The organism is Streptomyces adustus (assembly GCF_009377175.1).
Taxonomy (GTDB): domain Bacteria; phylum Actinomycetota; class Actinomycetes; order Streptomycetales; family Streptomycetaceae; genus Streptomyces; species Streptomyces adustus.
Genome location: NZ_VJZD01000002.1, coordinates 1 through 115,343, shown reverse-complemented (window position 1 = coordinate 115,343; position 115,343 = coordinate 1). Strand labels below are relative to the sequence as shown.

Annotated in this window: 94 protein-coding genes, 3 tRNA genes and 3 pseudogenes (1 of these 100 running past the window's edge); 58 read left to right on the top strand and 42 right to left on the bottom strand. The window is 71.7% G+C overall.

All coding sequences use genetic code 11. The annotated features are described in order from the left end of the window. Positions 1 to 4 carry the end of an rRNA maturation RNase YbeY gene (ybeY, locus tag FNH09_RS01265; RefSeq protein WP_152884142.1) on the top strand. Its footprint begins 494 nt before the window's first position, so 4 of the gene's 498 nt are visible here — the last part of the coding sequence; its start codon lies beyond the left edge, outside the window; its stop codon occupies positions 2 to 4. Beyond that, entirely contained in the window at positions 1 to 1,311 is a 1,311-nt protein-coding gene (locus FNH09_RS01260; RefSeq protein ID WP_152884140.1) for a hemolysin family protein, read from the top strand. The genes ybeY and FNH09_RS01260 overlap by 4 nt, the downstream gene beginning before the upstream one ends. Continuing rightward, on the top strand, positions 1,308 to 1,667 hold the full coding sequence (locus tag FNH09_RS01255; RefSeq protein ID WP_162467957.1) for an MmcQ/YjbR family DNA-binding protein: 360 nt from the start codon (positions 1,308 to 1,310) through the stop codon (positions 1,665 to 1,667). The genes FNH09_RS01260 and FNH09_RS01255 overlap by 4 nt, the downstream gene beginning before the upstream one ends. A gap of 48 nt (positions 1,668 to 1,715) precedes the next feature. Beyond that, positions 1,716 to 2,744, top strand: coding sequence for a S66 family peptidase (locus FNH09_RS01250; RefSeq protein ID WP_152884138.1), 1,029 nt, complete (start codon positions 1,716 to 1,718; stop codon positions 2,742 to 2,744). A gap of 85 nt (positions 2,745 to 2,829) precedes the next feature. Further along, positions 2,830 to 3,183, top strand: coding sequence for a cytidine/deoxycytidylate deaminase family protein (locus FNH09_RS01245; protein ID WP_152884136.1), 354 nt, complete (start codon positions 2,830 to 2,832; stop codon positions 3,181 to 3,183). A 147-nt stretch (positions 3,184 to 3,330) separates the two neighbouring features. Then, complete coding sequence (locus FNH09_RS01240; RefSeq protein WP_152884134.1) at positions 3,331 to 4,659, top strand: WxL domain-containing protein; 1,329 nt, start codon at positions 3,331 to 3,333, stop codon at positions 4,657 to 4,659. Between the two features lie 233 nt (positions 4,660 to 4,892). Next, entirely contained in the window at positions 4,893 to 5,993 is a 1,101-nt protein-coding gene (locus tag FNH09_RS01235) for a WxL protein peptidoglycan domain-containing protein (protein WP_152884132.1), read from the top strand. On the opposite strand, the gene FNH09_RS01230 is transcribed toward FNH09_RS01235, so the two are convergent. Together FNH09_RS01230 and FNH09_RS01225 are read right to left on the bottom strand one after the other, a co-directional pair. Continuing rightward, positions 5,887 to 6,225 (bottom strand): P-II family nitrogen regulator, encoded by a 339-nt coding sequence (locus tag FNH09_RS01230; RefSeq protein ID WP_152884130.1) that lies wholly within the window; start codon positions 6,223 to 6,225, stop codon positions 5,887 to 5,889. The genes FNH09_RS01235 and FNH09_RS01230 overlap by 107 nt on opposite strands. Then, positions 6,222 to 7,556 carry an ammonium transporter gene (locus FNH09_RS01225; protein WP_162467956.1) on the bottom strand — a complete coding sequence of 445 codons (1,335 nt, stop codon included), beginning with the start codon at positions 7,554 to 7,556 and terminating at the stop codon, positions 6,222 to 6,224. Before FNH09_RS01225 ends, FNH09_RS01230 begins: the two co-directional genes overlap by 4 nt. Before the next feature lie 165 nt (positions 7,557 to 7,721). On the opposite strand from FNH09_RS01225, the gene era reads away from it, so the two are divergent. Continuing rightward, positions 7,722 to 8,684, top strand: coding sequence for a GTPase Era (gene era / locus FNH09_RS01220; RefSeq protein WP_202919559.1), 963 nt, complete (start codon positions 7,722 to 7,724; stop codon positions 8,682 to 8,684). Between the two features lie 58 nt (positions 8,685 to 8,742). On the opposite strand, the gene FNH09_RS01215 is transcribed toward era, so the two are convergent. From FNH09_RS01215 to FNH09_RS01200, 4 genes are read right to left on the bottom strand one after another with little or no spacing between them, the layout of a single operon-like run. Next, positions 8,743 to 10,011 (bottom strand): MFS transporter, encoded by a 1,269-nt coding sequence (locus FNH09_RS01215; RefSeq protein ID WP_152884126.1) that lies wholly within the window; start codon positions 10,009 to 10,011, stop codon positions 8,743 to 8,745. Then, entirely contained in the window at positions 10,008 to 11,342 is a 1,335-nt protein-coding gene (locus FNH09_RS01210; RefSeq protein WP_152884125.1) for a GH1 family beta-glucosidase, read from the bottom strand. Before FNH09_RS01210 ends, FNH09_RS01215 begins: the two co-directional genes overlap by 4 nt. Before the next feature lie 57 nt (positions 11,343 to 11,399). Continuing rightward, entirely contained in the window at positions 11,400 to 11,666 is a 267-nt protein-coding gene (locus tag FNH09_RS01205) for a protealysin inhibitor emfourin (protein WP_152884124.1), read from the bottom strand. A gap of 21 nt (positions 11,667 to 11,687) precedes the next feature. Continuing rightward, entirely contained in the window at positions 11,688 to 12,752 is a 1,065-nt protein-coding gene (locus FNH09_RS01200; protein WP_152884123.1) for a M4 family metallopeptidase, read from the bottom strand. A gap of 332 nt (positions 12,753 to 13,084) precedes the next feature. On the opposite strand from FNH09_RS01200, the gene leuA reads away from it, so the two are divergent. From leuA to FNH09_RS01165, 6 genes are all read left to right on the top strand, one after another. Continuing rightward, complete coding sequence (gene leuA, locus FNH09_RS01190) at positions 13,085 to 14,806, top strand: 2-isopropylmalate synthase (RefSeq protein ID WP_152884122.1); 1,722 nt, start codon at positions 13,085 to 13,087, stop codon at positions 14,804 to 14,806. A 187-nt stretch (positions 14,807 to 14,993) separates the two neighbouring features. After that, on the top strand, positions 14,994 to 15,689 hold the full coding sequence (locus tag FNH09_RS01185; RefSeq protein WP_162467955.1) for a TerB family tellurite resistance protein: 696 nt from the start codon (positions 14,994 to 14,996) through the stop codon (positions 15,687 to 15,689). Positions 15,690 to 15,836: 147 nt separating this feature from the next. Continuing rightward, positions 15,837 to 17,912, top strand: coding sequence for an MMPL family transporter (locus tag FNH09_RS01180; protein WP_152884118.1), 2,076 nt, complete (start codon positions 15,837 to 15,839; stop codon positions 17,910 to 17,912). A 153-nt stretch (positions 17,913 to 18,065) separates the two neighbouring features. After that, positions 18,066 to 19,232: a sensor histidine kinase gene (locus FNH09_RS01175; protein ID WP_152884184.1), complete on the top strand. Its 1,167-nt coding sequence runs from the start codon at positions 18,066 to 18,068 to the stop codon at positions 19,230 to 19,232. Then, entirely contained in the window at positions 19,229 to 19,891 is a 663-nt protein-coding gene (locus tag FNH09_RS01170; protein ID WP_152884116.1) for a response regulator, read from the top strand. The genes FNH09_RS01175 and FNH09_RS01170 overlap by 4 nt, the downstream gene beginning before the upstream one ends. Before the next feature lie 80 nt (positions 19,892 to 19,971). Beyond that, positions 19,972 to 21,156, top strand: a complete 1,185-nt coding sequence (locus tag FNH09_RS01165) for a sialidase family protein (protein ID WP_152884114.1) — start codon at positions 19,972 to 19,974, stop codon at positions 21,154 to 21,156. Between the two features lie 7 nt (positions 21,157 to 21,163). On the opposite strand, the gene FNH09_RS01160 is transcribed toward FNH09_RS01165, so the two are convergent. From FNH09_RS01160 to FNH09_RS01130, 7 genes are all read right to left on the bottom strand, one after another. After that, positions 21,164 to 22,099, bottom strand: a complete 936-nt coding sequence (locus FNH09_RS01160) for a dihydrodipicolinate synthase family protein (protein ID WP_152884112.1) — start codon at positions 22,097 to 22,099, stop codon at positions 21,164 to 21,166. Next, positions 22,099 to 23,118: an oligopeptide/dipeptide ABC transporter ATP-binding protein gene (locus FNH09_RS01155; RefSeq protein WP_152884109.1), complete on the bottom strand. Its 1,020-nt coding sequence runs from the start codon at positions 23,116 to 23,118 to the stop codon at positions 22,099 to 22,101. The genes FNH09_RS01160 and FNH09_RS01155 overlap by 1 nt, the downstream gene beginning before the upstream one ends. Further along, positions 23,115 to 25,118, bottom strand: coding sequence for a dipeptide/oligopeptide/nickel ABC transporter permease/ATP-binding protein (locus tag FNH09_RS01150; protein WP_152884107.1), 2,004 nt, complete (start codon positions 25,116 to 25,118; stop codon positions 23,115 to 23,117). The genes FNH09_RS01155 and FNH09_RS01150 overlap by 4 nt, the downstream gene beginning before the upstream one ends. Further along, the gene (locus FNH09_RS01145) at positions 25,115 to 26,074 is read right to left on the bottom strand and encodes an ABC transporter permease subunit (RefSeq protein WP_162467953.1); all 960 of its coding nucleotides are present in this window, start codon (positions 26,072 to 26,074) and stop codon (positions 25,115 to 25,117) included. Before FNH09_RS01145 ends, FNH09_RS01150 begins: the two co-directional genes overlap by 4 nt. A 16-nt stretch (positions 26,075 to 26,090) precedes the next feature. Continuing rightward, positions 26,091 to 27,722, bottom strand: a complete 1,632-nt coding sequence (locus FNH09_RS01140; protein ID WP_162467952.1) for an ABC transporter substrate-binding protein — start codon at positions 27,720 to 27,722, stop codon at positions 26,091 to 26,093. Positions 27,723 to 28,086: 364 nt separating this feature from the next. Next, positions 28,087 to 29,067, bottom strand: coding sequence for a hypothetical protein (locus FNH09_RS01135; RefSeq protein ID WP_338017425.1), 981 nt, complete (start codon positions 29,065 to 29,067; stop codon positions 28,087 to 28,089). Next, complete coding sequence (locus tag FNH09_RS01130) at positions 29,064 to 29,612, bottom strand: SigE family RNA polymerase sigma factor (protein ID WP_152884105.1); 549 nt, start codon at positions 29,610 to 29,612, stop codon at positions 29,064 to 29,066. The genes FNH09_RS01135 and FNH09_RS01130 overlap by 4 nt, the downstream gene beginning before the upstream one ends. Before the next feature lie 204 nt (positions 29,613 to 29,816). On the opposite strand from FNH09_RS01130, the gene FNH09_RS01125 reads away from it, so the two are divergent. Then, positions 29,817 to 30,782: an FAD-dependent oxidoreductase gene (locus FNH09_RS01125; RefSeq protein ID WP_152884103.1), complete on the top strand. Its 966-nt coding sequence runs from the start codon at positions 29,817 to 29,819 to the stop codon at positions 30,780 to 30,782. On the opposite strand, the gene FNH09_RS01120 is transcribed toward FNH09_RS01125, so the two are convergent. Further along, positions 30,772 to 31,851 (bottom strand): GNAT family N-acetyltransferase, encoded by a 1,080-nt coding sequence (locus FNH09_RS01120; RefSeq protein ID WP_338017424.1) that lies wholly within the window; start codon positions 31,849 to 31,851, stop codon positions 30,772 to 30,774. The two genes, FNH09_RS01125 and FNH09_RS01120, sit on opposite strands and share 11 nt — an antisense overlap. A 564-nt stretch (positions 31,852 to 32,415) precedes the next feature. On the opposite strand from FNH09_RS01120, the gene recO reads away from it, so the two are divergent. From recO to FNH09_RS01100, 4 genes are read left to right on the top strand one after another with little or no spacing between them, the layout of a single operon-like run. Beyond that, on the top strand, positions 32,416 to 33,165 hold the full coding sequence (gene recO, locus FNH09_RS01115; protein ID WP_152884099.1) for a DNA repair protein RecO: 750 nt from the start codon (positions 32,416 to 32,418) through the stop codon (positions 33,163 to 33,165). Between the two features lie 31 nt (positions 33,166 to 33,196). Next, positions 33,197 to 34,039, top strand: coding sequence for an isoprenyl transferase (locus tag FNH09_RS01110; protein ID WP_152884097.1), 843 nt, complete (start codon positions 33,197 to 33,199; stop codon positions 34,037 to 34,039). A gap of 60 nt (positions 34,040 to 34,099) precedes the next feature. Then, a complete protein-coding gene (locus FNH09_RS01105) occupies positions 34,100 to 35,440 on the top strand; it encodes a histidine-type phosphatase (protein WP_152884095.1) in 1,341 nt (446 codons plus the stop codon). 47 nt (positions 35,441 to 35,487) lie between these two features. Next, positions 35,488 to 35,667 carry a hypothetical protein gene (locus FNH09_RS01100; RefSeq protein WP_152884092.1) on the top strand — a complete coding sequence of 60 codons (180 nt, stop codon included), beginning with the start codon at positions 35,488 to 35,490 and terminating at the stop codon, positions 35,665 to 35,667. 41 nt (positions 35,668 to 35,708) lie between these two features. Here the strand turns inward: FNH09_RS01100 and FNH09_RS01095 are convergent, their stop codons facing one another. From FNH09_RS01095 to FNH09_RS01080, 4 genes are read right to left on the bottom strand one after another with little or no spacing between them, the layout of a single operon-like run. Continuing rightward, the gene (locus FNH09_RS01095; protein ID WP_162467951.1) at positions 35,709 to 36,128 is read right to left on the bottom strand and encodes a transcriptional repressor; all 420 of its coding nucleotides are present in this window, start codon (positions 36,126 to 36,128) and stop codon (positions 35,709 to 35,711) included. A gap of 59 nt (positions 36,129 to 36,187) precedes the next feature. Further along, a complete protein-coding gene (locus FNH09_RS01090) occupies positions 36,188 to 37,090 on the bottom strand; it encodes a metal ABC transporter permease (RefSeq protein ID WP_152884089.1) in 903 nt (300 codons plus the stop codon). Next, positions 37,090 to 37,857, bottom strand: coding sequence for a metal ABC transporter ATP-binding protein (locus FNH09_RS01085; RefSeq protein WP_152884087.1), 768 nt, complete (start codon positions 37,855 to 37,857; stop codon positions 37,090 to 37,092). The genes FNH09_RS01090 and FNH09_RS01085 overlap by 1 nt, the downstream gene beginning before the upstream one ends. Positions 37,858 to 37,877: 20 nt before the next feature. Continuing rightward, positions 37,878 to 38,840: a metal ABC transporter substrate-binding protein gene (locus FNH09_RS01080; RefSeq protein WP_152884086.1), complete on the bottom strand. Its 963-nt coding sequence runs from the start codon at positions 38,838 to 38,840 to the stop codon at positions 37,878 to 37,880. A gap of 182 nt (positions 38,841 to 39,022) precedes the next feature. Here FNH09_RS01080 and FNH09_RS01075 point away from each other — a divergent pair, with 182 nt between their 5' ends. The 3 genes from FNH09_RS01075 (at position 39,023) to FNH09_RS01065 (ending at position 42,175) form a co-directional block, all read left to right on the top strand. Next, positions 39,023 to 40,405: a glycine--tRNA ligase gene (locus FNH09_RS01075; RefSeq protein WP_162467950.1), complete on the top strand. Its 1,383-nt coding sequence runs from the start codon at positions 39,023 to 39,025 to the stop codon at positions 40,403 to 40,405. A gap of 145 nt (positions 40,406 to 40,550) precedes the next feature. After that, positions 40,551 to 41,561, top strand: a complete 1,011-nt coding sequence (locus tag FNH09_RS01070; RefSeq protein ID WP_152884081.1) for an aldo/keto reductase — start codon at positions 40,551 to 40,553, stop codon at positions 41,559 to 41,561. Positions 41,562 to 41,587: 26 nt separating this feature from the next. After that, on the top strand, positions 41,588 to 42,175 hold the full coding sequence (locus tag FNH09_RS01065; protein ID WP_152884079.1) for a TetR/AcrR family transcriptional regulator: 588 nt from the start codon (positions 41,588 to 41,590) through the stop codon (positions 42,173 to 42,175). Here the strand turns inward: FNH09_RS01065 and FNH09_RS01060 are convergent, their stop codons facing one another. The 3 genes from FNH09_RS01060 to FNH09_RS01045 form a co-directional block, all read right to left on the bottom strand. Then, entirely contained in the window at positions 42,176 to 43,324 is a 1,149-nt protein-coding gene (locus tag FNH09_RS01060) for a serine hydrolase domain-containing protein (RefSeq protein ID WP_152884077.1), read from the bottom strand. It lies immediately after the preceding gene. A 61-nt stretch (positions 43,325 to 43,385) separates the two neighbouring features. Next, positions 43,386 to 43,601, bottom strand: a complete 216-nt coding sequence (locus FNH09_RS01055) for a hypothetical protein (protein WP_338017423.1) — start codon at positions 43,599 to 43,601, stop codon at positions 43,386 to 43,388. 302 nt (positions 43,602 to 43,903) lie between these two features. Further along, entirely contained in the window at positions 43,904 to 45,352 is a 1,449-nt protein-coding gene (locus FNH09_RS01045; protein ID WP_152884073.1) for an MFS transporter, read from the bottom strand. A 97-nt stretch (positions 45,353 to 45,449) separates the two neighbouring features. On the opposite strand from FNH09_RS01045, the gene dusB reads away from it, so the two are divergent. After that, positions 45,450 to 46,592 (top strand): tRNA dihydrouridine synthase DusB, encoded by a 1,143-nt coding sequence (dusB, locus tag FNH09_RS01040; RefSeq protein ID WP_152884071.1) that lies wholly within the window; start codon positions 45,450 to 45,452, stop codon positions 46,590 to 46,592. Here dusB and FNH09_RS01035 read toward each other — a convergent pair whose 3' ends face one another. The 3 genes from FNH09_RS01035 to FNH09_RS01025 form a co-directional block, all read right to left on the bottom strand. Further along, positions 46,593 to 48,263, bottom strand: a complete 1,671-nt coding sequence (locus tag FNH09_RS01035; RefSeq protein WP_338017426.1) for an alkaline phosphatase family protein — start codon at positions 48,261 to 48,263, stop codon at positions 46,593 to 46,595. A 764-nt stretch (positions 48,264 to 49,027) separates the two neighbouring features. Next, positions 49,028 to 50,962 (bottom strand): amylo-alpha-1,6-glucosidase, encoded by a 1,935-nt coding sequence (locus FNH09_RS01030; RefSeq protein WP_152884069.1) that lies wholly within the window; start codon positions 50,960 to 50,962, stop codon positions 49,028 to 49,030. After that, positions 50,959 to 52,431: an MGH1-like glycoside hydrolase domain-containing protein gene (locus tag FNH09_RS01025; protein WP_162467949.1), complete on the bottom strand. Its 1,473-nt coding sequence runs from the start codon at positions 52,429 to 52,431 to the stop codon at positions 50,959 to 50,961. Before FNH09_RS01025 ends, FNH09_RS01030 begins: the two co-directional genes overlap by 4 nt. A 119-nt stretch (positions 52,432 to 52,550) precedes the next feature. Here FNH09_RS01025 and FNH09_RS01020 point away from each other — a divergent pair, with 119 nt between their 5' ends. Continuing rightward, positions 52,551 to 53,780: an ROK family protein gene (locus FNH09_RS01020; protein WP_152884067.1), complete on the top strand. Its 1,230-nt coding sequence runs from the start codon at positions 52,551 to 52,553 to the stop codon at positions 53,778 to 53,780. A gap of 415 nt (positions 53,781 to 54,195) precedes the next feature. Then, on the top strand, positions 54,196 to 56,943 hold the full coding sequence (gene ppdK, locus FNH09_RS01015; RefSeq protein WP_162467947.1) for a pyruvate, phosphate dikinase: 2,748 nt from the start codon (positions 54,196 to 54,198) through the stop codon (positions 56,941 to 56,943). 543 nt (positions 56,944 to 57,486) lie between these two features. Here ppdK and FNH09_RS01010 read toward each other — a convergent pair. The 4 genes from FNH09_RS01010 to FNH09_RS00995 form a co-directional block, all read right to left on the bottom strand. Continuing rightward, positions 57,487 to 58,032, bottom strand: a complete 546-nt coding sequence (locus FNH09_RS01010; RefSeq protein ID WP_162467946.1) for a GIY-YIG nuclease family protein — start codon at positions 58,030 to 58,032, stop codon at positions 57,487 to 57,489. A 322-nt stretch (positions 58,033 to 58,354) separates the two neighbouring features. Then, positions 58,355 to 59,335: a thioredoxin-disulfide reductase gene (gene trxB / locus FNH09_RS01005; protein WP_162467962.1), complete on the bottom strand. Its 981-nt coding sequence runs from the start codon at positions 59,333 to 59,335 to the stop codon at positions 58,355 to 58,357. Between the two features lie 5 nt (positions 59,336 to 59,340). After that, positions 59,341 to 59,760: an arsenate reductase ArsC gene (locus FNH09_RS01000; RefSeq protein ID WP_152884065.1), complete on the bottom strand. Its 420-nt coding sequence runs from the start codon at positions 59,758 to 59,760 to the stop codon at positions 59,341 to 59,343. A gap of 47 nt (positions 59,761 to 59,807) precedes the next feature. Further along, on the bottom strand, positions 59,808 to 60,443 hold the full coding sequence (locus FNH09_RS00995; RefSeq protein ID WP_152884063.1) for an arsenate-mycothiol transferase ArsC: 636 nt from the start codon (positions 60,441 to 60,443) through the stop codon (positions 59,808 to 59,810). 103 nt (positions 60,444 to 60,546) lie between these two features. On the opposite strand from FNH09_RS00995, the gene FNH09_RS00990 reads away from it, so the two are divergent. Together FNH09_RS00990 and FNH09_RS00985 are read left to right on the top strand one after the other, a co-directional pair. Next, positions 60,547 to 60,861 (top strand): ArsR/SmtB family transcription factor, encoded by a 315-nt coding sequence (locus FNH09_RS00990; RefSeq protein WP_152884061.1) that lies wholly within the window; start codon positions 60,547 to 60,549, stop codon positions 60,859 to 60,861. 61 nt (positions 60,862 to 60,922) lie between these two features. Continuing rightward, the gene (locus tag FNH09_RS00985) at positions 60,923 to 61,702 is read left to right on the top strand and encodes an aquaporin (RefSeq protein WP_152884058.1); all 780 of its coding nucleotides are present in this window, start codon (positions 60,923 to 60,925) and stop codon (positions 61,700 to 61,702) included. Positions 61,703 to 61,726: 24 nt separating this feature from the next. On the opposite strand, the gene FNH09_RS00980 is transcribed toward FNH09_RS00985, so the two are convergent. Beyond that, entirely contained in the window at positions 61,727 to 62,104 is a 378-nt protein-coding gene (locus FNH09_RS00980; RefSeq protein ID WP_152884056.1) for an ArsR/SmtB family transcription factor, read from the bottom strand. Positions 62,105 to 62,310: 206 nt separating this feature from the next. Between FNH09_RS00980 and FNH09_RS00975 the strand changes: the two genes are divergently transcribed. Both FNH09_RS00975 and FNH09_RS00970 read left to right on the top strand, forming a co-directional pair. Beyond that, positions 62,311 to 63,699 (top strand): NAD(P)-binding domain-containing protein, encoded by a 1,389-nt coding sequence (locus FNH09_RS00975; protein ID WP_162467945.1) that lies wholly within the window; start codon positions 62,311 to 62,313, stop codon positions 63,697 to 63,699. Next, on the top strand, positions 63,696 to 64,919 hold the full coding sequence (locus FNH09_RS00970) for an MFS transporter (RefSeq protein WP_162467944.1): 1,224 nt from the start codon (positions 63,696 to 63,698) through the stop codon (positions 64,917 to 64,919). The genes FNH09_RS00975 and FNH09_RS00970 overlap by 4 nt, the downstream gene beginning before the upstream one ends. 304 nt (positions 64,920 to 65,223) lie before the next feature. Here FNH09_RS00970 and FNH09_RS00965 read toward each other — a convergent pair whose 3' ends face one another. Continuing rightward, positions 65,224 to 65,439: a hypothetical protein gene (locus tag FNH09_RS00965; protein WP_152884049.1), complete on the bottom strand. Its 216-nt coding sequence runs from the start codon at positions 65,437 to 65,439 to the stop codon at positions 65,224 to 65,226. 74 nt (positions 65,440 to 65,513) lie between these two features. Here FNH09_RS00965 and FNH09_RS00960 point away from each other — a divergent pair, with 74 nt between their 5' ends. The 3 genes and pseudogenes from FNH09_RS00960 to FNH09_RS00950 form a co-directional block, all read left to right on the top strand. Continuing rightward, the gene (locus FNH09_RS00960; protein ID WP_152884047.1) at positions 65,514 to 65,732 is read left to right on the top strand and encodes a helix-turn-helix domain-containing protein; all 219 of its coding nucleotides are present in this window, start codon (positions 65,514 to 65,516) and stop codon (positions 65,730 to 65,732) included. A gap of 79 nt (positions 65,733 to 65,811) precedes the next feature. Further along, the gene (locus FNH09_RS00955; RefSeq protein ID WP_152884045.1) at positions 65,812 to 66,300 is read left to right on the top strand and encodes a hypothetical protein; all 489 of its coding nucleotides are present in this window, start codon (positions 65,812 to 65,814) and stop codon (positions 66,298 to 66,300) included. A 226-nt stretch (positions 66,301 to 66,526) separates the two neighbouring features. Beyond that, a pseudogene (locus tag FNH09_RS00950) lies at positions 66,527 to 66,739 on the top strand (transposase); the annotation flags it as partial. A gap of 256 nt (positions 66,740 to 66,995) precedes the next feature. Here FNH09_RS00950 and FNH09_RS00945 read toward each other — a convergent pair. Then, positions 66,996 to 68,105 carry a class II histone deacetylase gene (locus tag FNH09_RS00945; RefSeq protein ID WP_152884043.1) on the bottom strand — a complete coding sequence of 370 codons (1,110 nt, stop codon included), beginning with the start codon at positions 68,103 to 68,105 and terminating at the stop codon, positions 66,996 to 66,998. A 223-nt stretch (positions 68,106 to 68,328) separates the two neighbouring features. Between FNH09_RS00945 and FNH09_RS49700 the strand changes: the two are divergent. The 3 genes and pseudogenes from FNH09_RS49700 to FNH09_RS00930 all read left to right on the top strand — a co-directional run. After that, a pseudogene (locus tag FNH09_RS49700) lies at positions 68,329 to 69,252 on the top strand (helix-turn-helix transcriptional regulator); the annotation flags it as partial. Positions 69,253 to 69,567: 315 nt separating this feature from the next. After that, a pseudogene (locus FNH09_RS00935) lies at positions 69,568 to 69,932 on the top strand (phenazine-specific anthranilate synthase component I); the annotation flags it as partial. A 156-nt stretch (positions 69,933 to 70,088) separates the two neighbouring features. Next, the gene (locus tag FNH09_RS00930) at positions 70,089 to 71,201 is read left to right on the top strand and encodes a SpoIIE family protein phosphatase (protein WP_162467943.1); all 1,113 of its coding nucleotides are present in this window, start codon (positions 70,089 to 70,091) and stop codon (positions 71,199 to 71,201) included. Between the two features lie 40 nt (positions 71,202 to 71,241). On the opposite strand, the gene FNH09_RS00925 is transcribed toward FNH09_RS00930, so the two are convergent. Continuing rightward, positions 71,242 to 71,700, bottom strand: a complete 459-nt coding sequence (locus FNH09_RS00925; RefSeq protein WP_152884040.1) for an excalibur calcium-binding domain-containing protein — start codon at positions 71,698 to 71,700, stop codon at positions 71,242 to 71,244. A 302-nt stretch (positions 71,701 to 72,002) separates the two neighbouring features. On the opposite strand from FNH09_RS00925, the gene FNH09_RS00920 reads away from it, so the two are divergent. Continuing rightward, positions 72,003 to 72,890 (top strand): serine hydrolase, encoded by an 888-nt coding sequence (locus tag FNH09_RS00920; RefSeq protein WP_152884038.1) that lies wholly within the window; start codon positions 72,003 to 72,005, stop codon positions 72,888 to 72,890. Positions 72,891 to 72,988: 98 nt separating this feature from the next. Then, complete coding sequence (locus FNH09_RS00915; RefSeq protein WP_152884036.1) at positions 72,989 to 73,915, top strand: oxidoreductase; 927 nt, start codon at positions 72,989 to 72,991, stop codon at positions 73,913 to 73,915. A 44-nt stretch (positions 73,916 to 73,959) separates the two neighbouring features. Here FNH09_RS00915 and nirD read toward each other — a convergent pair whose 3' ends face one another. Next, positions 73,960 to 74,310 carry a nitrite reductase small subunit NirD gene (nirD, locus tag FNH09_RS00910; RefSeq protein ID WP_152884034.1) on the bottom strand — a complete coding sequence of 117 codons (351 nt, stop codon included), beginning with the start codon at positions 74,308 to 74,310 and terminating at the stop codon, positions 73,960 to 73,962. Further along, positions 74,307 to 76,943 carry a nitrite reductase large subunit NirB gene (nirB, locus tag FNH09_RS00905; RefSeq protein ID WP_152884031.1) on the bottom strand — a complete coding sequence of 879 codons (2,637 nt, stop codon included), beginning with the start codon at positions 76,941 to 76,943 and terminating at the stop codon, positions 74,307 to 74,309. The genes nirD and nirB overlap by 4 nt, the downstream gene beginning before the upstream one ends. A 301-nt stretch (positions 76,944 to 77,244) precedes the next feature. Here nirB and FNH09_RS00900 point away from each other — a divergent pair, with 301 nt between their 5' ends. Together FNH09_RS00900 and cpt are read left to right on the top strand one after the other, a co-directional pair. After that, complete coding sequence (locus tag FNH09_RS00900) at positions 77,245 to 78,027, top strand: sulfite exporter TauE/SafE family protein (RefSeq protein ID WP_152884029.1); 783 nt, start codon at positions 77,245 to 77,247, stop codon at positions 78,025 to 78,027. Between the two features lie 47 nt (positions 78,028 to 78,074). Then, entirely contained in the window at positions 78,075 to 78,608 is a 534-nt protein-coding gene (gene cpt / locus FNH09_RS00895; RefSeq protein WP_152884027.1) for a chloramphenicol phosphotransferase CPT, read from the top strand. 96 nt (positions 78,609 to 78,704) lie between these two features. On the opposite strand, the gene FNH09_RS00890 is transcribed toward cpt, so the two are convergent. The 3 genes from FNH09_RS00890 to FNH09_RS00880 all read right to left on the bottom strand — a co-directional run bounded on the left by FNH09_RS00890 (position 78,705) and on the right by FNH09_RS00880 (position 82,003). Then, positions 78,705 to 79,325, bottom strand: coding sequence for a class F sortase (locus FNH09_RS00890; protein ID WP_152884025.1), 621 nt, complete (start codon positions 79,323 to 79,325; stop codon positions 78,705 to 78,707). 181 nt (positions 79,326 to 79,506) lie between these two features. Continuing rightward, positions 79,507 to 80,028 carry a hypothetical protein gene (locus tag FNH09_RS00885; RefSeq protein ID WP_152884024.1) on the bottom strand — a complete coding sequence of 174 codons (522 nt, stop codon included), beginning with the start codon at positions 80,026 to 80,028 and terminating at the stop codon, positions 79,507 to 79,509. A gap of 316 nt (positions 80,029 to 80,344) precedes the next feature. Further along, positions 80,345 to 82,003 (bottom strand): M4 family metallopeptidase, encoded by a 1,659-nt coding sequence (locus FNH09_RS00880; protein ID WP_152884022.1) that lies wholly within the window; start codon positions 82,001 to 82,003, stop codon positions 80,345 to 80,347. A 175-nt stretch (positions 82,004 to 82,178) separates the two neighbouring features. On the opposite strand from FNH09_RS00880, the gene FNH09_RS00875 reads away from it, so the two are divergent. Continuing rightward, entirely contained in the window at positions 82,179 to 82,601 is a 423-nt protein-coding gene (locus FNH09_RS00875) for a gamma-glutamylcyclotransferase (protein WP_162467942.1), read from the top strand. 64 nt (positions 82,602 to 82,665) lie between these two features. Here the strand turns inward: FNH09_RS00875 and FNH09_RS00870 are convergent, their stop codons facing one another. Then, positions 82,666 to 83,352, bottom strand: coding sequence for a SanA/YdcF family protein (locus tag FNH09_RS00870; protein ID WP_152884017.1), 687 nt, complete (start codon positions 83,350 to 83,352; stop codon positions 82,666 to 82,668). Between the two features lie 330 nt (positions 83,353 to 83,682). Here FNH09_RS00870 and FNH09_RS00865 point away from each other — a divergent pair, with 330 nt between their 5' ends. The 5 genes from FNH09_RS00865 (at position 83,683) to FNH09_RS00845 (ending at position 90,987) form a co-directional block, all read left to right on the top strand. Next, positions 83,683 to 84,576: a sirohydrochlorin chelatase gene (locus FNH09_RS00865; protein WP_152884160.1), complete on the top strand. Its 894-nt coding sequence runs from the start codon at positions 83,683 to 83,685 to the stop codon at positions 84,574 to 84,576. Between the two features lie 95 nt (positions 84,577 to 84,671). Next, a complete protein-coding gene (locus FNH09_RS00860; protein ID WP_152884015.1) occupies positions 84,672 to 86,021 on the top strand; it encodes a deoxyguanosinetriphosphate triphosphohydrolase in 1,350 nt (449 codons plus the stop codon). 166 nt (positions 86,022 to 86,187) lie between these two features. Then, a complete protein-coding gene (locus tag FNH09_RS00855) occupies positions 86,188 to 87,453 on the top strand; it encodes an FAD-dependent oxidoreductase (protein ID WP_162467941.1) in 1,266 nt (421 codons plus the stop codon). 53 nt (positions 87,454 to 87,506) lie between these two features. Next, on the top strand, positions 87,507 to 89,408 hold the full coding sequence (dnaG, locus tag FNH09_RS00850) for a DNA primase (RefSeq protein WP_162467940.1): 1,902 nt from the start codon (positions 87,507 to 87,509) through the stop codon (positions 89,406 to 89,408). 313 nt (positions 89,409 to 89,721) lie between these two features. After that, entirely contained in the window at positions 89,722 to 90,987 is a 1,266-nt protein-coding gene (locus FNH09_RS00845; RefSeq protein ID WP_338017422.1) for an RNA polymerase sigma factor, read from the top strand. A gap of 60 nt (positions 90,988 to 91,047) precedes the next feature. On the opposite strand, the gene FNH09_RS00840 is transcribed toward FNH09_RS00845, so the two are convergent. From FNH09_RS00840 to FNH09_RS00825, 4 genes are all read right to left on the bottom strand, one after another. Continuing rightward, positions 91,048 to 92,976 carry an ABC transporter ATP-binding protein gene (locus FNH09_RS00840; RefSeq protein ID WP_152884013.1) on the bottom strand — a complete coding sequence of 643 codons (1,929 nt, stop codon included), beginning with the start codon at positions 92,974 to 92,976 and terminating at the stop codon, positions 91,048 to 91,050. After that, positions 92,976 to 94,709: an ABC transporter transmembrane domain-containing protein gene (locus tag FNH09_RS00835; RefSeq protein ID WP_162467939.1), complete on the bottom strand. Its 1,734-nt coding sequence runs from the start codon at positions 94,707 to 94,709 to the stop codon at positions 92,976 to 92,978. The genes FNH09_RS00840 and FNH09_RS00835 overlap by 1 nt, the downstream gene beginning before the upstream one ends. A gap of 119 nt (positions 94,710 to 94,828) precedes the next feature. Then, positions 94,829 to 96,280, bottom strand: coding sequence for an FGGY family carbohydrate kinase (locus FNH09_RS00830; RefSeq protein ID WP_152884011.1), 1,452 nt, complete (start codon positions 96,278 to 96,280; stop codon positions 94,829 to 94,831). Positions 96,281 to 96,380: 100 nt separating this feature from the next. Then, entirely contained in the window at positions 96,381 to 96,686 is a 306-nt protein-coding gene (locus FNH09_RS00825) for a YtxH domain-containing protein (protein WP_152884010.1), read from the bottom strand. Positions 96,687 to 96,844: 158 nt separating this feature from the next. Between FNH09_RS00825 and FNH09_RS00820 the strand changes: the two genes are divergently transcribed. The 13 genes from FNH09_RS00820 (at position 96,845) to FNH09_RS00760 (ending at position 115,320) form a co-directional block, all read left to right on the top strand. Then, positions 96,845 to 96,917 (top strand) — tRNA-Asn (locus tag FNH09_RS00820). A gap of 5 nt (positions 96,918 to 96,922) precedes the next feature. Further along, positions 96,923 to 96,995 (top strand) — tRNA-Asn (locus tag FNH09_RS00815). A 167-nt stretch (positions 96,996 to 97,162) separates the two neighbouring features. Then, positions 97,163 to 97,236 (top strand) — tRNA-Ile (locus FNH09_RS00810). Positions 97,237 to 97,678: 442 nt separating this feature from the next. After that, on the top strand, positions 97,679 to 101,338 hold the full coding sequence (locus FNH09_RS00805) for a LamG-like jellyroll fold domain-containing protein (protein WP_162467938.1): 3,660 nt from the start codon (positions 97,679 to 97,681) through the stop codon (positions 101,336 to 101,338). A 151-nt stretch (positions 101,339 to 101,489) separates the two neighbouring features. Further along, on the top strand, positions 101,490 to 108,095 hold the full coding sequence (locus FNH09_RS00800; protein ID WP_238426359.1) for an RHS repeat domain-containing protein: 6,606 nt from the start codon (positions 101,490 to 101,492) through the stop codon (positions 108,093 to 108,095). A 4-nt stretch (positions 108,096 to 108,099) separates the two neighbouring features. After that, positions 108,100 to 108,420, top strand: coding sequence for a hypothetical protein (locus FNH09_RS00795; RefSeq protein ID WP_152884008.1), 321 nt, complete (start codon positions 108,100 to 108,102; stop codon positions 108,418 to 108,420). Between the two features lie 471 nt (positions 108,421 to 108,891). Next, positions 108,892 to 109,887 carry an AfsA-related hotdog domain-containing protein gene (locus FNH09_RS00790; protein ID WP_162467937.1) on the top strand — a complete coding sequence of 332 codons (996 nt, stop codon included), beginning with the start codon at positions 108,892 to 108,894 and terminating at the stop codon, positions 109,885 to 109,887. Further along, positions 109,884 to 110,930: a beta-ketoacyl-ACP synthase 3 gene (locus tag FNH09_RS00785; protein ID WP_162467936.1), complete on the top strand. Its 1,047-nt coding sequence runs from the start codon at positions 109,884 to 109,886 to the stop codon at positions 110,928 to 110,930. The genes FNH09_RS00790 and FNH09_RS00785 overlap by 4 nt, the downstream gene beginning before the upstream one ends. Before the next feature lie 88 nt (positions 110,931 to 111,018). Beyond that, entirely contained in the window at positions 111,019 to 111,258 is a 240-nt protein-coding gene (locus FNH09_RS00780; protein ID WP_152884004.1) for an acyl carrier protein, read from the top strand. Further along, positions 111,255 to 112,487 (top strand): beta-ketoacyl-[acyl-carrier-protein] synthase family protein, encoded by a 1,233-nt coding sequence (locus FNH09_RS00775; RefSeq protein ID WP_338017421.1) that lies wholly within the window; start codon positions 111,255 to 111,257, stop codon positions 112,485 to 112,487. The genes FNH09_RS00780 and FNH09_RS00775 overlap by 4 nt, the downstream gene beginning before the upstream one ends. A gap of 20 nt (positions 112,488 to 112,507) precedes the next feature. After that, positions 112,508 to 113,473, top strand: a complete 966-nt coding sequence (locus FNH09_RS00770) for an aldo/keto reductase (RefSeq protein ID WP_338017420.1) — start codon at positions 112,508 to 112,510, stop codon at positions 113,471 to 113,473. 4 nt (positions 113,474 to 113,477) lie between these two features. Then, positions 113,478 to 114,296 (top strand): HAD family hydrolase, encoded by an 819-nt coding sequence (locus tag FNH09_RS00765; RefSeq protein WP_152884002.1) that lies wholly within the window; start codon positions 113,478 to 113,480, stop codon positions 114,294 to 114,296. Further along, complete coding sequence (locus FNH09_RS00760; RefSeq protein WP_152884001.1) at positions 114,283 to 115,320, top strand: ketoacyl-ACP synthase III family protein; 1,038 nt, start codon at positions 114,283 to 114,285, stop codon at positions 115,318 to 115,320. The genes FNH09_RS00765 and FNH09_RS00760 overlap by 14 nt, the downstream gene beginning before the upstream one ends. Positions 115,321 to 115,343: the final 23 nt, after the last annotated feature.

Below are 115,343 nucleotides of genomic sequence, written 5' to 3'. Positions count from 1 at the left end.
ATGAGTGCGCCACTCGTCCTCGGCGCGATCGCGCTGATCGTCGTCGCCTGGCTGGCCGCCTGCGCGGAGGCGGGCCTGGCGCGGGTCTCCAGCTTCCGCGCCGAGGAGGCGGTGAAGTCCGGCCGCCGCGGCAGCGCGAAGCTGTCCCAGGTCGCCGCCGACCCCACCCGCTACCTCAACGTGGCGCTGCTGGTCAGGGTCGTCTGCGAGATGGCGGCGGCCGCGCTGGTCGCCTACGGCAGCCTGAAGGAGTTCGGCAGCACCGCCGAGGCCCTGCTGATCGCCATCGGCGTCATGGTCCTGGTGTCGTACGTCGCCGTCGGCGTCTCCCCGCGCACCATCGGCCGCCAGCACCCCCTCAACACCGCGACGGCGGCGGCGTACGTCCTGCTGCCGCTCGCGCGGATCATGGGCCCGATCCCCTCGCTGCTGATCCTCATCGGCAACGCGCTCACCCCCGGCAAGGGCTTCAGGCGCGGTCCGTTCGCCTCCGAGGCCGAACTGCGCGCGCTGGTCGACCTCGCCGAGAAGGAGTCCCTGATCGAGGACGACGAGCGCCGCATGGTGCACTCGGTCTTCGAACTGGGCGACACGCTCGTGCGGGAGGTGATGGTCCCGCGCACCGACCTCGTCGTCATCGAGCGCTTCAAGACCATCCGGCAGGCCCTCACGCTCGCCCTGCGGTCCGGGTTCTCGCGCATCCCCGTCACGGGCGAGAGCGAGGACGACATCGTCGGGATCGTGTATCTGAAGGACCTGGTCCGCAAGACGCACATCAGCCGGGACGCGGAGAGCGAGCTGGTCTCGACGGCCATGCGGCCCGCCGCCTTCGTCCCCGACACCAAGAACGCCGGCGACCTGCTGCGCGAGATGCAGCAGGACCGCAACCACGTCGCCGTCGTCATCGACGAGTACGGCGGCACGGCGGGCATCGTCACCATCGAGGACATCCTGGAGGAGATCGTCGGCGAGATCACCGACGAGTACGACCGGGAGATCCCGCCGGTGGTGGAGCTGGGCGAGGACCGCCACCGGGTCAGCGCCCGTCTGGACATCACCGACCTCGGCGAGCTGTACGGCCTCGAGGAGTACGACGACGAGGACGTGGAGACCGTCGGCGGACTGCTGGCCAAGGCGCTGGGCCGGGTGCCCATCGCCGGGGCTTCGGCGGCGGTCGAACTCCCCGACGGCCGTGCGCTGCGGCTGACCGCGGAGACCTCCGCGGGGCGCCGGAACAAGATCGTGACGGTCCTGGTGGAGCCGGTGGGCGTCGCCGGACCGGGCGACGAGAAGGAGACGAAGCCGGAGTGACCCCCCAGGAGCTGCGCGCCCTGTGCCTGTCGTTCAACGCGACCGTGGAGGACTTCCCGTTCAATCCGGAGACCTCCGTCTTCAAGGTCCTGGGAAAGATGTTCGCCCTGTCGGGCCTGGACGCGCGGCCCCTGACGGTCAACCTGAAGTGCGACCCGGAGGACGCGGTCCGGCTGCGGGACGAGCACCCCGGACTGATCGTCCCCGGGTACCACATGAACAAGCGCCACTGGAACACCGTCACGGCCGACGGCGGGCTCTCCGACCGGCTGGTCAGGGAGCTCGTCGAGGACTCGTACGACCTGGTGGTGGCCGGCCTGCCCAGGGCACAGCGGCTGCGCCTGGACCGGCCCTGACGCCCGGTTCCCCTGCCGCCGGTCCTGATGCCGTGCCAGAATCCACGCATGTCTGTTCGATATCCGCGCCCGCTGCGCCCCGGTGACCGTATCGGCGTCACCTCGCCCTCCAGCGGGGTCCCGAAGGAGCTCGCGGCGCGGTTCGAGGTGGCCGTACGCGATCTCCGGGCCCGTGGCTACGAGGTGGTCGTCGGCCGGTGCATGGACGGCTCCGGACACGTCAGCGCCCCGGCCGCCGAGCGGGCGGCCGAGCTGATGGGGATGCTGACCGATCCCGGCATCCGGGCCGTGGTGCCGCCGTGGGGCGGGGAGACCGCGATCGACCTGGTGCCGCTGCTCGACTTCGACCGGCTGCGCGAGGCCGAGCCGACCTGGCTGGTCGGGTTCTCCGACCTGTCCACCCTGATGACGCCCCTGACCCTGCTGACCCGCGTCGCCACCGTGCACGGCAACAACCTGATGGACACCCCCTACCGGGTGCCGGACGGTCTGCTGTCCTGGCTGGACATCGTCGCCGCACCCCAGGGCGAGCCCTTCGCCCAGACCCCGCCGGGCCGCCACCGCGCGAGCGGCTGGGACGACTACCGCGCCCACCCGGACGTCCGCGAACTCACCCTGGACACCGCGGGCGGATGGACCCGGCTGGACGGCGAAGGGGACGTGGACGTCGAGGGCAGGCTGATCGGCGGCTGCGTCGAGACCCTCGTCAACCTCGCGGGCACGCCGTATCTCGACGTCCGGTCCTTCGCCCGCGACCTGGCGCCGGAGGGGCTGCTGGTGTACGTCGAGGCGGCGGAGGACAACGCCTTCACCATCTGCCGCAATCTGCACGGGATGCGCCTGGCGGGCTTCTTCGACGCGGCGAACGCGGTGCTCGTCGGCCGGACCAAGGCGCCGGACGGCCGGACGCTCACCCAGCACGAGGCGGTCCTCGACGCCCTCGGCCCGCTGAACGTGCCGATCGTCGCCGACGTCGAGTGCGGCCATGTCCCGCCGTACCTGCCGCTGGTGAACGGAGCGCGCGGCAGGCTCGTCCACACGGCCACGCGCAGCGAGATCGTCCAGACCCTCGACTGAGTCCGGCGCGCACCCCGGCGCCGTCGGCGAGGAGGGACGTACCCCGTGGCCGGGGGAGCGGTCCGGTTCTTCGTATGCTCGGGGCATGACCGACAGCAACGCGCTCGACCCCGAGGACCGCAAGATCGTCACCCTGGCGCGGTCCGCCCGCGCCCGCAACGGTGTGCCCGAGGGGGCGGCCGTACGCGACGAGACCGGCCGTACGTATGTGGCCGGCACCGTCGAGCTCGACTCCCTGAAGCTGAGCGCCCTCCAGACTGCGGTGGCCATGGCGGTGGCATCCGGCGCGAAGTCGCTGGAGGCGGCGGCGGTGGTGACCGAGGCGGAGTCCGCGTCCGCGCAGGACCGGGCGGCGGTACGGGACCTGGGCGGACCGGGGACGCCGGTACTGGTGGCCGCGCCGGACGGCACGGTCCGTGCGACCGTCACCGCGGGCTGAGCCCGGACGAGCCCACGCGGCAAGGAAACTGATGCAGCGTCAGTTTCCCTGCCGCGTCTCCATTGACTTCTCACGCGGCCTGCACATCAATGGCCCCCTGTCGGCGCAGACGAGCCGCTGCGCCCGCATCACCCAGAGGGGGCAAGCATGGGTCCAGAACCCCGGAGATCCCTATGGCGCCGGTGGGCGTCGCTGCTCGGGGCGACCGCGCTCGCGGTCACCGCGGGCGGCGCACTCGCCTGCCCGGCCGGAGCCGCGTCCACGAACGTGGACTTCGCCGCGCACTGCATCCCGCCCGCGATCGCGGGCCTCCCGCCGATCGACGGCACCACCACCGCGAACATCGCGGTGGACAACACCAGCCCCAAGGTCGGCGACACCGTCACCGTCACCTACACGGTGGTCACGGCCGCCGCGAGCAACCCCACCGACCTCGCCCTGCCGGCCGACATCATGACGCCGACCGGCACGGTCGTCCTCGGCGGGGCGCAGACCGGCAACGTCACGGTCGCCGGGCCGAAGAAGAACGACCCGGTGCCGGGGCGTGGCGCCTTCCCGTCGTTCTCCATGACCGGCACGTTCACGGTCACCGCGCCCGGCGCGATCACGCTCTCGCCCGGCGACTACAACATCCACACCAGCTACATCCTGGAGCTGGACACCCCCTGCACGGTCATCACCCCGCCCGCGCCGGTCTCCGAGACCATCACCGCGACGGACGTGAGCCAGCCCAACACCCGTGCCATCACGCTCGGTTCGGCATCCGGCAACCCCGGTGACAGCGTCACCGTCACCGGCAGCAACTTCACCCCGGGCGCGACCGTCACCCTGGCCGGCCGGGCCGGAACCGCCCAGACCGCGGACACGGCGACCGTGACCGCGGACGCCCAGGGCGCCTTCAGCGGCCCGCTCGTCGTCAACGACAGGACGACCACCGGGGTCGTGGCGTACGAGGGCGGCGCGTGGAGCTCGGACAAGGGCGCGGGACCCGCCGCCTATGTCGTCGTCGACAACACGCCCGTACCCGAGGGCAGTCAGAAGCTGACCACCACGGTCCGGGCGGGGACGCTGTCCATGTCCCAGGCCGGGGACGCGGTGCAGCTGTCGGCGGTCGACTTCGGCCAGGGCGGCGCCTCGGCCGGATCCCTCCAGACGGTGACCGTCAAGGACTTCCGCGGCGGACCCGCGGGCTGGTCCCTGACCGGCAAGGTCACCGACTTCACCGGCCCCGGCGCCAAGATCGACGCCGGCAAGCTGAGCTGGACCCCCGCCTGCGCCACCAAGGCGGGCAGCCCGAGCACCTGCCAGGCCGGTTCGGCGGGCACGGTGGGCACCTCGGGGGCGACGCTGGCCGCCGCCCCCGACTCCGCGCTCACCGGCGGCGAGTTCACCGTGGACGCCGGACTGTCGCTGAACGTACCGGCGTTCACCCCGCCGGGCACGTACTCCGGCATTCTCACGCTGACGCTCACCTGACCGCACCCTTCCGGAGGACGGGCGCCCCAGCCCCACGGGTCCGCACCCGCCCGTCCACCTCGGCCCGTCCACCTCGGCCCGTCCACCTCGGCCCGTCCACCTCGGCCCGTCCACCTCGGCCCGTCCACCTCGGCCCGTCCGTCCCGGCCTGTCCGTCCCGGCTCGGTCGTCTCGGCCGGTGCGCGTCGGCCCGTCCGTCCCGGCTCGATCACCTCAGCGGGGGGTCCGCACCCATGCGCAAGCCGCACCTGCACCCGTCCTCGGCCCCACGGCCGGCCGCCCTGCTCCCGGCGCTCCGGCTGTCCCTGCCGCTGTCCCTGCCGCTGTCCCTGCCGCTGTGCCTGCTCCTGGGCCTCCTCCTGGCCGTCACGGCCGCACCCGCGCACGCCGCCGACAACGGCAGCTGGTCCGTCTACCCGGCCTCCCCGGCCGCCGCAGCGCGCCCCTACTTCTACATCTCCGCGGACCCCGGCCAGACCGTCGAGGACAAGGTCGTCGTCGCCAACCGGACCGGGACGCCCCTGACCTTCCGCCTCTACGCGGCCGACGCCTACAACACCGCCCGCGACGGAGGATTCGCCGTGCGGACGGTGAAGGAGCGGATGCGGGGGGTGGGCGCCTGGGCGAAGCCGGCGCGCGACCGGGTCACCGTGCCCGCCCACGGCTCGGTCACCGTGCCCGTCACGCTGACGGTGCCCCGGGACGCCGAACCGGGCGACCACCCCGGCGCCATCGTGGCGCTCGACGAACGCGTCGACACCGGCTCCGGATCGCTCGCCGTCGGGGTGCAGCGGGCCGTCGGCGCCCGCGTCTACTTGCGGGTGAGCGGGCCCGCCCTTCCCGCGATCTCCGTCGAGGACGTCCGGATCAGCCACCACCAGCCGCTCGTGCCGGGCCTCGGCGCCAGCACGGCGACGATCTCCTACACCCTGCGCAACACCGGCAACGTCACCCTCGACCCCAAGGTGGAGCTGACCGCCCGTGGCCTGTTCGGGCGTACGCTCCTCAGCCGCGCCCTGACCAGGATCCCGGCCGAGCTGCTGCCGGGGCAGCGGGTCCGGCTCAGCGAGCCCTGGCACGGCGCGCCCCAGCTCGACCGGGGCGACGTCACCCTGACCGCCAGCGCCCAGGGCACCCGGGAGTCGGCGAGCGCTTCGTTCCTCGCGCTGCCGTGGCTGCTGGTGGCGCTGGTGTTCGCCGCCGGAGTCGTCGGCGGGGTGCTCCTCGTCAGAGTGCGTCGGGGCCGCGCTCGCCGGTCCGAACCCGCACCACCGTCTCGACCGGCGTCGCCCACACCTTCCCGTCGCCGATCTTCCCCGTCCGTGCCGCGTTGACGACCGCGTCGATGACGGCGTCGGACTCGGCGTCGTCGACGACGACCTCGATCCGGACCTTGGGCACCAGGTCCACCCGGTACTCGGCGCCCCGGTACACCTCGGTGTGTCCGCGCTGGCGGCCGTAGCCGCTGGCCTCGGTGACGGTCAGACCGTGCACACCGAGCTCCTGGAGAGCCGTCTTGACCTCGTCGAGGCGGTAGGGCTTGACGATCGCGGTGATGAGCTTCATGCCTGGGGCTTGACCTTCTGCGCGGAGGGGAGGGCGGAGTGGCCGACCGGGGCGCCATGGCCCAGGACCCCGTGATCGTAAGCCGTCTCGGCGTGCACCGTAAGGTCCAGTCCGGTGTGCTCCTGCTCCTCGCTGGCCCGGAACCCGAGCAGCCGGTCCAGCAGCCTGCCGATGCCGTACGTCACCGTGAACGCGTACGCCGCCACGGCCGCCACGGCCACCGCCTGCCGGCCGAGCAGGCCGAGCCCGCCGCCCTCCAGCAGGCCCGCGACGCCACCGGTCATCCGGGAGGTGGCGAACACCCCGATGAGCAGGGTGCCGACGACTCCGCCGACCAGGTGGACCCCGACGACGTCGAGGGAGTCGTCGTAGTCGAACCGGAACTTCCAGCTCACGGCGTACGAGCAGACGACCCCGGCGGCGAGGCCGACGGCCAGCGCGCCGAGCAGGGAGACCGAGCCGCAGGAGGGGGTGATGGCGACCAGGCCCGCGACCGCGCCGGAGGCGGCTCCCAGGGTGGTGGGGTGGCCGTCGCGCCGCTGCTCCACGAAGAGCCAGCCGAGCAGTCCGGTGCCGCCGGCCGCGAGGGTGTTGAGCAGGACGGCGGCGGCCAGCCCGTCGGCGTGCAGGGCGGAGCCCGCGTTGAAGCCGAACCAGCCGAACCAGAGCAGACCGGCGCCCATCATGACCATCGGGAGGTTGTGCGGGCGCATCGCGTCCTTCTTGAAGCCCAGCCGGGGGCCGAGCACCAGACACAGGGCGAGGCCGGACGCGCCGGAGGCGATCTCGACGGGGAGCCCGCCGGCGAAGTCGAGGGCGCCGAGGTGCTCCACGATCCAGCCGCCCGGGCCCCACACCCAGTGGGCGACGGGCACGTATACGAGCAGCGCCCAGACGGGGACGAACACCAGCCACGCCCCGAACCTCACCCGGTCCGCGACCGCGCCGCTGATCAGCGCGGCCGTGACGATCGCGAAGGTGAGCTGGAAGGTGGCGAAGAGCAGGGTCGGCACGCTCCCCCGGACACTGTCGGGGCCCAGGTCCGCCATGCCGAGGTGGCCGAGCCCGCCGAGGAGGCCGCCCGCGATGTCGTCGCCGAAGGCGAGCGAGTAGCCCGCGACCAGCCACACCACCGTGACCAGGGCGATCGACACGAAGCTCATCATCAGCATGTTCAGGACGCTCTTGGTGCGGACCATGCCGCCGTAGAACAGGGCCAGGCCCGGCGTCATCAGCAGGACGAGGGCGGTGGCGGCGAGCAGCCAGGCGGTGTCGCCGGTGTCGATGCGCCCTTCGGCGAGAGGGGCGGAGAGGGGCGCGGCCAGGGTCACGGTGTCTCCAACGGGATGGGGGCTCGTCAGAGGGTCACCGGTGGGCGTTTCCGGTTGTGCACAGGGGTGTTTCGGCGGAGTTTCCTATTGCCGGGAGGTTTCCGGGAGCTCACTGCCGCGGGGTGGTCGGCGCCGCGTGCAGCCGGGGTTCGTGGATCAGGGAGAATGGGCGTCATGAGCGTTCGTACCCCGTCATCCGAACAGTCGGCCGAGGCCGCCCACCGCGCCGGCTTCGCCTGCTTCGTGGGCCGCCCCAACGCGGGCAAGTCCACCCTCACGAATGCTCTGGTCGGCCAGAAGGTGGCGATCACGGCGAACCAGCCGCAGACCACGCGGCACACGGTGCGCGGCATCGTGCACCGGCCGGACGCCCAGCTGATCCTGGTGGACACCCCCGGCCTGCACAAGCCGCGCACCCTGCTCGGCGAGCGGCTCAACGACGTCGTGCGCACGACCTGGGCCGAGGTCGACGTGATCGGCTTCTGCCTGCCGGCGAACGAGAAGCTCGGTCCCGGCGACCGCTTCATCGCGAAGGAACTGGCGTCGATCAAGAAGACGCCGAAGATCGCGATCGTCACCAAGACCGACCTGGTCGACGGCAAGGCGCTGGCGGAGCAGCTCATCGCGATCGACCAGCTCGGCGCGGAGCTCGGCTTCGAGTGGGCCGAGATCATCCCCGTGTCGGCGGTCGCCGACAAGCAGGTCGACCTGCTCGCCGACCTCATCGTCCCGCTGCTGCCGGAGGGGCCCGCGCTCTACCCCGAGGGCGACCTGACGGACGAGCCCGAGCAGGTGATGGTGGCGGAGCTGATCCGCGAGGCCGCGCTGGAGGGCGTACGGGACGAGCTTCCGCACTCCATCGCCGTGGTCGTGGAGGAGATGCTGCCGCGCGAGGACCGCCCCGCCGACAAGCCCCTGCTCGACATCCACGCCTTCGTCTACATCGAGCGCCCCAGCCAGAAGGGGATCATCATCGGCCCCAAGGGCAAGCGCCTGAAGGAGGTCGGCATCAAGTCCCGCAAGCAGATCGAGGCGCTGCTGGGCACGCCGGTCTTCCTCGACCTGCATGTGAAGGTGGCGAAGGACTGGCAGCGCGACCCCAGGCAGCTGCGCAAGCTCGGCTTCTGAGCCCGCAGGCGGCGGACCCGGCGGGGGCACCCGGCCGGGCCGACCCGCCGCGCCCGGCTCAGTCCACCCCGCGGATCCGTCCCACCAGCACCGCCCCCGCCAGCCCGATCAGCGCCGCCACCGCGTAGAGCATCCGGTAGCCGCCCAGGTACGTCACGATCGGTGCCGCCAGCACCGGGGCCGCGACCTGCGGCAGGGCGTTGGCGATGTTGATGACGCCCAGGTCCTTGCCGCGGTCCAGGGCCTTCGGCAGGACGTCGGTCATCAGGGCGAAGTCGACGGAGGTGAAGACGCCGAAGCCGATGCCGAGGACGGCCGCGGCGGCGATCGCGCCGGGCCAGGTCTGCCAGCAGGCCAGTGCCGCCGTGGCCACCGCCATCAGGATCCCGGACCAGATCACGAACGGCTTGCGGCGGCCCAGCCGGTCCGACCAGACCCCGCCCACCACGACGGTGGCGAGGAGCGTGATCCCGTTCACCGCGGTCAGGACGAGGACGCCCTGTTCGGGGTCGTCGAGGTGCAGCCGGTCCCGCAGGTAGTAGAGCAGGTACAGCAGCACCAGCGCATTGCTGAGGTTGATCAGGAAGCGGGTCAGCCAGGCCCACGCCAGGTCGGGGTGTTCGCGCGGGCTCAGCCGGAAGGACGCGAGGAACTCCCGGCCCGACCAGGGCGGCCGGGCCGACACCGGCAGCCGCAGGTCCGGGTGGCGCAGGACGTACGGCAGGACGCCCACCAGGGTGAACACCGCGCACGCCGCGTACCCGCCGCCGGTGCCCCCGGCCACCGTCGCCAGCCCCGTGCCGCCGACCACGCCGAGGATCTGCGCCGCGCCCAGCCAGCCGCCCACGCTGCCGCGCTGGAGGCGCGGCACCCGGTCGGGCACGGCCGCGGTGACCGCGGCGAACGCGGCGTTGAGGGTGAGCTGGACCAGGCACCAGCCCGCCGCCATCGTCCACACCCCGCCCGCGCCCGCGAGGAGCAGCAGGGACAGCGCGCCGCCGGCCGCTCCGGCCACGATCCACGGGGTGCGCCGGCCCCACCGCGCGGTCGTCCGGTCGGACAGCGCGCCGAAGAGCGGGTTGGCGACCAGCGAGACGACCGCGCCCGCGCCCGTCACCCAGGCCAGCATCGTCTCCTTGGACATGCCGGAGCCGGGCGCGAAGTCCTCGGCCTGGGAGGCGAGCAGGATCTGGAGCGGGCCGTACCAGCCCACCCAGATCGCCCCGTTGGCGAGCGAGAGCGCCGAGGTCCAGCCCCGCCCCACCCGCTCGACCGGCTCGGCGAGGGCGGGGGCGGGCAGCGGCACGGCCGGGTCGGCCGCGGTCATCTCTGCGCCCGCAGGGCGTCCCGCAGCCAGTGGTACGAGGCCTTCGGGGTCCGCTCCAGGGTGTCGTAGTCGACGTGCACGAGCCCGAAGCGGCGCTGATAGCCCTCCGCCCACTCGAAGTTGTCCATCAACGACCAGACGAAGTAGCCGCGTACGTCGACGCCCTGCTCCAACGCCCGGTGCAGCGCCCGGACATGACCGTCCAGGAAGGTGATCCGCTCCTGGTCGTCGACGCCCTCGTACGAGCAGCCGTTCTCGGTGATGACGACGGGCGGGAGCCGGTCGCCGTAGCGCTCGCGGAAGGTGGTGAGCAGCTCGGTGAGCCCCTCGGGCACCACCGCCCAGCCGAAGTCGGTGACCGGGTAGCCCTCCAGTTCCTTGACGGTGAAGGGCAGTTCGGCGGGCAGGGTCAGTCCGCCGAACTCGATCTCCGAGCCCTCGGGGGCGCCCACCCGGGTCGGCTGGTAGTAGTTGATCCCGTACCAGTCGACCGGCTCCCCGATGATCTTCAGGTCGGCCTCGACGTCGCCGGGCATCAGCTCTCCGATGCCGTCGGGGTAGCGGCCCAGCAGGACGGGCTCGGCGAAGAGCCGGTTGAGCAGGAGGTCGTAGAAGTCGGCCGCCGCCACGTCCTCGTCGCGGTCCGAGGCCGCCCAGGTCGGGCCGTGCGAGTTGGCGATCCCGATGTCGCCCGCCCCGGCCGCGCGCAGGGCCCGTACGGCCAGACCGTGGGCGAGGAGCTGGTGGTGGGCCACCGGCAGGGCGTCGAACATGAGCTGCCTGCCCGGGGCGTGCGCGCCGAGCGCGTGGCCGAGCAGGGTGTGCTCGGCGGGCTCGTTGAGAGTGATCCACTTCTTGACGCGGTCGCCGAGGCGGCCGGCGACGACCGAGGTGTACTCGGCGAACCGCTCCGCGGTGTCCCGGTCCAGCCAGTCCAGTTCCACCGGCAGGTCCCAGTGGAACAGGGTCGGCACGGGCCGTACGCCGGCCGCGCACAGGGCGTCGACCAGGCGGTCGTAGAAGTCGAGGCCGCCGGGGGAGTTCACCCGGGGCCAGGAGATGGAGAAGCGGTACGCGTCCACGCCCAGGTCCTGGAGGAGCGCCACGTCCTCGGGGTAGCGGTGGAAGTGGTCGCAGGCCACCGCCGCGGTGGAGCCGTCCTTGATGTGTCCGGGCCCGGCGGAAAAGGCGTCCCACACGGACGCCCCGCGCCGGTCCGCGGCCCCTTCGATCTGGTGGGCCGAGGTAGACACCCCCCACAGGAAGCCGTCGGGGAAGCGGGGGATCGGGTGCGCGGCCGCGCGCGGTTCAGTCGCCATGCGCCGGATCATCGGTACCGCCGGTAACCGAAGTCAACGGTCCTGCGCGAACCGCGGCCGGGACAGGGCCTAGGCGCCCTCCTTCAGAACCCGGGAGACAAGCGTGCGCTGTTCCTCGGTGAGCCCGGGGTCGGCCGCGTGCACCGTGCGGCCGTCCACCGTGATCTCGTAGTGGAAGCCGTCCGGAACCCCGTTCGTCGGCCTGCCCCGGCCCGCGGCCAGTGCCTGCTCGGCCAGGGCATGCCACTCGGGCGCGTCGGGCCGCCCCGAGGTGTCCACCTCGGCGACCCGTTCGATGCCCGCGAACCCGCCCGTGCGCCTGATCCGAATACGCATGGGTCTGTGTCTAGTACGGAATCAGAGCGTGCGCACCCCGACCTGTTCCCAGGCCTTCAGCACGGCCTGGAGTTCGTCGCCCGCGCCGTAGCGGGCCCGCGCCGCGGCCGTGGTGAGCGTGGCGAAGTCGGCGAACAGCGCGTCCTTCTTCAGTTCGCCGCCGGTCAGCACGTCGTACCAGATCTGTCCGGCCCGCTCCCAGGCGTGGCCGCCGAGGGCGGTGGCGGCGAGGTAGAAGGCGTGGTTGGGGATGCCGGAGTTGATGTGGACGCCGCCGTTGTCGCGGCCGGTGCGCACGAAGCCGTCCATCGTCGCGGGCTGCGGGTCCTTGCCGAGGACGTCGTCGTCGTACGCGGTGCCGGGCGCCTTCATCGAGCGCAGCGCGGTGCCGGTGACGCGGGGGGCGAGCAGGCCCGCGCCGATCAGCCAGTCGGCCTCTGCGGCGGTCTGGCCGAGCGTGTACTGCTTGATGAGCGAGCCGAAGACGTCCGACAGCGACTCGTTGAGGGCGCCCGACTGGTCGAAGTAGGCGAGGTTGGCGGTGTACTGGGTGACGCCGTGGGTGAGTTCGTGGCCGATGACGTCCACCGGGAGGGTGAAGTCGAGGAAGATCTCCCCGTCCCCGTCGCCGAACACCATCTGCTCGCCGTTCCAGAAGGCGTTGTTGTAGTCCCGGTCGTAGTGCACGGTCGCGTCCAGCGGCAGGCCGGAGCCGTCGATCGAGTCGCGCCCGTAGGCGCTGAGGTACAGCTCGAAGGTGGCGCCCAGACCCGCGTAGGCGCGGTTGACGGTGGCGTCCTTGACGGCCCGGCCGTCCTCGCCGCGGACCTTGTGGCCGGGCAGGTCCGTGTGGTGGCGGGCGTCGTAGAGGGTGCGGTGCGGCTTGCCGGTCGCGGCCGGCGCGGCGACGGCCGGGGCGCCCACCACGGTGGTCAGCCGGCGGCGGGTGCGCTCCAGGGCGTCGTGCTCCAGGGAGCGGCGGGCGGGACCGGAGAGCGCGGGGTCCTCGTGCTGGGCGAGCTTGTCGAGGACGTGCGGCGGGACGATCGTGCAGAAGACGGGCTCGGAGCCCCCGTGTGTCGTCATGCCCGGCACCTTCGCACCGTGTTGTCCCTATGTCACTACCCGCAACCATGATTGGTGAAATACAGGGACAAACGGCCTTGCCTTGGTCACGGAGTGGTATGGAACACCTTTTTGTCCGTTTCATTCCCTACGTCCATCCGGTCCCGCATACTGGAACACCCCCGCGCCATCGGTGCGGCTCGGCTAGGCTGCGCAGCATCATGCGTTTCGGGCTGCTTCTCCTTAGCTGCCGCGGCGAGGGCCTGTAGTCGAGGCCGACCCCCTCCCCGCGGAGCTTGGCGTTGCGTCGTCGGCCGTCCTGTAGGACACCTTCACGAGGAGCCCACGCCACCATGGCCAACCGCCAGCAGCCCAGTTCCATGCCGATCCACAAGTACGGCCGGTACGAGCAGGTCGACATCCAGGACCGCACCTGGCCGGCACAGCGGATCACCGCAGCCCCCCGCTGGCTCTCCACCGACCTGCGCGACGGCAACCAGGCACTGATCGACCCCATGTCGCCCGAGCGCAAGCGCCGGATGTTCGACCAGCTGGTCAAGATGGGATACAAGGAGATCGAGGTCGGCTTCCCGGCCTCCGGCCAGACCGACTTCGACTTCGTGCGCTCGATCATCGAGGAAGAGGGCGCGATCCCGGACGACGTGACGATCTCCGTACTGACCCAGGCCCGCGAGGACCTGATCGAGCGGACGGTGGAGTCCCTGAAGGGCGCCAGGCGCGCCACCGTCCACCTGTACAACGCCACCGCGCCGGTCTTCCGCCGGGTGGTCTTCCGCGGCTCCAAGGACGACATCAAGCAGATCGCCGTCGACGGCACCCGCCTGGTCGTGGAGTACGCGGAGAAGCTGCTGGGCCCCGAGACCGAGTTCGGTTACCAGTACAGCCCCGAGATCTTCACCGACACCGAGCTGGACTTCGCGCTGGAGGTCTGCGAGGCGGTCATGGACGTCTGGCAGCCCGGCCCGGGCCGCGAGATCATCCTCAACCTGCCCGCCACGGTGGAGCGTTCGACGCCGTCCACGCACGCCGACCGGTTCGAGTGGATGCACCGCAACCTGACCCGCCGCGAGTACGTCTGCCTGTCGGTCCACCCGCACAACGACCGCGGCACCGCCGTCGCCGCCGCCGAGCTGGCACTGATGGCCGGCGCCGACCGCGTCGAGGGCTGCCTGTTCGGCCAGGGCGAGCGCACCGGCAACGTCGACCTGGTCACCCTGGGCATGAACCTGTTCTCCCAGGGCGTCGACCCGCAGATCGACTTCTCCGACATCGACGAGATCCGTCGCACCGCGGAGTACTGCAACCAGATGGAGGTCCACCCGCGCCACCCGTACGTGGGCGACCTGGTCTACACGTCCTTCTCCGGCTCCCACCAGGACGCCATCAAGAAGGGCTTCGACGCGATGGAGGCCGAGGCGAAGGCCAAGGGCGTCACCGTCGACGACATCGAGTGGGCGGTCCCGTACCTGCCCATCGACCCCAAGGACGTCGGCCGCTCCTACGAGGCCGTCATCCGCGTCAACTCGCAGTCCGGCAAGGGCGGTATCGCCTACGTCCTGAAGAACGACCACAAGCTGGACCTGCCGCGCCGGATGCAGATCGAGTTCTCGAAGATCATCCAGGCGAAGACGGACGCCGAGGGCGGCGAGGTCACCGGCTCGGACATCTGGTCGGTCTTCCAGGACGAGTACCTGCCCAACCCGCAGAACCCCTGGGGCCGCATCCAGGTCCGCACCGGCCAGTCGACCACCGACACCGACGGCGTGGACACGCTGACCGTGGAGGCCACCGTCGACGGCGAGAACACCGTCCTGACCGGCTCCGGCAACGGTCCGATCTCGGCCTTCTTCAACGCGCTGGAGTCGATCGGCGTCGACGTACGCCTGCTCGACTACCAGGAGCACACGATGAGCGAGGGCGCCTCCGCCCAGGCCGCCTCGTACATCGAGTGCGCGATCGGCGACAAGGTGCTGTGGGGCATCGGCATCGACGCCAACACCACGCGTGCCTCGCTGAAGGCGGTCGTCTCGGCCGTCAACCGCGCGACCCGCTGACACCGCCTCCGACGAGGCCTTTCGGTGCCCCGACCGCTCGCCCGGGCGGTCGGGGCACCGTCGTGTACCGGCCATCCGACCGGAGAGGTCACGGACAGGTCTCGTACGGGGTACTGACGCGACCTCACCGATGTGGCTAACATCACGCAAGCGCGGCGATGTTGCCGCGGGGTTACGGAGGTGCGACGTGCTGCCAGTCCGGGGACAAGACGGCCGTGCCACCAGGTTTGCGCGCATCCTGGGCACCCGCACCTCATGGACACCCGTCGGCGACGGCGAGTTCTTCTGTCCCGGCTGCGGAGGCGACCGCAACTACCAGCGGCTGACCGGCCGCCGGCGCTTCACCCTGCTCGGCGTGCCCGTGCTGCCGCGCGGCGAGACCGGACCGGTCGTCGAGTGCGCGGCCTGCCGACGCCACTTCGGCGCCGACGTCCTGGACCACCCGACCACCACCCGCTTCTCCGCGATGCTCCGCGACGCCGTCCACACCGTCGCCCTCGCCGTCCTGGCCGCCGGCGGCACCTGCGCCCCCGCGTCCCTGGAGGCGGCCGCGGCCACGGTCCGCGCGGCCGGCTTCGAGGACTGCACCCGGGACCAGCTCGGCGCCCTCGTCGAGGCCCTGGCCGCGGACACCGGGCGCGTCCTCGGCCCGCCCTGCGGGGCCGGCCTGGCCATAGAGCTGCACGAGGCCCTGGACCCGCTCACCCCGCACCTCGCCGCCGTCGGCCGCGAATCGATCCTGCTCCAGGGCGCCCGCATCGCCCTGGCCGACGGCCCCTACACCCCCGCCGAACGGGACGTCCTGGTCACCGTGGGCGCGGCACTGGCGATCTGCACGGACGACGTCACCCGTCTGCTGGCGGCGGCCAGGACACCGTCGTAGGACGCCGTACTCCCGGGGGAGTAACGGCGGCCCCGGGTCACCCGCCGCAGTAAGCCCCGGCTCGCTCCCACGCCGGACGAAAACCGCTCCCCGTCCCGGAAGTCTGGACGACGTCAACAGACGACCGGACCGGAGGGAGCCCTTTCCATGGGGGCTGGGGAGACAAGTACGCGGACACGGCGGAGGGCCGTGCCCTGGGCGGTGCTCGCCCTGTGGATCGGGCTGCTCGCGGCCGTCGCACCGTTCGCGGCGAAACTCGCCGACGTGCAGCACAACCGGGTGACCGACTACCTGCCCGCGAGCGCCGACTCCACCAGGGTGGCCAGGATCCAGGACCGGCTGCCGGGCGGCCAGACCACCGAACTGGTGCTGGTCTACCACCGCGACGGCGGACTCACCGCGGCCGACCGGGCCCGCGCGGGGGAGCAGGTCGAGCGGATCGCCGGACGGCACACGCTGACCGCGCCCCCGCGGGGCGTGCCCTCCGCGGACGGCACCACCCTGATGTACCCCGTCGACAGCAACGAGCCCGGCACCGACGAGAACGCGCGCGACGCCCTCGTCGACGACGTGCGCGAGGTCGCCCGCGGCGCGGACGGGCTGAGCGTCCAGGTCGGCGGGCCGGGCGCGCTCGCCACGGACGCCGCCGGGGTCTACGCCTCGCTCGGCGGGCCGCTGCTCTACACGACCGTCGCCGTCGTGGCCCTGCTGCTGATCCTCATCTACCGCAGCCCCGTGCTGTGGCTGCTGCCGCTCGTCGTCGCGGGCGTCGCCGACTTCCTGTCCACGGGAGTCGCCTACGGACTCAACCAGGCCTTCGGGACGACGGTGTCGGGACAGAACTCCGGCGTCATGACCATCCTCGTCTTCGGCGCGGGCACCGACTACGCGCTGCTGCTCGTCTCCCGCTACCGCGAGGAGCTACGGCGCCACGAGCGGCCCCACGACGCCATGCTGGCCGCCCTGCGCGGCTGCGGGCCCGCCGTGCTCGCCTCCTCCGCGACGGTCGCCGCCGGACTGCTGTGCCTGCTCGCCGCCGACCTCAACAGCAGCCGAGGCATGGGCCCGCTCGGCACGGTGGGCGTGCTGTGCGCGCTCGTGGCGATGCTGACGCTGCTGCCCGCGCTCCTGGTGCTCCTCGGGCGCCGCGTGTTCTGGCCGCTGGTGCCCGCCTACGGCAGCACGCCCAAGGCTCGCCGGTCGCTGTTCGCCGCGATGGGCACCTCGGCGGGCCGGCGCCCCCTGGCCGTGCTGGCCGGTGGTGCCGTCCTGCTCGGCGCGCTCGCCCTGGGGGCGCTGAACCTGCCCGGCGGGCTCAAGCAGTCGGACGCCTTCGTCGACCGGCCCGAGTCGGTCGCCGCCCTCCAGACCCTGGCCCGCGCCTTCCCCGAGCGCTCCAGCCAGCCGATCACCGTCATCACCCCGGCAGGCCGCGCCGACGCGACCCTGGACGCCGTCCGCGACGTCCACGGCGTCGACAACGCCGAGCGGGGACGCACCGGGGACGGCTGGACCGAGATCTCCGTCACCGCGCAGGGCACCCCCCAGTCGGCGGCCGAGACCCGGACCATCGAGGACCTGCGGCACGCCCTGCCCGGCTCCTACGTCGGCGGCCCCAGCGCCCAGCAGCTCGACCTCGTCGACACCAACGCCCGCGACCGGCTGGTCGTCGTACCGCTCGTCCTCGCCGCGGTGCTGCTCATCCTGATCCTGCTGCTGCGCTCGCTCGTCGCGCCGCTGCTGCTGGTCGCCGCGGTCGTCGCGGTGTGGGGCGCGGCGCTCGGCATCGGCGGGCTGGTGTTCGGGCCGCTGTTCGGCTTCGGCGGCACGGACCCGGGGCTCGGGCTGCTGTCCTTCGTCTTCCTGGTGGCGCTCGGCGTCGACTACGGCATCTTCCTCATGCACCGGATGCGGGAGGAGTCGACGCGCGGCGCGGAACCCGCCGCCGCCGCGCTGACCGCGCTGCGCACCACGGGCGGGGTGATCGCCTCGGCCGGCCTGGTCCTCGCCGCGACCTTCGCGGTGCTGACCAACATGGGGCTGGTGCAGCTCGTCGAGCTGGGCTTCGTGATCGCGGTCGGCGTGCTGCTGGACACCTTCCTCGTGCGGACCTATCTGGTGACCAGCGCGAGCGTGGCACTGGGCCGGAAGGTGTGGTGGCCGGGCCCGCTGTCGCGGACACCCGAGCCGGTACGGCCCGAGCGGCAGCCGGAGCCCGTGTGAGCCCGGGGCGCCCCTCCCTGCCGGAGGGGCGCCCTCCTACCGGAAGATGAACCCGTGCATCCCGTCCATTCCGCGCAACCCGCTCAGCCCGTGCCGTCCGTGCCGTCCGCGCGGGCCGTCGCCGTGGCGCCGCCCCGCCGTATCGAGCGGATCATGGCGGTGGTCAACCGCGACCCCCGGACCGCCCCGCACGCCACCCGCAACGACGCGTGGCTGGCGGCGGCCGCCGCCGTGTTCTCCGCGACGGTCGCGCTCACCACCGACCCGGCGCGCCGCCCGGACGCGCTCGGCTGGACGCTGCTGCTCGCCGTCGCCGTGCCGCTGGTGTGGCGGCGGCGGCGCCCGCTGCTCGTCCTGGCCCTGGTGGTGGCCCTGGTCGTGCCCTACCACGCCCTGGACAACAACCACGCGGCCCCGACGGCGGCCGAGTACGTCGCGCTCTACACCGTCGCCGTCACCGGCCGCCCGCTGCGCACCGTACTGACCGGTCTGGCCGTCCTCGGCATCTCCGTCAGCGTCATGCTCACGGTCGACACCCACCGGGCCCTCGAACTGCTGCGGGTCTCCGGCTGGGTGATCGCGGTGCTCTTCCTCGGCGTCGACGTCCGCTACTACCGCCAGTACGTGGCCGCGATAGTCGAACGCGCCGAGCGCGCCGAACGCACCCGCGAGGAGGAGGCCCGCAGACGGGTCGCGGAGGAGCGGCTGCGGATCGCCCGCGACCTGCACGACCTGCTCGCGCACAGCATCACCCTGATCGGCGTGCAGACCTCGGTGGCCGCACACGTCCTGGCCGCCGACCCCGACCGGCTCGACCGGGCGGCCGTCGCGCAGGCCCTCGACGACATAGCCGAGACCTGCCGCACGGCACGCGGCGAGCTGCGCACGACCCTGGAGGTGCTGCGCGAACACGACTCGCCCGAGGCGCGCGGACCGCTGCCCGGCCTGCACGGGCTGCCCGACCTCGCGCAGGCGGCCCGGCTCGCGGGCGCGCGGGTCGAACTGGCCGTCACCGCCGGCGAGGCCCCGCCCGCGGTCGGCGCCGCCGCCTACCGGATCGTGCAGGAGGCGCTGACCAACGCCGTACGGCACGGCGGCCGGGACGACCTCACCGTTCGGGTCAGCGTGGACGACGCGGAGGGCGCCCTGCGGGTGCGCGTCAGCGACGACGGAGCGGGCGCCGGGCCCGGCGCCCCCGGCTTCGGGCTCGTCGGGATGCGGGAACGCGCCCGCAGCGTCGGCGGGACGGTACTGGCCGGACCGGGCGCCGGGGGAGGCTTCGAGGTGACGGCACTGCTGCCGCTGGGAGGGACCGCATGACCATCCGCGTACTGCTCGCCGACGACCAGACCCTGGTACGGGCCGCGTTCGCGATGCTCGTCGAGTCGGCCGGGGACATGGAGGTCGTCGGACAGGCGGGCACCGGCCGGGAGGCCGTGGAGCTGGCCCGCGCCCGGCGCGCCGACCTGGTCGTGATGGACATCCGCATGCCCGGCCTCGACGGCATCGAGGCGACCCGGCTGATCGCGGCCGACGAGGACCTGACGGACGTACGGGTGCTGGTCCTGACCACCTACGACACCGACGAGAACATCGTCGAGGCGCTGCGGGCCGGCGCCTCCGGCTTCCTGGTGAAGGACACCCGGCCGGCCGAACTCCTCGACGCCATCCGCACGGTGGCCGCCGGGGAGGCGCTGTTGTCCCCGGGGCCGACCGCCCGGCTGATCGCGCGGTTCCTGCGCAGCCCCTCGGCGCCGGCGACCGGCGGACCGGAGTGCCTGTCCGACCGCGAGCGGGAGGTGCTCGCCCTGGTCGGGCGCGGCCTGAACAACACCGAGATCGCCGAGGCGCTGGGGCTGAGCCCGCTGACCGCCAAGACCCATGTCAGCCGGATCATGGGGAAGCTGGGGGCACGCGACCGGGCCCAGCTGGTCATCGTGGCGTACGAGTCGGGGCTGGTCACGCCGGGCAGGATGTGACGGAGAACAGGTCGGCGTCCCGAGCGGGACGCGGACCGGTCGGCGTCCCGTGCGGGACGGCACCCGCACCAGGGAGAGCGATGACCCGGCTGAGCCGCACCCTCCTGACCGCCGCCGTGCTCCTCACCCCCTGGGCGGTCACCGCCCAGGGCGCCTCCGCCGCCACCGGCTGCACCTCCTCCGTGCCCTACGCCTCGGGCGAGGGCGGCTACGCCACCTACCGCATCCCCGCCGCCGTCGTCACCCGCCGGGGCACGGTGCTCGCCTTCGCCGAGGGCAGGCGCGACGGCGCCGCCGACACCGGGGACATCGACGTCGTGCTGCGCCGCTCCGCCGACGGCGGCTGCACCTGGGGCCCGACGACCGTGGTCGCCGCGGGGAACGGGGACACCCGGGGCAACCCCGCGCCCGTGGTCGATCCGCGCACGGGGACGGTCGTGCTGGTCACGTCGTACAACGGCGGCGCGGTGACCGAGGCGCAGATCATGCGCGGCGAGGTACCGCCCGAGCGGGGCCGGCGGGTGTTCGTGCAGCGCAGCCGGGACGACGGCCGGCACTTCGGACCGCCGCGCGACATCACGGCCGAGGTGAAGCCGGCGGGCTGGCGCTGGTATGCGACCGGGCCGGGCCACGCCCTCGCCCTCACCCGGGGACCGCACGCGGGCCGGCTGGTCGTCCCCGCCGACCACTCCGTCGCCCCGCCCGCCGGGTCGCCCGACACCGGCCGGGAGGCCAGGTACTACGGCGCGCACGCCCTCTACAGCGACGACGGCGGGCACAGCTGGCGGCTGGGCTTCGTCGCCGACTCCGCCGACGGCGGGCACCACCCCAACGAGTCCGGTGCCGCACAGCTGCCCGACGGACGGCTCTACTTCAACGCCCGGAACCAGAACGGCGGCGGCGTCGGCCACCGCCTCGACAGCTACTCCGAGGACGGCGCGCGGACCCTGACCCGGCCCTACGCCGTACAGCCCACGCTGAACGACGTGCCGGTGGTCCAGGGCAGCGTCCTCCAGCCGTGGGGCCGCGACGTCCCGCTGCTGTTCTCCGGCCCGTCCGTGCCGACCGCCCGCCGGGCCCTGGCGCTGTGGCGCAGCACGGACGGCGGCGCGAGCTTCACCAGGGCGACGACGCTGTCCGGCCGGCCGGCCGCGTACTCCGACCTGGTGCAGGTGGGGCGCGGGACGGTCGGGGTGCTGTACGAGACGGGGGCGGCGGGGCCGTACGAGACGATCACCTTCCGCCGGGTGGCGCTGCCGGGCTGACCCGCGGCTACAGCAGGCCGGCCGCCGCCAGGTGCTTGCCCACCCGCTCCACCTCCTCCGGCGACAGCGGCACCTGCGGCTCCGCCGTGGCCGGGCAGTCGATGACACCCCGCAGGTACAGGGCCGCCTTGAACGCCCCGAGCGCCGCCGAGCTGCCGCCCATCCGCGCCGGATCGCCCACCTCGGTCATCCTGAACAGCGCGCACAGCCGCTCCTGTTCGGCCCGCGCCCGCTGCCACTCGCCGTCCCGGCAGAGCCGGTGGAGGCGGACGTAGCCGTGCGGGTCGACGTTCGCGAGGCCGGGCACCGCGCCGTCCGCCCCGAGCGCGAGCGCGCTGTCGACGACCAGTTCGGATCCGGTCAGGGCGCTGAAGGCGGTGATGCCGGGGTGGGCGCGGGCGCCGGTGACGACCTCGCGGAAGCCGGCGAGGTCGCCGCTGGAGTCCTTGAGGCCGGCCAGCACCCCGTCCGCGCCCAGCTCCAGGACGAGCCCGGCGGGGAGCTTGGTGTGGACGGCGGACGGGATGTCGTAGGCGATGACGGGGACGGACGCGGCGGCCGCCACGAGGCGGTAGTGGCGGGCGATCTCCGCCGGGTGGGTGCGGGTGTAGAAGGGGGCGGCCACCACGACCGCGTCCGCGCCCGCCTCGGTGACCGCCCGGACGTGGTCGAGGACGCGGGGCGTCGTCATGTCGATGGCGCCCGCCAGCACCGGCAGCCGCCCGGCCACGTGCCCGGCCACCGTCTCCACGACCAGCCGCCGCTGCCGGTCGGTCAGATAGGCCGCCTCCGAGGTCGAACCGAGCACGAACAGCCCGTGCACCCCGCCCGCCGTCAGATGGTCGACCAGTCTGCGCAGCGAGGGGACGTCCACCTCGCGGTCCGGTGTCAGGGGGGTGCAGACGGGCGGGACGACACCGGTCGGCGGGGCGGGGATCGTCATCAAGGCTCCCTGGGGTGCTGGCTCTGCCGTACGAGGTCGCGGGTCGGCCGGTCCTCCTCCACAGGATGGTGGCAGCGGTAGCGATGCGCGGGGTCCGACGCGGCCGAGAATTCCGGCATGACGGACACGCACTCCTGGTCGGTCCGCCAGCACCGGGTGCGGAACGGGCAGCCGCTGGGCGGCCGGGTCGCCGAGGGGACCGGTCCGGTCAGCGGGATCGGGTCGACCGGGTCCAGCAGCCCGGGGGTGGCGGAGAACAGCGCGCGGGTGTACGGGTGCCGGGCGTGGTCGGTGACCCGGCCGGCCGGGCACTCCTCGACGATCCGGCCCAGGTACATCGTGATCACCCGGTCGCTCATCCGGCGTACCGTCTGGATGTCGTGCGAGACGAACACCAGGGCCAGACCCAGGCGTTCCTTCAGGTCCAGCAGCAGGTTGAGGATCTGCGCGCGCACCGACACGTCCAGCGCGCTGGTCGGCTCGTCGGCCACCACCAGAGCCGGTTCGAGGGCAAGCGCGCGGGCGACGGCCACGCGCTGGCGCTGGCCGCCGGAGAGCTGTCCGGGCAGCGCGTCGGCCAGCGCCCGGGGCAGACCGACCAGTCCCATCAGTTCCCGTACCCGCTCCTCCCGCGCGGCGGCGGAGCCCCGGCCGTGCACGTCCAGCGGGTCGCGCAGGATCCGCCGTACCGTCAGCCGGCGGTTCAGGGCCGTCGACGGATCCTGGAAGATCATGCCGGTGCCCGCCCCGACGGCCGTCCGGCGTTCGGCGGGCGGCATCGACCACAGGTCGCGGCCCCGGACGGACACCGTGCCCGAGGTCGGCCGCTGGACACCCACCAGCACCTTCGCCAGCGTCGACTTGCCGCAGCCCGACTCGCCGACCACGCCGACCGTCTCCCCGGGCGCCACGACCAGGCCGGCGCCGGTCAGGGCGTACACCCGGTCGCGGGTGAACAGGCCACCGGTGCGGGCCTTGTGCACGACGTGCACGTCGGACAGTTCCACCAGGGCGGTCATGTCACCGGCTCGCTCTCCGAGCTCTGCGAGCTCTCGGGGTCCTCCCCGGCGGGCAGATCGACCGCCGGGTGGTGGCACGCCACGGTGTGCCGGGCGGTGCCCGCCAGGTCCGGTGCCGTCGTACGGCAGACGTCGTCCGCCCGCGGGCAGCGGGAACCGAAGCGGCAGCCGGGCGGGAAGTCCGCGGGGGCGGGCACGACCCCCCTGATCTGGGTCAGGCGCGCGGCCGCCGACTCCAGGGACAGCACGCTGCCGAGCAGCCCGCGCGTGTAGGGGTGGGCGGGCGCCTCCACCAGGTCGGCGGTCACCCCGCTCTCCACGATCTGCCCGCCGTACATCACCACGATCCGGTCCGTGACGTCCGCGACCAGCGCCAGATCGTGCGAGACCAGGACCAGCGCGAAGCCCAGCTCCGCCCGCAGGGCCAGCAGCAGCTCCATGACCTGCGCCTGCACGGTCACGTCGAGGGCGGTGGTCGGCTCGTCCGCGACGATCAGCCTCGGCGCGCGGGACAGGGCCATGGCGATCAGGACCCGCTGGCGCTGTCCGCCGGACAGCTCGTGCGGATAGCTGCGCAGGACCCGGTCGGGGTCCAGGCCGACCAGCGCGAGCAGTTCCGCGGGCTCCCGGGCCCCGCCCCGGCGCACGAGCTGTCCGAGCTGCGCGCGGATCGTCATCGCCGGGTTGAGGGACGACAGCGCGTCCTGGTAGATCATCGCCATCTCGTGCCCGAGCAGCCTGCGGCGCGCCCGCGCCGGCTCGGCCGACAGGTCCCGCCCGTCGAACCGGACCCGGCCGCGCACCCGGGCGCCCTTGGGCGCGAGGCCCATGACGGTGAGCGCGGTGAGCGATTTGCCGCAGCCCGACTCGCCGACCAGGCCGAGGACCTCGCCGGGCCGCACCTCGAAGCCGATGCCGTCGACGATGTCGACGCCCCGGTGACGGCCGGGGAAGCCGACGGCGAGGTCCTCGACCACGAGCACCGGCGGCCCCTCGGGCAGCGGGCGGGCCCGTGCGCGCAGCCGGGCCGCCGCCTCGGCCAGCGACGGCAGCACCGGGACCTCGCCGCCGTCCGGCTCGGGCCGCTCCAGCCGGTCCTCCCGCGCGTCCGGCGCGACCTCCCGCGGGGCCGGGGCCGCCCACGCGTCGGAGACGCCCTCGGACAGGATGTTCAGCGACAGCACCGTGACCAGCATCAGCAGGCCGGGGAAGACCGTCGCCCACCAGCCGCCGGTCAGCACCATGTTCTTGCCGTCCGCGATCACACTGCCCCAGGACGGGTCCGGCGGCCGTACGCCCGCGCCGACGAAGGACAGCGAGGCCTCGAAGACGACGGCCTCGGCGACCTGGACCGTGCAGAACACCAGGACCGGCGCCGCGCAGTTGACGGCCACGTGCCGCAGCACGATGTGCGGGGTGCGGGCGCCGATCACCCGCTCCGCCGTCACGTAGTCCTCGCCGTACTGGTCGAGCACGTTCGCCCGTACGACCCGGGCCACCGGCGGGGTGAACAGGAACGCGATCGCGCAGATCAGTACGGTGATGCCGCCGCCGAAGACCGCGACGAGCACCGCCGCCAGCGCGATGCCGGGGAACGCCATCACCACGTCCAGCGCGCGCATCAGCGTCTCGTCGACCCCCTTGCGGGAGGTCGCCGCGACCGCGCCGAGCAGGGCGCCGACGACCAGCGCGAGCGCGGTCGCGCCCAGCCCGATCGCCAGCGACCAGCGGGCGCCGTACATCAGCCGGCTGAGGATGTCCCGGCCGAGGCTGTCCTGCCCCATCCAGTGGGCGGCCGACGGATGTCCGGTGTCGTCGACGGGCGGCTGCTGGTCGAGCGGGTCGTGCGGCGCGAGCAGCGGGGCGAACAGCGCCGCCAGGACGACTACGGCCAGGAAGCACACGGCCGTCCGCGACAGCGGCGGCAGCCTGCGCCAGCCGCGCAGCCGGATGCCGGGCCGGGACAGGGCCCGGGCCAGGCCCTCGCGGGTGAAGGTCATGCCGCCTCCCTCAGACGCGGGTTGACCAGCAGATAGAGGACGTCGATGACGAGGTTGACGACCACGAAGCCGGTCGCGGTCGTCAGGACCACGCCCTGGACGACGGCCGGGTCGCCGTTCTGCACGGCGTCGATCATCAGCTTGCCCATGCCGGGCAGCGAGAAGATCGTCTCGATGACGACGGCGCCGCCCAGCAGATAGCCGACCCGCAGCCCGAGCACGGTCAGCGGATTGACCAGCGCGTTCCTGAGCACGTTGCGGCCCACCACGACCCGCGGCGGCAGCCCGCTGCCGATCGCCGTCCGCACGTAGTCCTTGTCCAGCTCCTCCACCACCGCCGTGCGCACCACCCGGGTGAGTTGCGCGGCCACCGGCAGGGACAGCGCCAGCGCCGGGAGCGCCATCGTCCGCAGCCAGCCGGTGAAGGAGTCGGCCGGGTTGACGTAGCCGCCGGCCGGGAACCAGCCCCGGTCGACCGCCAGGTACTGGATCATCAGCAGGGCCAGCCAGAAGGAGGGCGCGGCGACCCCGGTCAGGGACACGACGCGGATGACCTGGTCCGGCAGCCGGTCCCGGTACACGGCCGCGGTCACCCCGCCGGCCAGCGCCAGCACCACCGCGACGCCCAGCCCCAGGAAGGTCAGCTGGAGAGTGAGCGGCAGCGCGGTGGCGACCTGGTCGGCGACCGGGGCCCGGGTCAGGGCGCTGGTGCCCAGATCGCCGTGGAGCAGGTCGCCGACGAAATCGGCGTAGCGGACGGGCAGCGGGTCCAGCAGACCGTTGCGCTCGCGGAAGTCGTGCAGTTGCTGCGGGGTCGGGTTGGCGCCCTGGAAGAACGCGGACGCCGGGTCGACGTCGGAGAAGCGCATCACCAGGAACACGAACAGCACGATGCCGAGCAGCAGCGGGACGAGCAGGGCGAGACGGCGGGCCAGGATCCTGACGACGGCGATCACGGAGACGACTTCCCTGTCACTGGGTCCACTTGGCCTGGAGGAGGTTCACACCGGGGTACGGCTGCGCCCTTATCCCGGTCAGCTTCCGCGGGTTCCAGGCGGTCATCAGCTCGTTGTGGACGACCGGGTAGAGCACGGCCTGTTCGGCGACGACGTCGAGGTAGTCCTGGATCATCGCCCTCTTCCGCGCGGGGTCCGGTTCCCGGGTGGCCCGGTCCATGTCCTTGAAGAGCTGCCCGGCGACGGGGTCGTCGGCCCAGCGGGCGTACTGCATCCAGAGGTTCTGCGGGCCGTAGTTGTAGTGCATGATCAGGTCGGCGTCGAGGCCGAACTGGTTGGGGTTCGAGGCGGCCGCCACGACCTGGTAGTCCTGCTTCTGGTCCAGCTTGGTGAAGACGGCCGTGGTCTCCTGCGGGGAGAGCGTGGTGCGCACGCCGATCGCGTCCCAGGAGGCCTTGAGGGTCGGCAGGCAGTCGACGATCCAGCTCACGTTCACCGCGAGGAGGTCGACGTGCAGCCCGCTCACCCCGGCCGCCTTCAGCAGGGCCTTCGCCCGCTCGGGGTCGTGGTCGTACACCGTCCTCGCCCGCCGGTGGGACGGGTTGCCCTCGTCGAGGAAGGACGAGGCCGGCCGGCCGTGGCCCTTGAGGGCGACCTGCACCAGTTTCCCGGTGTCGACGGCGTAGTGCAGCGCCTGGCGCACCCGTACGTCGTCGAAGGGCCTGTGCCGGGTGTTGAACATCAGGAACAGGTTGTTCATCCCGGCCCCGCCGGCCACCGACATGCCGCCCTTCTCCAGCTGACGGATGTTGGCGTACGGGATGTTGTCGGCGATCTGTGCGCCCGCGGCGGCCCCGGAGATCCGGGCGACCCGCGGGGCGGCGTCCACGATCGTCAGCCAGTTCATCCTGTCGAAGGCGGGCCTGCGCGGGCCGTTGTAGTCGGCGAACGCGGCGAAGGTGGTGTTGGACTTCGGGTGGTGCGCGGTCTGCCGGTACGGGCCCGAGCCCACCGCCTTGCCCCTGATCGCGTCGTCCCAGGCGCCCGGCCGCTCGTACACGTGCTTCGGCATGATCTTGGCGAGGGTGAGCCGTGACACCCCCTCCGGGAAGGGGAACCTCAGCACCAGCTCGACGTTGTGCGCGTCGATCCTCCGGACGTCCTTCAGCCAGCTCGCGAAGAACCCCTTGGCGAGGGTCTGGGTGTCCGGGTCGAGGATCCGGTCGAAGACGAACACGACGTCGTCGGCGGTGACCGGCCGCCCGTCGTGGAACCTCGCGCCCGGCCGCAGCGTGAACGTCCACGAGGTGGCCGTCGGGTCCGTCGGCATCCGGGTCGCCAGCGCGGCGTACGGCGCGCGGGTGATCGGGTCGGTGTCGACCAGCCCCTCGTAGATGTGGTTGTTGGCGGCCATGGCGAAGGCGGACGCCGTCTGCGTCGGATCCCAGCTGCCGTCGTTGCCGTAGCCGATGACCGCGGTCAGCGTGCGGTGCGCGCCGCCGCCCGACCCCGTGTCGTTGGTGGACTCCGGCCCGGCCGAGCAGGCCGCCAGCGACGACGAGAGCGCCGCGGCGGCGCCCAGGGCGCCGGTGTGCTTCAGGAAAGACCGGCGGTGCGGCGCCGGAACGTCATGGGTCACGTCGCGCACGGTTCCTCCAGCGAAGGGGTCTCGGGGGCGGAGCGGTGGGTGAATTGTCCGCGGAGATACGACGTCCTACGTCCGGTGGTCAGCGCGACCATAGGAGCGGCCGTGGGGGTGGTCAAGGGCCCGCACGCGAATGGCGGTATCCGCCGGAGGTCCGACCGATGGCGCTGCGAAATGGCCTGAATTGACGCCCTATCAGGCTCTACGGTCCATGCGTACCGCCGGACGTGTGACGCGGGACGTCCGACGGTCCCGCGCGGCGGCGCGCCGACGGTTCCGCGCGGCGGCGCGCCGACATGACGACGCTGCGCGCCCGTGATGCCGGGGGCGCGCAGCGCGCGACGGAGTCCCTGTTGCCGCGGGGCTCCTAGGGCAGCGTCTTCTCGTAGTACTTGTCCTGGTCGGAGTCGTACACGAGCTTGCCTGCCGCGTCGTAGCCCTTGATGTGCGGCGCCCTGGTGACCTGGCGGTCCAGGGTGCCGTGGGCGACGAACCAGCCGTGGTCCAGGACGGTCTCGCCGGTGGCGTCGCCGTAGGAGACGGTCACCTTGGTCACCGAGGGGTCGACCGTGCCGATGATCCCCCAGTCGAACGGCAGCTTCCAGTGCCCGCGGTCGATGACCGACTGCTGGTAGAGCATGCCGCTGTTCATGTCCACGAAGACGGGGCCGCCGTCGTCGGGGGCGGTGTTGCCCACGCTGGTGTTGGCGCCGGTCCCCGTACCGTCCTTGACGGTGCAGATCAGCCGGATCGACGCATGCTTCGTGACCGCCACGATGTGCATGCCGTCACCGGGGGAGTTGGAGTCGCCGGTGCTGTTCATCGCCAGGATGATCCGGTAGTCCGCCGCCTTGCCCAGGCTCCGTCCGCCCGCGGAGCGGAACGTCTCGTTGTAGGCGATGCACTTCTTCAGCCCCTCGGCGGCCTGTGCCCAGGTGACGCCGTCCAGCAGCTGTCCCTCCGTGACCGGCCGGGCCGGTTCCGTGGCCGGCGCGGACACCGGCGCGGACGACTCCGGCAGGGGGCTGGGCGGGGCGCTGGCGGACGGCCGCGGCGACGCCGTCTCCGACCTCCCGCCGACCCCCACCGCGTACGCCCCGACGGGCAGCGCGGCCAGTGTCACCAGCACCGCCCCCGCCGCCGCCACCTGCCGGCGCCGCTCGACCACACCCCGGCGCCGTACCGCGGGATAGGGCGCGGGCGAGGGCCGGATGGCGTACGCGTCCTCGGCCAGCAACTCGCGCATCTGCTCCTCGAAGCGGGGGTCGATGTCCTCGCCGCTCGCCGGCGCACCACCGGATCCGGCCCCGGAACCCGCCTCGGACGGCCGCCGCTCTTTCTCGCTCACCTGCTGTCTCCCTGTCCGGCCGACGCACGGCTGGGCCGCGGCGCGTCCGCGACCAGTCCCAGCCCCGGATATCCGCGCAACTTCGCCAGCGCCTTGGACGCCTGGCTCTTGACCGTGCCGACCGAGCAGCCGAGCACGTCGGCGACCTCGCCCTCGGACAGGTCCTCCCAATAGCGCATGACCACGACCGCCCGCTGCCGCGGCGGCAGCGCCGCCAGCGCGGCCATCAGCACACCGCGCTCCTCGACCCGCCCCACCGCGTCGTCCCGCCTCGCCCGCTCCGGCGGCGCCGAGGTCAGCGCCTCGGCGACCCGCCGCTTGCGGAAGCGGTCACTGTTGCAGGTGACCAGCATCCGGCGGACGTACGCCTCCGGGTTGTCGCTGCGCGCGACACGCCGCCACGACCGGTACGCCTTCGCCAGCGCGGTCTGTGTCAGATCCTCGGCGTGGTGGGCGTCGCCGGTGAGCAGATACGCGGTCCGCACCAGGCGTGACCATCGCGCTCTGACGAACTCCTCATACTGGGCCTCCAGTTCGGCCTGCATCAAGCACCCTCCTCGCCCACCAGACCACCGTGCGGGGGGATTCGGTTGCCCGTGCCGCGTCGCTGCGTTCGAATGGAAGGGGAGCGGTGACGTGTCAGCCTGGCGTGAGGGTCGCCTTCTCGGAGAGGCGGAAGGCGGGACATAGACTGGCGGTCCCACAAGGGCCTCGTCGGCCAGGCCGCCCGGGAGCCCGAAGAGGAGGTGATGGTGTCGTCGTCAACGGTGGTGATCGGTGCCGGAGTGATCGGCCTCACGACGGCGGTCCGTCTCGCGGAGGCGGGCAGGACCGTGCGGGTGGACGCCGAACTGCTTCCCGCTGCCACGACCTCGGCGGCTGCGGGAGCCTCATGGGATCCGTTCCTGGCCGAACCTGCCGATCTGGTGGAGCGTTGGAGCAGGGAAACCCTTCTGGCTCTGCTGGAGCTCAGCGCCGACGACAGGACGGGCGTCCGCCTCGTCGAGGGCACCCACGAGTCCCGGGTGCCGAGGGACATGCCGATGTGGGCTCCATGGGTCGACGCCCGCCGGTGCGAACCGGGCGAACTGCGACCGGGCTACGTGGAAGGGTGGCGCTACCGTGCTCCCGTCGTCGACATGCCCAAATACCTGGGATATCTGGTCGAGCGGTTGCTGAAGGCCGGCGGTGATCTCCGACAGCATCGCTACGCCTCGCTCGAAGAGGTCCTTCGAGAGGCGCCGGTCGTCGTGAACTGCGCGGGGACAGGTGCCCGGGCGCTGGCCGACGACGTATACGTACAGCCCGTGCGGGGACAACTCGTCGTGGTCGAGAACCCTGGAATCGAGACCTTCTTCTGCGACGACACCCCTGATGCCGAAGAACTCACTTACATCTACCCGCAGTCCGATGTGGTGATTCTGGGGGGCACCTCGGAGTGGGGCAGTTGGGACCTGCATCCCGACGCCATGGCTGCCCGGGACATCGTTCGACGATGTGCGGAGGTCGAGCCCTCTCTTGCCGCCGCAACGGTGGTCGGCCACCGCGTGGGGCTCAGGCCGGTCCGTCCTGAGGTCCGGTTGGAGGCGGAGTTCCGTGACGGCACGCTCCTCCTGCACAACTACGGCCACGGAGGCGCCGGGCTGACTCTGTCCTGGGGGTGCGCCCGAGAGATCACCGAAGTGCTGCGGACCGCCGAACGATTCACTCCCTGATCTGCCAGTGTCTGCGGCCGGCGGTCCCGGCTTCGGGACCACGCCGGAAGATGTACAGCCATGTCCGCGCCGAAAGAGCGCAGGCCAGAGCGACGGTCCACGGCCAGCTGGTGGCCTTCGCGGCGACGACGGCCGCTCCGATGAGGGGCGAAGCCGCTGTGAAGACCATGAGGGAGGTCTCCACCCAGCTCGTCCGGAACCGGTGCGCGATGGAGAACTCCGACCGCTCGTACCAAGCGATGCTCACGCTCAGCAGTGCGGCCAGAATCATGGTCGTGCGCGGATCACCACTGGCCTCGGCGTAGGTGACGGGAAGGGAAATGAGGAAGGGCAGCACACCGCCGTACTCGGAGAGGACGTTGCCGTACTTCATGATTTTCCCGAAGGTGTTCGAGCGGATCCTGGCGAGCTCACCCGAGGCACTGGCGTAGATGATCAGGGACAGAACTGTGCTGAAGGTCGCGCCTATCAGGAGAAGGCGGACATCGTCCGGGAAGCGTGTGGAGGTGAACGCGAAGCCCAGGAGAAAGGTGATGGCCGCCAGTATCGAGCCGGAGAACGCTATCCCCGCCGCGGCCTCCCCGGACTGGAGGGTTGCAGGATCGTCCCGCTCGAAGCGCGTGATTTCCAGCGCAGGCTCCCCCTTCAGGGAGACCAGAGCGGTCACGGCCTGATCGTGCGGGGCGAGGGACTCGATCAGCTGCGCCTGCGCGCTGAGGGGGACGAGATGCCTGGTGTCGGGGTCGATGTACTCCACACGATTCTTGTGCTGATAGTGGATACAGATACCGCCAGGGTTCCTGCTTGTGTGCATGACACGCGTGCCGATGAAGCCGCTCTTCAGCAGGAGCCCGGAAACCGGCATGTCCGAGGCTTCGACCACGGCCGAGAGCAAGGGGGTGGGCCCGGGAAGCTCCGAGACCAGTCGGGATAATTCGTCCAGGAGTCCTAAGCCCATTCCTTGCCGTCGGAGGTCGGTACGAACGGCGAGCACGGAGACGCGCAGATGCTCGGGTGAAGGCCGTTCCGCGACGGCGCAGCCGACGAGCTCGCCGTCGGCTTCGGCCACTCGGACCAACCCTCCGGCTATCGATTCGGCCATAAGGACCGCCGACGGGACCTCGGCGATGTCGCATGTCGAGGCCAGTAGATCGGTGAGCCGGGGCAGGTCGTCGGCACGCGCGTCGCGAGTGGACCACGCGCTCATGCGGATCGTCTTTCCTCGGCCGCGTCAGGCGACGCGGGCGAACAACTGCCGTACCGTGCGTCCTTCTGCATCACTCTCCCCCGAGCTCCGCTTGATCCTACCGACCGTTGCTGTTCCTGGGGCTTGTCGCAAGGAATTGAGTCCTGCACGCGGAGCACGCCGGCCAAGCGCCACAAGACTCTGATGAAAGGGAGTCGAATTGGGCGACGAAGGCGATCGGGGCACCGTCCGGAATCCGGAGGAACAAGGTGGTGCGGCGGCGAGGGTGCCCTCGCGGCCGGTCGGTGACCGACCGGTCTTCCGCCGCGTACGACTGGCCTGCGTCATTCCCTTGAGCCTGGTGGATCGCACCGGCCTCCCTCCGCCTCGAACCGGGCACATCGACTCCGCCCCCGGAGCCCATCCGTCGTAGGCGACAATGGGCCCATGAGTCTGTTCCGCGACGACGGCATCGTGCTGCGCACCCAGAAGCTGGGTGAGGCGGACCGGATCATCACGCTGCTCACCCGCGGCCACGGCCGGGTGCGGGCGGTGGCCCGCGGGGTGCGGCGTACGAAGTCGAAGTTCGGGGCCCGCCTCGAACCCTTCTCCCACGTGGACGTGCAGTTCTTCGCGCGGGGCAGCAGCGAGCTCGTCGGCCGCGGGCTGCCGCTGTGCACGCAGAGCGAGATCATCGCCGCGTACGGCGGCTCGATCGTCACCGACTACACCCGGTACACCGCCGGTACGGCCATGCTGGAGACCGCCGAGCGGTTCACCGACCACGAGGGCGAACCGGCCGTGCAGCAGTACATGCTGCTCGTGGGCGCCCTGCGCACCCTCGCCCGGGGCGAGCACGCCCCGCATCTCGTCCTCGACGCGTTCCTGCTGCGCTCCCTCGCCGTCAACGGCTACGCGCCGAGCTTCGACGGCTGCGCGAAGTGCGGAATGCCCGGTCCCAACCGTTTCTTCTCGGTGGCCTCCGGGGGCTCCCTGTGCGTGGACTGCCGGGTGCCGGGGAGTGTCGTACCCTCACCGGCGACCCTGGAACTGCTCGGCGCGCTGCTTACGGGAGACTGGGAGACCGCGGACGCCAGTGAGCCGAGGCACGTCCGGGAGGGCAGCGGGCTGGTGTCCGCCTACCTGCACTGGCATCTGGAGCGCGGGCTGCGCTCGCTTCGGTACGTTGAGAAATAAGCCCTAGGCCGTAAGAGGAGACGAGAAGCACATGGTGGTACGCGGGTTCCTGGGACGCCAGCGCCGCGAGTACAAGGCGCCGGAGCCGCACCCGTCCGGCGCCCGCGCGCCCAAGCTCCCCGGTGAGTTGGTCCCCAAGCACGTGGCGATCGTCATGGACGGCAACGGCCGCTGGGCCAAGGAGCGCGGGCTGCCGCGCACCGAGGGGCACAAGGTCGGCGCCGAGCGCGTCCTCGACGTGCTCCAGGGCGCGGTCGAGATCGGCGTCGGGAGCATCTCCCTGTACGCCTTCTCCACCGAGAACTGGAAGCGCTCCCCCGACGAGGTGCGCTTCCTGATGAACTTCAACCGGGACTTCATCCGCAAGACCCGCGACACCCTCGACGGCCTCGGCATCCGGGTGCGCTGGGTGGGTCGGATGCCCAAGCTGTGGAAGTCGGTCGCCAAGGAGCTCCAGGTAGCCCAGGAGCAGACCAAGGACAACGACGCGCTCACGCTGTACTTCTGCATGAACTACGGCGGCCGTGCCGAGATCGCCGACGCGGCGCAGGCCCTCGCGGAGGACGTGAAGGCGGGCCGGCTCGACCCGTCGAAGGTCACCGAGAAGACCCTCCAGAAGTACATGTACTACCCGGACATGCCGGACGTGGACCTGTTCCTGCGCCCCAGCGGCGAGCAGCGCACCTCCAACTACCTGCTCTGGCAGAGCGCGTACGCCGAGATGGTGTTCCAGGACGTGCTGTGGCCGGACTTCGACCGCCGTGACCTGTGGCGGGCCTGCGTCGAGTTCGCCTCGCGCGACCGGCGGTTCGGCGGCGCGATCCCGAACGAGGAGCTGCTGGCGATGGAGGGCGGGGACCCGGCCGCCGAGTAGCGTCGCCGACGGCCACCTCGGGGCCACCGGGGGTTCATGGCGGTCGTCGACGATCCGCCCATGAGACGCCTGACTCCCACCCTCACGCTGGCGGTGTGCGCGCTGCTGGTCACGGCCCTGCCCGCGCGGGCCGCGGACCGGCAGCCCGCCCACCTCGACAGCTACGGCACCAAGGCCCCGTACTCCGCGCAGCAGGATCCGCGCACCTACCAGCGGCCCCCGGCCGGCTTCACCCCCGTCTTCACCGAGAACGTCTCCCGGCACGGCTCCCGGGCCGCGACCGACAGCGAGGACGGCGACCTGGTCCTCGCGCTCTGGGACCGGGCGCGGGCGGAGGGCCGGCTCACCCGCGAGGGCGAGCGGTTCGGCCCCGAGGTGCGCGCCCTGGAGGCCGCCATGGCCGAAGTCGGCTACGGCGGCCTCAGCGGGCGCGGCAAGCAGGAGATGCGGGACACGGCGGCCCGTACGGCCGGGCGACTGCCGTCGCTGTTCAAGCGGATCGCCGCGGACGGCGAGCGGATCGACGTCGTCAGCTCGGGCCAGGGCCGGGCCGTGGACAGCGGCACCCTCTTCACCGCGGCGCTCGCCGCCACCGACCCGGCGCTGGCCCCGCTCATCGGTCCGGCCCGCACCGACAAGGACCTGCTCTACTTCCACAAGGCCGCCGGGGGCGCCGCCTACCGCGACTACCTCGCGAACGACCGGCGGCTGGCGCAGACGCTGGCGGACATCACCGACCGGCCCAGGACCCACGAGGCCGCCCGCCGGGTGCTGCGCGGGATCTTCACGGCCGACTTCGTCGGGCAGCTCCCCGACGCCGACCGGGTCGCCGCCGCGCAGGCCGTCTACAACCTGTACGCCATCGCCCCCGCGATGAGCCGGGAGAGCCCGGACGGCAGGGGCTGGCGGACGGAGCGCTGGCTCTCCGCGCGGGACGCGGCCTGGTTCGGGTACTTGAGCGACGCGGAGGACTTCTACGAGAAGGGCCCCGGCTTCGCGGACAGCGACATCACGTACCGCATGGCCGGTGTGCTGCTCGACGACTTCTTCCGGCAGGCGGAGGCCAAGCGGGACGGCACCAGCACCCTGGGCGCCGAACTCCGCTTCACCCACGCCGAGGAGATCATCCCGCTGGCCGCGCTGATGGGCCTGCCGGGCAGCACCCGGCCGGTCACCGCCGACCGGCCCTACACCTACGCCTCCAATCCCTGGCGGGGTGCCTCGGTGGCGCCGCTGGGCGCGAACATCCAGTGGGACGTCTTCGCCAAGGGCGGCCGCTACCTGGTGCGCATGCTCTACAACGAGAAGGAGACGGCCTTCAAGAAGGGCTGCCGCCCGATCGCCGCGGGCAGCAGGTTCTACGACCTCGACGAGCTGGAGCGCTGCTTCGGCCGCGCCTGATCGACGTGTGGTGACCGCCTGTACGATCCCGCCTCATCGTCATGGACATGGGGCGGGACGCGGTACAGGAGACGGTCGAGCCGACGTACCGGCCGACCGTGCAGGACTTCGCGCAGGTGCTGGGGGAGCGTCGGCGGTTCAGCAGGGCGGGGCGCCGGGGCCCGTCGGACCCGGCCGGCGAGGACCGGCTGCGGGCGATCCTCGACCGGCATCCGACGCGCGTCTGACGCGTGTCCGACGGGCGCCCGTCGGACCGGTGCCCGGCGGCTCAGCCCTGCGGCGGCCGCGCGCAGTCCGCGCAGGTCCCGAAGATCTCCACCGTGTGGGCCACGTTGACGTAGCCGTGTTCCGCCGCGACGGCCTCCGCCCAGGTCTCCACCGCCGGGCCCTCCACCTCCACGGCCTTGCCGCACACGCGGCAGACCAGGTGGTGATGGTGCTCGCCGGAGGAGCAGCGGCGGTAGACGGACTCGCCGTCGGAGGTGCGCAGGACGTCGACCTCGCCGGCGTCGGCGAGGGACTGGAGCGTGCGGTAGACCGTGGTCAGCCCGACCGAGTCGCCCTTGTGCTTGAGCATGTCGTGCAGGTCCTGGGCGCTGCGGAACTCGTCGACCTCGGCGAGGGCCGCCGCCACGGCGGCACGCTGCCGGGTGGAGCGGCCCTTCACGGGCGGTCCAGCGGTCGTCACGGGGTGCCTCCTCACGTCTGCGCCTGCCGGGCCATTGTGCCAGCCCGGCCTGCCCGCGGTCAGACGCCGACCGGCCCGTCGGCCCCCCGCCCGGCCGGAATCACGCACTCTGCCGGGTCCCCGGCGGGCCGGGCGGCGGCGAGCGCACGGGCGCGGCGCCGGGCCAGCGGCGCGGCCAGCGCGGTCAGCGCCAGGAACGCCCCGATGGTGAGCAGCACGATCGTCGCGCCGGGCGGCACGTCCTGGTAGTACGAGGTGACCGTGCCGCCGATCGTCACGGTCACGCCGATGGCCACGGCGATCGCGAAGGTCGCCGCGAAGCTGCGGGTGAGCTGCTGGGCCGCCGCGACCGGCACCACCATCAGCGCGGACACCAGCAGCAGGCCGACCACCCGCATCGCGACGGTCACCGTGACCGCCGCCGTGACGGCCGTCAGCAGGTTCAGCGCCCGCACCGGCAGCCCGGTCACCCGCGCGAACTCCTCGTCCTGGCTGACCGCGAAGAGCTGGCGGCGCAGTCCCAGGGTGACCAGCACGACGAAGCCGGCGAGCAGGCAGATCGCCGTCACGTCGGACTGCGACACCGTCGACAGCGAGCCGAACAGATACGACGTCAGGTTGGCGTTCGAGCCGGTCGGCGCGAGGTTGATGAACATCACGCCGCAGGCCATGCCGCCGTAGAAGAGCATCGCGAGGGCGATGTCGCCGCGGGTCCTGCCGTACCAGCGGATCAGCTCCATGAGGACCGCGCCGAGGACGGAGACGGCCGTCGCCATCCACACGGGCGAGGCGTTCAGCAGGACGCCGAGGCCGACGCCGGTCATCGCGACATGGCCGAGGCCGTCGCCCATCAGGGCCTGGCGGCGCTGGACGAGGTAGATGCCGACGGCGGGCGCGGTGATGCCGACCAGTACGGCGGCGAGCAGGGCCCGCTGGACGAAGGCGTAGTCGAGGATTTCCATCAGCTCAGCAGTCCCGTGCGGATCGGTTCGGCGCCCGCCGGAGCGTGCGGGTGGACGTGGTCGTGGCCGGGCAGCGCGTGCTGGCCGACCGCCTGCGGGGGCGGGCCGTCGTGCAGGACGCAGCCGTCGCGCAGCACGACCGCCCGGTCGATCAGGGGCTCCACCGGGCCCAGTTCGTGCAGCACCAGCAGGACGGTGGTGCCCTGGGCGACCTGCTCGGCGAGGGTGTGCGCGAGCACCTCCTGGCTGGCCAGGTCGACGCCCGCCATCGGCTCGTCCATGATCAGCAGTTCGGGTTCGGCGGCCAGCGCGCGGGCGATCAGCACCCGCTGGTGCTGGCCGCCGGACAGGGCGTCGACGGAGTCCTTCGCCCGGTCCGCCATGCCGACCAGCTCCAGGGCCCGCCGCACGGCCGCGTGGTCGGCCTTGCGCAGCATGCCGAAGCGGGCCCGGGACAGCCGGCCCGAGGAGACGACCTCGGTGACCGTCGCGGGCACCCCGCTCGCGGCCGTGGTGCGCTGCGGTACGTAACCCACCCGCCGCCAGTCGCGGAAACGGGCGCGCGGGATGCCGAACAGTTCGATCTCGCCGGCGCTGACCGGCACCTGGCCGATGACGCTGCGCACGGCCGTCGACTTGCCGGAGCCGTTGGCGCCGAGCAGCGCGACGACCTCGCCACGGCGGACGGTGAGGTCGATGCCGCGCAGGACGGGGCGCGCACCCAGCTCGGCGCGGACACCGCGCAGCGCTATGACGGCTTCGCTCATGGTTGCATCCTCCGTGGAGATCACTTGGCGCCCAGCGCGGTCCGCAGCGCCTTGAGGTTCGCTTCCTGGACCGAGAAGTAGTCTGTGCCGCGGGACTGGTCCGTGATGCCCTCGATCGGGTCGAGGACGTCCGTGCGCAGGCCCGCGTCCTTGGCGATGGTCCGGGCGGTCCGGTCGCTGACGAGCGTCTCGTAGAACACGGTGGTGACGCCGTCGGCCTTCGCCATCGTCTCCAGGTCCTTGACGCGGTTCACGCTCGGCTCGGACTCGGGGTCCAGGCCGCTGACGGCCTCCTCGGTGAGGCCGTAGCGCTCGGCGAGGTAGCCGAAGGCGGCGTGCGTGGTGATGAAGACCTTGGAGCGGGCGCCGGCCAGGCCCTCCCGGAAGCGGGTGTCGAGCTCGCCGAGCTCGCCGGCCAGGGCCGCGGTGTTCCTGCGGTAGTCGGCCGCGTGCTTCGGATCCGCCTTCTCCAGGGCCGCGCCTACGCCCCGTGCGACCTCGGCGTACTTCACCGGGTCGAGCCAGATGTGCGGGTCCTTGCCGGCTTCCTCGTGGTCGTGGTCGTGGGTGTCGTGCTCGGCCGCGTGGCCGCCGACCTCGGTGCCGTGCTGCTCCAGCGTGGTCAGGGTGGCGGCGTCGATCTTCGTCTTCGCCTCGGACTGGGCGACGACCTCGTCCACGGTGGGCTGGAGGCCCTTGAGGTAGAGCACCGCGTCGGCCTCCTCGATACGCACCCGCTGGCGGACGCTGACCTCCAGGTCGTGCGGTTCCTGGCCGGGCTTGGTGAGGCTGGTGACACGCACGTGGCTGCCGCCGATCCGCTCGGCGAGGAAGGCCATCGGGTAGAACGACGCGACTATGTCCAATTTGCCCCCGGCGGCCGCGGCCGCCCTGTCGGTCGTGCACGCGGACAGGCCCACCAGCCCGAGTGCGCAGGCCACGGCGATCGCGACCCCGGATATGTGCCGTCGTCGTACGTTCATGACAGTCATTTTCAACAAATATGGAAACCGTTGTCAACAAGCGCGCCGAGAAGGGCCCGGCGAGCCCGGACGGCCCTCGGAAGCAGGCCCGATTTGATTGAGGGGGAGCCCCCGCCGGTACGCTGAAGCATTCGCTGGAAGCTTCTCGCTTCGCCGCCCGTCGTCCTTATGAAGAGAGCACCGTGGCCGCCGACAAGATCGACACCATCGTCAGCCTGAGCAAGCGCCGTGGCTTCGTATTCCCCTGTAGTGAGATCTACGGCGGCCAGCGCGCCGCCTGGGACTACGGACCGCTGGGCGTCGAACTCAAGGAGAACCTGAAGCGCCAGTGGTGGCGCTACATGGTGACGTCGCGCGAGGACGTGGTCGGTCTCGACTCGTCCGTGATCCTGGCCCCCGAGGTGTGGGTCGCCTCCGGTCACGTCGCCACCTTCACGGACCCGCTGACCGAGTGCACCTCGTGCCACAAGCGGTTCCGTGCCGACCACCTGGAAGAGGCCTACGAGGCCAAGCACGGCCGCCTCCCGGAGAACGGCCTCGCCGACCTGGGCTGCCCGCACTGCGGCAACAAGGGCACCTTCACCGAGCCCAAGCAGTTCTCGGGCCTGCTCTCCACCCACCTCGGCCCGACGCAGGACAGCGGCTCCGTCGCCTACCTGCGCCCCGAGACCGCCCAGGGCATCTTCACCAACTTCGCCCAGGTGCAGGTCGCCTCGCGCAAGAAGCCGCCGTTCGGCATCGCCCAGATGGGCAAGTCCTTCCGCAACGAGATCACGCCCGGCAACTTCATCTTCCGCACCCGCGAGTTCGAGCAGATGGAGATGGAGTTCTTCGTCAAGCCGGGCGAGGACGAGCAGTGGCAGGAGTACTGGATGGAGCAGCGCTGGAACTGGTACACCGGTCTCGGCATGCGCGAGGAGAACATGCGGTGGTACGAGCACCCGCAGGAGAAGCTCTCCCACTACTCCAAGCGCACCGCCGACATCGAGTACCGCTTCCAGTTCGGCGGCAACGAGTGGGGTGAGCTGGAGGGCGTCGCCAACCGCACCGACTACGACCTCGGCGCGCACTCCAAGGCCTCCGGCCAGGACCTCTCCTTCTTCGACCAGGAAGCCGGAGAGCGCTGGACCCCGTACGTCATCGAGCCCGCCGCCGGTGTCGGCCGCGCCATGCTCGCCTTCCTCCTGGACGCCTACGTCGAGGACGAGGCCCCCAACGCCAAGGGCAAGCTGGAGAAGCGCACGGTGCTGCGCCTCGACCACCGCCTGGCCCCGGTGAAGGTCGCGGTCCTGCCGCTGTCGCGCAACGCGGACCTGTCCCCGAAGGCCAAGGGTCTCGCCGCGGCGCTGCGCCAGCACTGGAACATCGAGTTCGACGACGCCGGCGCCATCGGCCGCCGCTACCGCCGTCAGGACGAGATCGGCACCCCGTACTGCGTGACCGTCGACTTCGACACGCTGGACGACAACGCCGTGACCGTGCGCGAGCGCGACTCGATGAAGCAGGAGCGCGTCTCCCTGGACCAGATCGAGGGCTACCTGGCCAGCCGCCTCGTCGGCTGCTAGGTCCCGCGCGCCGGAAGTTCCCCGCACCCCTTCACGGGGGTGCGGGGAACTTTTGCTTTCCGGGCGCGGGCGCGGGCGCGGGTGCGGACGGCCGAACGGCTGACAAATATTGAAATCTGTCATCTGTCATGCCAGGGTGCTGTGCATGACGATGCGAACCCGTTCCCTCGGAACAACCGGCCCGCAGGTCTCCGCCCTCGGCCTCGGCTGCATGGGCATGTCCGCGCTGTACGGCGACGCGGACCGGACCGAGTCGATCGCCACGATCCACGCCGCCCTGGAGGCGGGCGTGACCCTGCTCGACACCGGCGACTTCTACGGCATGGGCCACAACGAGATGCTGATCGGCGAGGCCCTGCGCTCCGCCCCCGCGGCCCGGCGCGAGCAGGCCCTGGTCAGCGTGAAGTTCGGCGCCCTGCGCGGTCCGGACGGCGGCTGGTCCGGCTACGACGGACGCCCGGCCGCGGTCCGCAACTTCGCCGCGTACTCCCTCCAGCGCCTGGGCGTCGACCACATCGACGTCTACCGCATCGCCCGGCTCGACCCGGCCGTCCCCATCGAGGAGACCGTCGGCGCGATCGCCGAACTGATCGAGCAGGGCTACGTCCGGCACATCGGCCTCAGCGAGGTCGGCGCGCGGACCATCCGCAGGGCGGCGGCCACCGCGCCGATCGCCGACCTCCAGATCGAGTACTCGCTGATCTCCCGGGGCATCGAGGAGTCGATCCTGCCGACCACCCGCGAGCTGGGCATCGCCGTCACCGCGTACGGGGTGCTCTCGCGCGGCCTGATCTCCGGGCACTACACCGCAGACCGGCAGCTCGCGGCGAACGACTTCCGCGCCTTCTCGCCCCGCTTCCAGGGCGACAACCTCCGGCACAACCTGGGCCTGGTCGAGGCGCTGCGGAAGATCGCCGAGCAGAAGGGCGTCTCCGTCGCGCAGATCGCCATCGCCTGGGTGCTGGCCCAAGGCGAGGACATCGTGCCGCTGGTCGGGGCCCGCACCCGGGAGCGGCTGACGGAGTCGCTCGGCGCGCTGGACGTCCGGCTGGACGACGCCGACCTCGCCGCGATCGAGCAGGCCGTCCCGGCCGGTGCCGCCGCCGGCGACCGCTACGGGGCCGCCGCCCTGGCCCACCTCGACAGCGAGCGCTGACCACCCCCCTGGGTACGGTCTGAGGCATGGCACCCAGCACCGAGACCCTGACCGCCGAACGCATCCTGGAGGCGACCGAGGAGGTACTGCGCCGCCACGGCCCGGCGAAGGCGACCGTGGTGGACGTGGCCCGCGCGCTCGGCGTCAGCCACGGCAGCGTCTACCGCCACTTCCGCACCAAGGCCGCGCTGCGCGAGGCGGTCACCAAACGGTGGCTGGACCGTACCGCCGAGGGCCTCGCCGCCTTCGCGTCCGGCCCCGGCGACCCCGAGGCCAGGCTGCGCGACTGGCTGCGCTCCCTGTTCGACGCCAAGCGCCGCAAGGCGGGCGACGACCCGGAGCTGTTCGCCACGTACCGGGTGCTGGCCGCCGAGAGCGCCGAGGCGGTCGCCGCGCACATCGCCGACCTGATCGGCCAGCTGACCCGGATCGTCGAGGAGGGGGTCGGGACCGGGACCTTCGCCGTCCCCGACCCGGCCGCCGCGGCCCGCGCCGTCTTCCAGGCCTCCGGCCGCTTCCACGACCCGGGATACGCCCGGGTGTGGACCCGGCCGGAGGCGCAGGCGGACTTCGCCTCGCTGGTCGACCTGCTGGTGCGCGGCCTGCGCGGGTGACTACCTGGCGCCCGCCGTGCACCGCCAGAAGTCCCGCATCAGCGGCGTGGGCGTCGGGCCGGTCATCGCCACCTGGGTCAGCAGCACGGTGACCGTGCCCGTCGCCGGGACGACATGGGCCGTGGTGCCGGTGCCGCCGACCCAGCCGTAGCGGCCGGGCACGTTCCACGGGTCGAGGGGGGCGACGTCGACCTGGCCGCCGTAGCCCCAGCCCTGGCCCTCCAGGAAGAGGGTGCCGGCCTCGCGCTGCCCCGCGGTCAGGTGGTTGGTGGTCATCCGGCTCACCGAGGTGGGGGAGAGCAGCCGGCGGCCGTTCGCCACGCCGCCCGCCAGCAGCATCCGGGCGAAGGCCAGCCAGTCGTCGGCCGTGGCGGTGAGCCCGCCGCCGCCCGACGGGAACGCGGGCACCCGGCTCCACGCGCCGTCCGGGGGGTCCGCCAGGACGAGGGTGCCGTCCGGACCGGGCTGGTAGGCCGTGGTGAAGCGGTGGCGCCGCTCGGCCGGTACCTCGAACGCCGTGTCCCGCATCCCCAGCGGCTCGAAGATCCGCTCCGTCAGGAAGTCGGGCAGCGTGCCGCCCGAGGCACGGGCGACCAGCACGCCCTGGAGGTCGGAGCAGGTGTGGTACAGCCAGGCCTCGCCCGGCTGGTGCAGCAGCGGCACCTCGGCGAGCGCGGCCACCCAGGCGTCCGGGGGCGGGCACGCCTGCGGGAAGCGGCCGTCCTTCTGCACCTCGAACAGCGCCTGGACCGCGGGCAGCGAGAAGTCCGCCGGGAAGCCCCAGCCCGCCCGGAAGCTCAGCAGGTCCTCGACCGTGATGGGGCGGGCGGCGGGCACCACGTCCTCGACGGGGCTCGCCGGGGTGCGTACGGCCATCGGCGAGGACAGTTCCGGCAGCCACTTCTCGACCGGGGAGTCCAGGCCGATCCGGCCGTCCTCCACCAGCATCAGCACCGCCGCCGCCGTGATCGGCTTGGTGATCGAGGCGATACGGAAGATCGAGTCACGGGCCATCGGGGTGGTGCCCTCGGCGTCCGCGGAGCCGACCGTCACCACCTCGACGTCGTCGCCGCGGGCCACCAGCCCGACGGCTCCGGGCACCGTCCCGTTCTTCGCGTACCTTCGCAGGGTGTCGTACAGAGCGCTCATGGCAGGCCTTCCGACGGGGGCGGGAGCGTCGTAGGGGTACGACTGCCCGCGCTCCGGGAAGTCATCGCGACGTCTGCGCCTCGCTCGGGTCGACGGTGGCCTGGTGGGCCTCGGCCAGGTGCTCCTGCGCCTTCAGCCAGGGCAGGAACTGCGTGCTCTGCCGCCAGCCGCACGTGTCGCAGCTGATCGTGCGCTGCACGCCGGAGCGCTGCACCGTGACCACATGCTCACGCCCGTGCTGGTCCCAGCGGGTCACCTTGCTCGCGTTGATCGGCACGACGCCTCCAGCGGTCTCGTCCGGGCGAACCCCGGCCCGCAAGGAGTGTGCAGCATGACCAACATCAACAGGGTTTCTTCACGGCGAGTTGGCCAAGCCGTGCCCTCACCCCGCCGCCGGACAGGGCCTAGGGCCTGTCTGACAATTCCCGTCTGCCCGGCGGCGCCATGCACGCCCTCTCGCCGCACCGGCCCCAGACCCGAGTACATCCAGTACGCAGGCCTGGGGCCGGCACGCCGAGAGCACGCACCTGACGCCGCCGGGCCGCCCTTCGGGCGACGACGCGAATTGTCAGACAGGCCCTAGCGGCCGGCCGCGCCCACCACGTCCCGCGGCTCCACGGTCTCCAGCCGCTCGGCCGTCCGCTCGGCGGTGCGCCGGGCCCACCGTCCGCTGGTCAGCACGCCCAGTGCCAGCACGACGAAGCCGCATCCGGCGAGGATCCACCACGCGGGCCGCGCGGCCGACACGAACACCCGCGCGTACGGCGACGCGCCCACGCCCGAGGCCAGCACCGCCCCGACCACCGCGACGCCGAGCGTCTGCCCGAGCTGGCGGCTGGTGGAGGCCACGGCGGCGGCCACGCCGGCCTGGCTGCGCGGCATGCCGGACACCGCGGTGTTGGTGATGGGCGCGTTGACGAAGCCGAAGCCGATGCCGAACAGGACGTACCCGGCGAACAGCGTGACGTTCGACGTCTCCGCCTCGAAGGCCGCGAACAGCACGCCGCTCGCCGTCATCGTCAGGCCCGCGATCAGCAGCGGCAGCCGGGGGCCCCGGCTGCCCACGAGCCGTCCGGACAGCGGCGCGCACAGGAACATCGGCACCGCCGTGGGCAGCATCCACAGGCCCGCGTGCAGCGCGTCGAGGCCGCGTACGTTCTGGAGGTACAGGGTCGACAGGAACAGGAAGCCGCCGAGCGCGGCGAACGCGCTGACCGCGACGACCGTCGCCCCGCTGAACGGCGCGGACCGGAAGAAGCGCAGGTCGATGAGGGGTTCGGCGCGCCGGGGCTCGTACCACAGCAGCCCGGCCAGGGCCACGAGGGCCAGCAGCGCGAACGGCAGGACCGAGGCGGCGCCCGCGGCCGGCGCCTCGATGATCGCGTACGTCAGCGAGCCGAACAGCGCGATCACCAGCAGCTGGCCGACGGGGTCGGGGCGGCGGGGCTTCGGCGCGCGGGACTCGGGGACGAAGCGGAGGGTCAGCAGCAGCGCGGCGAGCCCGACGGGCAGGTTGACCCAGAAGATCGCCCGCCAGCCGTCCGACTCCACCAGCAGCCCGCCCACCAGGGGACCGGCCGCCATCGAGATGCCGACGACGGCGCCCCAGACGCCGATCGCCCGGGCCCGCTCGCGCGGGGCCGTGAAGGTGTTGGTGATGATCGACATGGCGACCGGGTTGAGCATGGAGCCGCCGACGGCCTGGATCATCCGGAACACGATCAGCAGGTCGAGGCTGGGCGCCAGGGAGCACAGCAGCGAGCCGACGGAGAACACGGTCAGGCCCGCCATGAAGACCTTCTTGCGGCCGATCCGGTCGGCCGTGGAGCCGGCGAGCATCAGCAGCGAGGCCAGCACCAGGGTGTAGGCGTCGATCGTCCATTGCAGACCGGAGGTCTCGGCATGGAGTTCGCGCTGCATCGACGGCAGGGCGACGTTCAGTGCGGTGACGTCCAGGCTCACGATCAGCAGGCTCATGCAGCAGATCGCGAGGACGAGTTGACGCCGCCGGGGGCTGAGCTCGGGCATGCGTTCCATCGTACGCCGACTTCAATAGTGCGTCTAACTAATTACCATTACACGATCTTTGCCGGGGGCACGACGGCCGATACGCGACAATGGGGTAATGCCCACGCCCGCATCCCCCTTGCAGATCGGCCCGCACACCGTCCGGCCGCCCGTCGTGCTGGCCCCCATGGCCGGCATCACCAACGCGCCCTTCCGCACCCTGTGCAGGGAGTTCAGCGGCGGCAAGGGGCTGTTCGTGAGCGAGATGATCACCACCCGGGCGCTGGTCGAACGCAACGAGAAGACCATGCAGCTGATCCACTTCGACGCGACCGAGAAGCCGCGCTCGATCCAGCTGTACGGCGTCGACCCGGCCACCGTCGGCAAGGCCGTCCGCATGATCGCGGAGGAGGACCTCGCCGACCACATCGACCTGAACTTCGGCTGCCCGGTCCCGAAGGTGACGCGCAAGGGCGGCGGCTCCGCCCTGCCCTACAAGCGCAACCTGCTGCGCTCGATCCTGCGCGAGGCGGTCAGCGGCGCCGGGGACCTCCCCGTCACCATGAAGATGCGCAAGGGCATCGACGACGACCACATCACCTACCTCGACGCCGGACGGATCGCGGTCGAGGAGGGCGTGACCTCCATCGCACTGCACGGCCGCACGGCCGCGCAGCACTACGGCGGCACCGCCGACTGGGAGGCCATCGCGCGCCTCAAGGAGCACGTGCCGGAGATCCCGGTGCTCGGCAACGGCGACATCTGGTCGGCCGAGGACGCGCTGCGGATGGTGCGCGAGACGGGCTGCGACGGAGTGGTCGTGGGCCGCGGCTGCCTCGGCCGCCCGTGGCTGTTCGCGGACCTGGTGGCCGCCTTCGAGGGGCGGACCGACGACATCGCGCGCCCCACCCTGCGCCAGGTCGCCGACGTCATGGTGCGGCACGCCACCCTGCTCGGCGAGTGGATCGGCGACGAGTCCCGCGGGGTCGTCGACTTCCGCAAGCACGTCGCCTGGTACCTCAAGGGCTTCTCGGTGGGCTCCGAGATGCGCAAGCGGCTCGCCATCACGTCCTCCCTGGAGGAGCTGCGGGCCGGGCTGGACGAGCTGGACCTCGACCAGCCCTGGCCGGTCGGCGCCGACGGGCCCCGCGGCCGCACGTCCGGCAACAACCGTGTGGTGCTGCCGGACGGCTGGCTGAAGGACCCCTACGACTGCGCGGGCGTCGGCGAGGACGCGGAGCTGGACACCTCCGGGGGCTGATCAGCTCCCGGAGGGGTGCGGGGTCGAGCCGTACGCCGTCAGGAACCGGTCGCGGAACAGGTTCATCTTCCACACCGGCGCGTTGTGCGCGGGACGCAGACCGTCCGTCCAGTTCCAGTCGGCGATCCTGTCGAGGACCTTCGGGTCCTTGGCGACGATCGAGATCGGCACGTCACGGCTGGCGTGGTTGCCGCTGACCCGGGCGATCGGCTGGTGGTCGCCGAGGAAGACCAGCACGGTGTCGTCGGTGCCGTAGCGCTCCAGCCACTGGGTGAGGGCGGTCACCGAGTACTGGACCGACTTGCCGTACTCCTCCCGGGACCGGGTGGAGTCGGCGATGATGTCCGCCGGGTTGTTGCCCGCCTTCTCGATGCCCTCGAAGACCGAGCCGTCGCCGATGGTGTCCCAGTCGACCATCTTCGGGATGGGCGCCCAGGGCTGGTGGCTGGACGTCAGGATGATCTCCGACATCAGCGGCTTGTCGCGCTGCTGGCTGTGCTCCAGCCGCTGGAACGCCTCCAGCGCGTACTGGTCGGGCATCGTGGACCAGCTGAACTTCGGGCCCTGGTAGCCCATCTGGAAGGCGTTGTAGACCTTGTCGAGGCCGTAGTACTTCTGCTCGGGCCAGGCCTTCTGGACGCCCGGCATGACCCCGACGGTGTCCCAGGCGCCGGTCTTCTTGAAGGCCTTGGTGAGGCTGAGGTGGTCGCTGGACATGACGGTCCGGTAGCGCTGCTGGTTGTCGACCCACAGGCCCGACAGGGTGGTGGAGTGGCCGAGCCAGCTGCTGCCGCCGTAGGTCGCCGAGGTCAGCCAGCCGCTCTTGGCGTGGAAGCCCGCCTTCGCCAGCGCCGCGGTGCTGTCCGCGAGCGTCCGGTCGACCCCGGGCGCCATGATCGGGTCCTCGATCGCGCTGCGGCCGTAGCTCTCGATGAACGTGAAGATCATGTCCTTGCCGCGCAGGTCCGGCACGAGCTGGTCGGCCGGGGTGTTGCCGAAGGTGTCCTGCCCGGCCTCCTTCCGGAACGCCGCCTCGTCGTGCAGGGTCTGCCGCACCGTCTCCACCTGGAACTTGACGACGCCGGCCGTGTGCTCCGCGGCGACGGGCACGCCCCCGACCTCCAGGCCGAGCGCGGTGCAGGTGATCCAGGCGGTGCCGACCAGGAGCGTGGCCCGGGTCGCCCGGGCGCGGTGCCGGTCCAGCAGGTTGCCCAGCCGGACCAGGGCCAGCGCCATCAGGACGAGCAGGAGGATCACCACGACGACGACACCGACGGTGAGGGCCAGGGTGACCGTCCCGCCGAGCGAGTCCTTCAGATACGACTGGGCGTCGGCGAGCAGGCCCCAGTCGAGGACGATGTTGAAGCGCCGGCCGAGGTAGTCGTTGTACCCCATGTCCAGCATGTTCAGCACGGTCAGGGCACCGAGCAGCGCTCCGAGGACCGCGGACACCACCAGCCGTGCCCGGCGCGGCAGGCTGAGCAGCACGACGGCCACCATCACCGCCTCGGCCGGCAGCCGCAGGAACTCCTGGAGCCGCAGGGTCGAGAGCGTGCTCGGCATCTGGAGGCAGACGTGCACGAGGAGCGCGGCGAGGACGGTGGCGGCGACGGAGAGCCCCCGGGAGACGCCCGGATGCCCCTCCCGCCAGCCCCGCCACCGGCCACGGATCCCGGAGCGGGCGGGCGGCGCGCCGGGGGTGCCTTCGGCGGAGGCTTCGGCTTCAGTCTTGGCTTCAGTCTCGGCGTCGGCGGAGGCTTCGGCTTCAGTCTCGGCTTCAGTCTCGCCGTCGGCGTCGGCGTCGGCGCCGGCGGTGGCTTCGGTCTTGGTCTCGGCTTCGGGTGCGGTTTCGCCCGAGGCCACGGTCTCGGCGTCGTCGCCGTCGGACGCGGCCGCGGGCGCGTCCTGCGAAGCGGCTCGGGTTTCGGTGCCGGCTTCGGTGGCCGTGTCGGTTTCGGTGACGGCGTCGGCGTCGGCCGCCGCCGGTTCGCCCTCCCGGACCGTTTCCCGGGCCGTTTCCCCGGCCTGCCGACCGGCTTCGATGTCGGCTTCGGCTTCGGCTCCGGCTCCGGTGTCGGCCTTCCGACCGGCCCCGGACTCCACCGCCTCGCCCGCTTCCCCGGTGGCCGCCGGTTCCGTGTCCGGGGACGTGACCCGTCGCGCGGGCTCGCTCTCCGCCGTGGCAGACGACCCCTCGTCGATGTCCGGGGTCAGGAGTCCGTCCGCGGCAACGCCTGCCGCGTCCGGTTCCTGACGGGTGCTCGTGTGCTGGGACAACGGAGGTCCTTCCGTGCGAGGCGCGTGAGGGAGCGGCGGGCCGTGGTGGGGAGGCCTGGCCCGCCGTCATCCCGTACGGTCTGCCCTCGGTGTCCGTTCACGAGCCAGGGCAAACACCCGGCAAACGCCTCGTCAACATCCCACAGGACGGGCCGGGCCTACGCGCCGCCGACCGCGGTGAGCAGGGCCAGCGGGGCCGCCGCCGACCGGGACTCCCGTACACACGCGTGCGGGTAGGGGACCGGCTCCCCGTGGCTCTCGCGGCCGTAGCCCGCGAGCACCTCGGGAAGACGGTGCCCGGTCGCGGTGGCCGCGTCCACCAGGCCGTGGGCGACCGTACGGGCCTCGTCGTGCAGTCCGTAGCGGGCCAGCCCCAGGGTGATCAACGCGTTGTCGTGCGGCCAGACCGAGCCGCGGTGGTACGACAGGGGGTGGTAGGCCGGCTGCCCGGAGGCGAGGGTGCGTACGCCCCAGCCGGAGAAGAAGTCCGGTTCGAGCAGCCGCCGGCCGACGGCCTTCCCGTACTCCTTGTCCAGCAGGCCCGACCACAGCAGATGCCCCGCGTCCGAGGCCAGCGCGTCGACCTGACGGCCCTCGCCGTCCAGGGCCAGCGCCGGGAAGGAGCGCTCGCGCATCCAGAAGTCCCGCTGGAAGCGGTCGCGCAGATCGGCGGCCGCCTGTTCCAGCAGGGCCGCGTAGACCTCGTCCGCCCAGGCGGCGCGCGCGACCCAGGCCGTACGGCGCAGGGCGTCGTAGGCGTAGCCCTGGGCCCCGGCCGCCGTCACCGTGCCGCGGGCGCGGGTGCCGTCGGCGTGACAGATGGCGCCGGGGGAGTCCTTCCAGTTCTGGTTGGCCAGGCCGCCCTGGTCGGCGCGGTAGACGAGATAGCCGCGGGAGGTCAGTCCGCCGTGGTCCAGCATCCAGCCGACCGCCGCGCGGGCGTGCGACTCCAGGCGCCGGGCCAGGGCGACGTCCCCGGTGTGCTCGACGTACGCGCCGAGCAGGACGAGGAACAGCGGCGTCGCGTCGACCGAACCGTAGTAACGGCCGTACGGGACCTGCCCGAAGTGGGCCAGTTCGCCGTGCCGCAGCTCGTGCACGATCTTGCCGGGCTGCGACACCTGCGCCGCCTCGGTGTCCGTGGCCTGGGCCGCGGCGAGCGCCCGGAGCGTGTCCGCGGCCAGCCCGGGACGGTAGGGCAGGGCGAACAGCGAGGTCAGCAGGGCGTCGCGGCCGAGCAGGGCCAGGAACCACGGGGCGCCCGCCGCGGGCACCCGCAGCTCCTCGCCGTCCGGGCCGGTCGCCGGCACCTGGAGCGAGGCGAGGTCGGCCAGGCCGCGGGCGCACGCCGCCGCCAGCTCCGGCCAGCCGGTCGGGAAGGCCACGCCCTCCACGAAGGTGCCCTCCAGGGCGATGAGCTGCTCGGTGAGGGCGGCGGGCGAGCGCGGCACCCGCAGGGCCCGCTTCTCGCCGTGCGGACGGGCCATCACCCGCAGGGTCAGTTCCGCCGTGCCGTGCGGCTCCAGCTCCAGGGTCCACACCAGCCGCCGGGCCCCGGTGCCGGTCTCCTCGACGCCGTCTGGCACGGGCTCGGCCGTCACCGTCGTACAGGAGCGCCACTCCCCGCGCCGGTAGGTGAACTCCACCCCGTCGTCGAGGACCTGCCGGGAGCGGGTCGCCCCGGGCTTGGCGTAGGTGCGGTGGTCGGAGCGCAGCTCGAACTGGTCGGTGAAGTCGGCGTCCGCGGTGACCCCCAGCCGGACGGTGGTGGGCACCGGCCGGTTGCTGGTGACCCGCAGCGTCTCGACGAACGAGCCGTCGCCCACGGCCTGTTCACGGAAGAGCGTGTACGCGGGCGTGTCGGCGCGCCCGCCGCGCGGCACCAGGACACAGCGCGCGGTGTCCCCGTCCGCGACCGGCGACAGTGCCTCGGGCACCGCGCCGTCGACCGTCAGCTGCCAGCGGCTGAGGTGCCGGGCGTCGCGCAGGAACAGCCCGTCGGGGGAGCCGCCGCGTACGCCGCTGATGTCCCCACCGTCGCCCACGACGGCGAACGTGCCGCCGTACACGAGCAGATGAAGCCGGTCCGTCATCCTCGGTCCCCTCCCTTGTCCCTCATGTCGAACGTGCCGATGCCCGGGACGGACACGCCGTGCCCGACGGGCTCGTGGAGCAGGTCGAGCGTGAGCGCCGCGGTCCAGCTGAAGCCGGTCGCGCCGCACGCCTCGCCGGTGTACGGGTCCACGTACTCCGCGAACCCGGTCGCGTCGGCGGTCTCCAGGGCCGCCGTGCGCAGTGCCTCGGCCCGGGTCTGTTCCCCGTGCAGCCGCAGCCCGCGCTCCAGCAGCCAGGCGGTGTTGAACCAGGCGGGCCCCCGCCAGTAGCGGTGCGGGTCGAAGGCCTCGCCGAGCAGGTCGTAGCTCGGGACCAGCCGGGTGCTGTCGCCCAGTCCGAAGTGGGGCCCGCCGAGGGTGCGCACGAGCGCGGTGACGATGTCGCGCGGGAGGCCGGGCAGCAGCAGCGGGACCAGGCCGGAGACGCTGCGTTCGGGGATCGGCCGGCCCGCGCGGACGTCCCGGCAGAGGAACATGCCCTCCGCCGGGTCCCACAGCCGCTCCACCAGCGCCGTCGTCAGCCGCTGTGCGCGCGCACGGCGGGCGGTGCCGGTCGCGCCGAGCTCGTGCGCGATGCGCGCCAGCGCGAACTCGGAGGCGATCAGCAGGGCGTTGAAGGCCGGGTCCTCCACGGCGAAGTCACCGGTCCCCCGGCCGCCCCCGGAATCGGCCGGGGTGCCCGGGTTGTCGTCGTAGCCCCGGTCCCGGTAGTCCGTCGCCAGCCGCACGTACCGCCCGTAGTCCAGGTCCGTGGGCCGGTCCTCGGCGGCGCCGTGGTCGAGGTCGGCGCGGCGGAAGGAGCGGGCCGGGGCCGGGGCGATCCGGGCGAGCGGGGCGTCCCAGCAGGGGCTGTTGTCCATGCCCTGCTCCCAGGGGTGGACGACGGAGGCGAGCCCGCCGCCGCCCAGGTCCCGGCGGTGCAGGAGATAGCGGTGCCAGGCCGCCAGCCGCGGGTGCAGCCGGGTGAGGAAGCCGCGCGCCCGGGACAGCACCGGGTCGGCGCAGTGCACCAGCCACGCGGCCAGCGCGTGCACCGGTGGCTGCACGATGCCCGAGGTCTGTACGGTGCGCGGGGCGCCCGCGGTGCGCCCCGCGGTCGAGGAGCGCCAGAAGTCGGGGCTGGGGAAGTACGCGTCGAGCGGTACGGAGGGGTTGAAGACGATGTGCGGGACCCGCCCGTCGTCCCACTGGGCGGCCAGCAGCGACTCCAGCTCCCGCTGGGCCCGCAGCGGCGAGACGTGCCGCAGGCCGATCGCGATGAACGCCGAGTCCCAGGACCACTGGTGCGGGTACAGGCTGTGCGAGGGCACCGTGGATGTTCCCGTCCAGTTGCCTTCCAGCACCTGTGCGGCCCTGAGGTGCAGCGGACCGGCCGTGACCGGCGGATCGTATACAACGGCGCGTCCCGTCAGGAGGGGACGGGCGCTCAGCTGGGCGGTGCGATCCACTCGGGGCTCCCCGCGGACGTAGGGCGGATCGGTTCGGTAGTAGCTACCGTAGAGTTACGTCTATTTAACACGCAAAACTCAATATGTAATGCAGGCTTGAGAAACACAAGGGGGTGGGCATGACCGGACGTCCGGGCAGAGCAGGAAGGGCCACGAGGGCGGGGAGTCAGGCGAGCGCCGGCGACCTGCTCGAACTGGTGCGCACGGGCCGGGCCACCACGCGCGGGGCCCTCCAGCAGGTGACCGGACTCTCCCGGGCCACCGTCGGCCAGCGCCTCGACCGGCTCTTTCGCGCGGGCTGGCTGCGCGAGGGCGCGGGCGGTCCGGTGGACTCCCCGCTGGGCGGCCGCCCCTCCATCACCCTGGAGTTCGACGACGCCCACGCGGTCGTCCTCGCCGGGGACCTCGACACCCGGCACGCGCGCGCCGCCGTCCTCACCCTCACCGGCGAGATACTCGCCGAGCACTCCGGCACGCTGGTCGTCGAGGACGGCCCGGACGCCGTCCTGGGCGAACTGGGCCGGTGGTTCGCGGAGCTGCTGGACAAGGCGGGGCACGCGGCCGGCGAGGTGTGCGGCATCGGCCTCGCGGTGCCGGGCCCGGTCGACACCGAGACCGGCCGGGTGGTCCAGCCGCCGATCATGCCCGGCTGGGACGGGTACGACATACGCGGCCGGCTGTCCCGCGCCCTGACCGAGCACACCGGCGCCCCGCGCGTGCCGGTCCTGGTCGACAACGACGCCAACCTCATGGCCTACGGCGAACAGCGCACCGGGCATCCGGACTGCTCCGCGTTCATGCTGGTCAAGGTGTCGACCGGCATAGGCGCCGGGATGGTGGTGGACGGCTCGGTCTACCGCGGGATCGACGGGGGCGCCGGCGACATCGGGCACATCCGGGTGGGCGCCGACGCGCTGTGCCGGTGCGGGTCCCGCGGCTGTCTGGCCGCGGTCGCCAGCGGTGGCGCGGTGGCCCGCAGGCTCGCCGAGGCCGGAGTGCCGGCCGCGTCCGGCTCGGACGTGCGCGACCTGCTCGCGGCCGGGCACCCCGAGGCCGCGGCGCTGGCCCGCGAGGCCGGGCGCAGCGTCGGGGACGTGCTGGCGACCGTCGTGACGCTGTTCAACCCCGGTGTGCTGATGATCGCCGGGGATCTGGCCGGAACCCCCTTCCTCACCGGGGTGCGGGAACTGCTGTACCAGCGGGCGCTGCCGCGCTCGACGGCCCGGCTGGACGTGGTGACCTCGGCGCTCGGCGAGCGGGCCGGGCTGGTGGGCGCCGCCGCGATGGTCGTCGAGCACCTGTACGCGCCCGAGCGGGTGGAGGAACGGCTGCTGGCGCTCGGCGTGTGAGGCGGATGACGAGGGTGTTTCGTGTCCGGACGCCCGTCCGCATGGTGAAAACCGGTCTCCTGTGAAAGCGTGATTCTCGCCACCCTTGATAAGGGTTGCGCTCACATGAGCAGATCTTGGGCGACTGCACTTCTCCAAGGGGTGGCACTCAGTGCCACCCCTTGATCGTTCATCGATCGAAATCAGACGTGACGAGAGATGCTCACATGAGCGATATGGTCTGCCTATGGCGCATGTTGTGTTCAAGAAATGAAAACATCAGCTGCTTGACGCTTGCCAAGCTTTGACTTTCGATCCGCTGGCGGACGTCGAGTTACAGGCGCATGACGCACAAGTGGACGTACCCAGGCGCCTTCGATCTGGGTATGTTCCTGCCCGTCAGGGCAGCCACCGCGTCCTCGAGGAGTCGAGACCCGTGTCGGAAAACAAAGAACCCCAGGTAGCCGAGGACGCCACCAGCGTTGAGGCCGTGAAGTTCGTCTACGACTTCACCGAGGGCAACAAGGACCTCAAAGACCTCCTCGGCGGCAAGGGTGCCAACCTCGCCGAGATGACCAACCTGGGCCTTCCGGTCCCCCCGGGCTTCACGATCACCACCGAGGCCTGCAAGACCTACCTCGACAGTGGCGAGGAGCCGGCGGCACTGCGTGACGAGGTGAGTGCACACCTCGAAGCGCTCGAAGCGGCCATGGGCAAGAAGCTCGGCCAGGCCGACGACCCGCTCCTGGTGTCGGTCCGTTCCGGGGCGAAGTTCTCCATGCCCGGCATGATGGACACCGTCCTGAACATCGGCCTCTCCGACAAGTCGGTGCAGGGACTGGTCCAGCAGGCCGGCGACGAGCGGTTCGCCTGGGACTCCTACCGCCGCCTCATCCAGATGTTCGGCAAGACGGTCCTCGGCGTCGACGGGGAGCTCTTCGAGGACGCGCTGGACAAGGCCAAGGAGGCCAAGAAGGTCACGGTCGACACCGAGCTGGAGGCCGCGGACCTGAAGAAGCTGGTCACCCGGTTCAAGCGGATCGTCAAGACCGAGGCCGGCCGGGACTTCCCGCAGGACCCGCGCGAGCAGATGGACCTCGCCATCAAGGCGGTCTTCGACTCCTGGAACGGCGACCGGGCCAAGCTCTACCGCCGCCAGGAGCGCATCCCGCACGACCTGGGCACGGCCGTCAACGTCTGCTCGATGGTCTTCGGCAACCTGGGCCCCGACTCCGGCACCGGTGTCGCCTTCACCCGCGACCCCGCCTCCGGTCACCAGGGCGTCTACGGCGACTACCTCCAGAACGCCCAGGGCGAGGACGTCGTCGCCGGTATCCGCAACACGGTCCCGCTCGCCGAGCTGGAGTCGATCGACAAGAAGTCGTACGACCAGCTCATGCAGATCATGGAGACCCTGGAGAACCACTACAAGGATCTCTGCGACATCGAGTTCACCATCGAGCGCGGCCAGCTGTGGATGCTCCAGACCCGCGTCGGCAAGCGCACCGCGGGCGCGGCCTTCCGGATCGCCACCCAGCTGGTCGACCAGGGCCTCATCGACGAGACCGAGGCACTCCAGCGGGTCACCGGCGCCCAGCTGGCCCAGCTGATGTTCCCGCGCTTCGACGAGAACGCGAAGGCCGCGCAGGTCGGCCGGGGCATCGCCGCCTCCCCGGGCGCGGCGGTCGGCAAGGCGGTCTTCGACTCGTACACCGCCGTCAAGTGGTCCCGCTCGGGCGAGAAGGTCATCCTGGTCCGCCGCGAGACCAACCCCGACGACCTCGACGGCATGATCGCGGCCGAGGGCATCCTCACCTCGCGCGGCGGCAAGACCTCCCACGCGGCCGTGGTCGCGCGCGGCATGGGCAAGACCTGTGTGTGCGGCGCCGAGGAGCTGGAGGTCGACACCAAGCGCCGCCGGATGACGGTCCCCGGCGGGCACGTCGTCGAGGAGGGCGACGTCATCTCCATCGACGGCTCCAGCGGCAAGGTGTACCTCGGCGAGGTGCCCGTCGTCCCGTCCCCGGTCGTGGAGTACTTCGAGGGCCGGATGCACGCGGGCGCCGACGACGCCGACGAGCTGGTCGAGGCCGTGCACCGGATCATGGCGTTCGCCGACCGCAAGCGCCGGCTGCGGGTGCGCGCCAACGCCGACAACGCCGAGGACGCGCTGCGCGCCCGCCGGTTCGGCGCCCAGGGCATCGGCCTGTGCCGCACCGAGCACATGTTCCTCGGCGACCGGCGCGAGCTGGTGGAGCGGCTGATCCTGGCCGACACGGACGCCGAGCGCGAGGAGTCCCTGAAGGAGCTGCTCCCGCTCCAGAAGCAGGACTTCGTCGAGCTGTTCGAGGCGATGGACGGCCTGCCGGTGACGATCCGTCTCCTGGACCCGCCGCTGCACGAGTTCCTGCCCGACATCACCGAGCTCTCGGTGCGCGTGGCGCTCGCCGAGGCCCGCAAGGACCCGCACGAGAACGAGCTGCGCCTGCTCCAGGCCGTCCACCGGCTGCACGAGCAGAACCCGATGCTGGGCCTGCGCGGCGTGCGTCTCGGCCTGGTCATCCCCGGCCTGTTCACCATGCAGGTACGGGCCATCGCCGAGGCGGCCGCCGAGCGCAGGAACGCCAAGGGCGACCCGCGCGCCGAGATCATGATCCCGCTGGTCGGCACGGTCCAGGAGCTGGAGATCGTCCGCGAGGAGGCCGACCAGGTCATCGCCGAGGTGCAGGCCGCCACCGGCGTCGAGCTGAAGCTGGCCATCGGCACCATGATCGAGCTGCCGCGCGCCGCGCTGACCGCCGGCCAGATCGCCGAGGCGGCGGAGTTCTTCTCCTTCGGCACGAACGACCTCACCCAGACGGTGTGGGGCTTCAGCCGGGACGACGTGGAGGCCTCCTTCTTCACGGCCTACCTGGAGAAGGGCATCTTCGGCGTCAGCCCCTTCGAGACGATCGACAAGGACGGCGTCGGCTCGCTGGTCAAGGCGGCGGCCAAGGCCGGCCGTGAGACCCGCCCCGACCTCAAGCTCGGCGTCTGCGGCGAGCACGGCGGCGACCCGGAGTCGGTCCACTTCTTCCACGAGGTCGGACTCGACTACGTCTCCTGCTCCCCGTTCCGCATCCCGGTGGCCCGCCTGGAGGCGGGCCGCGCGGCCACCCAGTCGACGGGCAGCGACCACCGCTGACCCCGACCCGGATCCGGGCCCGCCGCTCGTCCCCGACCCTCACCGATGAGCGGCGGACCCGGTGCTCGAAGAAGAAGGGGCGACACCCTGTGCGGGGGTGCCGCCCCTTCGGGCATTTTCTGCGGCGACTCTCAAGGTACGCCGCTGACCAGGGGAAACGGCGTCGGCCGACGTTTGCTGCCGTTGAGTCCGTGCGAGGCCGTTGTGCCCTCGTTGTGCCCTCCGGGTGCGGCTGGGTCCCGTACACGGTCCCCGTCGGCACCGCTTGAGACGGGGTGTTCCAGGGGGAGGCACCGTGGGGCACCAGGCTGATCGCGAGACTGCGCGACCAAGGGTCCGTGCGGCGACGCCAGGACTCGAATCCCGCTTGTTGCCCAGGAAGTGGTGCGGTGCCGGACCGCCCTCGAACGATCCACACCACGGTGCCGGCGGCCTGTGACCGAGCGGCCGTCCACGGCCGTTGTCGGTCACTGTGGGCCGCTCTCCGACGGCCCAGGGACGGACGGTCCAGACAACGGTCTGTTCAGTCGCCGATCCGACGGCCTACGAGCTGATCGGCAACTCCCGCGCTCGCTGCCGAGCCTGGGCCCGCAGCTCCTTCAGGCGGCTGTGGAAAGCGTTGTGGCGGTTCTGGTCGAGGTTCAGCGGGAGATCGAGTCGGGAGATGAGCTGCGACTCCATGGCCCACGGCTCGTCCCGCTCGATCCAGCACACTCGCGCGTTGTCCGCCATCCACTGAGTCAGGGTGGCTTCACCGGACTTACCGAAGGTCATCCGCTTGCCGCTGCCGACGCGGCGCAACTCAAGTCCGAGTAGGCACCCGAGGGTGAGTCGCAGGGTCGAGCCGGCCGCGTTGCCCCGGTAGTGGTAGCGGACCCGCTTGCGCAGGTTCTGGGTGCTGGTCCGGTTCGCCATGTACCGCGGGGCTATGCCTACGTAGAGCAGGCGCCCGGCATCCAGGTCCGGATGGGGCGGCTGCTCGAAACGCCACCCGTAGACCCCGGCCGCCGCCGGGACGGGGCTCGGACGCATCAAAACCTCGTGCGCCGACCACAGTCGTTCGGGACTGACGAGGGCGGTAGCTTCCACGAAGCCTCCAGGTGTGCCACGGCTGATCGTCGCAGGCTACTGGTCGAGGCCAGCAGAACTCCCCGGGTCTGCACAGCTATGTGACATCAGCTTGGGAAGCTGAGGTGATTTGAACGGTGTCTCCTCGCTGACCTGCGGCAGAGCGTTTGGGGCATGCGATTGCCCGCCGACCTGTTCCCCGGTGTTCCCCGTGGTTCCCCGCACGATCTGGCACGGCTGTGGCACGCCCGCCTCCTCGGCGGCACACGCACGCCCCCAGCTGTGGTGGTGGGCAGCTGAGGGGCGTGCAGGGCAGCCGTGAAGGGGGCTGCGGGCTGACCGCTCAGACCGGGACGACTGACTCTTCCGGCACCGCTTCGTTCGCGGAACGGGCTGCGAGGTAGCGCTCGGCGTCGAGAGCCGCCGAGCAACCCGAGGCGGCGGCGGTGATGGCCTGGCGGTAGGTGTGGTCGACGACGTCGCCGGCCGCGAAGACGCCGCGCAGGTTCGTGCGGGTGGTGGGCGAGGCGACCTCGATGTAGCCGTTGGTGTCCAGGTCGAGTTGATCCTTGAACAGCTCGCTGCGCGGATCGTGGCCGATGGCGATGAACAGGCCGGTCACGTCCAGGTCGCGGGTCTTGCCGGTGAAGACGTCACGCAGGACGAGACCGGCGAGCTTGCCGTCCTTCTCCTTGAGCTCGGCGATCTCGGTGTCGAAAGCGAAGGAGATCTTGTCGTCGGAGAAGGCGCGGTTTTGCATCACCTGGGAGGCGCGCAGGGTGGAGCGTCGGTGGACGACCGTCACGGAGCGGGCGAAGCGGGTGAGGAACGTCGCCTCTTCCATCGCGGTGTCGCCGCCGCCGACGACCACGATGTCGCGGTCGCGGAAGAAGAAGCCGTCGCAGGTCGCGCACCAGGACACCCCGCGGCCCGACAGTTCGTCCTCCTTGGGGAGGCCGAGCTTGCGGTAGCCGGAGCCGGTGGCGACGATCACGGACTTGGCGCGGTGCACGGTGCCCGTGGTGTCGGTGACGGTCTTGATGTCTCCGGTGAGGTCGGCCGAGACGATGTCGTCGTCGATCATCTCGGCACCGAACCTCTCGGCCTGGGCGCGCATGTTGGCCATGAGGTCCGGGCCGTCGATGCCCTCGGGGAAGCCAGGGAAGTTCTCGACCTCGGTCGTCGTGATGAGCGCGCCGCCGACGAAAATGGCGCCACCGAAGACGAGCGGCTTGAGCTGGGCCCGCGCGGTGTACAGAGCAGCGGTGTATCCGGCGGGGCCGGAGCCGATGACGATGACCTCGCGTATGGCGTCGTCGGTCACTGAGGTCACGCCTCCTGCTTGGCGTCGATCTCGGCGATCAGGGCCTCGATGCGGGTCTTGATCTCGTCGCGGATGGGGCGGACGGCCTCGACGCCCTTGCCCGCCGGGTCTTCCAGGGCCCAGTCGAGGTACTTCTTGCCGGGGAAGATCGGGCAGGCGTCGCCGCAGCCCATCGTGATGACGTAGTCGGACGCCTTGACGGCCTCCGTGGTCAGCACCTTCGGCTTGGCCGCGGAGATGTCGACGCCGACTTCCTTCATGGCTTCGACCGCGGCGGGGTTGACCTGGTCGCCCGGGATGGAGCCGGCGGAGCGGACCTCGATCCGGTCGCCCGCGAGGTCGTTGAGGAAACCGGCGGCCATCTGCGATCGCCCGGCGTTGTGGACACAGACGAACAGCACGGAGGCGAGCGGGCTGGAGGACATCGGTACTTCCTTCGTAAGGGAACCAACAGGGAGAACGGGAGAGGTATTCAGCTGCTCGGCAGCGAGGCGAGCAGCTCGGTGATGAGGGCGTCGATCTCATCGCGGATGTCGCGGACGACGGCGATGGGAGCTCCCTCGGGGTCGGTGACGGGCCAGTCCAGGTACCGGCGGCCCGGCAGCACGGGGCAGGCGTCCCCGCAGCCCATCGTGATGACGATGTCGGCGGCCTGCACGACTTCGTCCGTGAGCGGCTTGGGGAATGCTGCCGCGAGATCCACTCCGGCCTCGGTCAGGACCTGCGTGACGACCGGCTCCACGGCGGCGGCCGCGTGCGTGCCCGCGGAGGAGACGACCACGTGGCCCTGGGCGCGGTGGGCGAGCAGGGCGGCGGCCATCTGGGAGCGGCCCGCGTTGTGGCTGCACACGAACAGCACGCGCGGCAGACCACAGCCCGGTGCACCCTTGACGTGGGAGAGGGCATCGAGGCGCTCGGCGGCGAGGCGTTCGGCCAATACGACGAGGTGGGTGCGGACGCGGGCGGACTCGGCGAGGCGCTCGTAGGAGTCGATGATCAGGCGCTGGATGGTCTCCGGGGAGAAGTGTCCTTGGTAGCGCACCGACAGCCGGGCGGTGCCGGTCGCGAGGCGTTCATCAGGCGGGACAGGAGGCGGGGACGCGGTCATGGGAACCCCCTTCGGGGCACGGGTTCCGGCCCGTGCAGGGACATAGACCCCAAGGATCACTCCGGGCTGGTATCAGCCGGGAGTGATGTGAGATTATCAGTCCATGCTGACGTCAGTCGACACTGATCTGTTGCGGGTTCTGGCCGACCCGCTCCGCCTCCAGATCGTCACCCTGCTTGCCAAGGAGACGCTCTGTTCCACGCACCTGATCGAGGAGACAGGGGCCAGACAGACGAACCTCTCCAACCATCTGAAGGTGCTGCGTGAGGCCGGGGTCGTGGAGACGGAGCCATGCGGGCGCTTCACCTACTACCGGCTGAAGCCCGACGTCATCGCCTCGCTCGCCGGCCAGTTCGCCGACCTGGCGGAGACCGCGCGCGTCACCGCCGAGAACAACGTCAAGCGATCCTGCCCCTGATTGCCCGGCGCCCGTCCGTCGCCGTGTCCCTTCGTCATTCCGTACGCACCGAGGAGTCTTGTTGAGCGCCAGAGATGCCGCCGAGCACGACAGGGCCGGGGGCGCCCTCGCTGCCGAGCCCCAGCCTGCGCCGGGAGGCACCCCGCCTCAGTCCCCTCCGCTGCCGGCCAGGGCGGCGGCCGAACTCGTCGGCACGGCGGCACTTGTCGCGGTCGTGGTCGGTTCCGGTATCCAGGCGACCGAACTGACCAAGGACGTCGGTCTTCAGCTGCTGGCCAACTCCACGGCCACAGTCTTTGGTCTCGGGGTGCTGATCGCCTTGCTCGGTCCGGTCTCCGGGGCTCACTTCAACCCGGCCGTCACGCTGGCCGAGTGGTGGACCGCGCGACGGGGTGGCGCCGGGGTGAGCCTGCGAGAGCTGGGCGTCTACGTCCCGGCGCAGATCGTCGGTGCGATCGCCGGTTCGGTCCTGGCTGATGCGATGTTCGGCAAGCAGCTGGTGAAGTGGTCGACCCATGACCGCTCGGCCGGTCACCTTCTTCTCGGCGAGGTGGTCGCGACGGCCGGCCTGATCCTGCTCATCTTCGGCCTGGCCCGCACCGATCGCCTGCGCTTCGCCCCCGTCGCCGTCGCCTCCTACATCGGCGCCGCGTACTGGTTCACCTCGTCGACGTCGTTCGCGAACCCGGCGGTGACCATCGGCCGGGCCTTCACCGACACGTTCGCAGGCATCGCACCGGCTTCAGTTCCGGGGTTCATCGCCATGCAACTGGTCGGCGCCGCGGTCGGGCTGGGTCTGGTGGCACTCATTTTCCAGACGGGCCGGAAAGCCGCCGAGTGAACTGATCTCGGGACGGGTCGAGCGTCAGGCTGCGGCCGGGGTGAAGCTCAGCAGCTTGCCCATCGCCGCCAGCACTGACGGCTCGACCCGGTAGTACACCCACGTGCCGCGCCGCTCGGAGGACAGCAACCCGGCCTCCTTGAGCTTCTTCAGGTGGTGGGACACGGTCGGCTGCGAGACGCCGACGTCGGAGATGTCGCACACGCACGCCTCGCCGCCCTCGTGGGAGGCGACAGCGGTGAACAGGCGCACCCGTACAGGGTCGCCCAGCGCCTTGAACATCCGCGCGGCCGTCTCGGCCTCGTCCGCGGTGAAAGGCCGCTCGGTGAGCGGCGGGCAGCACGGCGCCACGGCGTCGGCAGCCTCGGGCTCGATCAGTGACAGCGCCTGCATATTCGACATACGTCTATGTTGACACATGTCGAAGCAAGCAGGCCGGGATGGATGCAGTCGACTCTGCGGACCCTCCCCGCGCCCGCCGTGGATGCGACGGTGCAGTTACGCACTCACTGTTGATTCGATGAATGTCTATGTTGACGCTCGTCGAATCAGGTGCCATGCTTGCCGCGCAAGACATCGACAAACGTCGAAACAAGCTAGGAGTCGCTGTGAACGCGCCCGTCCCTGCCGAACTTCCCGTCGTCGTGATCGGAGCCGGACCCGCCGGTCTGGCTGCCGCCGCCCATCTGGTCGAACGCGGCATTGAGCCGCTGGTGCTGGAAGCTGGCCCGGTCGCCGGTGCAGCGGTGCAGGAGTGGTCGCACGTGCGTCTGTTCTCCACCTGGGGTGAGGTCACCGATCCGGTGGCGGAGAAGCTGCTCGCGCCGACCGGCTGGACCAAGCCGGAGTCGTCCACCTACCCCTCGGGCGGGGACTGGGCCGCCCAGTACCTCCAGCCGCTCGCCGACGTCCTCGGCAACCGCGTGCGCACGGGAGCACAGGTGACTGGGGTGTCCAGGGCGGGCCGCGACCGGATCGTGGACGCCGACCGTGAAGCTCAGCCCTTCGTCGTCCACGTCCAGCACTCCGATGGCCGCGAGGAGCGGGTGTTCGCTCGGGCCGTCATCGACGCGTCCGGCACCTGGACCGTCCCCAGCCCCGCCGGCGGCAGCGGCCTGCCCGCGCTCGGCGAGCACGCCGCAGCCGAAAAGATCACATACCGCGTCCCCGACCTGAAGGACCCGGCCGTACGGGCCCGGTACGCGGGCAAGCGCACCGCCGTCATCGGCTCGGGCGCCTCTGCCTTCACCGCGCTGGCCTCCCTCGCCGACCTCGCCAAGGCGGACGACGGTGCCGGCACCAAGGCCGTGTGGATCCTGCGCCGCGGCATTTCCGGCTCGACCTTCGGCGGCGGCACCGCCGATCAGCTCCCGGCCCGCGGCGCCCTGGGACTGGCGGCAAAGGCGGCCGTGGACGAGGGACACGCGGATGCGGTTACCGGCTTCCGTACTGAGGTGATCGAGCGGGACAGCGGCGGCCGCCTGGTCCTGATCGCCGAGGACGGTCGCCGACTGGACCCCATCGACGAGCTGATCGTGCTGACCGGCTTCCGCCCCGACCTGTCGTTCCTGTCGGAGATCCGCCTTGGCCTGGACGAGCGCCTCCAGGCCCCGATCGCACTTGCTCCCCTGATCGATCCCAACCAGCACTCCTGCGGCACCGTCTACCCGCACGGCCACCGCGAGCTGTCTCACCCCGAACAGGGCGTCTACCTGGTCGGCATGAAGTCCTACGGCCGTGCCCCGACGTTCCTCGCCATGACCGGATACGAGCAGGTTCGCTCGGTCGTTGCCGCCATCGCCGGAGACATCGAGTCGGCCGACCGCGTCGAACTCACCCTGCCGGAAACCGGAGTGTGTGGCGGAGCCGGACTCTTCGACGCCCCCGAGGCCGATCAGACCGACGGCGGGTGCTGCGCCCCGGCACCGCAGCTGATCCAGCTAGGCACGGCCGCCCCTGCTGAAGAGGGCTCGGCCGGCGGCTGCTGCGGCGCGTGACTACTCCCCGCACCCGCCTTGCCGAGGCCGCGACCGGATCGGGGGACCGGTCGCGGCCTCGCGCGGTGCTGCCCGCGCTCTGCGTCACCCAGATCACCAGCTGGGGAATCGTCTACTACGCCTTCCCGGTCCTCGACCCGCAGATCCATACGGAGACGGGCTGGCCCACCAGTGCCACCACCGCGGCGTTCTCCCTCGGCCTGATCGTCTCGGCACTCGCCGGAATCCGCGTCGGCCGCGTCCTCGACCGGCGCGGCCCGCGCACCGTCATGACCGCCGGATCGGCCCTCGGCACCGTCAGCCTGGCCATCGTGGCGACAGCCCCCAACCTGTTGATCTTCACGGCCGGTTGGGTACTGGCCGGACTCGCCATGGCCTCCACCTTCTACCAGCCCGCGTTCGCCGCACTCACCCGCTGGTGGGCCCCCGACCACGTACGCGCCCTCACGACAGTCACCCTCGCCGGCGGCCTGGCCTCCACCGTCTTCGCCCCGCTGACCGCACTCCTCGCCGACCACTTCACCTGGCGCGAGACCTACCTGATCCTCGCCGCGATCCTCGCCCTGGTCACCATTCCCGCTCACGCCCTGGCCCTGCGGGCACCGTGGCCGCAAGCCCCGACCGCAGCCACAACGGTCAGCGGCGACGCTGCGACCGTGGCACGCAGCCGACCCTTCTGGCTCCTCGCCGTCGCCTTCACTCTGTCGGCGCTGGCGATGTACGGCGTCGTGGTCTCCCTGGTGCCGCTGCTCCTCGAACGGGGCTACACCACGACACAGGCAGCATGGGCCCTCGGCCTGGGCGGAGCCGGACAGACCCTCGGCCGCACCCTGTACGCCGCCTTCGCCCAGCGCACCAGCCCAACGGCCCGCACGACGCTGCTGATTGCCCTCGGTGGCCTCACAACGGCAGCTCTCGCTGCCGTGCCGGGTCCCTACGCGTTGGTCCTGGCCGTGTCGGTCGCGGCCGGCATGGTCCGCGGAAACCTGACCCTGCTCCAAGCAACTGCCGTCACCGACCGGTGGGGCACCACTCACTACGGCCGCCTGTCCGGACTCCTGGCGGCCCCCGCAACCACCGCGGCGGCTCTGGCACCCCTCATCGGGGCCGCACTGGCGCCGCTCCTGGGCGGCTACATCCACCTGTTCGCGCTGCTCTCCCTGATCTCACTGGCGGCAGCGCTCTCTGCACCCCGGACGCACCCAGACCGGATTGAATGAGACGGGAACTGAGACGGACCAACCCGGGCATCTGGGCGCTGTGAACCGAGCACCTCGTCCGTCGGCATCAGTAGCCGAAGAAGTGAAGGGCCGGGTTTCTGACCTGCGGCCGCGTAATCGATCAACGCTGCGACCTGCGACTTAGCTGTCGATGGTTGTCAGCGTTGGACGTCGTTGAGCACCCTCTGACGGCCCAGGGTAGGTCTCAGCGTGCCCGACGGGTCGGCACAGTCCCTGCGCCTTTCCCGGCTACGCTCGCGCGGGAGCGCCCCGCGGCGCGTGGCTGCGGGGCGCTTTGTGGGGTTTAGTCGATGGTGTACCCGTCGTACGTACCGCCCCAGCATTTGACAGTGTTGTGCAGATAGGGCTCTCCGCCGCCCTCCCTGCACTTAGCAGCGGTGGTGTAGTTGAAGTGAGGGGTGGGGCTGGGTTGGGCGGTGGCTGTGGCGGCGCCTGTGAGGCCGAGCCCGGCGAGGGCTGCCGTGGCGATGACGGCGGCGAGGATTCGTCGACTGCGCATTGGGTTCCCCTTTCACGGATTGCCTCGGTTGGACCACTAGCCAGCTTGATCCTCACCCATGTGGGTGGCATGCCATGTTGGGCCATTCGGGTGACAGCGCTGGCGGGTGCGGGTACCTGACGACTGCGGAAGTCGCCGAGCGCTACCGCACGTCGCCCTCAACCGTCCGTTACTGGCGCTACGCCGGAACCGGCCCGCAGTGCTTCATCAGGCGCGGTCGACGTGTTCTGTACAACGCCGAAGCACTCGAAAAGTACGACGCTGAAGAGATCGGAGGCCGACGCGCGGCATGACCCGGAACAGCAACGAACCCAAGAACAACGAACACCCCCTCACAGCTGGCCCGGCTTGCTCTGAGGGGGAGGGGAACTGATGGCTGACGTGTACGACCGCTGGCACCTGTCTCGCCCGCCGGCCGACGCCGAGCCCTGCGAGGCACACAGCAGCAAGACCCAGACGGTGTATCCCAGCGCCGACCACGGAACAGGCAAACGCTGGCAGGTGCGCTACCGAGACTTGTCTGGCAAGCAGTGTAAGGAGAACTTCGAGAAGAAGACCGCTGCGGACTCCCGGGCGGCCAAGGTGACGACTGAACTCGACGACGGCACCTTCGTGAACCGGGAGTTGGGCAAGCAGAAGTTCAAAGTCATCGCTGCACGCTGGCAGGAGACAGCCGTACACCGCGAGCGAACCGAGACGAACGTTGAGCGGGCCCTGCGACTGCACATCTACCCGACGTTCGGCAATCGGGAGATCGGCAGGATTCAGCGGGTCGACGGAATGAGGTGGATCAAAAACGGTCGGCCGTCATCGCTCCGTCGACCTTCGCGACGCCCTGGAACGTCTGCACCAGCATCCTGAAGATGGCCCACCAAGAGGGGATCATCCCGAAGTACCTATGGGAGGGGCTGAAACCGCCAGAGGTTTTCTATCCGGAGATCCACCCGCTTCACCCGGAGGCGGTGAAGGCGCTCATCGTGACCGCGTCTCCCCGGTACCGCGCCCTGGTGGGGCAGGCCGCATCGACGGGATTACGGCAAGGCGAGTTGTTCGGGCTGGAGGATGGCGACCCCGATGGTTATGGGGTAAGCGCATCGGCGTCCGTATCGCTCGCAAGGGCATCGACTCCAGCGAGCGGCTCGGCCGTCGTAGGTGGGTCATCGAGCGCACCATGTCCTGGCTGACCGGCTACCGACGGCTCAACCACCGTTATGAGCGGCAACCGGGCAACTACCTGGCCTTTCTTGGACTGGCATCCGCTCTCTGCTGCTACAAGCGGCTCCTCAAACTGACCATGTAGGACACGGTCTAAGTGCCCTGAGGGTGCCCTCAGACGCACGGGAAGGTTTGATTTCCCAGTTCAGAGCGTCAGCCATCCACCCTGTGCGGGGGTGCCGCCCCTTCGGGCATTTTCTGCGGCGACTCTCAAGGTGCGTCGCTGACCAGGGGAAACGGCGCCGGCCGACGTTTGCTGCCGTTGACCGCGACAGAGACTTTCCAGGGGACAGACCCGGCGGACACCGCCCGCCGGGGCGCCCTCGCGCTCTCGAAGCGAATCAGGCGATGTCGGCGACGAAGCCGGCCACTTCGTCGATCACTTGCTTCTGGTGTGCCTGCAGGTCGTGGCCGGCGAAGCCGGAGACGATGGGCAGGACGGGGTCGCCGAAGGCGGGCTGCCCGGACAGCGTCTCCATCACCGCCAGGCCGCAGAACGGCACGTACACGGGGCTGTACCCACCCTCGTGGGAGACGGCGATGCGGCCGCCGCAGACCTCATCCGCCACGTCCATCAGTCTGCGGGTCATCTCGCGGTAGCCCGTCGAGGTCACCATCTGGCGCGACAGCGGGTCCATCGCGCTGGCGTCGAACCCGGAGGCGACCAGGATGATCTCCGGCCGGAACCGGCGCAGCGCCGGGACGACGACGGAGTCCATCGCGTAGAGGTATCCCTGGTCACCGGTGCCCGGCGGCAGCGGCACGTTGAGGGCGTAGCCGGATCCCTCTCCCTCGCCGCGCTCCAGGGCCGCGCCGCTGTTCGGGGGGAAGACGTTGTCCTGGTGCAGCGAGACGGTGAGCACGTCGGGGTCGTCGTAGAAGACCGACTGGGTTCCGTTCCCGTGGTGGACGTCCCAGTCCAGGATGGCGATCCGGCCCACCCCCAGTGCCTCGCGGGCGTGCTTGGCCGCGATGGCGAGGTTGCCGAAGATGCAGAATCCCATGCCGGAGGAGGCCACGGCGTGGTGGCCCGGCGGCCGGACCAGGGCGTACGCGTTGTCGACGGTGCCGTTCAGCACCGCCTCGACCGCGGTGATCACGCCGCCGGCGGCCAGGGCCGCAATCTCGTAGCCGCCCCGGCCGAAGGGCGACAGGCCGTCGCCCGCGTCGCCGCCCTTGGGCAGCGCGCTCTCGGTCTTGATCCGTTCCAGGTACTCCGGGGTGTGCACCCGCAGGATCTGCTCCTCGGTGGCGCTCACCGGCCGGATGCGCTCCAGCTTGTCGATGAGACCGGACACCACGATCAGCTCGTGCAGGCGGCGCTTGGTCTCCGCGTTCTCGAAGTGGACGAACGGTTGCAGGCCCGCTGCCGGGTCCGAGGGGGCGAGACCCGCGTTGGTGCCTGTGTCATGCCATCCGAACAGTTCGTGGTAGAGGTAGCCAGTCGTCATGAAGGGGCCTTCCTTGGGCTCGCGCTTGTGGCACCGGCTTCAGCGGTGGAGACCATGGAAGATCCGCGAGGGCGGACCGCACATCCGTAGAAATGCCCAATCCGCGAGGCCGCCGTCATGCACGGCGCGAGGCCCGTGATCCCTTGTGCCGCCCAGGCCCATCACCTACCGTTTGGGGCCTTACGTTTCTGTGGAGGTCACTTCAGAGCCCCGGGGAAGCATCATGCCCACGTACCGTCAACTCGCCACAGCGGCCGAGATCGGGATGCTGGCCGGCGAGCGTGACGTGGCCGGTGCGGCCGCGCACGCGCTCTCCCTGCTCGGCGAGGCCCTGCACAGCGACGCGGCCTCACTGGTCGCGGTCGACGCGGTCAGCCGAGCCCACGGTCAGCTCGCCGCGGTCGGATACCCACCGGCGGTCGCGGACTCCCTCGCCACGGAGTTCTCGGGGACGCCATGGTTCCGGCTCGTCCTTCAGGGCGGCCTGCCTCAGTCGATCTCCGCCGAGCCGAGGCAGACCTTCCGCGAGGGGTGGTTCTACACGGACCGCATCCGGCCCGCCGGCTACCGGGACGGCATGACCGGCGCGCTGCGCCGGGACGGCCGGTACGTCGGCATGGTGCACCTGTCCAGCGCCCGCGATCTCGCGTACGACGAGGAGGCTCAGCGACTGCTGGCAGCGGTGCTCCCGGCGCTGGCGGTGATGGCCGACGGCACCGGCAGACTCGTCCGGTGGGCGGACCTGCCCGAGACCGGGGCCGCGGCGCTCGTCGAGGGCCGGGCGGTCATGGACTTCCCGGGGCGTGAGGTGCCCGCGGTGCTCGCCGATCCGGCGTTCGGGCTCGTCGTGGACGAGTTCCGCGACGCGGGCGGTCGGTGGCTGCGGCTGCTGTGGCCGGTCGGCCGCACCCTGCACCGGGTCACCCTCGGCTCGGTGCCCGACCGCTCGCGGGCGGTGCTCGTCCACACGTCGCCGACGGACGTCCCGCACGGCCTGAGCGTCCGGGAGCTGGAGGTGCTCACCAGGATCGCGATGGGGGCGTCGAACCAGGCCGTCGCCGAGGAACTCCACCTGTCCCGGAGGACCGTGGACTCCCACGTCGAGCGCGTGCTGCGCAAGACAGGTGCGGACGGCCGGACGGCAGCCGCGGTCCTGGCGGTCCGGGAAGGTCTGGTGCTGCCGGTTCCCGGCCTGCGGAACGGCCACGGAGTCCGCTGCTTCCTCGGCCCCCGCCGCGCCGACCGCGCCGGGCGGGCGGTCCCCGACCGCGCCGGTGCGACCGACGGCCGTGGAACAGCCACGACGGTGGCGGACGCGCCCGCGCAACCGGCCTTACGAACCCGGCTCCGACCGCAGGAACCAGCCCGTCTCGGCGGCGAGGCTGCGCATCTCCTCCCCGGCGCGTGGCCGGTCGTCACCTCGAGGCGCCACCTGCCCGACATCGGACGGTCGCGGAGCCTCCAGGTGAGGGCAGAGGCGGCGGGCGTCCTCACGGTGCTCGGCGTACGACCGGGACGGCCCGGAAACCCGGCGGCGGAGGACCGGCCGCGCCTCGCCGACGACACCCGGATGCGGGCCTCGTCGGACTCCCGTCGGCGTACCCGGCGCCGTGCTGGCTGCGGATGCGCACTGCGGAGCAGTCGGCGCCGCTCACCTGGCACGCCTTATTGGTGGACGGCGAGGACAGCTTCACCGCGATGCCGGCGCACGTGCTGCGGTCGTCCGGTCTTGATGCGACGGTGCGCCGGTACGACGAACCGGGTCTGCGGGAGGCGGCGCCGGCGCACGAGGGCCCGGTGATCCTCGGCCCCGGCCCGGGCGGGCCGTGCGGTGCGTGCGGTGCGTGCTTCCCGGGTGCCGTGGTCCCGGATGCGGAGGTCGCGGGCCGGACACATGCTGGTCTGGGGTGCTGTCCGTGCCGGCCGTACGAGGCGCACCCCGTCGGACATGCACGCCGGTGACGACGTCGAGGCGGGAAAGACGTGGCGGGACCAGAGATCGACTACGCGGCGGTGTTCCAGGCCCTTCCCGGAGCGGTGGCACTGCTGACCCCGGAGCTGATCTACGTGGACGCCAACGACGCGTTCCTGCGCACGGTGGGCCTCACCCGCGAGCAGGTCATCGGCAACTACCTCCCCGACGACTTCCGCGACGATCCGGACGCCCCTGTCGCGGCCCTCACGTCCAAGGTCCAGGCGTCGCTGCTGCGGGCGGCGGAGACCGGCGAGCGCGACACCATGGCGCTGCGGCACACCGAGGAGAACCCCGAACGGCCCGGGGCACTGAACGACCGGTACTGGACCCAGATCAACATTCCCGTCTTCGGTCCGGACGGGCGGGTGGCCCTGCTGCTGCACCGGGTGGAGGAGGTCACCGAGTTCATCCGCGCCCGCGAAGTCGCGCTGTCCCTCCAGAAGGCCATGCTGCCCGCTGCCCGCCCGGTCGGCCGCCACCATGCGGCCGTGCGCTACCGGCCCGCCGCCGCGGCGCTGAACGTGGCCGGGGACTGGTACGACCTCATCGACCGGCCGGGCGACCGCATGGCCGTCGTCGTCGGCGACGTCGTCGGCCACGGCCTGCCCGCGGCCGGTGTCATGGGGCAGCTGCGCAGTGCCCTCAGCGCCGCCTGCCTCGTCATAGAGGGCCCCGCCCGTGCCCTGGAAGTCCTGGGGCTGTACGCCAGGACCGTCGACGGCGCCGAGAACACCACCGTGGCCACGGTGTTCGTCGACTGGGACACCCACACCGTCACCTACAGCAGCGCCGGTCACCTCCCACCGGCCCTCACCCGGGCGGACGGGACCGTCGAGTTCCTGGACCGGGCCACCGACCCCCCGCTGGCCGCCCGTCCTCGACACGCCCCCCGGCCCCAGGCTGCCGTGGCCTTCCGCGAGGGCGACGTCCTCGTCCTCTACACCGACGGTCTGATCGAGCGTCGCCGCGAGGACATCGACGTCGGCCTCGCCCGGCTCGCCGATTCCCTGTCCCGTCACCACGCGGACGACTGCGAGCGCCTCGCCGACGCGGTGCTCGGCGACCTGCTCCCGCCCGGCGACGCCACCGACGACACCGCCCTGGTCATCGTGCGCCTGTGAACCCGGCCCCCGCGGGGCCCAACCACCCTTCGGCCCGCGGTCATTCGCAGGCGACGCCGTCTCCGTCGCGGTCGAGGTGGGAGTCGTAACCGGGGTCGCCGGCGTGCAGCGGGGCCGCTCCGGCGGCTCGGGCCGCGGTGCAGTTCGCGTAGTACGCGCTTCCGCCTCCGCCTCCGCCGCTGCTGTCGCTGCCGCCTCCGCTGCCGCTGTCGTCGATGCCGGTGTCCGCCGCCGGTTCGGCCGTGACGGTCCGGGTGACCTCGACGGTGCTCGTGGCGGTCACGGTGGCGGCCGGTTCGGGGGTCGCGGTCGCGGTGGTGGTGACGGTGACCGTCGGGTGCGGGCGGGCGGCCGCAGGCTTCGCGTCGGAGCCCGTCGTGTCCTGGCCGCCGCTGCCGCCGATGCCGATGCCGACGAACAGGGCCAGGCCGAGCGCGGGCAGCAGGTAGCGCTTGCGTGCCCAGCGGGGCGCGGGCGGAGCGGCGTACGGGTTGGTCATGAAGGTCCCCCAAGGTGTGCCGGATGCGTGCATGACCGTAATGCCGGGTTCCCGCTCGTGGTGGCGGAATGGCGTTTTCGTGACGAACGGGGCTGGTGGGCCACGGGGTACGGCAAGGGTCGATTCGTTGATTAATGTCACAGGTCGGGAAATCGGCATAAAGCGGACATAGCGCTATTTGGTGGCCAATTTGGCCCTCTTCGTCCCTGTAGCGTCGCCGTAGTTCCCCGCGTTTCGCGCAGCCTCGGCGCCTTCGTGCGCGCTGCCGTCGCGACCGCAACATCGAGCAGGACGGAACCCTCATGCCCGCATCGCGCATATCCCGCTGCGCCCGGCGGGGACTGGCCACGGCCGTGACCGCCGGGACGGCCCTCGCCGCACTCGCCACCGCCGCCCCGGCGCAGGCGAGTACGGGCGGCGCGTCCGTCGGCGGCTCGCCCGTGACGTGCACCTCGCAGCGGCCGGGGCTGGCGGACCGGCTGTCGCAGGACCTCGCCGCCGCGCTCCGCGGACGCCAGGGCTCCGCGGCGTTCGCCCTGTACGACCGCACCACCGGGACCTCGTGCACCTTCCGGGCCCACGCCACCTTCGACTCGGCGAGCGTGGTCAAGGTCACGGTGCTCGGGGCCCTGCTGCGGCAGACGGCGGACGAGCACCGCGCCCTGACGTCCCGCGAGGTGGAGCTGACCACCGCGATGATCACCAAGTCGGACAACGACGCGACCAACGCCCTGTGGCACCAGATCGGGACGGCCGGCGTCCAGCGCTTCCTGACCCTGGCCGGCATGCGGGACACCGTGCCCGCGCCGAACGGCCACTGGGGGCGTACCCGGATCACGGCCGCCGACCAGCTGACCCTGCTGCGGCTGCTCACCTCGGACAACGCGGTCCTCGGCCCCAGCGCCCGCGCCTACGCGCTGCGCCTGATGAACCAGGTCGTGCCCGATCAGCGCTGGGGCGCCCCGGCCGGGGCGCCCGCGACGGCGACGGTGCATGTCAAGAACGGCTGGCTGCCGGACGCCACCGACGGCTGGCGGGTGAACAGCGTCGGCGCCTTCACCGGCGGCGGCCACGACTACGCGATGGCCGTGCTCTCCCGCGGCAGCCGGACGATGGCCGACGGCGTCGCCACCCTCGAAGCCGCCGCCCGCGTCGTCAACCGGGACCTGAACACGCCCGCCGCCGTCTGACCCGGCCCGGCCCGGCCCGCCCCGGTCCACCCTGCCGAGCCGCCCTGCGCGCGCCGCCCTAGGGTGGAGTCCCGGGCCCACCTGCGGAGGGAAACGTCATGGCCGGCTGGAGCGCGCACGACATGCCCGACCTGAGCGGCCGTACCGCGGTCGTCACCGGAGCCAACAGCGGGCTCGGGTACGTCACCGCGCGCGAACTGGCGCGCCACGGCTCGCGGGTGGTCGTGGCCTGCCGGAGCGAGCCGCGCGGACGGGCGGCGGTGGACCGGATCGGCGCCGAAGTGCCGGGCGCAGAGGTGGAGTTCGCCCGGCTGGACCTCGGCGACCTGGCGTCCGTACGGGAGTTCGCGGCCCGCTTCCCGTACGAGCGGCTCGATCTGCTGGTGAACAACGCCGGGGTGATGGCGCTGCCGTACGGAACGACGGCCGACGGTTTCGAGACCCAGTTCGGGGTCAACCACCTCGGGCACTTCGCCCTCACGGGACTGCTGCTGCCCGCGCTGCTCGCCGCTCCCGGCGCCCGGGTCGTGACCGTCTCCAGCATGATGCACGCGCTCGCGAACATCGACATCGACGACCTCAACAGCGATCGGAAATACCGGCGTTGGATCGCCTACGCCCGCTCCAAGACCGCCAACCTGCTGTTCACCCACGAACTGGCGCGCAGACTGGCGGCGGCCGGCTCGGACACGGTCGCCGCGGCCGCCCACCCCGGGTACGCGGCCACCAACCTCCAGACCGCCGGTCCGCGCGCGGAGGGCCGCCGGGGCGCCGAGCGGCTGATGGAGCTCGGCAACCGGATCGTCGCCCAGCCGGCCGAGATGGGCGCGCTGCCCAGCCTGTACGCCGCCACCGCCCCCGGCGTACGCCCCGACTCCTTCATCGGCCCGTCCTTCGCGATGTGGCGCGGGGCGCCCGCACCGTCGCGACGAACCCCGTGGACCCGCGACGACCGGGCGAGCGAGCGACTGTGGGCCGCGTCCGAGGCGCTCACCGGGGTCACGTACGAGGGGCTCAAGGCCTGACGGACGCGGGGGCTCAAGGCCTGACATCGGCCCGAGCCGGTGTCTCAGCCGGCCTGCACCTCGTACGTCGCCACCCGCACCGTCTCGTCGTCCAGGCACTGCCCGGTCAGCAGGTCGAAGCGCTGCTTGAGCAGCGGGGAGGCGACGAACGGGCGGCCCCGATGGGTGCCGGTCAGCCCGCGGGACAGGACGGCCGCGCCGCTGAACGGATCGCGGTTGTCGATGCCGTACAGCGCTCCGGACCGGTCGCGGAACAGCGCGACCTGGCGGCCGTCGGGCAGCAGCGCGGCCATGCCCCGGCCGGGGGTCAGCGCGGTCAGGTCGCAGACCGCGAACCAGGAGTCCGCAAGGCGCAGCCGGACCTTCAGGGCGGTCGTCTCGGGTGCGAGGGTCATCGCGGGGCACTTCCTTCCAGGGGGCGCGTGCCGATGGTCAGCAGCGGCAGGTCGGGCTTGATCTGGTCGCGCTCGGGGACGAAGCCGACGACCGGGTCGGGGGTGTCGGGCGCGTTGACGAACGACACGAACCGACCGAGCTTCTCGGGGTCGTTGATGGTCTCGGCCCACTCGTCGCGGTAGGCCGAGACGTGCGCGGCCATCAGCGACTCCAGTTCCTCGCAGATGCCCAGGGAGTCCGCCACCACCACGTCCCGGACGTGGTCCAGGCCGCCCGGGATCCGCTCCAGCCAGGTCGAGGTGCGCTCCAGCCGGTCCGCGGTGCGGATGTAGAACATCAGGAACCGGTCGATCAGCCGCACCAGTTCGGCGTCGGACAGGTCCTGGGCGAGCAGGTCCGCGTGGCGCGGGGTGGCGCCGCCGTTGCCGCCGACGTACAGGTTCCAGCCGTTGGAGGTGGCGATGATGCCGAAGTCCTTCGACTGGGCCTCCGCGCACTCGCGGGCGCAGCCCGACACCGCCGACTTGAGCTTGTGCGGCGACCGCAGGCCCCGGTAGCGCAGCTCCAGGTCGATCGCCATCCGGACCGAGTCCTGGACTCCGTAGCGGCACCAGGTCTGTCCCACGCACGACTTGACCGTGCGCAGCGACTTCCCGTACGCGTGCCCAGACTCGAAGCCGGCGTCCACCAGCCGCGCCCAGATCAGCGGGAGCTGTTCCACGCGGGCGCCGAACATGTCGATGCGCTGGCCGCCGGTGATCTTCGTGTAGAGCCCGAAGTCGCGGGCCACCTCGCCGATCACGATGAGCTTCTCGGGGGTGATCTCGCCGCCCGGGATGCGCGGCACGATCGAATACGAGCCGTTCTTCTGGAGGTTGGCGAGGAAGTGGTCGTTGGTGTCCTGGAGGGCCGCCTGCTCGCCGTCCAGGACGTAGCCGTGCGCGCCGATCGTCGGGGCGAGGGAGGCGATGATCGAGCCGACCGTGGGCTTGCAGATCTCGCAGCCGTCGCCGCCCCGGGCCTCCTCGCGGCCGTGCCGGTCCAGCAGGTCCCGGTAGGAGGTGACGCGCAGGGCGAGGACGATCTCGTAGAGCTCCTCGCGGGACTGGGTGAAGCAGCCGCACAGGCCCTTGTCGACCTCGACGCCGTTCGCCTCCAGCTCGGCGGTGACGAGCTGGCTCAGCACCTTCACGCAACTGCCGCAGCCGGTACCGGCCTTGGTGCACTTCTTCACCTCGGGCACGGTCGTGCAGGAGTGCTCCGTGACCGCGCCGCGGATCGTGCCCTTGGTGACGTTGTGGCAGGAGCAGACGACCGCCTCGTCCGGCAGCGCGGACGGGCCCAGCTGGACGGGACCCCCGGCACCGGCGGGCAGCACCAGCTGCTCGGGGGCGACGGGCGGGACGGAACCGGTGAACGCGCGCAGGGTGCCGTACGCCTCCGCGTCGCCGACCAGGATGCCGCCCAGCAACGTGCCGTCCCGGCCGACGACCAGCTTCTTGTACAGGCCGGCCCGGGCGTCCGAGTAGACGACGTCCAGGCAGTCGGCGGCGGTGCCGTGCGCGTCGCCGAAGGAGGCCACGTCCACGCCGAGCAGCTTCAGCTTGGTGGACAGGTCGGCACCGGTGAACGACGGCTGCCCGGCCTCGTCGACAGCCCCGGCCGCGTCGGCGGCGATCGCGGCGGCCGCCGTCTCCGCCTGCTCGTAGCCGGGGGCGACCAGGCCGTACACCCGGCCGTCCGCCGCCAGCGCGCACTCGCCGATCGCGAACACCCGCGGGTCGCCGACCGTGCGGCACCGCTCGTCGACCGTGACGCCGCCGCGCTCGCCGACCGTCAGTCCGCAGTCGCGGGCCAGTTGGTCGCGGGGGCGGACTCCGGCGGAGAACACCACCAGGTCGGTGGCGAGTTCGGAGCCGTCGGACAGCTTCATACCGGTGACCGCGCCGTCCTCGCCGACCACGATCTCCTGCGTGCCCACCCCGGTGTGGACGGACAGGCCCATGTCCTCGATGGTGCGCAGCAGCGCGGCGCCGCCGCCCTCGTCGACCTGCACGGGCATCAGGCGCGGCGCGAACTCCACGATGTGGCTGGTGAGTCCGAGGCCCTTCAGCGCGCCCGCCGCCTCCAGGCCAAGCAGCCCGCCGCCGACCACGGCACCGGTAGTCGCCCTCTTCCGTGCGTACTCCTCGATGGCGAGCAGGTCCTCGATCGTGCGGTAGACGAAGCAGCCCTCGGCGTCCTTGTGGGGGACCGGCGGCACGAACGGGTACGAGCCGGTGGCCAGCACCAGGACGTCGTAGCCGACGACGAGCCCGGAGCGGGCCGTCACCGTGCGGGCCTCGCGGTCGACCGTCTCCGCCGGGTCGCCGACGTACAGCTCGATCCCGTGCTCGTCGATGAACCCCGGGTCGGTCAGGGAGAGGTCCTCGGCGGTGCGCCCCGAGAAGTACGAGGTGAGGGCGACCCGGTCGTACGCCGGACGCGGCTCCTCGCACAGCACGACCACCCGGTGCGTGGCGGTCAGGCCGCGATCGGCGAGCGCTTCGAGGAAACGCTGGCCGACCATGCCGTGGCCGACGAGCACGATCGTGGGGCGGGACCGGCCCCCGACACTTGCGGTCGTGGACATCAGGAGCCTCCATCGTTGGGGAGCAGGTGGAGTGGGCGGATCGGGTGAAGCGGGTGGGACAGCGGCGGCGGATCCGAGGCTGTGTCCAGCAGCGTGCGGGGCCGGTGTTTCCCTGCCGCATCCCCTCTGTTTCCCGAGAGGAACGCTGCCCTCAGCGGGGGACGGCCCGGGGTGTGAGGGTTCGCGGGCGGACCGGCGGCCCGGTGAGAGGCGGGCGGGCGGCGCGGCGGACACCGAGGTCCGTGAGGGATACACCGAGGTCCGTGAGGGGTGCACCGGCCCGTGGCTTAGGGTCGCGGTCATGCCCGACATACCGCTGACCACGCTCGCCCTCCTGTGCCTCGCCGCCCTCGCGGCCGGCTGGATCGACGCGGTGGTGGGCGGGGGCGGACTCCTGCTGCTGCCGACGCTGCTGCTCGGGCTCCCCGCGAGCACCCCGGCGGCGTACGCGCTCGGCACCAACAAGGCGGTCGCGATCGTCGGCACGTCCGCGGCGGCGGTGACGTACGCCCGCCGGACCCCGGTGGACGTACGGCTGGCCGTACGCATCGGTCTGGCCGCGCTCGCCGGGTCGTCGGCCGGGGCGTTCTTCGCGGCCGGGATGAGCACCGAGGTCCTCAAACCGGTGATCATGGTGGTGCTGCTCGGTGTCGCGGCCTTCGTGATCCTGCGCCCCGCCTTCGGCACCGCCCCGGCGCCCGGCCCGGTCGGCCGCCGTCGCGTCCTCGCCGCGATCGGCCTCGCGGGCCTGGGCATCGGCTTCTACGACGGGTTCATCGGACCCGGCACCGGTACGTTCCTGGTGCTCGCCCTCACCGCCGTACTGCACCTCGACCTGGTGTCGGCCTCCGCCACCGCGAAGATCGTCAACTGCTGCACCAACGCGGGAGCCCTCGCGATGTTCGCCTGGCAGGGCACGGTGCTGTGGCAGCTGGCCGCGCTCATGGCCGTCTTCAACCTGGCCGGCGGCACCCTCGGCGCCCGTACGGCCCTGAAGAAGGGCAGCGGCTTCGTCCGGATCGTGCTGCTGACGGTCGTGCTGGCGCTGGTGGCGAACCTGGCGTACGCGCAGTGGGTGGCCTGACGGAATTCGGTTGCCGGTCCGGTCGGGGTTTCCCCTACGGTGACCGGATGACCACCCAAGTGATCGTGCTGAACGGCGGTTCCAGCTCGGGCAAGACCGGGATCGCCCGGTGCCTCCAGGCCGTCCTGCCGCGGCCGTGGCTGGCCTTCGGGATCGACGCGCTGGTCGACGCGATGCCCGCGTCCCTGCGGGCGTCGGACGCCGGGATCGACTTCACCCCGGACGGCGGGGTGGACATCGGACCGCGGTTCCGGGAGCTGGAGGCGGCCTGGATGGCGGGGATCGCCGCGACGGCACGGGCGGGCGCCCGGATCGTCGTCGACGACGTCTTCCTCGGCGCGGCCGCGTCCCAGGACCGGTGGCGCAAGGCCCTCGACGGGCTGGACGTGCTGTGGGTCGGCGTCCGCTGCGCCGCCGAGGTGGCCGCGGGCCGCGAGACGGCCAGGGGGGACCGGGCCTCGGGAATGGCCGAGACCCAGGCGGAACTCGTGCACCGGGGCGTGGTCTACGACCTGGAGGTGGACACCACCCGCGCCGAGTCCCTGGCCTGCGCGCGGACCATCGCCGCCCGGGTGGACTGAGCGCGCCGGACGAGGTGGGACCGGGGGACGGCCCGGCGGTGGCCGCGCGGGGAGGCGCGGAGCCGGGGGGCCGGCCGGGCATGGGTGCGTCGGGGCTCAGCGGCTGTCGGTGAGATGGGCGAAGACGACCACGTTCCCCTGGTACCCGGTGCTGCGCGAGTAGCCGCCACCGCAGGTGATCACCCGTAGCTCGGGGCGTTTCGAGGCCCCGTAGACCTTCTCGTCGGGGAAGTCCTTCGCCTCGTAGACCTCGATCGCGTCGACCGTGAAGAGCGCGACACTGCCGTCGCGCCGGTCCACCTCGATGGCGCTGCCCTTGCGCAGGGCGCCCAGGTCGTAGAAGACGGCGGGTCCTTCGGTGTTGTCGACGTGGCCCGCCACGATCGCGGTGCCGGTCTCGCCCGGGGTGGTGCCCGCCTCGTACCAGCCGGCGAGGTTCTTGTTCCCGGCGGGCGGGACGTCGAGGCTGCCGGTGCTCGTCAGACCGAGCCCCGTCAGCGGGGCGTTCACGCGTATCGACGGTATGCGGATGCGGTCGGGCGGGGACGGCGGCAGCGCGGGGGCGGCGGCACGTTCGCCGCCCGGGTCGGCGTGCGCCTGCGCGGCGGAGGGCTGCGGCGGGGCATGGATGCCGATCGGATCGCGCAGCAGCAGCACGCCCGAGCAGAGCGCGACGACGCTGACGGTGGCTATGGCGGTGTTCCCGACCCTGGACATGCCTGCCTCCTCTTCTCCTTCTCCTCCCCCTGCCTCCCGGAAGTCCTTTCCTCTCCCTCTCCCCGGGAAGTCGGCGTCTCCCGGGCGGTCGGTCCCCGTGCCCCCTCCGGGCCGCGAGGGGCGTCGGACCCGGAGGGGAGGGGACATGCGGTACCGGCGGACGGACAGCGGAGGGTGTCCGTCAGATCCCGTCGCCTCTCGCCCGGCGATGCAGGAGCCAGGTACCGCCCGCGGCGGCCACGGCGAGCGCCGTCAAGCCTGCCGCGGTCTGCACGGGGTCGGGGCCGAGTGCGCCGCCGACCCCCGTCTTCACGCTTCCTCTCGGTTGCACCTGCCCGGACAGGGCGGTCAGGGTGACGTTCAGGTCGCCCGTGACCTGCCGGCCGCCCTTGGCGCAGGCCGCGACGATCTCGTACGTCCCCGGCTGCGCGCTCGGCGGCACCCGGAACTGCCCGATCGCGTCGTTCTCGTGGGTGCTGGGCGCCAGCGTGAACAGCCCGGCGCCCACCGCGCTGGCGTCCCCCGCGGCCGAACCGCCGTTGCCGCACGCCGCGGTGTTCACCGTGACCTGCCCGCCCGGCACGGTGGTGGACGGGTACACCTCCAGGCTGCCGGTGGCACCGCCGTAGGCGGGCGCGGCCACCGCGCCGGCGGCGGCCACGGCGAGCGCGGTGCCGGTCAGCAGACGGGCGGTACGTCGCATCGGTGCTCCCTCGGCTCGTGGCGGGGCGACGGCCCGCGACACCCTGGAATGCCGCTGCGTCGGTCGTGCCCCGCTTCTCCGAGGTAAGTGGCAGCGGACCCGGACCGCTTCCTGAGGGAGCGTCAGAATTGCGGTGAACGGGTGTCACGAAATCCGGCGCGGATCCCGGACCGCCGCTGTTTCGGCAGGTCACAGGCGTGCGACGGCGCACGGAGGAAGATCCGTGAAGGATGCGCGGCGGGGGGATGAACGGGTGAGACGCGACCGGGGCCGGTGCCCCGAAGGGACCGGCCCCGGCCGCGTCGGAGCTCCGCGGTCAGCTCACGCTCACCGCGCTCCAGGCCGCGGCCACCGCCGCGTACTCCGGGCTGCTCGCTCCGTACAGGTCCTTCGCCGCGTTCAGGGTCGCCGTCCGGGCGCCCGCGTACTTCGTCGAGGACGTCATGTAGACCGTCAGCGCCCGGTACCAGATCGCGCCCAGCTTGTCGCGGCCGATGCCGGTGACCGTCGAGCCGTTGCAGGTGGGCGAGTTGTAGCTCACGCCGTTGACGGTCCTCGCACCGCTGCCCTCCGCGAGGAGGTACGCGAAGTGGTTGGCGACGCCCGAGGAGTAGTGCACGTCGAGGTTGCCGACCGAGGAGCTCCAGCAGTCCGCGGAGTTGCCGTCCTTCGAGGGCTGGTCCATGAAGCGCAGGGCGGCCTTGCCGAAGCCCGACCGGACGATCTCCTCGCCGATCAGATAGTCGCCCGGGTCCGAGGCGTTGTTCGCGTACCACTCCACCAGGGTGCCGAGGATGTCGGAGGTCGCCTCGTTCAGGCCGCCCGGCTCGCCGGAGTAGGTCAGCGCTGCCGTCTTGGACGTGACGCCGTGCGACATCTCGTGGCCCGCCACGTCCAGCGCGACCAGCGGGCCGAACGTCGTCCCGTCACCGTCGCCGTACGTCATGCAGAAGCAACTGTCGTCCCAGAAGGCGTTGTTGTAGTTGTTGCCGTAGTGGACACGGTTGTACGAGCCCTTGCCGTCACCGGCGATGCCGTTGCGGCCGTGGACGTTCTTGTAGTAGTCCCAGGTCGTGTTCGTGCCGTACTGGGCGTCCACCGCGGCCGAGGCGCGGTCGGAAGTCGCCCCCGTGCCCCAGTGGTTGTCGGCGTCCGTGAAGACCGTCGACGGCGCCCGGCTGATGCAGATGCCGAAGATGCACAGGTCGGTCTTGTTGGCGGCGTCGCCCGTGTACGTGTTGCCGCGGGTCGCGTCCTTGAGCTGGTACGTCGATCCCGACAGCGTCGTCTCCAGCGGCACCGTGCCGCCGTACAGCGACTGCCCGTCGCCCGTCGCCGTCTCGATGCTGTCCCAGGCGTCGATCCGGGCGCCGGTGCGGGCGTCGGTCAGCACCGTGCGGGCCACCGGGTTGCCGAGCGAGTCGAGGGCGGCCACGTCGGTGCGCCAGGCGAGCCGTGGGCTGCCGTGCAGCGCGTCGACGATCAACTGCGGCTTGGCCGTGACCTTGCGCAGGGTCTGGCCGGGACGGGCGGCGCGCAGCGCGGTCGCCGCGGCGTCGGCGGCCTTCGGGGCGGAAAGGGCGGGGGTGATCGAGGGCAGGTCGAGGGTGCCCCGGGTCGCCCGGTCCGTGCTGCGGTACGTCCCGTCCGGGGCCAGGTGGACCACGAAGTCGCCGCCCAGGACGGGGAGTTCGCGGTAGGTGCGGTCGTAGCGGACGTGCTGCGCGCCGTCCTTGTCGATGATCACGTCGCGGACCCGGGTGTGCTGGACGGAGGTCAGGCCGAGGGCGTCCGCCCGGTCGGCGACGACCGTCGCGGCGTTGCGGAGCGCGGTGGCCCTGGTCGGTCTGTCGGCCGCGTCGGCGGCGGGGGAGAGCGCGGCGGCCAGCAGGGTGGCGGTGGTGGCCACCACGCCGGCGGCGGCGAGACGGCGGGACCTGCGAACCGAGCTGACGTACTGCCGTATCCGACTCATCGGTCTCCTCGGAAAGGCGCCATCGGGCGCGTGGGGGGCGCTGGATGTGCTCCGCAAGATTTAAGGGGGCATGACATGTCATGTCCATAGCCCTATCGGGAGGAGATGTGAGGGCTGAGAATCGTTTCTGCAACGCTGCGACGGCGTGGCTGTACAGGTGGGAGACCGAGTGAGCGTGCGGGAGCAACTTCCCTTCTTCGTCTACGGGACGCTCCGGCCCGGTGGGCGCTATCACGACGCCTACCTGCGCGGCCGGACCCGTTCCGCGCACCCGGCCCGACTCGCGGGCGCGGTGCTGTACGACGGACCCGGATACCCGTACGCCGTGGAGGAGCCCGGCGGCGGCGGGGTGCGCGGGGAACTGGTCACCGTCCCGGTGGACGCGTACGACGAGCTGCTGGCCGAGCTGGACCGGCTGGAGGAGTACGTGCCCGGCGATCCGCGCAGCCTCTACCTGCGCGTCGAGCGCGAGGTCGGCCGGGACGCCGACGGCGCGGCCGTGCGCGCCTGGGTGTACGTCGCCGCCCCGGCGGTCGCCGAGCGCCTGCGGGCGGACGGCAGGATCGTCGAGGGCGGCGACTGGCGGGCCTGCGGCTGACCTGGTCCGCGGTCCGCGGTCCTGGTCGGCGGCGCGCTTTGCCCGGGCCGGTCCGCCGGCCGGTTCACCGGGCGGTGGTCAGGGCCCGCTTCACCCCGGGCTCCTTGGGGCCGAGGAAGTGCGGGTCCGGTTCGAACAGCACGTCCAGCGCGGCCTTGCCCGCCGCGAAGACCTCCCGGGTGCCGCCGTAGTACCAGGTCGCGTCGTGCTTGGCGTCGACACCGACGCCGTACGACCGCACCCCCGCCGCCTCGCACAGCGCGACCGCCCGCCGGATGTGGAAGCCCTGGCTGATCAGTACCGCCCGGTCCACGCCGAAGATCTTCTTGGCGCGGACGCAGGAGTCCCAGGTGTCGAAGCCTGCGTAGTCGCTGACGATCCGCGCGGCGGGCACGCCGTGCTTCGTCAGATAGGCGCGCATCGCGTCCGGCTCGTCGTAGTCCTCGCGGCTGTTGTCGCCGGTGACGAGGACGACCTCGATCCGGCCGGCGCGGTAGAGGGTGGCCGCCGCGTCGAGGCGGTGCGCGAGGTACGGCGAGGGCTCGCCGTCCCACAGTCCCGCGCCGAAGACGACGGCGACCTCCGTGCGGGGCGCGTCGGCGGTGGTGCGCAGCCGGTCGCCGGTCGAGACGTACAGCCAGGTGATCGGGGTCAGCGCGAGGACGCACACGGCCATCACGGCCTGCACCGCGCGCCGCCGGCCCGCGCGGGTGCGCGGCAGACGAGGTCGGCCCAGCTTCGGTCGGCGCATCGGACGGTCCCTCCCCAGGTGGCCGCGGCGGGGCGCCGTGGCCGCTCTCGACCATGAAGGACGCGGACCACGGGGTCCGGGTTCGCCGCCCACGGTGTGAGCGGACTCACGTTCGATGCCGTCGCCGCAGGTCACGGTACCTCACACACTCCGCGTGCCCCGTCGTGAACCCATGGAAAAAACCCGTCACTCCCATGCAACGGGAAGGCAATGTCCTGCCGTCACGATCGGTCCATGACGGTGTCGCTCTCCTCCTCCGACGGGTTTGACCACCGCCGCCCCGGCAGCCCGCTGCCCGGCGGCGCCCACCTCGACAGCACGGCGCACCTGATGAACCGGATCGGCACGCAGCTCGCCGGCCGGCTCAGTCTCGTCGCCCTCGACGGCAGCCGGCGCCCCGCCCCGCCCCCGCTCGTCCTGGTGGCCCACGGCAGCCGCGACCCGCGCGCCCTGGCCACGGTCCGAACCCTCCTCGACCGGGTCCGCGAGCTGCGGCCCGGACTGGCCGTGCACCTCGGCCACATCGAGCTGAACGAGCCCCTGCTCGCCGACACGCTCGCCGCCCTCGACGCGCGCGACGTGCCCGAGGCCGTGCTCGTGCCGCTGCTCCTCGGCCGCGGTCACCACGTCAAACAGGACATCCCGCGGACGGCGGCGGGCGCCCGGGTGCGCACGCGCGTGGCGGCCCCGCTCGGCCCGCACCCGCTGCTCGTCGAGACCCTGTACGAACGTCTGGTCGAGGCAGGCTGGCGGGCCCGGATGAGCGACGCGCAACGCCGGGCGAGCGGGGTGGTGCTGGCCGCGGCCGGCTCCCGCGACCCGGAGTCGGCGCTCGACACCCGGGCCACGGCCCGGCAGCTGGCCGAACGGCTCGGCGTCCCGGTGCTCCCCGCGTACGCCTCCGCCGCCGCGCCGGACGTCCGCACCGCCGTGCGCGCGCTGGCCGGGCGCGGCCGCCACCGGGTCGCGGTGGCCGGGTACTTCACCGCGCCCGGCCGGTTCGCCACCCAGAGTGCCGAGGCCGCCCCCTGGCTCGCCTCCGCCCCCCTCGGCGCCCACCCGGCGATGGCCCGCCTGGTCCTGCACCGCTACGACCGGGCACGCGCGGCCGGCGAGACCGGCCTTGCCGACACGACCGCACCCGCGACAGCCACGGAGGGCACAGTCCCCGCCGCGCCCGCGACCCCGGCCGCACCCCCGCCCCCGGCGCGGATCCCGGCCTGAGGCCGAAGCGCGGCCGAGGAAGCCCGAAGGCGGGGCGCGGCCCGCAGGCGGGGGTGAACGTCCCGATTGTCACTGCCTGCGCTTACTGTCGTGGCATGGAAGGCACCACACCGCCCCGGACGTACGAGGACAGCGCACTGCCCGCCGGATACGACGGGCCGGCCGTCGAGCGCTGGTCCGCCGAGCCCGACAAACGCGCGGGCCGCACCGCCTTCCAGCGCGACCGCGCGCGCGTGCTGCACTCCGCGGCGCTGCGCCGCCTGGCCGGGAAGACGCAGGTCGTCACCCCGGGCACCCGCGGCCAGGGGTGGGACGCCAGCCCCCGCACCCGGCTCACCCACTCCCTGGAGTGCGCCCAGGTCGGCCGTGAGCTCGGGGCCTCCCTCGGCTGCGACCCCGACCTCGTCGAGGCGGCCTGTCTCTCCCACGACCTCGGCCACCCGCCCTTCGGGCACAACGGCGAACAGGCGCTGAACGAGTTCGCGGCCGACTGCGGCGGCTTCGAGGGCAACGCCCAGTCGCTGCGGCTCCTCACCCGCATCGAGCCCAAGCGCTTCGTCCGGGACCCGGCGGCGGCACCGGGCGCCGCCGCGGTGGGCGCCGACCTCGTCAGCGTCGGCCTCAACCTCACCCGTGCCGCACTCGACGCGGCCACCAAGTACCCCTGGCCGCGAGGCGCCCGTCCGGCCGACCCGGCCTCCCCGAAGTTCGGCGTCTACGAGGACGACCGGCCGGTCTTCGACTGGGTCCGCAAGGACGCCCCCGGCACTCGTGCCTGCTTCGAGGCCCAGGTCATGGACTGGGCGGACGACGTGGCGTACTCGGTGCACGACGTGGAGGACGGCCTGCACGCCGGCCATGTCGACCCCGGCTGTCTGCATGCCGAGCCCGAGCGCCAGGAGATCTTCGCCGTCGCCGTCGGCCGGTACGTGCCCGCGGACACCGACCCCGCCGAGCTCGCCGAGGCCCTGGACCGGCTCCTGGCGCAGGAGTGGTGGCCGCACGGCTACGACGGTTCGGCGGTCGCCCAGGCCCGCCTGAAGGACGCCACCAGCCAGCTCATCGGCCGCTTCTGCCTGGCCGCCGAGGGCGCCACCCGCGGCGCGTACGGCAGCGGACGGCTCACCCGCTACGGCGCCGAGCTCGTCGTCCCGCGCGAGGTCCGGCTGGAGTGCGCGGTCCTCAAGGCGGTCGCCGACCGCTATGTGATGCAGCGCGCCGAGCAGGAACTGCTCAGAGCCGACCAGCGGATCGTGGTCGCCGAACTGGCCGAGGCGCTCACCGCGCGCGCCCCGGAGGGACTGGACCCCCAGTTCCGCGCGCTGTTCGACCAGGCGGGTGACGACCGGGCGCGCAAGCGGGTGATCGTCGACCAGATCGCCTCCCTGACCGACGCCTCGGCCCGTTCGCTGCACGCCTGGCTGACGGCCCGGCGCAGCCCGTGAGCACCGTTCACTCCTGAGGCGGAAGAGCACCCGAACGTGACCTTGCGTGGCCTGATCGGGTCACCCCCTCTTCCCGCCCCACGCCGTGTGCGGGAGGCTCGCATGTGGCGGCACCCGCAGTGTTTTCCGGGGAGACACCCCCGAGACCCCCTGTAGGAGGCAACAAGTGGTCGACGCGGATCAGACATTCGTCATCGTCGGAGGCGGCCTGGCCGGGGCCAAGGCGGCCGAGACGCTCAGGACGGAGGGCTTCACCGGCCGCGTGATACTGATCTGCGACGAACGCGACCACCCCTACGAGCGCCCGCCCCTGTCCAAGGGCTATCTGCTGGGCAAGGAGGAACGCGACAGCGTCTTCGTGCACGAGCCCGCCTGGTACGCGCGCAACGACATCGAGCTGCACCTGGGGAACACCGTCACCGCTCTCGACCGGGTCGCCAGGACGGTCCGCTCCGGTGAGGACGGCACCCTCGCCCACTACGACAAGCTGCTGATCGCCACCGGTGCCGAACCCCGCCGCCTGGACGTCCCCGGCACGGACCTGGCCGGGGTGCACCATCTGCGCCGCCTCTCGCACGCCGAACGCCTCAAGGGGGTCCTCGCCTCCCTCGGCCGCGACAACGGCCACCTGGTGATCGCGGGCGCCGGCTGGATCGGCTTGGAGGTCGCCGCGGCGGCCCGCGAGTACGGTGCCGAGGTCACCGTCGTCGAGCCCGAGCCGACCCCGCTGCACGGCGTCCTCGGCCCCGAGCTGGGCAGCGTCTTCGCCGAGCTGCACCAGGAGCACGGCGTCCGCTTCCGCTTCGGCGTGCGCCTCACCGAGATCGTCGGCCAGGACGGCATGGTGCTGGCCGCCCGCACCGACGACGGGGAGGAACACCCCGCGCACATCGTTCTCGCGGCGATCGGCGCGGCCCCGCGGACCGCCCTCGCGGAGGCGGCCGGCCTGGAGCTCGCCGACCGGGCGCACGGCGGCGGCATCGCGGTCGACGCCCGGCTGCGCACCTCCGACCCCGACATCTTCGCCGCCGGTGACGTCGCCTCCTTCCCCCACCCGCTCTACGGCACCCGGCTGCGCGTCGAGCACTGGGCCAACGCCCTCAACGGCGGACCGGCCGCCGCCCGCGCGATGCTCGGCCAGGACGTCGCCTACGACCGCGTGCCCTACTTCTTCTCCGACCAGTACGACCTGGGGATGGAGTACAGCGGGTGGGCGCCCCCGGGGTCGTACGACCAGGTCGTGATCCGCGGCGACGCCGGCAAGCGCGAGTTCGTCGCCTTCTGGGTCAAGGAGGGCCGGGTGCTGGCCGGCATGAACGTGAACGTGTGGGACGTCACAGAGCCGATCCAGCAGCTGATCCGGTCCGGTGCCGCCGTGGACACCGAGGCGCTGGCGGACCCGCACGTGCCCCTGAACAGCCTGGTCTCCTGACCGGGTGCCCCGCCGGCCCCGGGAGTGTCGGTCCGGCCCCGTAGAATCGCATCGTGGCAGGACGGATCAACGACGAGGACGTGAAGGCGGTACGGGACGCGGTCCCGATCGACGCCGTCGTGTCCGAGTACCTCCAGCTGCGCAACGCGGGTGGCGGCAACCTCAAGGGCCTGTGCCCGTTCCACGACGAGAAGTCGCCGTCCTTCCAGGTCAGCCCGAGCAAGGGACTCTTCCACTGCTTCGGCTGCCAGGAGGGCGGCGACACCATCACGTTCGTGATGAAGGTCGACCACCTCACCTTCTCCGAGTCGGTCGAGCGCCTGGCCGCCCAGGCCGGCATCACCCTGCGCTACGAGGAGGGCGGCTACAACCCCGCCCACCAGCGCGGCGAACGCATCCGTCTGGTCGAGGCCCACAAGATCGCCGCCCAGTGGTACGCCGAACAGCTCGCCACCGGCCCCGAGGCCGACACCGGCCGGATCTTCCTCGCCGAGCGCGGCTTCGACCAGGCCGCCGCCGTCCACTTCGGCGTCGGCTACAGCCCCCAGGGCTGGGACCACCTCACCCGCTATCTGCGCGGCAAGGGCTTCACCGACAAGGAACTGACCCTCTCCGGCCTCGCCCAGGAAGGCCGCCGCGGCCCCATCGACCGCTTCCGCGGCCGACTGATGTGGCCGATCCGCGACATCGGCGGCGACGTCGTCGGCTTCGGCGCCCGCAAGCTGTACGAGACGGACAACGGCCCCAAGTACCTCAACACCCCCGACACCCCGATCTACCGCAAGTCCCAGGTCCTCTACGGCATCGACCTGGCGAAGAAGGACATCGCCAAGTCCAGCCGCGCCGTCGTCGTCGAGGGCTACACCGACGTCATGGCCTGCCACCTCGCCGGTGTCACCACCGCCATCGCCACCTGCGGCACCGCGTTCGGCGGCGACCACATCAAGATCCTCAGACGGCTGCTGATGGACAACGGCAGCGCCCGGGTGATCTTCACCTTCGACGGTGACGCGGCCGGCCAGAAGGCCGCCCTGCGCGCCTTCGAGGACGACCAGAAGTTCGCCGCCGAGACGTACATCGCGATCGCGCCGGACGGCATGGACCCCTGCGACCTGCGGCTCGCCAAGGGCGATGAGGCGGTCGCCGACCTGGTCGAACCACGCACCCCGCTCTTCGAGTTCGCGCTGCGCCAGATCGTCGTGCGCTACGACCTGGACACCCCCGCGGGCCGCGCCGCCGCCCTCGACGAGGCGGCCCCGATCGTCGCCCGGATCAAGAACAGCGGCGCCCAGCACGAGGTCGCCGTCCAACTGGCGGGCATGCTCGGCATCCTGGACACCCAGTTCGTGGTCAAGCGGGTGGCACAGCTGGCCCGTTGGGCCCGCGACCGCGGCGGCAAGGGCCCGGCCCCGGCCCACGGCGGCGCCCAGCCCTACGAGGCCGCCCCGCGCCCCGCCGCGGGCGGCCCGGCCCTCAACCTCCGCAACCCCGTCTACGCCACCGAGCGCGAGCTCCTCAAACTCGCCCTCCAGCGCCCGGAACTGGTCTCCCCGGCCTTCGACGCGTACGGCGTCGACGAGTTCACCGCCGCGCCCTACGCCGCCGTGCGCCTGGCCGTCATGGAGGCGGGCGGCGCCGAGTACGGGATCCAGGACGGCCAGGAGTACCTGGTCCGGGTCCGCGAGGCCGCCCCCGACGACACCGTCCGCGCGATGGTGACGGAACTCGCGGTCGAGGCGATCATGCGCCGTACGGTGGACGAGAACTACGCGGGCGAGCAGCTGGTGACAGTGCGCAGACGGGCCGTAGAGCGCCGGATCCGGGACATCCAGTCCACCCTCGCCCGCCTGGGCTCCCAGGGCGACCCGGGCCAACTGGCCGCCGTGCAGAACGAACTGTGGATCCTCCAGCAGTACGACCAGACCCTGCGCGAGCAGGGCGCGGCCGCCCTCTGAGGCCCGGCCGGGCCCGGCGGTCCGCGGCGGTTTGAGTTCCGCGGGACTGCGTACCCGTAGGGGCGGGATCTGCGTGCGGTCACGGACCGGACGCAAAAAGTCACCGCACGCCCCTCGTGGCGGCGATGTGTCGTACTCCACACTGGGTTCCGGTGCCTGAGTCCTCGGAGCGCGGCCGACCCGTCATTCACGGGTCCACACCCCCCGCGATTCCGCTCATCGCGTACGGGACGGACGGCGGCAAGGCCGCCTGCCCCGTTGCCGAAGTACCGCTGCGCACACCTCAGCAGCGATCATCCTGGAGGTCGCCCCCGTGCAGACCCAGACCCTCACCCAGACCGACGCAAGCACGCACCGCGGCAAGAACGGCAGCGCGAACGGCCGTGAGAAGGCCCGCGAGAGCGGCGCCGCGGACGGCGCCGCGAAGAGCGGCAGGAACGGCGAAGGGAGCGCCGCGGACGGCGTCGAGCCGGACGCGCCGGCCGACGTGCTGGTCGCCGTGCCCCCGCAGGACCGTGCCGCCCACCACCCCGAGTCGGACGCCGAGGCGGACCCCGGGGCGGATCTCGACGATCCGCCCGAAGCGGCGGAACCCTCCGCCGAGGAGGTCGCCCGGGACGAGGCCCCCGAGCCCGTCGAACCGCCGCCCGCCCGCACCGAGAGCGCCAGCCCGTCCTCGGACCTGTTCCGCCAGTACCTGCGCGAGATCGGGCGCATCCCGCTGCTCACCGCGGCCGAGGAGGTCGAGCTCGCCCGCCGGGTCGAGGCCGGGCTGTTCGCCGAGGAGCGGCTGCTCAACACCCCCGACCTGGACAGCCAGTTGGCCCTGGACCTGGACCGTCTGGTGGTCCTCGGCCGGATGGCCAAGCGCCGTCTCATCGAGGCCAACCTGCGGCTGGTCGTCTCCGTCGCCAAACGGTACGTCGGCCGCGGCCTGACCATGCTCGACCTGGTCCAGGAGGGAAACCTGGGCCTGATCAGGGCGGTGGAGAAGTTCGACTACGCCCGCGGCTACAAGTTCTCCACCTACGCCACCTGGTGGATCCGCCAGGCCATGTCCCGCGCCCTCGCCGACCAGGCCCGCACCATCCGGGTGCCGGTGCACGTCGTGGAACTGATCAACCGGGTCGTGCGCGTCCAGCGCCGCATGCTCCAGGAACGCGGCTACGAGCCCACCCCGGAAGAGGTCGCGGGCCAGCTCGACCTGGCGCCCGAGCGGGTCAGCGAGGTGCTCCGCCTGGCCCAGGAACCGGTCTCGCTGCACGCGCCCGTCGGCGAGGAGGACGATGTCGCCCTCGGCGATCTCATCGAGGACGGCGACGCCGCCTCACCGGTGGAGTCGGCGGCGTTCCTGCTGCTCAGGCAGCACCTGGAAGCGGTCCTGTCGACCCTCGGCGAGCGCGAGCGCAAGGTCGTCCAGCTGCGCTACGGACTGGCCGACGGCCGCCCGCGCACCCTGGAGGAGATCGGCCGCATCTTCGGGGTGACGCGGGAACGCATCCGCCAGATCGAGTCCAAGACCCTGAACAAACTGCGCGACCACACCTTCGCCGACCAGCTCAGGGGCTACCTGGACTGAGGAGGGCCGCCCACCTCGTACGAGTGCGAGCGGCCCCCCGGGGTCGGCGGCGGTCGGCCGTCAGTCGACCTCGGCCACGGCCTGCGCGAACTGCGCCTGGTACAGCCGCGCGTAGGCCCCGCCCGCCGCGAGCAGTTCGGCGTGCGCGCCCTGCTCCACGATCGAGCCGTCCTCCATCACCAGGATCGTGTCGGCGTCCCGGATCGTCGACAGCCGGTGCGCGATGACGAACGACGTACGCCCGTGCGCCAGCTTCGCCATCGCCTTCTGGATCAGCACCTCCGTGCGGGTGTCGACGGAACTCGTCGCCTCGTCCAGCACCAGGATCACCGGGTCGGACAGGAACGCCCGCGCGATGGTGATGAGCTGCTTCTCACCGGCGCTGACCCCGCTGCCCTCGTCGTCGATCACGGTGTCGTAGCCCTCGGGCAGCGTGCGCACGAACCGGTCGGCGTGCGCGGCGCGCGCCGCCTCCTCGATCTCCCCGCGGGTGACCTCCCGCGAGGCGCCGTACGCGATGTTCTCGGCGATCGTGCCGCCGAACAGCCAGGTGTCCTGGAGCACCATGCCGATCCCGGCGCGCAGTTCGTCCCGGGACATCTCCGCGATGTCGACGCCGTCGAGGGTGATCCGCCCGCCGGTGACGTCGTAGAACCGCATGAGCAGGTTGACCAGCGTGGTCTTGCCCGCGCCGGTCGGGCCCACGATGGCGACCGTGTGCCCGGGCTCCACCTTCAGCGACAGGTCCTCGATGAGCGGCTTCTCGGGGTCGTAGCGGAACGACACGTGCTCCAGCGCGACCCGCCCGCGCAGCTCCTCGGGCTTGGCGCCCGGCACCGGATCGGCCTGCTGCTCCTCGGCGTCGAGGAGTTCGAAGATCCGCTCGGCGGACGCGACACCCGACTGCACCAGGTTCGCCATCGACGCGACCTGCGTCAGCGGCATCGAGAACTGGCGCGAGTACTGGATGAACGCCTGCACGTCACCGATCGACAGCGACCCGGAGGCCACCCGCAGACCGCCGACGACGGCCACCAGCACATAGTTGATGTTCGACACGAACATCATCAGCGGCTGCATGATCCCGCTGTTGAACTGCGCCTTGAAACCGGCCTCGTACAACGCGTCGTTCTGCTCGGCGAACAGCTTCGCCGACTCCTCCTGACGCCCGAACACCTTCACCAGGGTGTGCCCGGTGTACATCTCCTCGATGTGCGCGTTCAGCTTGCCGGTGGTGCGCCACTGCTGCACGAAGTGCGGCTGCGACCGCTTGCCCACCCGGGTGGCCACGACGAACGACAGCGGCACGGTCACCAGCGCGACCAGCGCCAGCAGCCACGACACCCAGAACATCATCACCAGCACACCGATGATCGTCAGCAGCGAGTTGATGAGCTGGCCCATCGACTGCTGGAGCGTCTGCCCGATGTTGTCGATGTCGTTGGTGGCCCGGCTGAGCACCTCGCCGCGCTGCCGCTTGTCGAAGTACGACAGCGGCAGCCGCGACAGCTTCGTCTGCACGTCCTCACGCACCCGGAACATGGTCCGGTTGACCGCCCGGTTCACCAGCCGCGTCGCGAACGCCATCAGCAGGCCCGCGAAGAGGAAGGTGCCCAGCGCGAGCAGCAGCACCTGGCCGACCGCGTCGAAGTCGATGCCCTGGCCGGGAGTGAAGTCCGTGCCGCGCAGCATGTCGGCGACGGCGCCGTTGCCCCGCGCCCGCATGGAGTCGAGGACCTGCTCCTTGGTGGCCCCGGCCGGCATCTGCCGGCCGACGATCCCCGCGAAGACCAGGTCGGTGGCCCGGCCGAGGATCTTCGGCCCGACCACGCTGAGGCCCACGCTCACCACCACGCACGTCAGCAGCGCGTAGATGGTGAGCCGTTCGGGCTTGAACTGCGCGACGAGCCGACGGCCCGACACCTTGAAGTCCAGCGAGCGGTTCTCCGGACCGCCCCCGGCCATCATCCGCCCCATGGGCCCGGCCATCAGGCAGCCTCCGCTTCGGTCAGCTGGGAGAGCACGATCTCCCGGTAGGTCTCGTTGTCCGCCATCAGTTCGTGATGGCGGCCGGATCCCACGACCCGGCCCTCGTCGAGCACGACGATCCGGTCGGCGTCGCGGATGGTCGACACCCGCTGGGCGACGATCACGACGGTCGCCTCGGAGGTCTCGGCGGTCAGCGCCGCGCGCAGGGCCGCGTCGGTGGCGTAGTCGAGGGCCGAGAAGGAGTCGTCGAACAGGTAGATCTCCGGGCGCTGCACCAACGTGCGCGCGATGGCGAGCCGCTGGCGCTGACCGCCCGACACGTTCGTGCCGCCCTGGGCGATCGGCGAGTCCAGGCCGTTCTCCAGCCGCTCGACGAACCCCTTGGCCTGCGCCACCTCCAGCGCGTGCCACAGCTCCTCGTCCGTGGCGTCCGGATTGCCGTAGCGCAGATTGGTCGCCACCGTGCCCGCGAACAGGTACGGCTTCTGTGGGACCAGCCCGACCGTGCGGGCCAGCAGCTGCGGATCGAGGTCGCGGACCTCGGTCCCGTCGACGAGCACCTCGCCGTCGGTGGCGTCGAACAGCCTGGGCACCAGCCCCAGCAGGGTCGACTTGCCGCTGCCGGTCGAGCCGATCACGGCCGTCGTCTCACCGGGGCGGGCCACCAGGTCGATCGCCTTCAGCACGGGCTCCTCGGCACCCGGGTAGCGGAATCCCGCCCCGCGGATCTCCAGATGACCGTGCCGGCTCAGCTCACGCACCGGCGCGACGGGCGGCACCACGCTGGAGGAGGTGTCCAGGACCTCCTGGATCCGCTCCGCGCACACCTCCGCGCGCGGCACCATCATGAACATGAACGTCGCCATCATGACGGACATGACGATCTGCATCAGATAGGCGAGGAACGCGGTCAGGTCACCGATCTCCATCCCGCCGCTGTCGATGCGGTGCGCGCCGAACCACACCACGGCGATCGACGACACGTTCACCGTCGTCATGACCACCGGGAACATCAGTGCCAGCAGGTTGCCGGTGCCCAGGGCCATCTCGGTGAGGTCGGTGTTGGCCTTCCGGAAACGCTGCTGCTCGTACTCGTCGCGCACGAACGCGCGGATGACCCGGTTGCCGGTGATCTGCTCGCGCAGCACCCGGTTCACGGTGTCCAGGCGCACCTGCATGGCCCGGAACAGCGGACGCAGCCGGCGCACGATCAGCGTCACACAGATGCCCAGCACCGGTACGACCGCGACCAGCACCGCGGACAGCGGCACGTCCAGGCCCAGGGCCAGGACGATGCCGCCCACACACATGATCGGCGCCGACACCATCAGGGTGAACGTCATCAGGGCCAGCATCTGGACCTGCTGCACGTCGTTGGTCGTCCGGGTGATCAGCGAGGGCGCGCCGAAGCGGCCCACCTCGCGCGCGGAGAACGACTGCACCCGGTCGAAGACCGCACCGCGCACGTCCCGGCCGAGCGCGGAGGCGGTACGCGCGCCGTAGTACACGGCACCGATGTTGCAGACGACCTGGGCCAGCGAGATGCCGACCATCAGACCGCCGCGGCTGAGGATGTAGCCCGTGTCACCGGCGACGACACCGTGGTCGATGATGTCCGCGTTGAGGGTGGGCAGGTAGAGGGTGGCGCAGGTCTGCAACAGCTGCAGCAGCACCAGGACGGTGATGGGTTTCCTGTAGGGCCTGAGATAGGTCCGCAGAAGTCGTATGAGCACGCTACGTCTCTCGGAGTCGGCGACAGGGGCGAAACGGTTGCCCCTGGCCCCTATCGTCGGACACTCCACCGGTGTTACCTCAACCCATTAACCGACCGACCGAACCGGCAGCGGTGTGCTCAGCCGCGGAACGCCGTCGGATGTGTCTGTTCCCGCACCGATATGTACTGCTGGCGCACCGCCTGTCCCACCGCCAGCTGGTCGCCGGGCTCCAGGACCTGTGCGGCCGGGCCCTGCCAGGCGGGCGGGGTGCGCGGGTCGAGGGTGCCCTGCGAGGCGCCCAGCGCCCAGGCGGCCTGCCGGGCGGCCCCGATCGCCGCGTAGTCGGCGAGCTGCGGCACCACGACCTGCGCGCCGAACAGCCCGGGCGCCGCCGCCTGCACGGCCGGCAGCTCCGCGGCCGCCCCCAGCAGGAACACCCGCCGCACCTCCACACCCCGGCCGCGCAGCACGTCCAGCGCGTCGGCGAGCCCGCACAGCATCCCCTCGAACGAGGCCCGGGCCAGGTGCTCGGGCCGCATCGACTCCCGTCTGAGGCCCGCCAGGGTCCCGGCGGTGTGCGGCAGGTTCGGCGTCCGCTCGCCCTCCAGGTAGGGCAGGAACACCAGGCCGTGCGACCCAGGGGTCGACTTCATCGCCAGCTCCGACAGGGCCTCCAGGTCGGCCAGGCCCAGCAGCTCGGCGGTGCCGCGCAGGGTGCGTACGGCGTTCAGCGTGGTGACGACCGGCAGATGCATGCCGGTGGCGTCGGCCAGCGAGGTGATCATTCCGCTCTGGTCGACCAGCGCCTCTGGATGGACCGCCATCACCGAACCCGACGCGCCCAGCGACACGACCGCGTCGCCGAAGCCGAGGCCTAGCCCGAAGGCGGCGGCCATGGTCTCGCCGGTACCGGCCGAGATCAGCAGCCCCTCGGGGGTCGTGCCGGCCGCCTCGGACGGTCCGATCACGTCCGGCAGCATCACCTGGTGGCCGAGCGCCAGTTCGACCAGATCCGGCCGGTAGGCGCCGGTGGCGGCCGACCAGTACCCGGTGCCCGAGGCGCCGCCCCGGTCGGTCGTACGGCGAGCCGGGCGCCCCAGCAACTGCCACACCAGCCAGTCGTGGGCCTGGAGCAGGGCGGCGGTGCGCCGGGCGTTGTCGGGTTCGTTACGGGCCAGCCAGCGCAGCTTGGTCACCGGCTGCGCGGCCTGCGGGACGCAGCCCACCGCCTGCGCCCACGCCTCGCGCCCGCCGAGCCCGTCCACCAGGTCGGCGGCGGAGACCTGGGTGCGCTTGTCGGCGCCCACCAGCGCGGGCCGCACGGTGTTGCCCTGCGCGTCCAGCGGCACGATCGCGTTCTGCTGCGCGGACACGCCGATGGCCTGCACGCCCTCCAGCAGTCCGCCGCCCGCGGCCTCGCCCAGGGACAGCAGCCAGGCCTGCGGATCGACGTCGGCGGGGCGCCCGTTCTCGCCGGCCTCCAGCGGATGCGGCGCATAGCCCTGCCTGAGCACGGCGCCCGTGTCCGAGTCGCAGACGACGATACGAGTGAAATCGGGCGCACTGTCCAACCCGGCGACTATCCCCATGAACAAAATTCTGCCGCACCGGGAGAGGTCTCCGTGCCGGGTGAGGCCTCAGGGAGGTTGCAGCTTGGCACGCCCCACGACAGTCGCCATGTGACGTGTGTCACGTATTGCTGGTGCCCCAGTCGTCGTCGAGCGCGCCGTCGGAGTTGCGGGTCCGCAGCGAGCGCACCCGGTCCGAGACCGAGTCGGGCATCCGGTCGCCGACCTTCACGCTCACCGCGTGGTACGCCCGGCCCGCGATCTGGCGGCTCTGCTGGGCCGCCGTCTCCGCGGTGTTGCGCACGGCGGGGTTGTGGGCGACCTGGAGCGCCGACTTCTTCAGCTGTTCGTAACGTCCGCGCCCGGCCCGTGAGCCCAGCACGTAACCCACGGCGACTCCGGCGACGAACGTGAGCCGGTAGCGCATGGCGACCGCCCTTCCCTTGCTTGGGTCTCTGGCGCGGCAACGGGGCCGAGCAATACCGATTGGCGGAGCACCCCCCTGCTTGCGCTAATGTATGTGTCGCAGCGAGCAACCGCCCCCTGGCGAATACCCAGGGAGGTACGTTCGATGCAACGAGGCATTCCTCCGTAGCTCAATTGGCAGAGCAGCCGGCTGTTAACCGGCAGGTTACTGGTTCGAGTCCAGTCGGGGGAGCTCGGTCCTCCGTAGCTCAATTGGCAGAGCAGCCGGCTGTTAACCGGCAGGTTACTGGTTCGAGTCCAGTCGGGGGAGCATGGTGAACGAGGACCCCTCAGGGGTCCTTTTTCATGTCCGGGGGAACCGCGCAGGCGGCAGCACGGTCCCCCTGGTCGTGCGAAGTCGACCATACGAGGCAGGAGATCGTATGAGCGGCTATGCTGCGGCAGACGGCGCGCACACGTGTACGCGACACGCCGTATGGGGCGGTAGCTCAGCCGGTTAGAGCAGCGGACTCATAATCCGTCGGCCGTGGGTTCGAGTCCCACCCGCCCCACCGCGCAGGCTTCGGACCTGCCGACTGCACAGCGCCTTCGGGCAGCTCCTTCGAGCGAGGCGTCAGCCGTGCCTACGCGGCCGCCCTCTGCCTTCTCTCCACCGCGGTCCGCCGACGGGCTCGTCGACCGCGTCCTTCCGTCCTGGTGCCGCGACGTGGTCGTGCCGACCACGGTCCGCGCGTGCTGACCGTTCCCGGCGTCACGTGTCCGGCGAGAAGGCCTGAGGCTCTCGGTCCAGGTCTATGGCAGGCGACCGGGATCTGTCGTCGAAGTGAACAGCAAGATCCTTTACCTGCGCCCGGGAGGCTGATCGCCTGATCTTGGAAGATCCATTGCTCCTGGATTGAAGTGCCCCTGCCAGGCTTTCCGATCGCCAAGTGTTTGTGATCGGTCAGTCAAGTGTTCTGGGGTGGGGTTGTGGGGGATTCGGAGGGGAGACGTGTGCGGCCGTTGCGTACGGCATGGCTGGCCGCGGCCGTCTTGTTGATTCAGCCGGTCGCGGCGGCTGCCGCGCACCCGGCCGTCGCGGGTGGCCAGGAGACCGGTTCCGCCACGACGACGCCCTTGTCGGTGGAGGCGGCCGCCGCGCAGCGGGCGGTGGCCAGTGGCTCTCCGGTCGAGGTCGCCGACGACCGTACGGAGTACACGACGACATACGCCGATCCGGACGGCACGACGTTCCGGCTGGACCAGTCGACCGTACCGGTGCGGGTGCACCGGAGCGACGGGTCGTGGGTGTCGCCGGATCCGAGCCTGGAGGTCCGGGCGGACGGGACGGTCGGTCCGAAGGCGGCCGTGGTGCAGCTGGCGTTCTCCGACGGCGGTGACGGCTCGGGGCTGGTGGACATCGCCCGGGGCGGCAGGTCGTTACGGCTGGGCTGGCCGGGGAGACTGCCGAAGCCGACGCTGGACGGCGCGAGCGCGGTGTACGCCGATGTGCTGCCCGGCGTGGATCTGCGCATGACGGCGACGACCGAGGGCTTCCGTGAGCTGCTGGTGGTGAAGACGCCGCAGGCGGCCGCGGATCCGGAGCTGAAGAGGGTCACCCTCTCGCTGGAGTCGGACGGGCTGACGGTGACGTCGACGAGCGGCGGCGGGATGACCGCCGTGGACGCCGACGCGCGCCCGGTCTTCTCCGCTCCGGCGGCGCTGATGTGGGACTCACAGGGCGACGCGGCCACCTCCGGCCTGTCCACTCGTCCGGAGCGGACGGCTGCGGTCACCCGGGCGAGCGCCCCGTCCCCGTCGGCCACCGCGGCTCCGTCCACCAGCACGTCGACGGAGGGTACGGCGGGGCCCGGCGACGGCGACGCATCGGCGGTGCTGCCGGTCCAGGTCGGCACGGACTCGCTGACCGTGGTGCCGGACACGGGCATGCTGACGAACAGTGACAGCAGTGCCTACCCCCTCTACATCGACCCCAGTGTGGGCCTGGACCAGACGGCGCACACGTATCTGCGCTCGGACGGCGTCACAGACTTCAACTGGGGCAACGGCAGCAGCAACGAGGGCAAGGGCGCGGGACATTGCTCCTCGTGGAACGGCTACTACTGCGGCCCCGGCTACACCGAGCGGCTGTACTTCCAGTTCTCGCCGAGCAGTCTGGCGGGCAAGAAGGTGCTGTCGGCGACCTTCCGGGCGACCGAAAGCTGGTCGTTCACGTGCGATGCGCGCTGGGTCGACCTGGAGCGCACGAGCAACATCTCGTCGTCGACCACCTGGGCGAACCGCCCTTCGTACCTGGGGGTGATGGCCAGCCGGGACGTGTCGGCGGGCCGCAGCTCCCTGTGCGATCCGTCGCAGCCGCCGGCGCCGATCGAGTTCAGCGGATCGAGCCTGACGTCTACGGTGGGGGACTTCGCGGCGGGGAAGTTCTCGCGGCTGACGCTGCTGCTGAAGGCCCGGGACGAGACGGACACCAGTGCCTGGAAGCGGTTCCGGAACGACGCGGTGCTATCGGTGACGTATGTGGGGCTTCCCGCGGTACCGACCAAGGCGGGCATCGTCGAGGGCAACGGGATCAGCTGCGACACCGATTCCGCCGACCCGGATGTGATCACGGATCCCACGCCGAGCCTGACGGCGACGGTGTGGACGGCGACCGGTGGCGGCAGCGGGGCGAGCCTGCGCGCGCACTACTACATCCAGCAGAAGAACAGCGACGGCACCTGGTCGGTGGCGACCGAGCCGGTGCGGCCCACCAGCGGCTATGTCGGCAACGGCACCGTTCTCACCTACCCGTCGCCGATCACGTTGTCCGGGGGACCGCTCTACCGGCTGGCCGTGTTCGGCCGCTCCTACTACAACAGCGGGGACGACTCCCTGGAGTCGCACAGCACGGTGACCACCAAGGGCTGGTGCTACTTCAAGGTGGACACCACCGCCCCGAAGGCGCCCGTGGTCACCTTCGGCAGCCCGTACTCCGAGTGCACAGCCGACGCGTGCGCCCCCGCAGGCGGGCCGGGCGCGGCGGGTCAGTTCACCTTCTCGCCGGCCGCGGGGGACACCAACTCCGCCTACGAGTACAAACTGGCGACTTCTACCGCCTGGTCCAAGCCGATCTCCGGAAACAAGGTCACGGCCAAAATCACGCCCCAGTTGGCGGGCACCCAGCAGCTCCAGGTGCGGGCGCAGGACAGTGCCGGACGCTGGGGCGGGAAGACGATCGTGAAGTTCGACGTCGCCGAGGGGCAGACGGCGATCGGCCGCTGGCACTTCGACGACGCAGCGCCGGGCTCCGGCGTGACGGCGGCCGTGGACACGGCGACCGAGGGCACGCGGCACGCGGCGACGCTGTACACGACCGGTGCGGGCTGGTCCTCGCTGGCCCGCCGGGGGCAGGGGGACCGGTCGCTCTGGCTGAACGACACCTCGGACACGACCCGTCAGTCCGGGTACGCGGCCACCGCCGCACCGGTGGTCAACACGCAGTCGTCGTTCACCGTTTCGGCCTGGGCCTACCTGACGGACGGGTCCGACTTCCGCACGGTCCTGTCGGAGACGGGGAGTGACGGCTCCGGATTCGCCCTGTACTACTCGCCGAGTGTCCACCGCTGGGTGTTCCTGTGGAGCTGGTACGAGGGCGGGGTGCACAAGTACCTGGGCGCCAACGCCGACGACGCCGGGGTGCCGCTGAAGGTGTGGACGCACCTGACCGGTGTGTACAACGCCGTGGACCGCACCATCTCCCTGTACGTCAACGGCCGCCTCCAGGGCGCGCCGGTGGCGCTGCCCAGCACTTCGGACGCCACGGTCACCGACGGCACCCTGCAGTTCGGCCGGGTGAGCTTCACCCCGGGCACCTACGTGAACTACTGGCGAGGCCGGGTCGACGAGGTGGCCGTGTGGCAGCGGGCCCTGACGGACGACGAAATCGCCACCGAGGACCGGCTGCTCGACGCCGGCGACGCGCCGAGCGTGGAGCTGATGGGCGCCTGGAACCCGGACGGCGCGAGCGGCGGCACACTGGCGGACACCACCTCCGGATACGGCCGCGCGCTCACCCTGTCCGGCGGTGCCTCGCTCGACGGGCAGGCCCTCGTCCTGAACGGAACGGACGGGGCGGCCACCAGCCCGGGGCCGGTGCTGGACGACACCGGGTCGTTCACCGTCACCACGCTGGCGGACGCCGACCGCGACGCACTGCTGTCCAAACCTGTCGGATACACGGCGCAGGTGACCGGCCAGCGCAGCGCGGACGGTTCCGCCTGGGGCTTCTGGTACCGGCTGACCGGCACCGACATCGATCCGGACACGGACACGACCGTCCCGGTCGGCCTCTGGTACTTCGGCCGGCTGAACACGGACGGCAGCTTCGACGGGGTGGTCTCCGACGAGGCCGCGGTCCTGGGCAGCCCGGTGCGGATGACGGGCACCTACGACGCCCCGTCCGGGGCGATCCACTTCTATCTCGGACCCGACGAGAACGGCTTCAGCGTCACACATCCCTACACGGTGGCGGCGGGGTCCGGCGAGTTCTCGGCCGGCGCGGGATACGTGGGCGGAGCCATGGGCCACTACCTGCCCGGAAAGATCACCGACATCAGGCTGTGGGCCGGTGCCATGGCCGACCAGCAGGTCACCGACACCATCGGCGACTGACCCGTGTGACAGGTACAGGTACAGGTACGGGTGGGGCGGCGTCAGGCAGCCGCCCCACCCGGCCCGACTCCCTTGTCCCCTCGCTCTTTTGATCCCTTGGCATGCGCAGGCGGCCGGCAGCGGTCGCGGGAGGCTAGTCATGAGTTCCGGCATGAAGGCTCGTTGGATCGGCACCGCTCTGACCCGCGGTGTCCTGCTACCCCGGCGCGCACCTGCAGGGGTGCGGGACGTACGGCGTCGGCGGGCGTCCGTCGTCGCGGCGCTGTGCCTGGCACTGGTCGTTCCGACGGGACTCGGGGTGCCGGCCGCTCATGCCGCCGGGGGCGGTCTGGGCAAGCCGGCGCTGCCCGGGCAGCGGGTCGACAAGGTGCAGAAGCATCCAGGTCTGGGCGCGAAGAAGGCGCGGGCGCAGGTTGCGGGAACCCTGGCCGCCAACGCGGCCCAGGCCCGGCGCGCACGTGCCCAGCAGCACGTGGTCTGGCCGCACGCCGCCGAAGCGGCCGGGCGAATACCGGGACAGGGCATGGCACGGCTGACCACGGGAGGACTGCCGGTCACCGTCTCACCCGCACGGGGGACCCGTCCGGCGGCGGGCCAGGTCCGGGTGCGGGTTCTCGGACAGCAGCAGGCCCGGGCGGCGGGCGTCGAGGGTGTGCTGCTGACGGCTGCGGCCGCCGAGCCGGGCTCCGCCCGGGTGGGCGTCGACTACTCGGCGTTCGCCTCCGCCTACGGCGGCGGCTGGTCCGGCCGCCTGCGGCTGGTCCGGCTTCCGGCCTGCGCGCTGACCACGCCGCAGAAGGCCGCCTGCCAGACACAGACCCCGCTCGGCTCGCACAACGACATCGGTGCTCAGACCCTGTCGGCCGAAGTCGGCCTGGGGAAGGCAGGCAGCGGTCTCGGCACCGCGCGGGCCACACGCTCGGCACCGCGCACGTCCCCGATGACCGGCGGTACGACGCCGTCGGCCACGGTGCTGGCCGTGACCGCCGCAGCACCGGGGGAATCGGCCTCGGGTGCCGGCAACTACGCGGCCAGCCCGCTCTCGGCCTCCTCGAGCTGGGAGGCAGGCAGCGCCTCGGGCGGCTTCACCTGGTCCTACCCCCTGATCGCTCCGCCGGCCGCCGCAGGACCGTCGCCGCAGTTGTCGTTGTCGTACGACTCGGGGAGCGTGGACGGCAGGACGGCCTCGACGAACAATCAGGGAACGCAGGTCGGTGAGGGCTTCGGCGACGTGGCGTCCTCCTACGTCGAGCGGTCCTACGCCTCGTGCGACGACGACGGCGAGAGCGGCAAGTACGACGAGTGCTGGAAGTACGACAATGCTTCGCTCGTGCTGAACGGCAAGTCCACCGAGCTGGTCAAGGACGACACCACCGGCGTCTGGCACCTGAAGGACGACGACGCCTCCACCGTCACCCACTCCACCGGCGCCGACAACGGCGACGACGACGGCGAATACTGGACCGTCACCACCGGCGACGGCACCAGATACGTCTTCGGCCTGAACAAGCTTCCCGGAGCGGACACCCAGCGCACCAACTCCGTCTGGACCGCGCCGGTGTTCGGCAACAACTCCGGCGAGCCCGGTTACGACCGGGGAACCGCCTTCGCCGACCGCGCCGTCACCCAGGCCTGGCGCTGGAACCTGGACTACGTCGTGGACCTGCACGGCAACGCCATGTCGTACTGGTACACCGCGGAGACCAACTACTACGGAAAGAACGGCGCGTCCACCGGCACCGCCCCGTACACGCGGGGCGGCTACCTCACCAAGATCCTTTACGGGCAGAACAAGGACACCCTGTTCACCGCCACCGCCTCGGACGAGATCACCTTCTCCTACGACGAGCGCTGCACCGCCTCCGACTGCTCCTCGCTGACCTCCTCCACCGCCTCCAGCTGGCCCGACGTCCCGTACGACTCCCTGTGCACCTCCGGCGCGAACTGCAAGGCCACCGGCCCGGCGTTCTTCACCCGCAAGCGGCTGACCGGCATCGACACCCACGCCTGGTCGGCCGCCTCCAGCGCCTACACGGACGTCGACTCCTGGGCGCTGACCCAGCAGTTCCTGGACCCGGGCGACATCGGCAACAGCAGCGACCAGACCCTCGTCCTCAAGAGCATCCGGCACACCGGAAAGAACGGCACCGCGATCTCTCTGGACCCGGTCACGTTCACCTACCAGATGCGGGCGAACCGGGTCGATTCCGCCACGGACGACGTCCTGCCGCTGAACCGGCCCCGCATCCAGTCCGTCACCTCCGAAGCCGGCGCCGTCACCGCGGTGACGCTGTCCGACCCGGAGTGCGTACGCGGCTCGACCATGCCGTCGTCCGAGGACAACGACACGATGAGCTGCTACCCGGTCTACTGGCACATCAACGGCGCCACCGAGGCGTCGCTGGACTGGTTCAACAAGTACCGGGTCACCGACGTCATCACCTCCGACCCCACCGGTCTGGGCGAGACGATAGAGAACCACTACAGCTACTCCGGGCCGGCCTGGCACTACAACAACGACCCGTTCACCCCGGCCAAGGAGCGCACCTGGTCCGACTGGCGCGGCTACCGCACCGTCACCACGCTGAAGGGCGCCTCCAGCGAAACCCAGTCCAAGACCGTGTCGCTGTACCTCCAGGGGATGGACGGCGACAAGCAGAAGGACGGCACGACCCGCTCGGTCTCCGTCCCGGGCATCGGCTTCACCGGTCTGGGCGTGGCTGATCAGACCGACAGCAGCCGTTTCTCGGGATTCACCCGCGAGCAGATCACCTACGACGGGTCCACCCCGGTCACCGTCTCGGTCAACGACCCCTGGTCCAGCCGTACGGCCAGTCAGCACAAGTCGTACGCCGACATCGAGGCCTACTTCGTCCGCACCTCCAGGACGCAGACCTCGACCTACCTGACCGCCGCCGCCGACTGGCGCACCCGCAGCGTGACCACCGGCTTCGACAGCTACGGCATGCCCGTCACCGTCTACGACGTCGGCGACACGGCCGTCACCGGAGACGAGACCTGCACGCGCACCTGGTACGCCCGCAACGGCAGCCTGGGCATCAACTCCCTGGTCTCCCGCACCCGAGTCGTCGGCCGCGCCTGCTCCACTGCCGAGACCGACCTGAGCCTGCCGGCCTCGTCGAGCACGCGCGGGGACGTGCTGTCCGACGCGGCCACGGTCTACGACACCGCCACCGCCACGGCCTGGACCGCCTCGCAGACCCCGACCCTGGGCGACGCGAACTGGACCGGACGGGCATCCGCCTACCCCGCGACCGCCACCAACGGCGAGCGGTACCCGTCCTCCTGGCAGACCGTCGACAAGACCACGTACGACACGCTGGGCCGTCCCCTGAGCGTGACCGACGCGCTGGGCAACCCGACGACCACCGCCTACACCCCGACCACGACCGGACCCCTGACCAAGATCACGGTCACCAACGCGAAGACCCAGAAGTCCTACACCTACCTCGACTACGCTCGCGGCACTCCCGTCAAGGTCTACGACGTCAACACGAAGCTGACCGAGTCGACGTATGACGCGCTGGGCCGGGTGACCGCCGTCTGGCTGCCCAATCACCTGCGCGCCGCCGGATACGGCGCCAACTACACCTACGCCTACTCGGTCACCGACAACGCCCCGTCCTGGGTCTCCACCTCCAGCATCCTCGGCGAGGACGTCTACAACACCAGCTACACGATCTACGACTCGCTGCTGCGGCCGTTGCAGACCCAGGCCCCGACCCCGAACGGCGGCCGACTGCTGACCGACGTCCGCTACAACAGCCGCAGCCTGGCCTACGAGACCTACGCCGACGTCTTCGACTCCACCGCCACCCCCTCCGGCAGCTACGCCCGTGCCCGATACGGCGGCGCACCGAAGCAGACCGACACCGTCTTCGACGGAGCCGAACGCCCGACCAGCAGCAGCTTCTACGTCTACGGCGTCAAAAAGCGGTCCGAGGCGACGACGTACACCGGAGACTCCACCGCCACCACCGCCCCGGCAGGCGGATCCGCGGCCCGCACCATCACCGACGTCTTCGGCCGCACCACCGAACAGCGCGAGTACTCCGGTACCGACCCGGCCGACACCGCCTACGGTTCGGGCGTCGGCGCCGCCTACACCGGCACGAAGTACACCTACACCCGAGACTCCAAGCCGGACGTCGTCACCGGCCCCGACGGCGCCCGATGGTCGTACACCTACGACCTGTTCGGCCGTCAGGTCTCGGCGACGGACCCGGACAAGGGCACGGGCGCCACGTCGTACACCGACCTGGACCAGGTCGCCACCACCTCCGACTCCCGCAGGACCACCCTGCTGTACGGCTACGACGAACTCGGCCGCAGGACCGACCAGTGGCAGACGTCGAAGACCGACGCCAACAAGCTCGCCCACTGGGCTTACGACACCCTGGCCAAGGGGCAGCTGGACTCGTCCACCAGCTATGTCGGCGGAGTGACCGGCACCGCCTACACGCGCAAGGTCGCCGCCTACGACAGCCTGTACCGGCCGACCACCACGCAGCTGGTCCTGCCCTCGACCGACGCCCTGGTCACCTCCGGCGCCGTCACCTCCACGCTGACCGTCTCGACGTACTACAACCTCGACGGCACCCAGCAGTACGTCGACGAACCGGCCGCTGCGGGCCTGGCCGAGGAAAAGGTCGTCACCCACTACGACAGTGCAGGTCTGCCCACCGACGTCGCCGGCCTCAGCGGCTACCTGCTCGGCGCCGCCTACTCCGAGACCGGTCAGCCCCAGCAGCTCACCCTGGGCACCTCGGCGGCAGAGGGCATCAAGAAGGCCTACATCAGCAACACCTGGGAGGAAGGAACCGACCGGCTCAAGCAGTCGGCGGTCACCGACCAGACCCACAACTACGAGTTGCAGGAACTGAACTACGGCTACGACGACGCGGGCAACGTCACCTCCATCACCGACCCCACCACCCTCGGCGGCACCGGCAAGGCCGACGACCAGTGCTTCGCCTACGACGGTCACCAACGCCTGACCGAGGCCTGGACCCCGGCCACCGCGGACTGCTCCGCCTCCGGCCGCACCACCGCCAACCTCGGTGGCGCCTCCCCCTACTGGACCTCGTACAGCTACTCCGACGGCGGCCTGCGCAGCACGGAGACCAGCCACAGCTCCGCCGGCAACACCGGCAGGACGTACTGCTACGGCGACACCGCCCACCCGCACGCCGTGACCGCCACCACCGCGGCCGCTTCGTGCACGGGAGTGGCCGCCACGTACGCCTACGACGCGACCGGCAACACCACCGGCCGCCCCAACGGCACCGACACCCAGAGCCTCACCTGGAGCCCCGAGGGCCAACTCGTCACCCTCACCGAGAAGTCCGCCTCAGGCACCACGAAGAGCACCACCAGCCACGTCTACGACGCCGACGGCACCCTCCTGATCCGCCGCAACACTGGCGGAGAGACCGTCCTGTACCTCGACGACGGCACCGAGGTCCACCTCGACACCTCCACCGCGACCGCCAAGTACTGGGCCCAGCGGTACTACAACGCCGGCGGCCAGGTCATCGCCGTGCGCACCGACAAGACCGGCACCGAGACCCTCTCCTGGCTCGCGGCCGACCAGCACGGCACCAGCAGCCTGGCCCTCGACGCCACCAGCCAGGCGGTCACCAAGCGGTACACCACCCCCTTCGGCGCCTCCCGGACCGGCGGCACCGGCACCTGGACCGACGACAAGGCCTTCCTCGGCAAGTCCGCCGACCCCGCCACCGGCCTGACCTACGTCGGTGCCCGTGAATACGACCCGGCCACCGGCCGCTTCCTCAGCGTCGACCCGGTCCTCGACACGAGCGACACCCAATCCCTCAACGGTTACACCTACGCCGACGACAGCCCGCTGACGCAGAGCGACCCCACAGGCCTGGAGAGCTGCGGTCCGGTCCACTTCTGCTCCGGCAGCAACGGCACGTACGGCACCTATCACTCCGAGAACGACCCGGGGTCGAAGAATTACAAGGGCTCCAGCCACTACTGCGACACGCACAAATGCAGCAGCGGCACCGGCAGTGCCCCGGTGAGCGATCCGGTCACGATCGCGCCCATTCCGCCGCGTCAGTTCGACAAAGAGGCGAAACGCGCATGGCTCGATGCGCTCCACATGGTTGACAAACAGAACCGGATGACGGACTCCGGCGACATGTGGGACGCCCGCGACGGAATCCACCTGGCGAGTGAGACATTCTGGGAGGTCTTCTGCAATGAAGCCCCCGGCGCCTGTCCCAAGAGCCGGCCCGACGCGCACAACTCCACCGACTTCGGATACTTCCCGATGCTTTCGGCGGATTCGTCGAGCGAGTCTCTCAAAGATGTTCTGCGGGGCGGCCCCGGGGCGGCAGCCGCCGGAATCTGGTACAGAAATCTGCGTCCCGACGAGGATCCGGCAGAGGGGCTGTTCGCCAAGAACGTCGACGGCGACTACACCATCAACGTGCAGATCGGTCAGGGGAGCCGGGTGCGGACCCAGTGGATCTCGGTGACGAAGAGCTGGGACGTGATCAAGAAGTGGCGCCAGCCCGGTCAACGCGTGGCTATCATCGACGGAGATAAAGTCGAGGCGCGACTGGTCGACCTCACCACCGCCGAGAACAGGGCGAAGTACCTGCGAGGATTTCGTTCGCTGAACAACGCGCAATCATCGCAAGAGGCCCTGGTCGAGAGATACATCAACCCCAACGCCATCATCGGACTGGTCGAAGACGAGGAATGATCCAGTGGATTTCGACGAGGAACTCGTGTCGCAACTGGACGACGCGGCCGAGCGATTCATCGGGCCTCTGCGCCTGAACGACGGCTTCGATCAGCTCGCGCTGGACGAACTGTGCAGGCATATCGACCGGCTCGGACAGGAGTGGCGCACTTCCGAGGTCATTCCGAAATCGGTCGCCCTCCTCCTGTCGGAGCTGTACCCGGCGATCAGTGCCTGCGCCGACCTCTACGCGGGGGACGAACGCCAGGGAATGATCGAGGCCGCGGTGCGGGTCGGGGAAAGGGTCACCTACGCCTTGGACCCCGCGGGCGAACCCGAGATGTGAGGTCTCGCGCTGCACCGCCATCGCACACGACGAGCCCCGGACCACCCGTCCGGGGCTCGTTCGACATCGGCGGCCGCCCTGATCCTCCCGCCTCTCGCCCCCCGCCACCCGTCTCTCGGCTCCTGCCGGTCGCCCCTCCGGTACGCCCGGAGGGGCGAGCGGCGGGAGTCCGTGGCCCGTCAGGGGCCGGGGCCGCCGGGTGTCCGCGGCCCGCTTCCCGGCGAGAAACGCCACCGGCTCTTCCGGCACGACGTGCCCTCCACATCCGGCGCTCTGCCGATGAATCCCAGGTCAGCGGCCCTTTCGAGGGGATGTCGCCCCCTTACACGCGCCGACAGCGGGACGAAAGACCGCGTGGCTAATTTCGTTCTCGTCAGCCGCGGCCGCGTCGGTCCGCGGTGCACGACTACGAGATTCCGGGAGCGCCGGTGCGTCTGCCGCCGCGTTCTCGGCAAGGGGGGTCAGTCACCGATGACGGTGTCCACAGCCACGTTCGCGTCCGGTGTCCGGGCGCTGGAGTTCGTCCGGTCGGTCGACCGGCGCCTGCTCCACCGCCGGGCCCTGTCGGAGGTGTTCCTCACCGACACCGTCGCGGTGGACGGGCAGCGCTTTCTCGCGGGCGCCCAGCTCCCCTCCTCGCACGCCTACTTCACCGACCACGTGGGCCACACGGTCGTCGACCCGATCCTGCTGCTCGAATGCGCCCGGCAGGCCGAGACCTGCGGCGCGCACACCCACCTCGGCGTCGACGGCGACACGAAGTTCGTCCTCCAGTCGTGGTCCATGCGGCTGCCCGGCCTGTTCGCCGCGCACTCGGGCGACCCGGCGGAGCTGACCGTGGAGGTCACCACCGACCGGCCGGCCGACGCGACCACCCCCGCCCGGTCCGTCACGTACGGGATGCGCTTCCTGCTCTCGGGCGAGGAGGCCGGCGAGGCGCGCATGACGGTCGGCTACCTGTCGTCGGGGACGTACTCCTTCGTCCGGTCGAAGCGGCGCGGCAGCCCGCCCGTCTCGTCCGACGACGTCACGACCCTCCCGGCGACGGTGGCCCCGGCCGACCTCGGGCGCGTGAACCCGGTCAACGCCCTGCTCGTCGACCCCGTGCGGGACGGCGAGGGGATCTCGGCCGGGGTACGGATCCCCAACGACAACCCGAGCATGTTCGACCACGCCCAGGACCACCTGCCGGGCATGGTGCTCACCGAGGCCGCGCGGCAGGCCGCCCTGCTCGCCGGCGCCCGGCTCCTGGGCCGGCCGGCGCACGAGACCACGCTCGTCGGGTTCGACCTCGGCTTCGCCAAGTTCGCCGAACTCGACGCGCCGACCACGGTCGACGTGGTCCCCGAGGGTGAGAACGGCGCGATCCGGACCTTCCGGACCACCTTCCGGCAGAACGGCGACGAGGTCGCGTCCGGCACCGTGGAGACCACGGCCGTGCCCGCCTCGCACCGGAGCACACGGTGAGCGGGCGCGCGGCGGTGCTGACGGGGCTCGGCGGCTGGCTGCCGCCGAACCGCGTCACCAACGACGACCTCGCCCGGCAACTCGACACCACCGACGAGTGGGTGACCACCCGCACCGGGATCCGGCAGCGGTTCGTCGTCCCGCCGGGGCTGTCCACCTCGGACCTCGCGGTCCGGGCCGGGGCGCGGGCACTCGCCTCGGCGGGCACGGACACGGTGGACCTCCTCGTCCTCGCGACGAGCACCCCGGACCATCCGTGCCCGGCCACGGCGCCCGAAGTCGCCGGCCGGCTCGGGCTGGGGGAGATACCCGCGTTCGACGTGGCCGCCGTGTGCACCGGGTTCGTGTACGCGCTGGCGACCGCATCGAGCATGATCCGCGCGGGGATCGCCGCCAGCGCCCTGGTGATCGGCGCCGACACCTTCTCCACCATCCTCGACCCCGAGGACCGTACGACCAGGGCGATCTTCGGGGACGGCGCGGGGGCGGTGGTGCTGCGTGCCGGGAGCCTGGAGGAACAGGGCGCGCTGCTCGGGTTCGACCTGGCCAGCGACGGCACCCAGGCCGACCTGATCACCGTGCCGGGCGGCGGGTCCGAGTACCGCTCCAAGGGGCTCGCCGCACCGGGCGACGCGTTCTTCACGATGCAGGGGCGCTCGGTGTTCCGCAACGCGGTGACCCGGATGAGCGAGTCGTCGCGGCGGCTGGCGAAACAGCTCGACTGGCCCCTCGAATCCGTCGACCGGCTGGTCGCCCATCAGGCGAACATCCGCATCCTGACCGCCGTGGGCAGTGAACTCGGGCTGCCCGAGGAGAAGTTGGTGGTCAACCTCGACCGGGTCGGCAACACCGTCGCCGCCTCCGTCCCGCTGGCGCTGGTCGACGCCGCGCACGCGGGCGCGATCGCGCCGGGGCAGCGGACGCTGCTGTGCGGCTTCGGCGGAGGCCTCACCTGGGGGGCCGCGGCCCTGGAGTTCCCCGAGCTCTCCGTCGAACCCCTGCCCGGCCTTCTCGCGCCCGCCGAATCCGTCCGCACGAGCTGAGTCCGTCCGTACGGGCCGACTCCGGCGGTACGCGCCGGGTCCGTACGAGCCGAGTCCATCCGTAAGAAGTGAAGGAAGAGAACGCCTCATGAGCGCTGTACAGGAAAAGCTGACCGGTCTGCTCGTCTCCGAACTCGGCGTGCCCGCCGCGAAGATCGAGCCCGGGATCAGCTACAAGGACCTCGCCCTCGACTCGCTCGCCCTGATCGAGCTGACGATGATCATCAACAGGGAGCTGGGGGTCGACCTCACGGACGACATCCTCCAGGGCGAGACGACCGTGGCGGACACCGTCGAACTCATCGAGGCCCAGGGCGTGCGCGCGTGACCCTCTCCTCGAAGGGGGCCGTGGCGATCACGGGTGTCGGACTGGTGACCGCCGCCGGTCTCGACACACGGACGAGCTGGGAGCGGGTGTGTTCCGGCCGGCCGACCGCCGCTCCCGATCCTGAACTCGCCGGTCTGCCCGTCGACTTCTCCTGCCGGGTGCCCGGCTTCGACGCCGGCGCGCTGCTCGGTGCTGGAAGCGCTTGGCGGCTGGACCGCTTCACCCAGCTCGCGATCGTCGCCGCCCGCCAGGCGGTGGCCGACGCCGGCCTCGACCCGGAGCGCTGGGACGGCACCCGGGTGGGCGTCGTCATCGGCAACTCCCTCGGCGGTACCGCCACCTGGGAGCAGCAGCACCGCAGGTTCATGGAGGAGGCGCCGAGGAACGTCTCCCCGCTGATGATCCCCATGGGGATGTCGAACATGGTCGCGGGCCACACGGCCATCGACGTCAAGGCGTTCGGGCCGAGCATGGTCACGGCCACCGCCTGCGCGTCCGGCTCCAACGCCATCGGTGTGGCCCGTGACCTGCTCCGGTCCGGCACCTGCGACGTGGTGCTCGCCGGCGGGGCCGAGGCAGCCCTGACTCCCGGGACCATCACCGGACTGACCCGGATGGGCGGGCTCTCGGGACGGCGCGAGGACCCGGGTGCCGCGTCCCGGCCGTTCGACGCCGCGCGCGACGGCTTCGTCGCGGCGGAGGGCGCGGGAATCCTCGTACTGGAGCGGCCCGAGGACGCGCGGGCGCGCGGTGTCCCGGTCTACGCCGACGTCATCGGCTTCGGCTCGTCGACGGACGCGTACCACGCCACCGCGCCCGACCCGAGCGGAGCCGGGATGGAGCGGGCGCTGCGCGCCGCCCTCGCCGACGCCGGTGTGGGGACGGACGAGGTGGACCACGTGAACGCGCACGGCACCTCCACCCCGCTCAACGACGTCACCGAGGGCCGCGTACTGCGCCGGGTCCTGGGCGAGCGCCCGAAGGTCACCTCGACCAAGGGGGTCACCGGGCACGCGCTCGCCGCCGCGGGCGCCATCGAGGCCGCCTTCACCGCCCTGGCGCTGCGTCACGGCGTGGTGCCGCCGACGGCCAACCTCACCGAACTCGACCCCGAGATCGACCTCGACGTCACGACGGGCAGGGCGGCCGAGGCGCCCCTGGAGGTCGCGGTCAGCACCTCGCTCGGTTTCGGCGGCCACAACGCCGCACTCGTATTCGCGGCCGCCTGAAGGCGGAAGGAGAGCAGGAAGTGCGCCTGAGAAGTCTGGGCAACACGGGAATCAAGATCGGCAGCGTCGGTCTCGGGTGTATGGGGATGAGCTGGCTCTACCAGGAGTCCGCCCGGGACGACGAACGCTCCGTGCGGGTCATCAACGAGGCGCTGGACCTCGGCGGGAACCTGCTGGACACCGCCGATCTCTACGGGGCCGGCCACAACGAGACGCTGCTGGGCAAGGCGATCGCGGGCCGCCGCGACGAGGTCGTCGTCGCGACGAAGTTCGGCATCGTCCTGGAGGATCTCCAGCAGCGGACGGCCCACCGCGACAACTCGCCGTCCTATGTGCGTACGGCGGTCGAGGCCAGCCTGCGCCGGCTTGGCGTCGACGTCATCGACCTCTACTACGTCCACCGCATCGACCCCGCGGTCCCGCTGGCGGAGACCTGGGGAGTGATGGCCGAACTGGTCGCGGAGGGCAAGGTGCGCTGGCTCGGCCTGTCCGAGGCCACCGTCGCGCAGGCCCGCGCCGCGCACGAGATCCACCCGGTGACCGCCGTCCAGTCCGAACTGTCGCTGTGGACGCGCGACGCGCTGGAGGGAGAGGAGGGCGGAATCGTCGGCTGGTGCGAGAGCGCGGGGGCGAGTTTCATCCCGTTCGCGCCGCTGGGCCGCGGCTTCCTCACCGGCACCCTGCACGCCGGCCAGTTCGAGGACAGCGACTTCCGTACCGCCAACCCGCGCTTCCACCGCGCCGCGATGGAGGCGAACCAGCGCATCGTCGACGGGATCAGGGAGGTCGCCGACCGCCGTTCGGTCACGCCCGCCCAGATCGCGATCGCCTGGACGCTGGCGCAGGGCGAGCGGGTGGTGCCGATCCCCGGCACCAAGAACCCGCGCTATCTGCGGGAGAACCTGGCCGCGGCGGAGGTCCACCTCGCCGCGGAGGACCTGGCCGCCCTGGCCGCCCTGCCCACCGCCGTCGGAAGCAGGTACTGAGCCCATGGGCGACGAACCGCGCCCCGCCGGCGTCGCACCCGGCGGCACCGGGCGCGTGGACGACCGGGGCGGCGAGCACGGGTCCGCACGGGCGGTCCGGATCGCGTTCTTCGACGTCGACGAGACGCTCGTCGACGTCAAGAGCATCTTCTCCTTCCTGGAGTTCCACCTCGGCGACCCGGACCGGTACCGCGCCGCCGAGAGCGAGCTGACGAGCGCGGCACGGGTCGGCGTATCCCGCGAGGAGACCAACCGCACCTACTACCGCAACTACACGGGGATGGCACAGGCCGCGGTCGCCGAGAGCGGGCGCCGCTGGTTCGCCCGGGAACTGCGGCGCGACGGCTTCCTCCACCGCGGGGCCGTCCGCGAACTGCGGCGGCTCCGGGCCGAGGGGTACCGGATCGCGCTCGTCTCGGGGTCGTTCCGGGCCTGTCTCGACCCGATCGCGGAGCAGCTCGGCGCGGAGCACGTGCTGTGCAGCGACCCCGAGGTGGTCGCGGGCCGGTACACGGGCGAGGTGCACGCCGTGGTGATCGGCGAGGCGAAGGCCACCGCCGCCCGTGCGCTGATGGCCCGGTCGGGCGCCCGTCCCGAGGACTGCGTCGCCTACGGCGACCACGCCTCGGACCTGCCGCTGCTGACCTGCGTGGGCGGTGCGGGGGTCGTCGGGGACGACCCGGTGCTCGCCGCCCACGCCGACCGGCTCGGCTGGATCCGGCTGCCACGGACCGCCGGGCCGGCAGCGACGGCACAGGGGAGCGCCGCTGCCGGCCCGGCCACCAATGCGTACACGGAGGAACTCACCCATGCGACTCGGTAACGGCCTGGGCATACGGGCCGTCGGAACCTGCCTGCCGGAGACCGTCGAGACCGCCCAGGACGCCCTCGCGCGCGGGCGGATCGACGAGGACGACCTGGTGAACACCGGTGTCACCGAGGTCCCGGTCTCCAGGACGCTCTCGGCTCCGGACCTGGCGGTCCGGGCGGCACGCGGCGCGCTCGACGCGGCGGGCTGGCACGGCGCGGACCTCGGCTTCACCGCGCACGCCTGGATCCACCACCAGGGCCACGACTTCTGGTCGCCCGCGCACTACGTGGCGCACCAGGTCGGCGCGGTGCGCGGGGTGCCGCTGGGCATCCAGGTGATGTGCAACGGCGGCGGCACCGCGCTGGAGGCGGCCGCCTCGCGGCTGCTGGCCGACCCCGCCACCGCCACCGCCCTGGTCACCACCGGCGACCGCTTCCCCGACGAGGGATTCGACCGCTGGGCGGGCGACTACGGCGTCTTCTACGGCGACGGCGCCACGGCGCTCCTGCTGCACGAACGCGACGACAGCGTCGACGAGTTCACGCTCCTCGGGCTGTCCAGCGCCGCCGTCTCGGCGGCCGAGGGACTGCACCGCGGCCGGGACGAGTTCACCCCGGCGACCCGGTGGCACAGCGACCGGATCGACGTCAGGCGCACCAAGAAGGCGTTCATCACCGATGTCGGCCTCGACGGCTTCTACAGCGGTGTGCACGACGCCCTGCGCGGCATCGTCACGACCGCGCTGGAGGAGGCCGGCGTCGACGCCGGAGATCCCCGAGTCCGGGTGCTCGCCCTGCCCAGGGTCGGCGTCAAGGTCCGCCGTGAGACGTACCACCCGGCGGTCGAGGGGCTGACCAAGGCGGACATCGTCGAACTGGGCGCCCGGACCGGCCACTTGGGGGCCGGCGACCTGGCCGCGAACCTGGCGGACATCCGCGGGCGGGAGCTGCTGGCCCCGGGCGAGATCGCCGTCGCCGTCTCGGCGGGCGGGGGCTTCGGCTTCACCTGCGCGATCGTCGCCCGGCCCGTGCGCTGAGCCCGGCCCGCACCCCTGCGTTC

What these genes read in the sequence shown, in the direction of transcription:
- FNH09_RS01260 (WP_152884140.1), top strand. Translation starts at nt 1, where the DNA reads ATGAGTGCGCCACTCGTCCTCGGCGCGATCGCGCTGATCGTCGTCGCC.
- FNH09_RS01250 (WP_152884138.1), top strand. Translation starts at nt 1,716, where the DNA reads ATGTCTGTTCGATATCCGCGCCCGCTGCGCCCCGGTGACCGTATCGGC.
- FNH09_RS01245 (WP_152884136.1), top strand. Translation starts at nt 2,830, where the DNA reads ATGACCGACAGCAACGCGCTCGACCCCGAGGACCGCAAGATCGTCACC.
- FNH09_RS01240 (WP_152884134.1), top strand. Translation starts at nt 3,331, where the DNA reads ATGGGTCCAGAACCCCGGAGATCCCTATGGCGCCGGTGGGCGTCGCTG.
- FNH09_RS01235 (WP_152884132.1), top strand. Translation starts at nt 4,893, where the DNA reads ATGCGCAAGCCGCACCTGCACCCGTCCTCGGCCCCACGGCCGGCCGCC.
- FNH09_RS01230 (WP_152884130.1), bottom strand. Translation starts at nt 6,225, where the DNA reads ATGAAGCTCATCACCGCGATCGTCAAGCCCTACCGCCTCGACGAGGTC.
- era (WP_202919559.1), top strand. Translation starts at nt 7,722, where the DNA reads ATGGGCGTCATGAGCGTTCGTACCCCGTCATCCGAACAGTCGGCCGAG.
- FNH09_RS01215 (WP_152884126.1), bottom strand. Translation starts at nt 10,011, where the DNA reads ATGACCGCGGCCGACCCGGCCGTGCCGCTGCCCGCCCCCGCCCTCGCC.
- FNH09_RS01210 (WP_152884125.1), bottom strand. Translation starts at nt 11,342, where the DNA reads ATGATCCGGCGCATGGCGACTGAACCGCGCGCGGCCGCGCACCCGATC.
- FNH09_RS01205 (WP_152884124.1), bottom strand. Translation starts at nt 11,666, where the DNA reads ATGCGTATTCGGATCAGGCGCACGGGCGGGTTCGCGGGCATCGAACGG.
- FNH09_RS01200 (WP_152884123.1), bottom strand. Translation starts at nt 12,752, where the DNA reads ATGACGACACACGGGGGCTCCGAGCCCGTCTTCTGCACGATCGTCCCG.
- leuA (WP_152884122.1), top strand. Translation starts at nt 13,085, where the DNA reads ATGGCCAACCGCCAGCAGCCCAGTTCCATGCCGATCCACAAGTACGGC.
- FNH09_RS01180 (WP_152884118.1), top strand. Translation starts at nt 15,837, where the DNA reads ATGGGGGCTGGGGAGACAAGTACGCGGACACGGCGGAGGGCCGTGCCC.
- FNH09_RS01175 (WP_152884184.1), top strand. Translation starts at nt 18,066, where the DNA reads ATGGCGGTGGTCAACCGCGACCCCCGGACCGCCCCGCACGCCACCCGC.
- FNH09_RS01170 (WP_152884116.1), top strand. Translation starts at nt 19,229, where the DNA reads ATGACCATCCGCGTACTGCTCGCCGACGACCAGACCCTGGTACGGGCC.
- FNH09_RS01165 (WP_152884114.1), top strand. Translation starts at nt 19,972, where the DNA reads ATGACCCGGCTGAGCCGCACCCTCCTGACCGCCGCCGTGCTCCTCACC.
- FNH09_RS01160 (WP_152884112.1), bottom strand. Translation starts at nt 22,099, where the DNA reads ATGACGATCCCCGCCCCGCCGACCGGTGTCGTCCCGCCCGTCTGCACC.
- FNH09_RS01155 (WP_152884109.1), bottom strand. Translation starts at nt 23,118, where the DNA reads ATGACCGCCCTGGTGGAACTGTCCGACGTGCACGTCGTGCACAAGGCC.
- FNH09_RS01150 (WP_152884107.1), bottom strand. Translation starts at nt 25,118, where the DNA reads ATGACCTTCACCCGCGAGGGCCTGGCCCGGGCCCTGTCCCGGCCCGGC.
- FNH09_RS01130 (WP_152884105.1), bottom strand. Translation starts at nt 29,612, where the DNA reads ATGCAGGCCGAACTGGAGGCCCAGTATGAGGAGTTCGTCAGAGCGCGA.
- FNH09_RS01125 (WP_152884103.1), top strand. Translation starts at nt 29,817, where the DNA reads ATGGTGTCGTCGTCAACGGTGGTGATCGGTGCCGGAGTGATCGGCCTC.
- recO (WP_152884099.1), top strand. Translation starts at nt 32,416, where the DNA reads ATGAGTCTGTTCCGCGACGACGGCATCGTGCTGCGCACCCAGAAGCTG.
- FNH09_RS01110 (WP_152884097.1), top strand. Translation starts at nt 33,197, where the DNA reads ATGGTGGTACGCGGGTTCCTGGGACGCCAGCGCCGCGAGTACAAGGCG.
- FNH09_RS01105 (WP_152884095.1), top strand. Translation starts at nt 34,100, where the DNA reads ATGAGACGCCTGACTCCCACCCTCACGCTGGCGGTGTGCGCGCTGCTG.
- FNH09_RS01100 (WP_152884092.1), top strand. Translation starts at nt 35,488, where the DNA reads ATGGGGCGGGACGCGGTACAGGAGACGGTCGAGCCGACGTACCGGCCG.
- FNH09_RS01090 (WP_152884089.1), bottom strand. Translation starts at nt 37,090, where the DNA reads ATGGAAATCCTCGACTACGCCTTCGTCCAGCGGGCCCTGCTCGCCGCC.
- FNH09_RS01085 (WP_152884087.1), bottom strand. Translation starts at nt 37,857, where the DNA reads ATGAGCGAAGCCGTCATAGCGCTGCGCGGTGTCCGCGCCGAGCTGGGT.
- FNH09_RS01080 (WP_152884086.1), bottom strand. Translation starts at nt 38,840, where the DNA reads ATGAACGTACGACGACGGCACATATCCGGGGTCGCGATCGCCGTGGCC.
- FNH09_RS01070 (WP_152884081.1), top strand. Translation starts at nt 40,551, where the DNA reads ATGACGATGCGAACCCGTTCCCTCGGAACAACCGGCCCGCAGGTCTCC.
- FNH09_RS01065 (WP_152884079.1), top strand. Translation starts at nt 41,588, where the DNA reads ATGGCACCCAGCACCGAGACCCTGACCGCCGAACGCATCCTGGAGGCG.
- FNH09_RS01060 (WP_152884077.1), bottom strand. Translation starts at nt 43,324, where the DNA reads ATGAGCGCTCTGTACGACACCCTGCGAAGGTACGCGAAGAACGGGACG.
- FNH09_RS01045 (WP_152884073.1), bottom strand. Translation starts at nt 45,352, where the DNA reads ATGCCCGAGCTCAGCCCCCGGCGGCGTCAACTCGTCCTCGCGATCTGC.
- dusB (WP_152884071.1), top strand. Translation starts at nt 45,450, where the DNA reads ATGCCCACGCCCGCATCCCCCTTGCAGATCGGCCCGCACACCGTCCGG.
- FNH09_RS01030 (WP_152884069.1), bottom strand. Translation starts at nt 50,962, where the DNA reads ATGACGGACCGGCTTCATCTGCTCGTGTACGGCGGCACGTTCGCCGTC.
- FNH09_RS01020 (WP_152884067.1), top strand. Translation starts at nt 52,551, where the DNA reads ATGACCGGACGTCCGGGCAGAGCAGGAAGGGCCACGAGGGCGGGGAGT.
- FNH09_RS01000 (WP_152884065.1), bottom strand. Translation starts at nt 59,760, where the DNA reads ATGTCCTCCAGCCCGCTCGCCTCCGTGCTGTTCGTCTGTGTCCACAAC.
- FNH09_RS00995 (WP_152884063.1), bottom strand. Translation starts at nt 60,443, where the DNA reads ATGACCGCGTCCCCGCCTCCTGTCCCGCCTGATGAACGCCTCGCGACC.
- FNH09_RS00990 (WP_152884061.1), top strand. Translation starts at nt 60,547, where the DNA reads ATGCTGACGTCAGTCGACACTGATCTGTTGCGGGTTCTGGCCGACCCG.
- FNH09_RS00980 (WP_152884056.1), bottom strand. Translation starts at nt 62,104, where the DNA reads ATGTCGAATATGCAGGCGCTGTCACTGATCGAGCCCGAGGCTGCCGAC.
- FNH09_RS00965 (WP_152884049.1), bottom strand. Translation starts at nt 65,439, where the DNA reads ATGCGCAGTCGACGAATCCTCGCCGCCGTCATCGCCACGGCAGCCCTC.
- FNH09_RS00960 (WP_152884047.1), top strand. Translation starts at nt 65,514, where the DNA reads ATGTTGGGCCATTCGGGTGACAGCGCTGGCGGGTGCGGGTACCTGACG.
- FNH09_RS00955 (WP_152884045.1), top strand. Translation starts at nt 65,812, where the DNA reads ATGGCTGACGTGTACGACCGCTGGCACCTGTCTCGCCCGCCGGCCGAC.
- FNH09_RS00945 (WP_152884043.1), bottom strand. Translation starts at nt 68,105, where the DNA reads ATGACGACTGGCTACCTCTACCACGAACTGTTCGGATGGCATGACACA.
- FNH09_RS00925 (WP_152884040.1), bottom strand. Translation starts at nt 71,700, where the DNA reads ATGACCAACCCGTACGCCGCTCCGCCCGCGCCCCGCTGGGCACGCAAG.
- FNH09_RS00920 (WP_152884038.1), top strand. Translation starts at nt 72,003, where the DNA reads ATGCCCGCATCGCGCATATCCCGCTGCGCCCGGCGGGGACTGGCCACG.
- FNH09_RS00915 (WP_152884036.1), top strand. Translation starts at nt 72,989, where the DNA reads ATGGCCGGCTGGAGCGCGCACGACATGCCCGACCTGAGCGGCCGTACC.
- nirD (WP_152884034.1), bottom strand. Translation starts at nt 74,310, where the DNA reads ATGACCCTCGCACCCGAGACGACCGCCCTGAAGGTCCGGCTGCGCCTT.
- nirB (WP_152884031.1), bottom strand. Translation starts at nt 76,943, where the DNA reads ATGTCCACGACCGCAAGTGTCGGGGGCCGGTCCCGCCCCACGATCGTG.
- FNH09_RS00900 (WP_152884029.1), top strand. Translation starts at nt 77,245, where the DNA reads ATGCCCGACATACCGCTGACCACGCTCGCCCTCCTGTGCCTCGCCGCC.
- cpt (WP_152884027.1), top strand. Translation starts at nt 78,075, where the DNA reads ATGACCACCCAAGTGATCGTGCTGAACGGCGGTTCCAGCTCGGGCAAG.
- FNH09_RS00890 (WP_152884025.1), bottom strand. Translation starts at nt 79,325, where the DNA reads ATGTCCAGGGTCGGGAACACCGCCATAGCCACCGTCAGCGTCGTCGCG.
- FNH09_RS00885 (WP_152884024.1), bottom strand. Translation starts at nt 80,028, where the DNA reads ATGCGACGTACCGCCCGTCTGCTGACCGGCACCGCGCTCGCCGTGGCC.
- FNH09_RS00880 (WP_152884022.1), bottom strand. Translation starts at nt 82,003, where the DNA reads ATGAGTCGGATACGGCAGTACGTCAGCTCGGTTCGCAGGTCCCGCCGT.
- FNH09_RS00870 (WP_152884017.1), bottom strand. Translation starts at nt 83,352, where the DNA reads ATGCGCCGACCGAAGCTGGGCCGACCTCGTCTGCCGCGCACCCGCGCG.
- FNH09_RS00865 (WP_152884160.1), top strand. Translation starts at nt 83,683, where the DNA reads ATGAACCGGATCGGCACGCAGCTCGCCGGCCGGCTCAGTCTCGTCGCC.
- FNH09_RS00860 (WP_152884015.1), top strand. Translation starts at nt 84,672, where the DNA reads ATGGAAGGCACCACACCGCCCCGGACGTACGAGGACAGCGCACTGCCC.
- FNH09_RS00840 (WP_152884013.1), bottom strand. Translation starts at nt 92,976, where the DNA reads ATGGCCGGGCCCATGGGGCGGATGATGGCCGGGGGCGGTCCGGAGAAC.
- FNH09_RS00830 (WP_152884011.1), bottom strand. Translation starts at nt 96,280, where the DNA reads ATGGGGATAGTCGCCGGGTTGGACAGTGCGCCCGATTTCACTCGTATC.
- FNH09_RS00825 (WP_152884010.1), bottom strand. Translation starts at nt 96,686, where the DNA reads ATGCGCTACCGGCTCACGTTCGTCGCCGGAGTCGCCGTGGGTTACGTG.
- FNH09_RS00800 (WP_238426359.1), top strand. Translation starts at nt 101,490, where the DNA reads ATGAAGGCTCGTTGGATCGGCACCGCTCTGACCCGCGGTGTCCTGCTA.
- FNH09_RS00790 (WP_162467937.1), top strand. Translation starts at nt 108,892, where the DNA reads ATGACGGTGTCCACAGCCACGTTCGCGTCCGGTGTCCGGGCGCTGGAG.
- FNH09_RS00780 (WP_152884004.1), top strand. Translation starts at nt 111,019, where the DNA reads ATGAGCGCTGTACAGGAAAAGCTGACCGGTCTGCTCGTCTCCGAACTC.
- FNH09_RS00765 (WP_152884002.1), top strand. Translation starts at nt 113,478, where the DNA reads ATGGGCGACGAACCGCGCCCCGCCGGCGTCGCACCCGGCGGCACCGGG.
- FNH09_RS00760 (WP_152884001.1), top strand. Translation starts at nt 114,283, where the DNA reads ATGCGACTCGGTAACGGCCTGGGCATACGGGCCGTCGGAACCTGCCTG.